Source organism: Mycobacterium tuberculosis complex sp. N0072 (genome assembly GCF_030323725.1).
GTDB classification, from domain to species: Bacteria; Actinomycetota; Actinomycetes; order Mycobacteriales; family Mycobacteriaceae; genus Mycobacterium; species Mycobacterium tuberculosis.
This window is the reverse complement of record NZ_CP040689.1, coordinates 2,241,385-2,356,727: the sequence shown is the minus strand read 5'-3', so window position 1 is coordinate 2,356,727 and position 115,343 is coordinate 2,241,385. Positions and strand designations below refer to the sequence as shown.

The window sequence follows — 115,343 nt, the reverse complement described above, 5'->3', positions numbered from 1 at the left end:
GAATCCGGCCAACCATTCCAAGCCACGACGGTGGCGGTAAGTGGTATCAACGCAGCAATCTGCTGCGCGGCAGCGGAATTCGCCACCCGGACGCAGGCTACGGCTACCGGGGTGGCTGCCGCGGCCGCAGCTTACGCCCATCAAGAGGCAACTGCGGCGAGCGAGATGGCCGCGGTGACGCAGGTGACGGTGGTTTAGATGCTGGCCACCCTGTCCCAAATCCGGGCATGGAGCACCGAGCACCTTATCGATGCGGCCGGCTACTGGACCGAAACCGCGGATCGGTGGGAAGACGTGTTTCTGCAGATGCGAAACCAGGCCCATGCCATCGCCTGGAATGGCGCCGGGGGCGACGGGCTGCGACAACGAACCCGAGCTGACTTCTCAACGGTCAGTGGCATAGCCGACCAGCTGCGGAGAGCAGCCACGATCGCGCGCAACGGCGCCGGCACTATCGACGCGGCACAACGAAGAGTTATGTATGCCGTAGAGGACGCCCAGGACGCCGGTTTCAACGTCGGTGAAGACCTATCGGTCACCGACACCAAAACGACGCAGCCGGCTGCAGTGCAGGCCGCTCGACTAGCTCAGGCTCAGGCGTTGGCCGGTGACATCCGCTTACGTGTCGGGCAACTGGTTGCGGCGGAGAACGAGGTGTCCGGTCAGCTCGCCGCGACCACCGGTGATGTGGGAAATGTCCGCTTCGCGGGCGCCCCGGTTGTTGCCCACAGCGCGGTTCAGCTAGTCGACTTCTTCAAACAAGACGGCCCAACACCTCCACCGCCAGGAGCGCCACACCCGTCCGGTGGAGCCGACGGACCGTACTCCGATCCGATCACTTCAATGATGCTGCCACCGGCCGGGACAGAGGCACCCGTATCAGACGCGACCAAACGGTGGGTGGACAACATGGTCAACGAGCTGGCCGCTAGGCCGCCGGATGACCCCATCGCGGTGGAGGCGCGCCGGCTGGCGTTTCAAGCTCTGCACCGGCCATGTAACAGCGCGGAGTGGACGGCGGCTGTTGCGGGTTTCGCAGGATCATCGGCTGGCGTAGTTGGGACCGCCCTAGCAATTCCGGCCGGCCCTGCCGACTGGGCACTACTTGGCGCCGCCTTACTGGGGGTTGGCGGATCGGGAGCGGCGGTGGTCAACTGTGCCACCAAGTAGCGCGACTCCCGTTGTCGTCTTCAGCGTTGCCGTCGTGGTTGTCTGCCTCATCGGCGGTGTCGCAGGCTCCCTGTGGCCTCGGCCAGCGGGACGGCTCAGGGGCGGGTGCTATTTCGCCTTTATGGGTGTCGCCTGGGTTCTGCTGGCCATCAGTGCAATCGCCAATGCCGTGAAGGGGTCACTGTGGTGGGATATCTGGAGTCTCGGGTTGCTGGTCCTCATCCCCGCGGTTGTGTACGGGAAAATGCGCAGGAGCCGTCGGATAAGTTCTGACCAGGACCGGTGACCTTGTAGAGCAACGTCTACACGGCCCTGGCGGTCGCAGCCCTAGTGTCTCGTCATCGACGCGGGGCGGCTTGGAGTTACGTGACGGCTTCGACGAGACCACGCAACACTTCGACAACACCCCTGGTAAGCGGTGTATCGACGTGCCAAAGTAGCGCATGCCCCGCGCCCGATGGCTGCAGAGCGCGGCCCTCATGGGCGCCTTGGCCGTGGTGTTGATAACCGCGGCACCGGTGGCCGCCGATGCCTACCAGGTGCCCGCTCCGCCCTCGCCCACCGCATCCTGTGACGTAATAAGCCCGGTTGCGATCCCCTGCGTGGCGCTCGGCAAGTTCGCCGACGCGGTCGCTGCGGAGTGTCGCCGCGTCGGTGTGCCCGATGCGCGGTGCGTGCTTCCGCTCGCGCACCGGGTGACCCAGGCCGCGCGTGATGCCTACCTACAGTCTTGGGTGCATCGCACCGCGCGGTTCCAGGATGCGTTGCAAGACCCGGTGCCGCTGCGGGAAACTCAGTGGCTCGGCACGCACAACTCGTTCAACAGCCTCAGCGATTCGTTCACGGTCTCGCACGCAGACTCAAACCAGCAGCTGTCGTTGGCCCAACAGCTCGACATCGACGTCCGCGCGCTCGAGCTAGACCTGCACTACTTGCCCCGCCTCGAGGGCCACGGCGCCCCCGGCGTCACCGTGTGTCACGGGCTGGGACCGAAGAACGCGAACCTAGGCTGCACCGTCGAACCTCTGCTGGCCACAGTGCTGCCGCAGATCGCCAACTGGTTGAACGCACCCGGGCATACCGAGGAGGTCATCCTGCTCTACCTGGAGGACCAGCTGAAGAACGCGTCGGCGTATGAGTCGGTGGTGGCTACCCTCGACCAAGTGTTGCGGCGTGCGGACGGAACAAGCCTTATCTACCGTCCCAACCCGGCCCGGCGTGCCACCAACGGCTGTGTCCCGCTTCCACTCGACGTGTCGCGGGAGGAAATCCGCGCATCCGGCGCACGAGCCGTGCTCGTCGGGTCTTGTGCGCCAGGTTGGTCGGCCGCCGTCTTCGACTGGAGCGGCGTTGAGCTGGAAAGCGGCTCGAACTCCGGCTACCGGCCATACCCGGCCTGCGATGCCACCTATGGCCGCGGTGTCTACGCTTGGCGACTGGTCCGCTATTACGAGGACTCCACGCTGGCCACGGCGTTGGCCAACCCGACCCGTCCACCGGCCAATCCGCAGGCGCTTACCCCGCCGAAGGTGCAGGCGATGACCGATTGCGGGGTCAATCTGTTCGGCTTCGATCAGCTGCTCCCCGAAGACGGCCGCATTCAGGCGTCGTTGTGGAGCTGGGCACCGGACGAACCGCGTGCCGGTGCCGGAGCATGCGCCCTGCAGGGCGCGGATGGCCGCTGGGTCGCCGCATCGTGCGGGGACCCACACCCTGCGGCCTGTCGGGACGCGGCAGGCAGGTGGACCGTGACGCCGGCACCCGTGGTCTTCGCCGGGGCTGCCCTAGCCTGCACAGCCATCGGCGCGGACTTTACCCTGCCCCGAACGGGCAATCAGAACGCCCGTCTGCACGCCGTGGCCGGGCCCGCCGGTGGCGCCTGGGTGCATTACCTACTGCCGCCATGACCTCGGTTGTCAGGCCCGGTCGAGCAGATCCGCGGATCCCAGCACGCGCTCAATCTGGACCTCGATGACCACTCGGCGTGGATTGGGACGCGGGGTGCGATAGCGCTGCGCGTAGCGCAGCTCGGCGTCGCGCACGGCGTCGATGTCGCTGTTCACCGCCACCCTACCCTCCAGTGAGAGCCAGCGCGCGCCGTCGACCTGGCTGAGCACGGCAAGCCCACTGCGGTCGGCATTGACGGCCTTTTGGGAGCCGCCGGTGGTGATGACCCGCGCGATGTGAGTCTTGGGGTCGAAGGTGAAACCTACCGCCACCACGTGCGGCGAGTTGTCCGCCCGCAGCGTGGTCAGCATGGCCAGATGGCGTTCGGAAAGAAACGCCAGCGCGTCGTCACTAAGCCGCGTAGTGGTGTTGACCATCGCCACTCACGCTAGCGCAGGCAATAATCGCAGCCGTGGACGACACGGGCGCTGCTCCGGTAGTAATTTTCGGCGGCCGCAGCCAGATCGGCGGCGAACTCGCGCGACGCCTGGCTGCCGGGGCGACGATGGTGCTGGCCGCGCGGAACGCCGATCAACTCGCCGACCAGGCCGCCGCACTCCGCGCAGCTGGCGCTATAGCGGTGCACACCCGGGAGTTCGACGCCGACGACCTGGCCGCACACGGCCCGTTGGTCGCTTCGCTCGTTGCCGAGCACGGCCCCATCGGCACCGCGGTGCTGGCCTTCGGGATACTCGGCGACCAGGCCCGCGCCGAGACAGACGCGGCGCACGCGGTGGCCATCGTGCACACCGACTACGTCGCCCAGGTCAGCCTGCTGACTCATCTGGCAGCGGCGATGCGCACCGCCGGACGGGGATCGCTGGTGGTGTTCTCCTCGGTCGCCGGGATTCGGGTGCGCCGCGCCAACTATGTCTACGGATCGGCCAAAGCCGGCCTGGACGGCTTCGCCAGCGGCCTGGCCGATGCGTTGCACGGCACCGGGGTGCGGTTACTGATCGCGCGGCCGGGATTCGTCATCGGGCGCATGACCGAGGGCATGACGCCCGCACCCCTGTCGGTCACCCCGGAGCGGGTGGCCGCCGCGACCGCGCGTGCGCTGGTCAACGGTAAGCGCGTGGTGTGGATTCCGTGGGCGCTGCGGCCAATGTTTGTTGCGCTGCGGTTGCTTCCCCGGTTCGTCTGGCGCAGGATGCCGCGATGATCCGCGACGATGCAGAGCGCAGCGATGCGGTGGGGGTACCGCCCGCTTGCGGGGGAGAGCGGCGCCGATGATCATCGTTGTCGGGATCGGCGCCGACGGCATGACCGGTCTCTCCGAGCATTCTCGCTCCGAATTGCGCAGGGCCACAGTAATTTACGGCTCGAAACGGCAACTTGCCCTGCTCGACGATACCGTCACCGCCGAGCGCTGGGAGTGGCCGACGCCGATGCTGCCCGCGGTGCAAGGCCTGTCACCGGATGGGGCTGACCTACACGTGGTTGCCAGCGGCGACCCGTTGTTGCATGGTATCGGCTCCACCCTGATCCGGCTGTTCGGCCACGACAACGTGACCGTGTTGCCGCACGTGTCCGCGGTGACGTTGGCGTGCGCCCGGATGGGCTGGAACGTGTATGACACCGAGGTGATCAGCCTGGTCACCGCGCAACCACACACCGCGGTGCGCCGCGGCGGCCGGGCCATCGTGCTGTCCGGCGATCGGTCCACCCCGCAGGCGCTGGCGGTGCTGCTGACCGAGCACGGTCGCGGTGACTCCAAGTTCAGCGTGCTCGAACAGCTTGGCGGCCCGGCCGAACGCCGCCGCGACGGTACGGCCCGGGCATGGGCCTGCGACCCACCCCTCGATGTCGATGAGCTCAACGTGATCGCCGTGCGCTACCTGCCCGACGAGCGCACGTCGTGGGCACCCGACGAGGCATTCGCGCACGACGGGCAGATCACCAAACACCCGATCCGCGTGCTGACCCTGGCTGCGCTGGCGCCAAGGCCCGGGCAGCGGTTATGGGACGTCGGCGCGGGCTCAGGCGCCATCGCGGTCCAGTGGTGTCGGAGCTGGCCGGGCTGCACCGCGGTGGCGTTCGAGCGCGACGAACGGCGCCGCCGCAACATTGGGTTCAATGCCGCGGCCTTCGGGGTGAGCGTCGACGTGCGCGGCGACGCGCCCGATGCGTTCGACGACGCCGCACGGCCGTCGGTGATTTTTCTTGGCGGTGGTGTAACCCAGCCAGGCCTGCTTGAGGCCTGCCTGGACAGCCTGCCCGCAGGCGGGAACTTGGTCGCCAACGCTGTCACCGTCGAATCGGAAGCCGCTCTGGCGCATGCATATTCGCGCCTCGGTGGCGAGCTACGACGATTCCAGCACTATCTCGGCGAACCGCTGGGCGGCTTCACCGGTTGGCGCCCACAGCTGCCGGTCACCCAGTGGTCGGTGACCAAGCGATGACGGTCTATTTCATCGGAGCGGGCCCCGGCGCCGCCGACCTAATCACCGTCCGCGGCCAACGGCTCCTGCAACGATGCCCGGTGTGCCTGTATGCGGGTTCGATCATGCCCGACGACCTGTTGGCGCAGTGTCCGCCCGGCGCGACGATTGTCGACACCGGTCCGCTGACCCTCGAACAAATCGTGCGCAAACTTGCCGACGCCGACGCCGACGGCCGCGACGTTGCCCGGCTGCATTCCGGCGACCCGTCGCTGTACAGCGCGCTGGCCGAACAGTGCCGCGAACTCGACGCGCTGGGCATCGGCTACGAAATCGTGCCGGGCGTACCGGCTTTTGCCGCAGCCGCGGCGGCGCTAAAGCGCGAACTCACCGTGCCGGGCGTGGCGCAGACGGTGACGCTCACCCGGGTGGCGACGCTGTCCACACCCATGCCGCCCGGTGAGGACCTGGCCGCGCTCGCCCGATCCCGCGCCACTCTGGTCTTGCACCTGGCCGCAGCCCAGATCGACGCCATCGTTCCGCGACTGCTAGACGGTGGTTACCGACCCGAAACGCCGGTTGCGGTGGTGGCTTTCGCGAGTTGGCCGCAACAGCGGACGCTACGCGGCACGTTGGCCGATATCGCCGCGCGGATGCACGATGCCAAGATCACCAGGACCGCCGTGATCGTTGTTGGCGACGTGCTGACCGCTGAGGGCTTTACCGACAGCTACCTATATTCGGTGGCACGGCACGGTCGGTATGCACAGTGACCCGGGTGTTGTTGCTCGGCGGCACCGCCGAGGGCCGTGCGCTGGCGAAAGAGTTGCACCCACACGTTGAGATCGTCAGCTCGCTGGCCGGCCGGGTACCCAACCCTGCCCTGCCGATCGGTCCGGTGCGCATCGGCGGGTTCGGCGGTGTCGAGGGGCTGCGCGGTTGGCTGCGAGAGGAGCGCATCGATGCCGTCGTCGACGCCACCCACCCCTTCGCGGTAACCATCACCGCGCACGCCGCGCAGGTGTGCGGTGAGCTCGGGCTCCCGTACCTGGTACTGGCTCGCCCGCCGTGGGATCCCGGTACCGCCTCGCGGTATCGGACATCGAGGCTGCAGACGTTGTTGCTGAACAAGGTTATTCGCGAGTGTTCCTGACCACCGGACGCTCGGGTATTGCGGCCTTCGCCAACAGCGACGCGTGGTTTTTGATCCGCGTGGTTACCGCGCCCGATGGCACCGCCCTGCCGCGGCGGCACAAACTGGTGCTATCTCGCGGGCCATATGGTTACCACGATGAGTTCGCACTGCTGCGTGAGCAGCGCATCGACGCATTGGTCACCAAGAACAGCGGTGGCAAGATGACCCGAGCGAAGCTGGATGCCGCTGCTGCGCTGGGTATTTCGGTGGTCATGATAGCGCGCCCGCTGCTGCCGGCTGGGGTAGCGGCGGTCGATTCTGTCCACCGGGCCGCCATGTGGGTGGCCGGTCTGCCTAGCCGGTGAGGTCGTCGGGCTCCGCGTCGGCAAGCAGCGCATCGCGCGCTCGAGCGACACGGGATCGGATGGTGCCCACCGGGCAGCCGCACACCGCCGCGGCGTCCGCATAGGACAGCCCGAGCAGCTGGGTCAGCAGCAGCGCTTCCCGTTGGTCGGTGGTTAGGTCGGCGATCATCGTGGTTACCTCGACGAGGTCTTCGAATCCGCGGGCATGGCGGTCGCCGTCTATGAGATGTTCGGGACGCGCGCCGCGGGTGGTGCGGGGCCGGGATCGGACGTGGCGGATGTGATCGGCGACGACATGGCGCGCGATGGCCAGCAACCAAGTTCGGGCGCTGGAGCGTGCGGAAAACCGCGGGATGGCGCCGATCGCTCGTAGGAATGTCTCTTGGGTGAGATCGTCCGCACTGCCCACGTCGGACAGATAGGCGACGAACCGCCACACGTCTTGCTGGGTGGCTTTGATAAACGCCTCAAGGGCCCGCCCGTTCCCCTTGGCCGCCGACAAGGCGAGTGCGGTAACGGCCTCGTCGTCGCTTGCCGTCGCGGTCATGGGCATAAACCATAGCCCGGCAGGTCCGGTCAGTCTACGACCGGTCGTCGTAGATCCCGCCGCCGAGCAGCCGGGGGAGCGCGGCGTCGAATGCGCTTTGGCGCCTGCCATCTGCGCGCGTGTGATACTACGGCATGCGCAACAGAGGATTCGGTCGTCGCGAACTGCTGGTAGCGATGGCAATGCTGGTTTCCGTGACGGGGTGTGCACGGCATGCGAGCGGGGCCCGTCCGGCATCGACAACCTTGCCGGCCGGAGCGGATCTGGCGGATCGCTTCGCCGAGCTGGAGCGCAGATACGATGCCCGGCTTGGGGTGTATGTGCCCGCCACCGGCACCACCGCCGCGATCGAATACCGCGCCGATGAGCGGTTCGCATTCTGCTCCACGTTCAAGGCGCCGCTCGTGGCGGCGGTGCTGCACCAAAACCCGCTCACGCATCTGGACAAACTGATCACCTACACCAGTGACGACATTCGGTCGATCTCCCCGGTGGCCCAACAACACGTTCAGACCGGGATGACGATCGGGCAGCTTTGCGATGCGGCGATACGCTATAGCGACGGCACCGCCGCCAACCTGTTGCTGGCCGATCTTGGCGGTCCCGGGGGCGGCACCGCGGCATTTACCGGCTACCTCCGCAGCTTGGGTGACACCGTGAGCCGGTTGGACGCCGAGGAACCGGAGTTGAACCGCGATCCGCCCGGGGACGAACGGGATACCACAACACCGCACGCCATCGCCCTGGTGTTGCAGCAGCTTGTTCTCGGCAACGCGTTGCCGCCCGACAAGCGGGCACTGCTCACCGATTGGATGGCGCGCAACACCACCGGAGCCAAGCGGATCCGAGCGGGCTTTCCCGCCGATTGGAAGGTGATCGACAAGACCGGGACCGGTGACTACGGACGAGCAAACGACATCGCGGTCGTGTGGTCACCGACCGGCGTGCCCTACGTGGTGGCCGTCATGTCCGATCGTGCCGGCGGCGGGTATGACGCCGAGCCCCGTGAGGCGCTGCTCGCCGAGGCGGCGACGTGCGTTGCCGGTGTGCTTGCATAGGCTCGTGGGACCGAAGTGACCGACGATCATCCGCGCGCCGACATTGTGTCCCGGCAGTACCACCGGTGGTTGTACCCGCACCCGATCGCCGATCTTGAGGCGTGGACCACAGCGAATTGGGAATGGTTCGACCCGGTGCACTCCCACCGGATATTATGGCCGGACCGCGAATACCGGCCCGATCTGGATATTCTGATCGCCGGTTGCGGAACCAACCAGGCGGCGATTTTCGCATTCACCAATCGTGCGGCGAAAGTAGTGGCGATCGATATCAGTCGACCGGCACTGGACCATCAGCAATATCTGAAAGACAAGCACGGGCTGGCGAATCTGGAGTTGCATCTGCTTCCGATCGAAGAGCTGGCGACGCTGGGACGCGACTTCGACCTCGTGGTATCGACCGGCGTTTTACATCACCTGGCAGATCCGCGGGCGGGCATGAAAGAACTCGCCCACTGCCTGCGCCGGGATGGCGTCGTGGCGGCGATGCTCTACGGGAAGTACGGTCGGATCGGAGTCGAACTGCTCGGTTCGGTCTTTCGTGATCTTGGATTAGGGCAGGACGATGCATCGATCAAATTGGCGAAGGAAGCAATCTCGTTACTACCGACGTATCATCCGCTCCGAAACTATCTCACGAAAGCTCGGGATTTACTTTCCGATAGCGCCCTCGTCGATACGTTCTTGCATGGTCGCCAACGCAGTTACACCGTCGAGGAATGCGTCGATCTGGTCACGTCCGCCGGACTGGTATTTCAGGGATGGTTCCACAAGGCGCCGTATTACCCGCACGATTTTTTCGTCCCGAACAGCGAGTTTTATGCGGCCGTGAACACGTTACCCGAGGTCAAGGCCTGGTCCGTGATGGAACGTCTGGAGACCTTGAACGCTACCCATCTCTTTATGGCGTGCCGTCGTGACCGACCCAAGGAGCAGTACACGATCGATTTTTCGACGGTTGCCGCGCTCGATTACGTACCGCTGATGCGCACGCGTTGCGGTGTCTCCGGCACCGATATGTTTTGGCCGGGTTGGCGCATGGCGCCCAGCCCCGCCCAGTTGGCCTTTCTGCAGCAGGTTGACGGTCGCCGCACGATTCGGGAGATTGCCGGGTGCGTGGCGCGAACTGGCGAGCCTTCCGGAGGCAGCCTGGCCGACCTTGAGGAATTCGGCCGCAAGCTCTTTCAGTCGCTGTGGCGGCTCGACTTTGTCGCGGTAGCTCTGCCCGCCTCGGGATAGCGGCGCGGGGTGAACACCCGGTCCTGCGAATCCACCGAATACCACCGGGTCTGCGAGGACCCCACGATCAATAGGCAGCGCATGTCGATTTCGGCGGGGTTCAGGTCGGCCAACTTCACCACCCGAACGTCCTCATTCGGTCCGGAAACCGGTCCGGAGACGTTGCGGCCGATCACCACCGGTATGCCAGGGTCGCGATGGGCCAGCAGCAGCTCGCGCATCGCGCCGACCTGCCAGGTGCGGGTCACCGAAGCCGGGTTGTAGATGGCCAGCACCAGGTCGGCGGCGGCCGCGGCGGTCAGGCGCGCGGCGATCACGTCCCAGGGTTTGAGCCGGTCGGACAACGAGATCACCGCGTAGTCATGTCCCAGCGGCGCGCCGACCCGGCTGGCGACGGCCTGGGCGGCGGTCATCGCCGGAATCACCCGGACCCGCACCCCCGGCCACTGCTCGGCTTCCTCCAAAACGGCGGTGGCCATCGCGAATACCCCTGGGTCGCCGGAGGACACCACCGCCACCGCCCGGCCCTGATCGGCCAGCGAGCAGGCCAGCCGCGCCCGGGCGGGTTCGTCGGTGTTGTCGCTGGGATGGCGCCGCTGGCCGTCGCGGACTTCGACCCGGTCCAGGTAGCCGCGATAGCCGATCAGATCCGTCGCGGCGGCCAGCTCACGCCGGCTCTGCGGTGTCATCCAGTCGCTGTCGCCGGGCCCCAGGCCCACCACTGCGACGGTGCCGGTCAGCAACGCACGACGCCGCCCGCCCGGCAACATGGCCAGCGAGAAGTACGGCACGCTGGTCTCGTCGACGTCGGCGGCCGGCAATACCCGTTGGCCGGCGGTGCTGGCCCGCTCCACGTAGAACGCGTCGCCGAGTAGGCCGGACGCCGAAAGCGCCTCCCGCACATTGTGATACGAACGGCCCAGCTTGACCACCACGGCCGCGTCGGCGTCGGCCAGCCGGCGGGTCAGCTCGCCGACCGGCAGCGTGCCCGGCAGCACCGACAACACCTGGTCGCCGGCCACCAGCGGTGTGGCCACGGCCGCCGACGCGGCGCTCACCGACGTCACACCGGGCACGATGACGGCGTTGAACCGCCGCGTCAGCCGGGTGTGCAGATGCATGTAGGAGCTGTAGAACAACGGGTCGCCTTCGGCGAGCAGCGCCACGTTGCGCCCGGCGTCCAGGTGCGTGGCGATGCGCTCGGTCGCGTCGGCGTAGAAGTCTTCGAGCGCACCGGCGTAGCCGCCGGGATGATTCGTGGCCTCGGTGGTCACCGGGTAGACCAGGTGCTCCTCGAGCTGACCGGGCCGCAGATACGGTTCGGCGATGCCGCGGGCGATGCTGTGACCGTGTGGGGCGCTGTGATAGGCCACCACATCGGCCTCGCCAATCACCCGGGCGGCCTTGACGGTCACCAACTCCGGATCGCCGGGCCCCAGCCCGACTCCCCACAGCGTGCCCCGAGCGCTCATTCGCGGTCGCTGGCTATCGCATTGACGGCGGCGGCGGCCATCGCGCTGCCGCCGCGGCGACCGCGCACCACCAGGTAGGACATCCCGCGGGGCCGCTCGATGAGCTCCTCTTTGGCCTGTGCCGATCCGACGAAACCCACCGGTCCGCCCAGCACGGCCGCCGGTGGGGGTGCCCCTTCGTCGACCAGTTCGAGCAGCCGAAACAGCGCGGTGGGCGCGTTGCCTATGGCCAGCACCGCGCCGGGCAGCCGCTCGGCACACAGCTCGACCCCGGCCGCCGATCGGGTGGTCTGGCGACGGGCGGCCAGCTCGGTGGCGCGTGGATCGGCGACCAGCGAGACGATCTGGTTGTCGGCGGGCAGCCGCGAGGTGGTGATCCCGGCGGCCACCATCGACGAATCGCACAGCACCGGGCCACCGGCGGCCAGCGCGGCACCCGCCCGCGCGACGACGTCGTCGGTGTAGGCCACATGCTCGGCGACGTCGACCTGCCCGCAGGTGTGAATCAACCGAACCACCACCCGCGCGACGTCGGCGGGGAAGCGCGCCAGATCGGCCTCGGCGCGGATAACCGCGAATGACCGCCGGTAGATTTCCGCGGCGTCGCGTAGGTAGTCGAGCACTCGCTCACCCTACGGCCGCAATCGCCGGTATCCACCGCCGGTGGCGACCAGCACCTCGCCGGCCGGTGGGCTGCCGCAGGCCCGCTCGCAGCCGACGAAATGCCGATGCCCGGCTGACTCCACGTTCAGTGACCGCGCGGCGTCGGCCCGTACGTCGGCGGCCGAGTGCGCGCAGCCGGGGCTGCCGGTGCAGGCGCTGATGTTCAGCCAGGGGGAGTTCTCGTCGAACACCAGGCCCAGCGGCGCCAGCACCCGCAGCGCGGCGTCGGCCGTCGCGTCGTCGAGGTCGCAGATCAGCACCGATCGCCACGGCGTGATCACCAGCGGGGCCTCGATCGCGGCCAGGCATTCCGCGACCCGGGCGGGCAAGACCCCCAGCGGCACCGCGGCGCCCAGCGTTACCCGGCTGTCATCCTGGGGTATCCAGCCGACGGGCGTTTTGGTGACGGGCCGAACGGATGGGCCCAGCTCGACACCGGACTGCAGCTCGCCGATATCGGCTAATTCCGTTACTCGCCAGGCGGTTTCGCGGATCTTGACGAAACGCAACGCGACCTCGATCAGGGTCTCGGCGACATCGGCCACCCGCACGCCGGTGTCACGTCCGGTCAACAGCAGTCGGGGACCGTCGGGGAACACCTGCACGCCGACGTCGGCACCCAGGCCGGACACGTCGGCGCGGCCGTCGTCGAGACCGAACCAGAACCGGCCGCCCAGTTCCGCCAGCCGGGGCTCGGCGCGGATCGCCGCGTCGAGCTCACCGACCCATGCCCGCACGTCGGCTAGCCCGCCGGCCCGGCCGGACAGCGGCGAGGCGACGATATTGCGCACCCGCTCGTGTGTTGCCGACGGCAGCAGCCCGGCTTTGGCGACCGCGTCCGCGACCGCTGCCACGTCGCGGATCCCGCGCAACTGGACATTGCCGCGCGCGGTCAGTTCCAGTGTCGCGGAGCCGAAGTCGCTGGCGACGCTGGCCAGCGTCGCCAGTTGTGCCGCGGTGATCATCCCGCCGGGCAGCCGGATCCGCGCCAGCGCCCCGTCGGCGGCCTGGTGCGGCCGCAACGCACCGGGGCAGGCGTCCGCGTCACGGGTCCCGGCCACCCGTCCACCGTACGGGAGAATGGGTCGCCGCCTCGCCGCGCTCAGGTCCCGTCGGGAGGCCGAGGATCAGGGTCAGGGCGTTTTCGATTGCGGGCATCGTGGCGGGTTTGAGGGCGCCGAGTCGCTCCACGAGTCGGGCACGAGCGACCGCGCGGACGCCGCGGCACACCGCGACGCTATCGGCAGCTACACCTTCTGAGGGCGCGACAGGTGGCCGGAGTGGGGTGCGGGAGCGCGAGCTTGACACCGGCACGACGACAACGAGTTCGTCGTCGATTCCGGTGAGTAGCTCGTCCACGGAAACGACCACCGCGGGCCGATGCTTGCCGGGCTCACCCGCGCGAGCGGCGCCGAGGCTGACCAGCCAAAGGTCTCCTCGCCGTGGCTCAGCCAAGGCCGTCGCCTACCGTGCCCTCCCACTCGCGGTCCTCGTCGCGGACTGCCTGGGTGGTCGTCTCGGCGTGCGAGGCCTCGCGTTCGGCGCGGAAGATTGCCTGGCGCTCGGCCTGGGCGGCCAGTTCGGTGAGCAGAGCCGACATCGAGATTCCCCGTTCGCGGGCTTGGGCGGCCAGACGATCCCGAGTCTGGGTTGAAACCCTAATCGTCGTGGATGTAGACATGTTTGTAGTCTAGGCGTGGCTACAAAGCTCGCGGGCCCGACGCCACCGCTCGAGTCCTGCTCCGGTAAGAAGAATTGGTGCCGGAACCGACCGTTCTGCTGTTGTCGACGTCCGACACCGACCTGATTAGCGCCCGGTCCAGCGGCAAGAACTACCGGTGGGCGAATCCCTCGCGGCTGTCTGACCTGGAACTGACCGACCTGCTGGCCGAAGCGTCGATCGTGGTGATCCGGATTCTCGGCGGCTACCGCGCCTGGCAGAGCGGAATCGACACGGTGATCGCCGGCGGGGTACCGGCCGTACTGGTCAGCGGAGAGCAGGCCGCCGATGCCGAGTTGACCGACCGCTCCACGGTCGCGGCCGGCACCGCGCTGCAGGCCCACATCTACCTGGCCCACGGCGGCGTCGACAACCTGCGCGAGTTGCACGCCTTCCTGTGCGACACCGTGCTGATGACCGGCTTCGGGTTCACGCCGCCGGTCGCCACCCCGACCTGGGGGGTGCTGGAGCGTCCGGACGCCGGCAAGACCGGCCCGACGATCGCGGTGCTCTACTACCGTGCCCAGCACCTGGCCGGCAACACCGGCTACGTCGAGGCGCTGTGCCGGGCGATCGAAGACGCCGGCGGACGCCCGCTGCCGCTCTACTGCGCGTCGCTGCGCACCGCCGAGCCGCGGCTGCTGGAAAGGCTCGGCGGCGCCGACGCCATGGTGGTCACCGTGCTGGCCGCCGGGGGAGTCAAGCCGGCCGCCGCCTCGGCCGGCGGCGACGATGACAGCTGGAACGTTGAGCACCTGGCGGCGCTGGACATCCCGATCCTGCAAGGCCTGTGTTTGACTAGCCCGCGGGATCAGTGGTGCGCCAACGACGACGGCCTGTCGCCGCTGGACGTGGCCAGCCAGGTGGCGGTGCCCGAGTTCGACGGCCGCATCATCACGGTTCCGTTCTCGTTCAAGGAGATTGACGACGACGGGCTGATCTCCTATGTGGCCGACCCGGAGCGCTGCGCCCGGGTCGCGGGCCTGGCGGTCCGGCACGCACGGCTGCGCCAGGTCGCCCCCGCCGACAAGCGGGTGGCCCTGGTCTTCTCGGCCTACCCGACCAAACACGCCCGCATCGGCAACGCGGTGGGCCTGGACACCCCGGCCAGCGCGGTGGCCTTGCTGCAAGCGATGCGGCAGCGCGGATATCGGGTGGGTGATCTGCCGGGTGTCGAATCAAACGACGGCGACGCGCTGATTCACGCGTTGATCGAATGCGGCGGACACGACCCCGACTGGCTCACCGAAGGCCAGCTGGCCGGCAACCCCATCCGGGTGTCGGCCAAGGAGTATCGGGACTGGTTCGCCACCCTGCCCGCCGAACTGACAGACGTGGTAACAGCGTACTGGGGCCCGCCACCCGGTGAGCTGTTCGTCGACCGTAGCCACGACCCGGACGGCGAGATCGTCATCGCCGCACTGCGAGCGGGCAACCTGGTGCTCATGGTTCAGCCGCCGCGCGGCTTCGGGGAGAACCCGGTGGCGATCTACCACGACCCGGACCTGCCGCCCAGCCACCACTACCTGGCCGCCTACCGCTGGCTCGATACCGGATTCTCGAACGGTTTCGGGGCGCACGCCGTGGTGCATTTGGGCAAGCACGGCAACCTGGAATGGTTGCCGGGAAAGACGCTGGGCATGTCGGCGTCCTGCGGACCCGACGCCGCGCTGGGCGATCTGCCGCTGATCTACCCGTTTCTGGTTAACGACCCCGGCGAGGGCACCCAGGCCAAGCGGCGCGCGCACGCGGTGCTAGTCGACCATTTGATTCCTCCGATGGCCCGCGCCGAAACCTACGGCGACATCGCGCGTTTGGAACAGTTGCTCGACGAGCATGCCAGCGTCGCCGCGCTGGATCCCGGCAAGCTGCCCGCCATCCGCCAGCAGATCTGGACGCTGATCCGCGCCGCCAAGATGGACCACGACCTGGGACTGACCGAACGCCCGGAAGAGGACTCGTTCGACGACATGCTGCTACACGTCGACGGCTGGCTGTGCGAGATCAAGGACGTCCAGATCCGCGACGGGCTGCACATCCTCGGGCAAAACCCAACGGGGGAGCAAGAACTCGACCTGGTGCTGGCCATCTTGCGGGCCCGCCAGCTGTTCGGCGGCGCGCACGCGATCCCCGGCCTGCGGCAGGCACTCGGCCTGGCCGAGGATGGCACCGACGAACGCGCGACAGTCGACCAGACCGAGGCGAAAGCCCGCGAACTGGTCGCGGCCCTGCAGGCCACCGGCTGGGACCCCTCCGCCGCCGACCGACTCACCGGCAACGCCGACGCCGCCGCGGTGCTGCGGTTCGCCGCCACCGAAGTGATACCCCGGTTGGCTGGCACCGCAACCGAAATCGAGCAGGTGCTAAGAGCTTTGGACGGCCGGTTCATCCCGGCCGGGCCGTCGGGGTCGCCGCTGCGCGGCCTGGTCAACGTGCTACCCACCGGGCGCAACTTCTACTCCGTGGATCCCAAGGCGGTGCCGTCCCGGCTGGCGTGGGAAGCCGGTGTGGCACTGGCCGATTCGCTGCTGGCGCGCTACCGCGATGAGCATGGGCGGTGGCCGCGGTCGGTGGGGCTGTCGGTGTGGGGCACCTCGGCGATGCGCACGGCCGGCGACGACATCGCCGAAGTGCTTGCGCTGCTGGGGGTTCGGCCGGTATGGGACGACGCCTCGCGGCGGGTCATCGACCTGGCGCCCATGCAGCCGGCCGAGCTGGGCCGCCCGCGCATCGACGTGACGGTACGGATCTCCGGCTTTTTCCGTGATGCCTTCCCGCATGTGGTGACCATGCTCGATGACGCGGTGCGGTTGGTCGCCGACCTCGACGAGGCCGCCGAGGACAACTACGTGCGCGCGCACGCCCAAGCGGATCTGGCCCACCACGGAGATCAACGGCGAGCCACCACAAGGATTTTCGGATCCAAACCGGGAACCTACGGCGCCGGGCTGCTGCAGCTGATCGACAGCCGCAGCTGGCGCGACGACGCCGACCTCGCCCAGGTGTACACCGCCTGGGGCGGATTCGCCTACGGGCGCGACCTGGATGGCCGCGAGGCGATCGACGACATGAACCGCCAGTACCGGCGTATTGCGGTGGCCGCCAAGAATACCGACACCCGTGAACACGACATCGCCGACTCCGACGACTACTTCCAGTATCACGGCGGCATGGTGGCCACCGTGCGGGCGCTCACGGGCCAAGCACCGGCCGCCTATATCGGCGACAACACCCGACCCGACGCGATCCGCACCCGCACGCTGTCGGAGGAGACCACGCGGGTGTTTCGCGCCCGCGTGGTCAATCCGAGGTGGATGGCCGCGATGCGCCGGCACGGCTACAAGGGCGCATTCGAGATGGCGGCCACCGTCGACTATCTGTTCGGTTATGACGCCACCGCCGGGGTGATGGCGGACTGGATGTACGAGCAGCTCACGCAGCGTTACGTCCTGGACGCGCAGAACCGCACGTTCATGACCGAGTCCAACCCGTGGGCGCTGCACGGCATGGCCGAACGGCTGTTGGAAGCGGCCGGTCGCGGCCTGTGGGCACAGCCGGCACCGGAAACCCTGGACGGGTTGCGCCAGGTGCTGCTGGAAACCGAGGGCGACCTGGAAGCCTGAGTACGGCGAGCAGACGCAGAATCGCATGCGCGGGACCCCGCGCAGTGCGATTCTGCGTCTGCTCGCGCGGTAGGTTGGCACCCGTGACCCCTACCTTTTCTGACCTTGCCGAGGCGCAGTACCTGCTGCTGACCACCTTCACCAAGGACGGCCGGCCCAAGCCGGTTCCCATCTGGGCCGCCTTGGACACCGACCGCGGGGATCGACTGCTGGTCATCACCGAGAAGAAATCGTGGAAGGTCAAGCGGATCCGCAACACGCCGCGGGTGACGCTGGCGACCTGCACCTTGCGCGGCCGGCCGACCAGCGAGGCCGTCGAAGCCACCGCGGCCATCCTCGACGAATCCCAAACGGGCGCCGTCTACGACGCGATCGTCAAGCGCTACGGCATCCAGGGCAAGCTGTTCACCTTCGTCAGTAAGCTGCGCGGCGGCATGCGGAACAACATTGGCCTAGAGCTCAAAGTGGCCGAAAGCGAGACCGGCTAGTTAGCGGCGCCGCCGGAGCAACCAGCAAATCAGGTAGATCACAAACGAGATGGTGGCCACGAACACCGACACCGGGACTCCAGGCGCCAGCGACAGCAGGATGCCGCCGACGGCGGAAACCTCGGCGAAGACCACCGAGGTCGCGATCGCGGCGACCGGGGCAACCACGACCCGGGCGGCCGCCGCGGCGGGGGTGATCAGCAAAGACATCACGAGGAGTGCCCCGACGATCTGGACAGCCTGGGCGGCTACCACGCCCATCAGTGCGGCGAACACAATTCCCAGGGCGCGCACTGGCACGCCGCGGGCGGCCGCGACCTCCGGATCGACGGTGGCAAACAAGAGCGGTCGGTAGCAGATCGCCAACACGGTGACCACGAGCAGACAAACCACGGTCAGCATGGTCAGCCCGGAGTGACCGACCCCGACGATCTGGCCGGTCAGCAGCGCAAAACTGGTCCCGGTCGGTTCCGCTGGGCAAGGTCTCGGTCAACTCGGTGATTGGCACTCCTGCCCGCCGGGCGGCCACCTGCAGTTCGTCGGTCGCCGCGGTAGGTGTCTGCGGGTTAACCAGCAACGCCGCGACCTCACGGCCGGCGATCATGTCGAGCACGGCCGCCATATCGGCCGGGGTGGGGTCGTTGCCGTTTTCGTTGGCCGCGATGAAGGTAGCCGGGGTTCGATTTTTCAGGCCGGCTGCCGCCAGCAGGTAGTGCACGACGGGTTCGGTCGCGATGACCGCGGCGTCGGGATAGGTGGTGGCGATCGCGTGTTCGGAAATTGCGATTGCGTCGGCGCCGCGGCTGAACTCGGCGGCGTTCGCTCGATAGTTCCCGGAATTGGACGGGTCGAGGTCCGCCAACCGGTCGGCGATCGTTGCCGCGACCGCCTTGGCGACATTGGGGTCGTAGAAGACGTGTTCGTTGGGCGCGTCGTCGTCGCCCACGGCGCCGAGCAGCGAGTAGGCATCGACCGCCTGGACACCAGGATGGCCGGCCAACACCTGGTCGACCCACGGGTCGTACCCGCCGCCGTTGTAAATCACCAGCTCCGCGTCGACGATCGCGGCGGCGTCCGCGGGGCTGGCCTGGTACGAATGCGGGTCGGCATGGGCGCCGGTGAGGATGGATTTGACGGGTACATGCCCGCCGGTGACCGCGCGTGCCACGCTGCCCCACACATCCCATTTCCTTTCGCCCGGCCCGCTCGGCCGCCCGACCATCGTAATGACAATCATTTCCAGTACAACTTGGTCGCGGCGGAGGACCGGGCACCGTGGAAGACGACGGGGGTGGTGGTCGGGATGGATGGCGGATTTCATGGATGCCCGGTGTCGTCGTCGTTGTTCTCGGCGGTGACACCGTGGGCGGGGATCGGCTCGCCGCACGGATCCTGGTGCCACTGACCGAAGTGTCGCAGTGCCGTGATCGGTGAGCAGGCCCAGCAGGTCAGCGGTCACGGCGGCGGTGCCCTCGTGTCCGGTGACAAGGATCACCGGGGTGGCCACCGTCCTCCTTATCGATAACAGTTTTCATTATTGCGACGTCGACGGTACAGTGCCACCTAGCTGTTGTCGAAAATGATTTTCAATAAGCCGAGCTTCGAAGGAAGGGTGCCCCTTGTCCGCCCACTGCCAAGTCACCGGCCGCAAGCCGGGATTTGGAAACACCGTCTCGCACTCCCATCGCCGAAGCCGTCGGCGATGGTCGCCCAACATTCAGCAACGAACGTATTACCTGCCCTCCGAGGGCCGTCGCATTCGGCTGCGGGTGTCCACGAAGGGTATAAAGGTCATCGACCGCGACGGTATCGAAGCGGTCGTGGCCCGCCTGCGTCGCCAGGGGCAGCGGATCTGATGGCGCGCACCGACATCCGGCCGATTGTGAAGCTGCGTTCCACGGCGGGCACCGGCTACACCTACACCACCCGCAAGAACCGCCGTAATGACCCCGACCGTCTCATCTTGCGCAAATACGACCCGATCCTGCGGCGTCACGTGGACTTTCGCGAGGAACGCTGACGTGGCCAAGAAGTCCAAGATCGTCAAGAATCAGCGGCGGGCGGCCACCGTCGCCCGTTACGCATCGCGTCGCACCGCGCTCAAAGACATCATCCGATCCCCATCGAGCGCCCCCGAACAGCGCAGTACCGCCCAGCGAGCCCTTGCCCGCCAGCCCCGCGACGCCAGTCCCGTGCGGTTACGCAACCGCGACGCCATCGACGGCCGGCCGCGCGGACATCTCCGCAAATTCGGGCTCTCCCGTGTGCGGGTCCGCCAACTGGCCCACGACGGACACCTGCCCGGTGTCCGGAAGGCCAGCTGGTAGATGGCCGCCAAATCCGCGCGAAAGGGCCCGACGAAGGCGAAGAAAAACCTGCTCGATAGCCTCGGCGTCGAGAGCGTCGATTACAAAGACACCGCAACATTGCGGGTGTTCATCTCTGACCGAGGCAAGATTCGCTCCCGGGGAGTGACCGGCCTGACAGTCCAGCAGCAACGCCAAGTCGCCCAGGCGATCAAGAACGCCCGCGAGATGGCGCTGCTGCCCTACCCGGGCCAGGACAGGCAGCGACGCGCTGCACTGTGCCCATGACCCGCATCCGGCAAGCCGGGGAACTTACCGAGGCCATGCTCGCCAAACCCATGTCGGCGCGCCGCACACGTCAGGCAACGAAGAGGGCGCCGCGCGCATTTTTCGCCAGCTGACACCCGCAGCTGTGGCCCACTACTTCATGATGACAATCATGTTCATCTCGCCTTCGGGGTGCACGCGGACATGACAGCCCCGCCGCCCTCCGACGGGACAAGGTCATCGGCATCCGCGGGGAGTCGAAGTCGTACCTAAGGCTCACCAGGCGAGCCGGCGCGCAAGTGCTGGCCGAAGAACTCAAAGACCCGACGCCACGCGTCTTCGGTCGCGGCCTCGTTGTAGCCGAATCCCGCGATGCGCACCAGCGGCTGACCGGGCAGTTTGTTCGCGAAGCTGTGCCCGGCGCCCGGGTAGGACTTGATATCGGCGGGGATGTTTTTGGCCGCGGTCACTTTACGTAGTCGATTGGCTGCGCCGATACCCAGCGGGTCGCGGGTGCCGAAGCTGGCGACGATCGGGCATGCCCCGTTTAGCGTCTCGCTGAGGTGGCGCGGCAGTGGAGTGCCGTAAAAGGGCGCGGTGGCGCCAAAACCTCTGGGCGACAAGACAAGCGCAAACTGACCGCCCATGCAAAAGCCCACAATGCCAACCCGACCGGAGCATTCTGGCATGGCCAGCAGGTGATCGCGGGCGGCCAGGATGTCATCGAGCGCGCGGCCCCGCTTCGTTAACAGCTCGCGAAAGACTCGGGTGATACATCGGGCGCGGCCGCCTCGGGCGTACATGTTCGGGGTGAGCACCACATAGCCTGCCCGGGCGATACGCTCGGAAATCAACTTATTGTCGGGGACATACCCGACCGCGTCGTGCACCACCACCACACCCGGCCACGGGCCCTGGCCGGGGGGAAGGCCCAGCAGCGCATCAATGGGTCCGGCGGGAGCGTCGATCTCTATCGTTGTCATAGCGTCATCTAACTGCAGCCTCGATGTCCGCCCCCGAGGAACTCGGGCCTAGCCCGCAGACGTTGGCGTCACGTGGTGTCGCGGCTGCTGCTCAGCTACGCCGTCGTCGAGCTCGCGGTGGTTTTCGCGCTGGCGGCGACGATCGGGTTTGGCTGGACTTTGCTGGTGTTGCTGGCGACGTTCGTCCTCGGGTTCGGTCTGCTGGCGCCGCTCGGTGGCTGGCAGCTCGGCCGACGGCTCCTGTGGTTGCGATCCGGCTTGGCGGAACCACGAAGCGCACTGAGTGACGGCGCGCTGGTCACCGTTGCCTCGGTCTTGGTGCTTGTTCCTGGTCTGGTCACCACGACGATGGGGCTGTTGCTGCTGGTGCCGCCGATCCGGGCGCTCGCTCGACCCGGGCTGACCGCGATCGCCGTGCGCGGTTTCCTGCGGAACGTGCCACTGACGGCCGATGCGGCGGCCAACATGGCCGGGGCCTTCGGCGAGAGCGGCACCGACCCGGACTTTATTGATGGCGAGGTCATCGACGTCATAGATGTCGAGCCGTTGACCCTTCAGCCCCCTCGGGTAGCCGCAGAACCTCCATCGCCGGGGTCGAATTAGCGGTGTGAGCCAGATTCCCGTCAAACTCCTGGTCAACGGCCGGGTGTACAGCCCCACCCACCCCGAAGCCACCGCGATGGCGGTGCGCGGCGATGTCGTCGCCTGGTTGGGCAGCGACGACGTCGGCCGCGACCAGTTCCCAGACGCTGACGTGCAGGATCTCGACGGCCGATTCGTGGCGCCGGGGTTCGTGGACAGCCACATCCACCTGACCGCGACCGGTCTGATGCTCAGCGGGCTGGACTTGCGGCCCGCGACCTCACGCGCGCAGTGCCTACGGATGGTCGCCGACTATGCGGCCGACCATCCGGGTCAGCCGCTGTGGGGTCACGGTTGGGATGAGTCGGCCTGGCCGGAGAATGCTGCGCCCAGCACCGCCGACCTAGACGCGGTTCTCGGTGACTGTCCCGCCTACCTGGCCAGGATCGACTCGCACTCCGCGTTGGTCTCCTCCGGACTGCGGCGGCTGGTCCCCGAGCTGGCGGCGGCAACCGGTTACACGGCCCAGCGGCCGCTGACCGGTGATGCCCACCACCTAGCCCGGGCCGCCGCACGCTACCTCTTGACCGACGTCCAGCTTGCCGACGCCCGGGCCGTGGCGCTGCAGGCCATAGCCGCGGCCGGCGTCGTCGCCGTGCACGAATGCGCCGGTCCGGAAATCGGCGGGCTCGACGACTGGTTGCGGCTGCGTGCACTCGAGCACGGAGTCGAGGTGATCGGGTACTGGGGTGAGGCCGTGGCCACGCCGGCCCAGGCCCGTGACCTGGTGACCGAGACCGGGGCTCGAGGGCTGGCCGGTGATTTGTTCGTCGACGGGGCGCTCGGGTCGCGCACCGCCTGGCTGCACGAGCCCTACGCGGACGCCCCCGACTGCATCGGCACCTGCCACCTTGACGTAGACGGCATCGAAGCGCACGTACGAGCATGCACCAAGGCCGAAGTGACCGCCGGCTTCCACGTCATCGGCGACGCTGCGGTGTCGGCCGCAGTCGCCGCCTTCGAACGGGTGGTGGCAGATCTCGGCGTGGTTGCCGTCGCCCGCTGCGGCCACCGCCTCGAGCATGTGGAGATGGTCACCGCGGACCAGGCCGCGAAGCTGGGCGCTTGGGGGGTCATCGCCAGTGTGCAGCCCAACTTCGATGAGCTGTGGGGCGGTGGCGACGGCATGTACGCTCGCCGCCTGGGCGCCCAGCGAGGCAGCGAACTCAACCCGCTGGCGCTGTTAGCATCCCAAGGCGTGCCCCTCGCGCTTGGCTCCGACGCGCCCGTCACGGGCTTTGATCCCTGGGCCAGCGTGCGCGCGGCGGTCAATCACCGCACGCCGGGCAGCGGGGTATCGGCGCGGGCGGCGTTTGCTGCCGCGACCCGCGGCGGCTGGCGGGCCGGTGGTGTTCGAGACGGCCGGATCGGCACCCTGGTGCCCGGCGCGCCCGCGTCCTACGCGATATGGGACGCCGGGGACTTTGACGTCGACGCACCGCGCGACGCAGTCCAGCGCTGGTCTACCGACCCGCGCTCCCGGGTACCCGCATTGCCGCGGCTGGGCCCGACCGACGCCTTGCCGCGTTGCCGCCAAACCGTGCATCGAGGTGCGGTCATCTATGGCTAGGGAATGGTTCGGCCGGAAGGCGCGGCCCGCTGAGGTCGCCGAGGCCGGCCCGGAGAGCCCCGCCGATCCAGAGATCGAACTATCGGCCGAGCCGGCGGAAGGCCCCGACGCGCCGAGCGCGGCTGCCTGGCTCGGCGCCGCGGCCCGCCGGCGCCTGGTGAAGCTTGGCGCCTGGGTGGCAGCGCAGCTGCCCACCACACGGACCGCGGTGCGGACGCGGCTGACGCGCCTGGTGGTCAGCATCGTGGCCGGTCTGCTGTTGTATGCCAGCTTCCCGCCGCGCAACTGCTGGTGGGCGGCGGTGGTTGCGCTCGCATTGCTGGCCTGGGTGCTGACCCACCGCGCGACGACACCGGTGGGTGGGCTGGGCTACGGCCTGCTATTCGGCCTGGTGTTCTACGTCTCGTTGTTGCCGTGGATCGGCGAGCTGGTGGGCCCCGGGCCCTGGTTGGCACTGGCGACGACGTGCGCGCTGTTCCCCGGCATCTTCGGTCTGTTCGCCGTCGTGGTACGCCTGTTGCCGGGTTGGCCGATCTGGTTCGCGGTGGGGTGGGCGGCGCAGGAGTGGTTGAAGTCGATCCTTCCGTTCGGTGGATTTCCGTGGGGGTCGGTCGCCTTCGGTCAAGCCGAAGGCCCGCTGTTGCCGTTGGTCCAGCTCGGCGGTGTGGCGCTGCTGTCAACGGGGGTAGCGCTGGTCGGATGCGGCTTGACCGCGATCGCGCTGGAAATCGAGAAGTGGTGGCGAACCGGTGGTCAGGGGGATGCGCCGCCGGCGGTGGTGCTGCCGGCCGCGTGCATATGCCTGGTCTTGTTCGCCGCCATCGTCGTCTGGCCGCAGGTGCGGCATGCGGGTAGCGGATCGGGCGGCGAACCCACGGTCACCGTCGCGGTGGTCCAGGGCAATGTGCCCCGGCTCGGTCTCGACTTCAATGCGCAACGTCGGGCGGTGCTAGACAACCACGTTGAGGAGACGTTGCGGCTGGCCGCCGACGTGCATGCGGGGCTGGCGCAGCAACCCCAGTTCGTCATCTGGCCGGAGAACTCGTCGGACATCGACCCGTTCGTCAACCCCGACGCCGGTCAACGGATCTCCGCAGCGGCCGAAGCGATCGGCGCGCCGATCCTGATCGGCACCCTGATGGATGTTCCGGGCCGTCCTCGTGAAAATCCGGAGTGGACCAATACGGCCATTGTCTGGAATCCCGGCACCGGGCCGGCCGACCGCCACGACAAGGCAATCGTGCAGCCCTTCGGCGAGTACCTGCCCATGCCGTGGCTGTTTCGGCACCTCTCCGGCTACGCCGACCGCGCCGGCCACTTCGTGCCCGGCAACGGCACCGGTGTGGTGCGCATCGCTGGGGTCCCGGTCGGGGTGGCTACCTGCTGGGAGGTGATCTTCGACCGCGCCCCGCGGAAGTCGATTCTGGGCGGCGCGCAGCTTTTGACCGTGCCCAGCAACAACGCCACCTTCAACAAGACAATGAGCGAACAGCAGCTGGCATTCGCCAAGGTACGGGCCGTCGAGCACGACAGATACGTGGTGGTTGCCGGTACCATTGGGATCAGTGCGGTGATAGCACCAGACGGGGGTGAGCTGATCCGGACCGACTTTTTCCAGCCCGCATACCTGGACAGCCAGGTGCGCCTCAAGACGAGGCTGACACCGGCAACTCGATGGGGTCCAATCCTGCAATGGATTCTCGTCGGGGCAGCCGCAGCGGTCGTTCTCGTCGCCATGCGGCAGAATGGGTGGTTCCCGCGTCCGAGGCGCTCGGAGCCAAAGGGCGAAAATGACGATTCCGATGCGCCCCCGGGCAGATCTGAGGCCTCCGGTCCGCCGGCCCTGAGTGAATCCGACGACGAACTCATTCAGCCCGAGCAGGGCGGCCGACACTCATCCGGTTTCGGACGACACAGAGCAACATCGAGGAGTTACATGACCACCGGCCAGCCGGCGCCCCCAGCCCCGGGTAACCGTCCCAGCCAGCGCGTCCTGGTGATCATTCCTACGTTCAACGAGCGGGAGAACCTTCCGGTGATCCACCGGCGGCTGACGCAAGCATGCCCCGCCGTGCACGTGCTGGTCGTCGACGACAGCAGCCCCGACGGCACCGGCCAGCTCGCCGACGAGCTGGCGCAGGCCGATCCCGGCCGCACCCACGTGATGCACCGCACCGCCAAGAACGGTTTGGGCGCGGCGTACCTGGCAGGTTTCGCCTGGGGGTTGAGCCGGGAGTATTCGGTGCTGGTCGAGATGGATGCCGACGGCAGCCACGCGCCCGAACAGCTGCAGCGCCTGCTGGACGCCGTCGACGCTGGTGCCGATCTTGCGATTGGTTCGCGCTATGTCGCGGGGGGGACGGTACGAAACTGGCCTTGGCGGCGGCTAGTCCTGTCCAAAACCGCTAACACCTATTCGCGCCTGGCGCTCGGAATCGGGATCCACGACATCACCGCTGGCTACCGCGCGTACCGCCGCGAAGCACTCGAAGCGATTGACCTGGACGGCGTGGACTCCAAGGGCTACTGCTTCCAGATCGATCTCACCTGGCGCACGGTGAGCAACGGGTTCGTCGTCACCGAGGTGCCGATTACCTTTACCGAGCGCGAGCTCGGTGTGTCCAAGATGAGCGGGTCCAACATTCGTGAGGCGCTGGTCAAAGTCGCCCGCTGGGGCATCGAGGGACGCCTTTCGCGCTCGGACCACGCACGCGCACGACCGGACATTGCCCGGCCGGGAGCAGGGGGTTCCCGGGTCAGCCGCGCCGACGTGACCGAATGAGCTCGAGGCGCTCCTTAAGTAACTCTTCGAGTTCTTCGATGGAACGGCGCTCCAGCAGCATGTCCCAGTGCGTCCGGGGCGGCTTAACCTTCTTCGGCTCGGGCAGGTCGCCCTCGATCAGGGTGCCTTCCATGCCGTTGCGGCACAACCAGGTGCCGGGGATCTCGGCGTCATCGGCGAACGGGACTTCGAACTCCTCGCCGTTGTCGGTGCGGTACCGCGCGATCTGGCGCGGCGCCAGGTCGTGGTTGCGGTCGGTCTCATAGCTCACGGCTCCGAGGCGACTGCCCCTCAGGACACGATCAGCCATGGGCGCTACTCCTTTAGGTCCTGTGAGCCCTGGGCTCTGCTGGTAGGTTGCGTACTGGCGACTGGCTCCGGTTGGCAAACGCTGCGGCCGTCTGCGTAGTTCCCGGCACGCGACGCGCGCGGCGCGACCATCAATGATACCGGGATCGGACACCCGGGCGGACTAATGTCTGCAGGCATGACTCGTCGTGCCCGTCCGCAGCCGTGCGGGTGGTGTGGCCGTGACGTGACCGACGTCGGCATGGGCCGTCGCCGCCGGTATTGCCGGCAGTCTTGCCGGCAGCGGGCTTACGAGCAGCGCGCCATGCTGACCCGGGGTGAGGTGAGGGCGCTGCCCGCCGATGCGGTCGTGTTGTCAGCCGACGACGCGGCCGATCTGTCGGATCGTGTTTACCAGGTGCGATGCGCCGCCGAGGATGTCGTCACCGCGCTCGACGAAGGAGCCGCGGCGACCGAACTGCGCGATCTGTGCGACGAGCTGATCCGGGCCGCCAGGGCTGCCGATGGGTGGCGCCGAGCCGGCGCCTAGTCGCTGCATTCGTGCGGCTGTGTTGTGAAGACCACCGCTAGCACCGCATTGACATGCGCCCATCCGGCGTTGACGGGCGGGCGGGTACAGTCGCGCCATGGACGGCAGGCTTTGCACGGGCGCACTGGTGCCCAGGGAGTATTGGACGCTTTGAAATCCTGCCGGAGTTGGCAATACTCACCAGCGAACTTGCGCCAGAGCGCCGTACGACGGCGTCGTTTTGTGCAGCAACTTCGGTGACTCGGCGGGAGCCGCATCCGGCGGTCGGCGACGGCCAATATTAGCGAGAGTTAGGCGAGGTTAGTAATGGTTGATCAACTCCAGCATGCGACCGAAGCGCTGCGCAAAGCGCTGGTCCAGGTGGAACGCCTGAAGCGCACCAACCGTGCGTTGCTGGAGCGCTCGAGCGAGCCGATCGCGATCGTGGGCATGTCGTGTCGCTTCCCGGGGGGCGTCGATTCCCCGGAAGGGCTGTGGCAGATGGTGGCCGACGCCAGGGACGTGATGTCAGAATTTCCCACCGACCGTGGGTGGGATCTGGCCGGGTTGTTCGACCCGGATCCCGACGTGCGCCATAAGTCGTACGCGCGCACTGGGGGCTTCGTGGATGGCGTCGCGGATTTCGATCCCGCGTTCTTCGGTATTTCGCCCAGCGAGGCGTTAGCGATGGATCCACAGCATCGGATGTTGCTGGAGTTGTCCTGGGAGGCGTTGGAGCGGGCCGGTATCGATCCGACCGGATTGCGCGGCAGCGCCACCGGGGTATTCGCCGGGCTCATCGTCGGCGGCTACGGAATGTTGGCCGAGGAGATCGAGGGCTACCGGCTGACCGGGATGACCTCCAGCGTCGCCTCGGGTCGGGTGGCCTATGTGCTGGGGTTGGAGGGTCCGGCGGTGTCGGTGGATACGGCGTGTTCGTCGTCGTTGGTGGCGTTGCATATGGCGGTGGGATCGCTGCGGTCGGGGGAGTGCGATCTGGCGCTGGCTGGCGGCGTCACCGTCAACGCCACACCGACGGTCTTCGTGGAATTCAGCAGGCATCGTGGGCTGGCACCCGACGGCCGGTGCAAGCCTTACGCCGGGCGGGCTGATGGGGTCGGCTGGTCCGAGGGCGGTGGGATGTTGGTGCTGCAGCGGCTTTCGGATGCGCGGCGGTTGGGTCATCCGGTGTTGGCGGTGGTGGTCGGGTCGGCGGTTAATCAGGATGGGGCGTCGAATGGGTTGACCGCGCCTAATGGTCCTTCGCAGCAGCGGGTGGTGCGGGCGGCGTTGGCCAATGCCGGGTTGAGCGCGGCCGAGGTGGATGTGGTGGAGGGGCATGGGACCGGGACCACGTTGGGGGATCCGATTGAGGCTCAGGCGTTGTTGGCCACTTATGGGCAAGATCGGGGGGAGCCGGGAGAACCTTTGTGGTTGGGGTCGGTGAAGTCGAATATGGGTCATACGCAGGCCGCGGCGGGGGTGGCCGGGGTGATCAAGATGGTGTTGGCGATGCGCCATGAGCTGTTGCCGGCGACGTTGCACGTGGATGTGCCTAGCCCGCATGTGGATTGGTCGGCGGGGGCGGTGGAGTTGTTGACCGCGCCGCGGGTGTGGCCTGCTGGTGCTCGGACGCGTCGTGCGGGGGTGTCGTCGTTTGGGATTAGTGGCACTAATGCGCATGTGATTATCGAGGCGGTGCCGGTGGTGCCGCGGCGGGAGGCTGGTTGGGCGGGGCCGGTGGTGCCGTGGGTGGTGTCGGCGAAGTCGGAGTCGGCGTTGCGGGGGCAGGCGGCTCGGTTGGCCGCGTACGTGCGTGGCGATGATGGCCTCGATGTTGCCGATGTGGGGTGGTCGTTGGCGGGTCGTTCGGTTTTTGAGCATCGGGCGGTGGTGGTTGGCGGGGACCGTGATCGGTTGTTGGCCGGGCTCGATGAGCTGGCGGGTGACCAGTTGGGCGGCTCGGTTGTTCGGGGCACGGCGACTGCGGCGGGTAAGACGGTGTTCGTCTTCCCCGGCCAAGGCTCCCAATGGCTGGGCATGGGAATCGAACTGCTCGATACCGCACCGGCATTCGCGCAGCAGATCGACGCGTGTGCCGAGGCGTTCGCGGAATTTGTCGACTGGTCGCTGGTGGACGTGCTGCGTGGCGCCCCCGGTGCACCGGGACTGGATCGCGTGGATGTGGTGCAGCCCGTGCTGTTCGCGGTGATGGTGTCACTGGCCGAGCTGTGGAAGTCGGTCGCAGTGCATCCGGATGCGGTGATCGGTCATTCGCAAGGCGAGATCGCTGCCGCCTACGTTGCCGGCGCGCTGTCGCTGCGCGACGCCGCACGGGTGGTCACGCTGCGCAGCAAGTTGCTGGCCGGACTGGCCGGCCCGGGCGGCATGGTGTCCATCGCGTGCGGTGCCGACCAGGCGCGGGATTTGTTGGCGCCCTTCGGCGATCGGGTCAGCATCGCCGTCGTCAACGGCCCCTCGGCGGTGGTGGTGTCGGGCGAAGTGGGCGCGCTGGAGGAGCTGATCGCGGTGTGCTCCACCAAGGAACTGCGGACCCGCCGGATCGAGGTGGACTATGCCTCGCATTCGGTGGAGGTCGAGGCGATCCGTGGCCCACTCGCCGAAGCTCTGTCCGGCATCGAACCGCGATCCACGCGTACCGTCTTCTTCTCTACGGTGACCGGAAATCGTTTGGATACAGCTGGTTTGGACGCCGACTACTGGTACCGCAACGTCCGCCAGACCGTGCTATTCGACCAGGCGGTGCGCAACGCCTGCGAGCAGGGCTACCGCACGTTCATCGAATCCAGCCCGCATCCGGCGTTGATTACCGGTGTCGAGGAAACATTCGCCGCGTGCACCGACGGTGACAGCGAGGCCATTGTCGTCCCCACGCTGGGGCGTGGAGATGGTGGGCTGCACCGATTCCTGCTCTCGGCGGCGTCCGCGTTTGTGGCGGGGGTGGCTGTGAACTGGCGGGGCACGCTGGACGGAGCGGGCTATGTGGAGCTGCCGACGTATGCCTTTGACAAGCGCCGGTTTTGGCTCTCGGCCGAGGGCTCAGGCGCCGACGTATCCGGTTTGGGGTTGGGTGCGAGCGAACACCCGTTGCTGGGCGCGGTGGTCGACCTGCCCGCCTCCGGCGGGGTGGTGTTGACGGGTCGGTTGTCGCCCAACGTGCAGCCGTGGTTGGCCGACCACGCCGTTTCAGACGTGGTGCTGTTCCCGGGCACCGGATTCGTGGAGCTGGCGATCCGCGCCGGCGACGAAGTCGGCTGCTCGGTGCTTGACGAGCTGACGCTGGCCGCACCCCTGCTGTTGCCCGCCACCGGCTCCGTTGCGGTGCAGGTGGTAGTCGACGCTGGCCGGGATTCGAATTCCCGTGGTGTGTCGATATTTTCCCGAGCTGACGCGCAAGCGGGCTGGCTTTTGCATGCCGAGGGTATCCTGCGGCCCGGGTCGGTTGAACCAGGCGCGGACCTATCGGTGTGGCCACCGGCAGGTGCCGTGACGGTGGACGTGGCCGATGGCTATGAGCGGTTGGCGACACGCGGCTACCGGTACGGACCGGCGTTTCGCGGGCTGACCGCGATGTGGGCCCGCGGCGAGGAAATATTCGCCGAGGTGAGGCTGCCGGAGGCGGCCGGGGGAGTCGGTGGGTTCGGTGTGCATCCGGCTTTGTTGGACGCCGTCTTGCATGCGGTCGTGATCGCCGGCGACCCGGACGAACTCGCATTGCCGTTCGCTTGGCAGGGCGTGTCGTTGCATGCCACGGGGGCCTCGGCGGTGCGGGCCCGGATCGCGCCGGCGGGGCCGTCGGCGGTGTCGGTGGAGTTGGCGGACGGGCTGGGTCTGCCGGTATTGTCGGTGGCCTCGATGGTGGCCCGCCCGGTGACCGAGCGGCAGCTGCTGGCGGCGGTGTCGGGCTCGGGTCCCGACCGGCTGTTCGAAGTGATCTGGTCGCCCGCGTCGGCGGCCACGTCCCCGGGGCCTACCCCCGCCTACCAGATCTTTGAATCGGTTGCGGCTGACCAAGATCCGGTAGCCGGCAGCTACGTGCGCAGCCACCAGGCTCTGGCCGCAGTGCAGTCGTGGCTGACCGACCATGAATCCGGGGTGCTGGTGGTGGCGACCCGGGGCGCGATGGCGCTGCCCCGCGAAGACGTCGCCGATCTGGCGGGCGCGGCCGTGTGGGGGCTGGTGCGGTCGGCGCAGACCGAGCATCCGGGCCGGATCGTGCTGGTCGATTCCGATGCGGCCACCGACGACGCGGCGATCGCGATGGCGTTGGCGACTGGCGAGCCGCAGGTAGTGCTGCGGGGCGGACAGGTGTACACCGCGCGCGTGCGCGGCAGCCGCGCGGCGGATGCCATCTTGGTGCCGCCGGGCGATGGGCCATGGCGGTTGGGTCTGGGCAGCGCGGGCACCTTCGAAAATCTGCGGCTCGAGCCGGTTCCCAACGCCGACGCACCGTTGGGGCCCGGCCAGGTCCGGGTGGCCATGCGCGCCATCGCCGCGAACTTCCGCGACATCATGATCACCCTAGGCATGTTCACCCACGACGCGCTGCTCGGCGGCGAAGGCGCGGGCGTGGTCGTCGAGGTCGGCCCCGGTGTCACCGAATTCTCGGTCGGTGATTCGGTGTTCGGATTCTTCCCCGACGGCAGCGGCACCCTGGTGGCCGGCGACGTCCGGCTGCTGCTGCCGATGCCCGCCGACTGGTCCTACGCCGAAGCCGCCGCCATCTCGGCTGTCTTCACCACCGCGTACTACGCATTCATACATTTGGCCGACGTACAACCGGGCCAGCGCGTGTTGATCCATGCCGGCACCGGCGGGGTGGGCATGGCGGCGGTGCAGCTGGCTCGGCATCTGGGGTTGGAGGTGTTCGCGACCGCGAGCAAGGGTAAGTGGGACACCTTGCGCGCCATGGGCTTTGACGACGACCACATATCCGATTCACGTAGCCTAGAGTTCGAGGACAAGTTCCGCGCGGCCACTGGCGGTCGAGGGTTCGACGTGGTGTTGGACTCGCTGGCCGGTGAATTCGTGGATGCGTCGCTGCGTCTGGTGGCACCGGGTGGGGTGTTCTTGGAGATGGGCAAGACCGACATCCGCGACCCCGGCGTGATCGCCCAGCAGTACCCGGGCGTGCGCTACCGCGCCTTCGACCTATTCGAAGCGGGACCGGACCGCATTGCGCAGATCCTTGCCGAGCTCGCCACGCTGTTCGGCGATGGGGTGCTGCGGCCGTTGCCGGTCACCACTTTTGACGTGCGGTGCGCGCCTGCGGCGTTGCGTTATCTGAGCCAGGCGCGCCACACCGGCAAGGTCGTCATGCTGATGCCCGGCTCGTGGGCGGCGGGCACGGTGTTGATCACCGGTGGCACCGGGATGGCGGGTTCGGCGGTGGCCCGTCACGTGGTGGCTCGTCATGGGGTGCGCAATCTGGTGTTGGTGAGCCGGCGCGGCCCGGATGCTCCCGGGGCTGCGGAGCTGGTGGCCGAGTTGGCCGCCGCCGGTGCGCAGGTGCAGGTGGTGGCCTGTGACGCGGCGGATCGAGCGGCGTTGGCCAAGGTGATCGCCGATATTCCGGTTCAGCATCCATTGTCGGGCGTGATCCACACCGCCGGCGCACTCGACGACGCGGTGGTGATGTCACTGACACCGGATCGGGTGGATGTGGTGTTGCGGTCCAAGGTGGACGCGGCGTGGCACCTGCACGAGTTGACTCGCGACCTGGATGTGTCGGCGTTTGTCATGTTTTCGTCGATGGCCGGGCTGGTCGGATCGTCGGGCCAGGCCAACTATGCGGCCGCCAATTCGTTTTTGGATGCGCTGGCCGCCCACCGGCGGGCCCATGGGCTGCCGGCCATCTCCCTGGGCTGGGGTCTGTGGGATCAGGCCAGCGCCATGACCGGCGGCCTGGACGCCGCAGACCTGGCCCGGCTGGGTCGTGAAGGGGTGCTGGCGCTGTCCACCGCTGAGGCGCTGGAACTGTTCGACACCGCAATGATCGTCGACGAGCCATTCCTGGCGCCCGCCCGCATTGACCTCACCGCACTGCGAGCCCATGCGGTGGCGGTGCCGCCCATGTTCTCCGACCTAGCCAGCGCGCCGACCCGCCGTCAGGTCGACGACTCCGTGGCCGCCGCAAAGTCGAAATCGGCGCTCGCGCATCGCCTGCACGGGCTGCCCGAAGCCGAACAGCACGCCGTCTTGCTGGGCCTGGTGCGTTTGCACATCGCCACCGTGCTGGGCAACATCACGCCAGAAGCCATCGACCCCGACAAGGCGTTCCAGGACCTGGGTTTTGACTCGTTGACCGCGGTCGAAATGCGTAACCGGCTCAAATCCGCCACCGGCCTTTCACTTTCACCCACGCTCATCTTCGACTACCCGACACCCAATCGGCTGGCCTCCTATATCCGCACCGAACTTGCCGGCCTCCCACAGGAAATCAAGCACACACCCGCGGTACGCACCACGAGCGAGGATCCGATCGCGATCGTGGGCATGGCGTGCCGCTATCCCGGCGGGGTGAATTCCCCGGACGACATGTGGGACATGCTGATCCAGGGCCGCGACGTGCTCTCCGAATTCCCGGCGGACCGCGGGTGGGACCTGGCCGGGCTATACAACCCCGACCCCGACGCCGCGGGTGCGTGCTACACCCGCACCGGCGGCTTTGTGGACGGGGTCGGCGACTTCGACCCCGCCTTCTTCGGGGTGGGGCCGAGCGAGGCCCTCGCGATGGACCCCCAGCAACGGATGTTGCTGGAGTTGTCCTGGGAGGCGTTGGAGCGGGCCGGTATCGATCCGACCGGATTGCGCGGCAGCGCCACCGGGGTATTCGCCGGGGTAATGACGCAAGGCTACGGCATGTTCGCCGCCGAGCCGGTAGAAGGCTTCCGGCTGACCGGCCAATTGTCCAGCGTCGCCTCGGGTCGGGTGGCCTATGTGCTGGGGTTGGAGGGTCCGGCGGTGTCGGTGGATACGGCGTGTTCGTCGTCGTTGGTGGCGTTGCATATGGCGGTGGGATCGCTGCGGTCGGGGGAGTGCGATCTGGCGCTGGCCGGCGGCGTCACCGTCAACGCCACACCCGACATCTTCGTGGAATTCAGCCGCTGGCGCGGATTATCCCCGGACGGGCGCTGCAAGGCATTCGCCGCGGCGGCCGACGGCACCGGATTCTCCGAGGGCGGTGGGATGTTGGTGCTGCAGCGGCTTTCGGATGCGCGGCGGTTGGGTCATCCGGTGTTGGCGGTGGTGGTCGGGTCGGCGGTTAATCAGGATGGGGCGTCGAATGGGTTGACCGCGCCTAATGGTCCTTCGCAGCAGCGGGTGGTGCGGGCGGCGTTGGCCAATGCCGGGTTGAGCGCGGCCGAGGTGGATGTGGTGGAGGGGCATGGGACCGGGACCACGTTGGGGGATCCGATTGAGGCTCAGGCGTTGTTGGCCACTTATGGGCAAGATCGGGGGGAGCCGGGAGAACCTTTGTGGTTGGGGTCGGTGAAGTCGAATATGGGTCATACGCAGGCCGCGGCGGGGGTGGCCGGGGTGATCAAGATGGTGTTGGCGATGCGCCATGAGCTGTTGCCGGCGACGTTGCACGTGGATGTGCCTAGCCCGCATGTGGATTGGTCGGCGGGGGCGGTGGAGTTGTTGACCGCGCCGCGGGTGTGGCCTGCTGGTGCTCGGACGCGTCGTGCGGGGGTGTCGTCGTTTGGGATTAGTGGCACTAATGCGCATGTGATTATCGAGGCGGTGCCGGTGGTGCCGCGGCGGGAGGCTGGTTGGGCGGGGCCGGTGGTGCCGTGGGTGGTGTCGGCGAAGTCGGAGTCGGCGTTGCGGGGGCAGGCGGCTCGGTTGGCCGCGTACGTGCGTGGCGATGATGGCCTCGATGTTGCCGATGTGGGGTGGTCGTTGGCGGGTCGTTCGGTTTTTGAGCATCGGGCGGTGGTGGTTGGCGGGGACCGTGATCGGTTGTTGGCCGGGCTCGATGAGCTGGCGGGTGACCAGTTGGGCGGCTCGGTTGTTCGGGGCACGGCGACTGCGGCGGGTAAGACGGTGTTCGTCTTCCCCGGCCAAGGCTCCCAATGGCTGGGCATGGGAATGGGATTGCACGCCGGATACCCGGTGTTCGCCGAGGCGTTCAACACCGTAGTGGGCGAACTTGACCGGCATCTGCTGCGCCCACTGCGCGAAGTGATGTGGGGTCACGACGAAAACCTACTGAACAGCACGGAATTCGCGCAGCCCGCGCTGTTCGCGGTGGAAGTTGCCCTGTTCCGGTTGCTGGGATCCTGGGGTGTACGACCGGATTTTGTCATGGGCCACTCGATCGGTGAGTTGTCTGCGGCACATGTCGCCGGTGTCCTGTCGTTGGAGAACGCTGCGGTGTTGGTGGCTGCCCGCGGCCGGCTCATGCAGGCGTTGCCGGCCGGTGGGGCGATGGTCGCCGTGCAAGCCGCCGAGGAAGAGGTGCGGCCGCTGCTGAGCGCTGAGGTTGACATCGCTGCGGTCAACGGTCCAGCGTCACTGGTGATTTCGGGTGCACAAAACGCCGTGGCCGCGGTGGCCGACCAGCTGCGCGCCGACGGACGACGAGTCCACCAGCTGGCGGTTTCCCACGCGTTCCACTCGCCGTTGATGGATCCGATGATCGACGAATTCGCAGCCGTCGCTGCCGGAATCGCCATCGGCCGGCCCACCATCGGAGTCATCTCCAACGTGACCGGGCAGTTGGCGGGCGACGATTTCGGATCAGCGGCCTACTGGCGACGTCACATCCGGCAAGCCGTGCGGTTCGCCGACAGTGTGCGCTTCGCGCAGGCGGCCGGAGGCAGCCGATTCCTCGAAGTCGGGCCCAGCGGTGGCCTTGTTGCGTCGATCGAAGAGTCGTTGCCCGACGTTGCGGTGACAACGATGTCTGCGCTGCGCAAGGATCGCCCCGAGCCGGCGACGTTGACCAACGCCGTCGCGCAAGGGTTTGTCACCGGTATGGACCTGGATTGGCGCGCTGTGGTAGGCGAGGCGCAGTTTGTCGAGTTGCCGACGTATGCCTTCCAACGGCGGCGGTTTTGGCTGTCCGGTGATGGTGTCGCGGCGGACGCGGCCGGCTTGGGGTTGGCGGCCAGTGAGCACGCGCTCTTGGGCGCGGTGATCGATCTGCCGGCCTCGGGCGGGGTGGTGTTGACGGGTCGGCTGTCGCCCAGCGTGCAGGGCTGGTTGGCCGACCACTCCGTTGCCGGCGTGACGATCTTCCCGGGAGCGGGATTTGTGGAGTTGGCGATCCGCGCCGGCGACGAAGTGGGTTGTGGCGTTGTCGACGAATTAACGCTGGCCGCGCCGTTGGTGTTGCCCGCATCCGGTTCGGTGGCGGTTCAGGTGGTCGTCAATGGTCCCGACGAGTCCGGCGTGCGCGGGGTGTCGGTGTATTCGCGTGGTGACGTCGGTACCGGCTGGGTGTTGCACGCCGAGGGCGCGCTGCGCGCCGGGTCGGCGGAACCGACCGCGGATCTAGCGATGTGGCCGCCGGCGGGCGTCGTCCCGGTTGAGGTGGCGGACGGCTATCAGCAGCTGGCCGAGCGCGGATACGGCTACGGGCCGGCGTTTCGGGGACTGACCGCGATGTGGCGCCGGGGTGATGAGGTGTTCGCGGAGGTGGCGTTGCCCGCCGATGCCGGGGTCTCGGTCACCGGCTTCGGGGTGCATCCGGTGCTGCTGGATGCGGCCTTGCACGCGGTGGTGTTGAGCGCGGAAAGCGCCGAGCGTGGCCAAGGTTCGGTGTTGGTCCCGTTCTCCTGGCAGGGGGTCTCGTTGCATGCAGCGGGGGCGTCGGCGGTGCGGGCCCGCATCGCGCCAGTGGGTCCGTCGGCGGTGTCGATCGAGCTGGCCGATGGGTTGGGATTGCCGGTGTTGTCAGTCGCTTCCATGCTGGCCCGACCGGTGACCGATCAGCAATTGCGGGCGGCGGTGTCGAGCTCGGGTCCGGACCGGCTATTCGAGGTCACCTGGTCGCCGCAGCCATCGGCCGCGGTGGAGCCGCTACCGGTGTGCGCCTGGGGGACAACGGAGGACTCGGCGGCGGTGGTGTTTGAGTCGGTGCCTCTGGCCGGTGACGTAGTGGCGGGCGTGTATGCCGCCACGAGTTCGGTGCTTGATGTGTTGCAGTCGTGGCTAACCCGTGATGGGGCAGGGGTTTTGGTGGTGATGACCCGCGGTGCGGTGGCATTGCCGGGCGAAGATGTCACCGATTTGGCGGGTGCCGCCGTATGGGGATTGGTGCGGTCGGCGCAGACCGAGCATCCGGGCCGGATCGTGCTGGTCGATTCCGATGCGCCGCTCGACGATTCGGCCCTGGCGGCGGTAGTGACGACAGGCGAGCCGCAGGTGTTGTGGCGGCGCGGGGAGGTTTATACGGCGCGGGTGCACGGTAGCCGCGCGGTGGGCGGGCTGTTGGTTCCTCCGAGTGACCGGCCGTGGCGGTTGGCGATGAGCACCGCCGGCACCTTCGAGAATCTGCGGCTGGAGCTGATTCCCGATGCCGACGCGCCGCTGGGCCCCGGGCAGGTTCGAGTTGCGGTGTCCGCGATTGCCGCCAACTTCCGCGACGTCATGATCGCGCTGGGTCTGTATCCCGATCCGGACGCGGTCATGGGCGTTGAGGCCTGCGGCGTCGTTATCGAAACCAGCTTGAACAAGGGATCTTTCGCGGTCGGAGACCGGGTAATGGGCCTGTTCCCCGAGGGCACCGGAACCGTCGCCAGCACCGACCAGCGGCTGCTGGTCAAGGTGCCGGCGGGGTGGTCGCACACGGCCGCCGCCACCACCTCGGTGGTGTTCGCCACCGCCCACTACGCGCTGGTGGATTTGGCCGCTGCTAGGTCGGGCCAGCGCGTGTTGATCCATGCCGGCACCGGCGGGGTGGGCATGGCGGCGGTGCAGCTGGCTCGGCATCTGGGGTTGGAGGTGTTCGCGACCGCGAGCAAGGGTAAGTGGGACACCTTGCGCGCCATGGGCTTTGACGACGACCACATATCCGATTCACGTAGCCTAGAGTTCGAGGACAAGTTCCGCGCGGCCACTGGCGGTCGAGGGTTCGACGTGGTGTTGGACTCGCTGGCCGGTGAATTCGTGGATGCGTCGCTGCGTCTGGTGGCACCGGGTGGGGTGTTCTTGGAGATGGGCAAGACCGACATCCGCGACCCCGGCGTGATCGCCCAGCAGTACCCGGGCGTGCGCTACCGCGCCTTCGACCTATTCGAAGCGGGACCGGACCGCATTGCGCAGATCCTTGCCGAGCTCGCCACGCTGTTCGGCGATGGGGTGCTGCGGCCGTTGCCGGTCACCACTTTTGACGTGCGGTGCGCGCCTGCGGCGTTGCGTTATCTGAGCCAGGCGCGCCACACCGGCAAGGTCGTCATGCTGATGCCCGGCTCGTGGGCGGCGGGCACGGTGTTGATCACCGGTGGCACCGGGATGGCGGGTTCGGCGGTGGCCCGTCACGTGGTGGCTCGTCATGGGGTGCGCAATCTGGTGTTGGTGAGCCGGCGCGGCCCGGATGCTCCCGGGGCTGCGGAGCTGGTGGCCGAGTTGGCCGCCGCCGGTGCGCAGGTGCAGGTGGTGGCCTGTGACGCGGCGGATCGAGCGGCGTTGGCCAAGGTGATCGCCGATATTCCGGTTCAGCATCCATTGTCGGGCGTGATCCACACCGCCGGCGCACTCGACGACGCGGTGGTGATGTCACTGACACCGGATCGGGTGGATGTGGTGTTGCGGTCCAAGGTGGACGCGGCGTGGCACCTGCACGAGTTGACTCGCGACCTGGATGTGTCGGCGTTTGTCATGTTTTCGTCGATGGCCGGGCTGGTCGGATCGTCGGGCCAGGCCAACTATGCGGCCGCCAATTCGTTTTTGGATGCGCTGGCCGCCCACCGGCGGGCCCATGGGCTGCCGGCCATCTCCCTGGGCTGGGGTCTGTGGGATCAGGCCAGCGCCATGACCGGCGGCCTGGCGACGGTGGACTTCAAACGCTTCGCCCGCGACGGCATCGTGGCGATGTCGTCTGCTGACGCCCTGCAATTGTTCGACACCGCAATGATCGTCGACGAGCCATTCATGCTGCCCGCCCACATCGACTTTGCGGCGTTGAAGGTCAAGTTCGATGGCGGCACGTTGCCGCCGATGTTCGTCGATCTGATCAACGCGCCGACCAGGCGCCAGGTCGATGACTCGTTGGCCGCGGCGAAATCGAAATCGGCTCTGCTGCAACGCCTGGAAGGACTGCCCGAAGACGAGCAACACGCCGTCCTGCTGGACCTGGTGCGCTCGCACATCGCCACCGTGCTGGGTAGCGCCAGCCCCGAAGCCATCGACCCGGATAGGGCATTCCAGGAGTTGGGTTTCGACTCGCTCACCGCGGTCGAAATGCGCAACCGGCTCAAATCCGCCACCGGCCTGGCGCTTTCACCCACGCTCATCTTCGACTACCCCAACTCCGCGGCGCTGGCCGGCTATATGCGTCGAGAACTGCTCGGCTCATCACCGCAAGACACTTCAGCCGTGGCGGCCGGGGAAGCCGAACTACAACGCATTGTGGCGTCCATTCCGGTCAAGCGCTTACGGCAGGCGGGAGTGCTGTATCTGTTGCTCGCGCTGGCAAATGAAACCGAAACCAGCGGCCAGGACCCGGCGTTGGCGCCGACCGCAGAACAAGAGATCGCGGACATGGACCTCGACGACCTGGTCAACGCGGCGTTTCGGAACGACGACGAGTAGGACCGTGAGAATCGCCGTCACCGGGGCCAGCGGAGTTCTCGGCCGCGGCCTGACCGCCAGATTGCTGAGTCAGGGTCACGAGGTCGTCGGAATCGCACGTCATCGACCGGACAGCTGGCCGAGCTCAGCGGATTTCATTGCGGCCGATATCCGGGATGCCACCGCCGTCGAAAGTGCTATGACAGGTGCGGATGTGGTCGCGCATTGTGCGTGGGTGCGTGGCCGAAACGACCACATCAATATCGACGGCACCGCCAATGTCCTCAAGGCGATGGCCGAGACCGGAACCGGGCGCATCGTTTTCACGTCCAGCGGTCACCAACCCCGCGTCGAGCAGATGCTGGCCGACTGCGGCCTGGAATGGGTCGCCGTGCGCTGCGCGCTCATTTTCGGTCGAAATGTCGACAACTGGGTGCAGCGGCTGTTTGCTCTGCCGGTGTTACCCGCCGGGTATGCTGATCGCGTCGTACAAGTCGTCCACTCCGACGACGCGCAGCGGCTGTTGGTTCGCGCGCTACTGGACACGGTAATCGACAGCGGCCCTGTTAATCTCGCCGCCCCTGGCGAGTTGACGTTTCGGCGCATTGCGGCCGCGCTCGGGCGGCCCATGGTGCCTATTGGCTCCCCAGTGCTACGACGTGTCACCTCGTTCGCCGAACTCGAACTCCTGCACAGCGCGCCATTGATGGATGTCACGCTCCTGCGTGACCGCTGGGGATTCCAGCCGGCCTGGAACGCCGAGGAGTGTCTCGAAGACTTCACCCTGGCGGTGCGTGGCCGGATCGGTCTGGGAAAGCGAACATTTTCCCTGCCTTGGCGGCTGGCTAACATCCAGGACCTTCCGGCGGTCGACTCCCCGGCAGACGACGGTGTCGCACCCAGATTGGCCGGCCCAGAAGGGGCCAACGGCGAGTTCGACACGCCGATCGACCCGCGCTTCCCGACCTATCTGGCCACCAACCTCTCGGAGGCGCTGCCCGGCCCGTTCTCGCCGTCGTCGGCATCGGTGACTGTGCGGGGCCTGCGTGCCGGCGGGGTGGGCATCGCCGAGCGGCTGCGGCCCAGCGGGGTGATCCAGCGCGAAATCGCCATGCGGACCGTCGCGGTGTTCGCCCACCGGCTGTACGGGGCCATCACGTCGGCGCATTTCATGGCAGCAACCGTCCCCTTCGCCAAGCCGGCGACGATCGTCAGCAACAGCGGGTTCTTCGGACCCAGCATGGCTTCGCTGCCCATCTTTGGCGCGCAGCGACCGCCATCGGAATCCAGCCGTGCCCGCAGGTGGTTACGTACGCTACGCAATATCGGGGTGTTCGGCGTCAACCTGGTGGGCCTGTCCGCCGGCTCACCCCGCGACACCGATGCCTATGTCGCCGACGTCGATCGCCTGGAGCGTCTCGCCTTCGATAACCTCGCTACCCACGACGACCGCCGGTTGTTGAGCCTGATCTTGTTGGCACGTGACCACGTCGTGCACGGCTGGGTGCTGGCCTCGGGGTCGTTCATGCTGTGTGCGGCGTTCAACGTGTTGTTGCGAGGATTGTGCGGGCGGGACACCGCACCGGCGGCCGGGCCGGAGTTGGTCAGCGCGCGATCGGTGGAGGCGGTGCAGCGGCTGGTGGCCGCGGCACGGCGGGATCCGGTCGTGATTCGGTTGCTGGCCGAGCCGGGGGAGCGTCTGGACAAGCTAGCTGTCGAGGCGCCGGAGTTCCATTCCGCGGTGCTGGCCGAGCTGACGCTGATCGGGCACCGCGGTCCGGCGGAAGTCGAGATGGCCGCCACCAGCTATGCCGACAACCCCGAGTTGCTGGTGCGGATGGTAGCCAAGACGCTACGTGCGGTGCCAGCGCCGCAACCGCCGACGCCGGTGATTCCGTTGCGGGCCAAGCCCGTTGCGTTGCTGGCGGCCCGCCAGCTCCGCGACCGCGAGGTCCGCCGCGACAGGATGGTGCGTGCCATCTGGGTGCTGCGTGCTCTGCTGCGGGAGTACGGGCGCCGGCTGACCGAGGCCGGCGTCTTCGACACCCCGGACGATGTGTTCTACCTCTTGGTCGATGAAATCGATGCGCTGCCGGCAGACGTGTCGGGGCTGGTGGCTCGGCGCCGTGCCGAACAGCGCAGGCTTGCCGGCATCGTTCCGCCCACGGTGTTCAGCGGAAGCTGGGAACCGTCGCCTTCGTCGGCGGCGGCGCTGGCAGCCGGGGACACTCTACGCGGAGTCGGCGTCTGCGGCGGACGGGTGCGCGGCCGGGTGCGGATCGTGCGTCCGGAGACCATCGACGATTTGCAGCCCGGCGAGATTCTGGTCGCCGAGGTCACCGACGTCGGATACACCGCGGCCTTCTGCTACGCCGCCGCCGTGGTGACCGAGCTCGGCGGCCCGATGTCACATGCCGCGGTGGTCGCCCGCGAGTTCGGATTCCCTTGCGTGGTCGACGCCCAGGGAGCTACCCGGTTTCTGCCACCAGGAGCATTGGTGGAGGTCGACGGGGCTACCGGGGAAATTCATGTGGTTGAGCTGGCGTCCGAAGATGGGCCGGCGCTTCCGGGAAGCGATCTCAGTCGCTGAACCTAGTTCGTCGTGTCAGCTTGTGACGGGTGCACCTCAGCAGCCGAACGCAACGCCCACGCCGTCGGGTGGCGGCGCCGGCTTCAGGCAGCCGAACGGCTCGATCCCGGCGCTGGCGAACCGGACCGCGGACTGATGGGCGTAGTTCACGCAGAACAGGCCCGCTTGATAGGAGCGGCAGCGGTAGTCCCCGATCGACAGCGTGTCCCCGTTGGCCAGCTCGGGTCCATTGCCGTAGACGAACGGGCCCGGGTCGGCGCGGGCGGACCCGACCTGCAGGTGGATGCCGTCAAAGTCGACCCAGCCGCCCTTCCATTCGCCGTAGGCCGTCTCGGGCCGGGGTGGTGGGTTCGCGAGTCGGACCAGGCAGGCCAGGGTGCCGCTAGTGTGCCTGGCATCCGTCATACAGGCCACCGTGCCCGACGAAGCGCTGAACGCGACGTCGTCGCCAAGCTGGGTGGTGACGCCGTCGCGGGTGGCGACGTGATAGGCGGCGGGATCAACCGGGTGACCCGCCTCAATCCAAGACACGATAGTGGTGATCGGCGCTCCTGCGGCCGGTGGTGTTGACGGCGCCGCCGACGGGGCGGGCGCCGGCGGGGCGATGGTCTGCGACTGCCCTACATCACCGCCGACCTCGCGCGAGCACCCCGCAATCAGCAACGACACTGCGACCAGCGCGGCGATCCGCATCCCGACAGGCTAGCCGCCCCGCCCCCATTCCTGCACTGCGCATGCCGCGTGGCCCTGGAGTCGGCTACCGTCGGGTCTATGCACGAGCGCACCGTGCGCGCCCGCACGGCCACCGGCATCGTTGAAGGCTTCACGCGCGACGGTGTGCACCGTTGGCGATCAATCCCTTACGCCAGGGCGCCGGTGGGCTCGCTGCGATTCCGGGCGCCGCAGCCAGCGCAGCCCTGGCCGGGCGTACGGCACTGCCACACGTTTGCCAACTGCGCTCCTCAGCAGCGCCGCTACACCGTGATGGGCATCGGCAGGTACCAGACCCGCAGCGAGGACTGTCTCACCCTCAACGTCGTCACACCCGAAGAGCCAGCCACCCAGCCGCTGCCGGTAATGGTGTTCATCCACGGTGGGGGCTACATCCTGGGCAGCTCGGCAACCCCGATATACGACGGCGCAGCGTTGGCACGCCGCGGCTGCGTGTACGTGTCGGTCAACTACCGGCTGGGCGCGTTGGGGTGTCTTGACCTGTCGTCCTTGTCGACACCGCAGATCACCCTCGACAGCAACGTGTACCTGCGCGACCTGGTGTTGGCGTTGCGTTGGGTCCACGACAACATCGCGGAGTTCGGCGGTGACCCAGGCAATGTCACCATTTTCGGCGAAAGCGCGGGCGCGCATATCACCGCCACACTGTTGGCGGTGCCAGCCGCCAAAGGCCTATTCGCCAGGGCGATCTCGGAAAGCCCAGCGGCGGGCATGGTGCGTTCGCGCGAGGTGGCCGCCGAGTTCGCGGCACGCTTTGCCAATCTGATCGGCGCGCGTACCCAGGATGCCGCCAATGCGTTGATGCAGGCGTCCCCCGCGCAGCTGGTGGAAGCCCAACACCACCTGATTCGCCAGGGAATGCGGAAAAGGCTGGGCGCCTTCCCGATTGGTCCGGTGTTCGGCGACGACTACCTGCCCATGGACCCCGTCGAGGCGATGCGGTCCGGCCGGGTGCACGCGGTTCCGCTGATCGTGGGAACCAACGCCGAAGAGGGTCGGTTGTTCACCCGCTTTCTGGGGATGCTGCCGACCAACGAACCGATGGTTGAAGAGCTACTGTCGGGCATGAAACCGGCCGATCGTGAACGCATTACCGCCGCCTACCCGAATTACCCTGCGCCCTCGGCGTGCATCCAGCTCGGTGGTGACTTCGCCTTTAGCTCGGCGGCCTGGCAGATCGCCGAGGCTCACGGCGCCAATGCGCCCACCTACCTATACCGATATGACTACGCGCCACGGACGCTGCGCTGGTCGGGTTTCGGCGCCACCCATGCCACCGAACTGTTTGCCGTCTTCGACATCTATCGCACCAGATTTGGCGCATTGCTGACCGCCGCCGCCGACCGCCGTGCCGCCCTTCGGGTCAGCAACGAGGTGCAACGCCGCTGGCGTTGTTTCAGCCAAATTGGTGTTCCGGGCGACGACTGGCCGGCTTACACCCAAGACGACCGTGCCGTCCTGGTTTTCGACCGCAGGTGCCGCATCGAGTTCGATCCGCATCAGCACCGCCGGATCGCATGGGACGGGTTTTCGCTGGCGAATTGAACCTTTTCTGTCAGTGGCCGGAGCGCCGCGACCTGGAAAGGCAACCCGAGAGATGTACGAAACCGTCGTTGTATCAACGGTGGTAATGCACTTCGCTTTCATCGCTTACGTCCTTGCCGGCGGTTTCCTTGCCCTGCGGTGGCGACGCACGATGTGGCTGCATGTTCCGGCGGTGATATGGGGGATCGGCATCGCCGCTAAGCGGGTCGACTGCCCGCTGACCTGGGTGGAGCGCTGGGCTCGCACCAAGGCCGCGATGACACCTCTGTCACCGGACGGATTTGTCGCTCACTACATCACCGGCGTGATCTATCCCGCCGGTTGGGTGGCCGCCGCTCAGCTGGTCATGTTCGCGATCGTCGCGGCGTCATGGACCCTATATCTGTGGCTGCCGCGTCGGTAGGCAAACTGCCCGGGCAGTCGCCCGAACGTATGGTGGACGTATGCGGGCGTTGATCATCGTCGACGTGCAGAACGACTTCTGCGAGGGTGGCTCGCTGGCGGTAACCGGTGGCGCCGCGCTGGCCCGCGCCATCAGCGACTACCTGGCCGAAGCGGCGGACTACCATCACGTCGTGGCAACCAAGGACTTCCACATCGACCCGGGTGACCACTTCTCCGGCACACCGGACTATTCCTCGTCGTGGCCACCGCATTGCGTCAGCGGTACTCCCGGCGCGGACTTCCATCCCAGTCTGGACACGTCGGCAATCGAGGCGGTGTTCTACAAGGGTGCCTACACCGGAGCGTACAGCGGCTTCGAAGGAGTCGACGAGAACGGCACGCCACTGCTGAATTGGCTGCGGCAACGCGGCGTCGATGAGGTCGATGTGGTCGGTATTGCCACCGATCATTGTGTGCGCCAGACGGCCGAGGACGCGGTACGCAATGGCTTGGCCACCAGGGTGCTGGTGGACCTGACAGCGGGTGTGTCGGCCGATACCACCGTCGCCGCGCTGGAGGAGATGCGCACCGCCAGCGTCGAGTTGGTTTGCAGCTCCTGATGGCACCGCCGAACCGGGATGAACTGTTGGCGGCGGTGGAGCGCTCGCCGCAAGCGGCCGCCGCGCACGACCGCGCCGGCTGGGTCGGGTTGTTCACCGGTGACGCGCGGGTCGAAGACCCGGTGGGTTCGCAGCCGCAGGTGGGGCATGAGGCCATCGGCCGCTTCTACGACACCTTCATCGGGCCGCGGGATATCACGTTCCATCGCGATCTGGATATCGTCTCCGGCACGGTGGTGCTGCGCGATCTCGAACTCGAGGTCGCGATGGACTCGGCTGTGACGGTGTTCATTCCCGCCTTCCTACGCTATGACCTACGACCGGTTACCGGCGAGTGGCAGATTGCCGCACTGCGGGCGTACTGGGAGTTGCCGGCGATGATGCTGCAGTTTCTGCGCACGGGATCGGGGGCCACAAGACCCGCCCTGCAACTGTCGCGAGCGCTGCTAGGCAATCAAGGGTTGGGCGGCACCGCAGGATTCCTGACCGGCTTTCGCCGGGCGGGCCGGCGGCACAAGAAGCTGGTGGAAACGTTCCTCAACGCCGCGTCCCGGGCAGACAAGTCCGCTGCGTATCACGCGTTATCACGCACTGCCACAATGACTTTAGGCGAGGATGAGCTACTCGACATTGTCGAGCTGTTCGAGCAGCTGCGCGGGGCTAGCTGGACCAAGGTGACCGGTGCCGGATCCACCGTCGCGGTGTCGCTCGCGTCGGACCACCGGCGCGGCATCATGTTCGCCGACGTGCCGTGGCGCGGCAACCGGATCAATCGGATTCGGTACTTCCCAGCCTGACGGTCGTTGTACCACAGGACCCAAAATCGGGAGCACGATGGTCAATAAGCCGTTCGAGCGGCGCAGTCTGTTACGGGGTGCGGGCGCGCTTACTGCGGCCTCGCTGGCTCCCTGGGCCGCTGGGTGTGCTGCCGATGACGATGACGCGTTGACTTTCTTTTTTGCAGCCAATCCGGACGAGCTCCGTCCCCGGATGCGCGTCGTCAACGAATTCCAGCGGCGCTATCCCGATATCAAGGTACGGGCCCTGTTGTCCGGACCCGGCGTCATGCAGCAGCTCGCAACGTTTTGCGCGGGTGGCAAGTGTCCGGATGTGCTGATGGCATGGGAACTGACCTATGCCGAACTGGCCGACCGGGGGGTGTTGCTTGACCTGAACACGCTATTGGCGCGCGACCAGGCTTTCGCCGCGGAGCTGAAATCGGACAGCATCGGGGCCCTGTATGAGACTTTCACGTTCAACGGAGGCCAGTACGCCTTTCCGGAGCAATGGTCCGGCAACTTCTTGTTCTACAACAAACAGCTATTCGACGACGCCGGCGTGCCACCGCCGCCCGGTAGCTGGGAACGGCCATGGAGCTTCGCCGAATTCCTGGATGCCGCCCAGGCGCTTACCAAGCAGGGCCGGTCGGGACGGGACAGGCAATGGGGCTTCGTCAACGCGTGGGTCTCGTTCTACGCTGCCGGGTTGTTCGCCATGAATAACGGTGTACCGTGGTCGGTTCCGCGGATGAATCCCACCCACCTCAATTTCGACCACGACGGGTTCCTCGAAGCGGTGCAGTTCTACGCCGACCTGACCAACAAGCACAAGGTGGCCCCCAGCGCTGCTGAGCAGCAGTCGATGTCGACGGCGGACCTGTTTTCTGTGGGCAAGGCCGGGATCGCGTTGGCCGGGCACTGGCGATATCAGACGTTCGACCGTGCCGACGGTCTGGACTTCGACGTCGCCCCACTGCCCATCGGTCCGCGCGGACGAGCCGCCTGTTCAGATATCGGTGTCACCGGGCTGGCCATTGCGGCGACCAGTCGACGCAAGGACCAGGCGTGGGAATTCGTAAAGTTCGCGACCGGCCCGGTGGGGCAGGCATTGATCGGCGAATCCCGCCTGTTCGTGCCGGTGCTGAGATCGGCGATCAACTCGCACGGATTCGCCAACGCCCACCGCAGGGTAGGCAATCTTGCCGTGCTCAGCGAGGGGCCGGCCTATTCGGAAGGCTTGCCGGTGACCCCGGCCTGGGAGAAGATCGCCGCCCTGATGGACCGCTACTTCGGACCCGTGCTGCGTGGATCCCGGCCGGCGACCTCGCTGACCGGGCTATCACAGGCCGTCGATGAAGTGCTGCGCAATCCATGACACGGCGCAGGGGGCGACGCGCGTGGGCGGGGCGTATGTTCGTCGCGCCGAACTTGGCTGCCGTTGTGGTGTTCATGCTGTTTCCGCTGGGATTCTCGCTGTACATGAGCTTTCAGAAGTGGGACTTGTTTACGCATGCGACGTTCGTGAGGTTGGACAATTTCAGAAACCTCTTCACTTCTGATCCGCTGTTTCTCATCGCCGTGGTCAACACCGCGGTTTACACCGTCGGCACCGTGGTACCGACCGTTATCGTCAGCCTCGTCGTCGCCGCCTTTCTAAACCGGAAAATCAAAGGCATCAGCCTCTTTCGGACGGTCGTCTTCTTGCCGTTGGCGATTTCCTCGGTGGTGATGGCGGTCGTCTGGCAGTTCGTCTTCAACACCGACAATGGCCTACTCAACATCATGCTCGGCTGGCTGGGAATCGGCCCCATCCCATGGCTAATCGAACCCCGATGGGCCATGGTCTCGCTTTGCCTGGTCAGCGTCTGGCGCAGTGTGCCCTTCGCCACGGTCGTCCTGCTGGCCGCGATGCAGGGGGTTCCGGAGACTGTGTACGAGGCGGCCAGGATCGATGGTGCCGGCGAGATTCGCCAGTTCGTGTCCATCACGGTACCGCTGATCCGGGGGGCATTGTCATTCGTGGTTGTCATATCGATCATCCACGCGTTCCAGGCGTTTGACCTTGTCTACGTCCTTACCGGTGCCAACGGTGGTCCCGAGACGGCTACCTATGTTTTGGGCATCATGCTGTTCCAGCACGCGTTTTCGTTCCTGGAATTCGGCTATGCGTCCGCGTTGGCGTGGGTGATGTTCGCCATCTTGCTGGTGTTGACCGTGCTGCAGTTGCGAATTACGCACCGGCGCTCCTGGGAGGCGTCCCGTGGGCTGGGCTGATCGAATAGTCCACCGCCACTTCATTCGTGGGCTTGCCCTGTACGCGGGACTGATCGGGATCGCTTGGTGCGCGCTGTTCCCTATCATCTGGGCGCTGTCGGGCTCCCTGAAGGCGGACGGCGAGGTGACCGAGCCGACGCTGTTCCCGTCGCATCCGCAATGGTCCAACTACCGCGAGGTGTTCGCGTTGATGCCGTTCTGGCGGATGTTCTTCAACACCGTGCTGTATGCCGGATGTGTCACCGCCGGGCAGGTCTTCTTCTGCTCGTTGGCCGGTTATGCCTTCGCGCGACTGCAGTTCCGGGGCCGCGATACGTTGTTCGTCTTGTACTTGAGCACTTTGATGGTGCCGTTGACGGTGACCGTCATCCCACAGTTCATTCTCATGCGGATCGTGGGGTGGGTGGATACGCCGTGGGCGATGATCGTGCCGGGATTGTTCGGTAGCGCGTTCGGTACCTACCTGATGCGGCAGTTCTTCCGCACGCTGCCGACCGATCTCGAGGAAGCCGCGATTCTCGACGGTTGCTCGCCGTGGCAGATCTACTGGCGGATTCTGCTGCCGCATTCACGTCCCGCGGTGCTGGTGCTGGGTGTGCTCACCTGGGTCAACGTGTGGAACGACTTTCTGTGGCCGCTGCTGATGATCCAGCGAAACAGCCTGGCGACGCTCACCCTTGGCCTGGTCCGATTGCGGGGCGAATACGTCGCCCGGTGGCCGGTGCTGATGGCGGCGTCGATGCTGATGCTGGTGCCGTTGGTCATCCTTTATGCGGTCGCACAACGTTCCTTTGTCCGTGGTATCGCGGTGACTGGGCTCGGCGGGTAACCATGGCTTCGGTGAGTTTTGAGCAGGCAACCCGGCGCTATCCCGGCACGGACCGACCGGCCCTGGATCGGCTCGACCTGATCGTCGGCGATGGCGAGTTCGTTGTCCTGGTGGGGCCGTCCGGATGTGGCAAGACGACGTCGTTACGGATGGTGGCTGGCTTGGAGACGCTGGACTGTGGGCGTATCCGGATCGGCGAGCGCGACGTCACCGAGGTCGATCCCAAGGATCGTGATGTCGCCATGGTGTTCCAGAACTACGCCCTCTACCCGCACATGACGGTGGCGCAGAACATGGGCTTCGCGTTGAAGGTCGCCAAGATCGGCAAGGCCGAGATCCGCGAGCGGGTGCTTGCCGCAGCGAAATTGCTTGATCTGCAATCTTATCTGGATCGCAAGCCGAAAGATCTCTCCGGCGGCCAACGGCAACGGGTGGCGATGGGTCGTGCGATCGTGCGGCGCCCACAGGTATTCCTGATGGACGAACCGCTGTCCAATCTTGACGCCAAACTTCGCGGGCAAACCCGCAATCAGATCGCCGCGTTACAACGGCAACTGGGTACGACCACCGTGTATGTCACTCACGACCAGGTCGAGGCCATGACGATGGGTGACCGCGTCGCGGTGCTGTCTGACGGTGTGCTGCAACAGTGTGCTTCGCCTCGAGAGCTCTACCGCAACCCGGGCAACGTGTTCGTCGCGGGGTTCATCGGTTCCCCGGCGATGAACCTGTTCAGGCTTTCCATCGCCGATTCCACGGTGTCACTGGGTGATTGGCAGATCCTGCTGCCGCGTGCGGTCGTCGGTACGGCAGCCGAGGTCATTATCGGTGTTCGCCCCGAACATTTGGAGCTGGGCGGCGCCGGCATCGAGATGGACGTCGACATGGTCGAAGAACTTGGAGCGGACGCCTACTTGTATGGCCGAATCGTGTCGGGCGGCTGCGAAATGGACCAGTCAATCGTCGCTCGAGTGGACGGCCGCGGCCCGCCCGAGCGGGGTAGTCGCGTGCGGCTATGTCCCACACCGGGACACCTGCACTTCTTCGCCGTCGACGGGCGTCGGATTCCGGGCTAACGTGGCGCTGGTGAGCACAGCACGCGTCGACCTGGTGTGTGAAGGCGGCGGGGTCCGGGGGATAGGGTTGGTTGGAGCGGTGGACGCGCTGGCCGATGCCGGTTACCGATTTCCCAGGGTGGCGGGCAGCAGCGCGGGTGCGATCGTCGCGTCGCTGGTCGCGGCCCTACAAACGGCCGGTGAGCCGGTGACGCGGCTTGCCGAGATGATGCGCAGCATCGACTACCCGAAGTTCCTCGACCGCAATCTGATAGGACACGTGCCGTTGATCGGCGGGGGACTTTCTCTGCTGTTGTCGGACGGCGTTTACCGCGGGGCCTATCTGGAACAGCTGCTCGGCGGTTTGCTCGCTGACCTAGGCGTGCACACCTTTGGCGACTTGCGCACCGGCGAGGCACCCGAACAGTTCGCCTGGTCGCTGGTGGTCACCGCCAGCGACCTATCCCGTCGCCGACTCGTTCGCATCCCGTGGGACCTGGACTCCTACGGCATCCACCCGGACGACTTCTCGGTGGCGCGTGCGGTGCACGCCTCATCGGCGATCCCGTTTGTGTTCGAGCCTGTTCGGGTGCGCGGCGCTACCTGGGTCGACGGTGGCTTGCTGTCGAACTTTCCGGTGGCGCTGTTCGACCGAACCGACGCTGAACCGCGATGGCCCACGTTCGGGATCAGGTTGTCAGCGCGTCCGGGCATTCCACCTACCCGGCCGGTCCAAGGGCCAGTGTCGTTGGGCATCGCGGCGATCGAAACACTGGTGAGCAATCAGGACAACGCCTACATCGACGATCCGTGTACCGTTCGGCGCACCATCTTCGTGCCCGCCCACGACGTGAGTCCGATCGACTTCGACATCACCGCCGAACAACGCGAGGCTCTTTACCAACGCGGATTTCAGGCGGGTCAAAAGTTCTTGGCGAACTGGAATTACGCCGATTATCTGGCTGACTGCGGCGGCCCGTTCACGCCGTCGCTGTAGCTGTCGTTAACCGAGTCGTCCGGCTAGCGTGGGCTTTCCGGGGCCGGAGAGGTCGCTGACCGCCGCTGGCCTGCCGGCCATTGCCATGAGCAAGGCTTCGCCGGGCCCGGTTACTTCGGGCCCGGTGCCGATTGTCCAGTCGAGGTCGGTGGCTCGCAGTCGCAGCCCTTTGATGCGTGGCCGAGCTCGCAGCCTGGGGTTCTTCGGCATCAGCCGCAACACGCGGTCAAGTCGCTGCGCGGGGATGGTGCGGGGCTGACCGAGCGGGCGGCGGATATCCTGGTGGTGGATCATGCCATCGACGAGGGCGATCATTCCGCCGAAACCCGCTGTCAGCCCACGCGGTTGGAGATGCCGGCCGACATAGTCAACCAACTCCTGTGGGCTGAGCCCAGCGAATTCGTCGACACCCACCTCATTGGCCCGGACGATCCGGCCTTTGGCAAAGCGCTTGAGCAACCCGAAAACGCCGAGATCTTCGTAGCTGATCATATGTGCGACAACTTCTTTGACGCTCCACCCGGCGCACAGGCTGGGTGTTTCCCATTGCTGCAGTGTGAGGGTAGTCAGAAACGCCGCTAGTTCGGCCCGCTCGGCGCGGGCCATGTCCATCATGGACTTCTCGGTATCGTCGTCTGCCGCGATCATGGCTGCACCTGGATGCAGAGCAGGTCGGTATAGCGGCGTAGGTATAACGGCCATCCGGCCTCGCTGTCAACGCCGTCGGCGACCGACTCCCAGCCCGGACCGTGTCGGTCGAGATGGCGATGTTCGAGGTCGACGCGTGTCGTCTCGGCGGACTGCGCGGTGAAGCGGACTTCGACCTCACTGGTCTTGGCCAGATCGGTTTCCGGCCGCCAAGTCGGGCCGATATCCCACGTGAATAGCACCCGGCTGGGCGGTTCATAGACCAGCACGCGCGCCCATTTGCACACGCTTCCGTCAACACCGCGATCGTAGATATGGCCTCCCGCATGGCATTCGAATACCGTCTCGGTGATCGGGATAGCAAGCAGATTGTGCTCGCGAGGCTTGAAGTCGCCGAACCGCGTGGTGAACACGGCGAACGCACGCTCGATCGGGGCGTTGACGACAACGTGGTGGTGGATGGCATCGGTTCGCGGGCGTGTCATGTGTCGTCTCCTTCGGAGTCGATGAGCTGCGCGTAGCCAGTCAGGGCGCGTGTCCAGAACCGGTCGAGGTCGGTGCGCAATGCCGCAAGGCCTGTCGGGTCGAGCTGGTAGACGCGGCGTGTTCCCGCGGGGCGGTCGCACACCAGCCTGGCGGTCTTGAGCACTTTGAGGTGCTGTGACACCGCGGGTCGGCTGACGGGCAGGTCGCGGGCCAACTCGCCGACGGCCAGCGGGCCGTGCGCCAGCCGCTCCACGATGGCCCGGCGAGTGCCGTCCGCCAGCGCCTGCCAAGCGCGATCCGGTGATCTGTAAGTGGACACGAACCGTAAGTTTAGACTTACGGATATTCTTCCGCAAGGGTGCGCGGGTGGTGTGACACGTGATCCGGGCATCCCGTCACCCATGGCGTTGGAGCCGAGTATCGGTTGGCGACGTTGGCCCGCCGGAAAGTCGACTGGTACAAGCATTTTCCGAGAACCCATGCGGCGCGTCGCGGCGATGACCGGCAGAGAGGCTCCCTAGTATTGCGGCGTGCTGGATCGCTATGGAACCGACGTGCTTGCCGCAGGCGGGCGGCGCCGGCCCCGCTCGGTTGAGCACCCGGTCGAGCTCGGCATGGTCGTCGAAGACGCCGAGACCGGCTACGTCGGTGCGGTGGTCCGAGTCGAATATGGCCGCATCGACTTGGAAGACCGCTACGGGAAGACCCGCGGGTTTCCGCTGGGCCCCGGGTATCTACTCGACGGCCTGCCGGTGATCCTCACCGCGCCGCGGTGCGCAGCGGCTGCCGGCCCGAGGCGAACGGCATCCGGCTCGGTCGCGGTGCCGGGCGCGCGTGCCCGGGTGGCCCGGGCCAGCCGGATCTATGTCGAGGGCCGACACGACGCTGAACTCATCGCGGCGGTATGGGGAGCGGACCTGCGAATCGAAGGTGTCGTCGTCGAACATCTCGGTGGCGTCGACGACCTGGTGGAGATCGTCGCCAAGTTCCGGCCCGGCCCGCGGCGTCGGCTCGGCGTTCTCGTTGACCATTTGGTCGCGGGGTCGAAAGAGGCGCGCATCGCCGAGGTGGTGCGCCGCGGACCGGGCGGCTCCGACACTTTGGTCGTCGGGCACCCCTACGTCGACATTTGGCAGGCGGTCAAGCCACAACGAGTTGGGCTGGCCGCCTGGCCGAGGGTGCCGCGGCACATCGAGTGGAAGCACGGCGTGTGCGATGCGCTCGGCTGGCCGCACGCCGACCAGGCCGACATCGCCGCGGCGTGGCGGCGCATCCGTTCGCAAGTACGCGACTGGACCGACCTAGAGCCGGCGTTGATCGGCCGGGTGGAAGAACTGATCGACTTCGTCACTCAGCCGGCCGGGGACGAATAGCCGCGGAAGATGTCTGCCCAACCGCGCGACACCGTCGCCATCGCCGGATCCGCTCATCGACACATCATCCGCCCGATTCAGCTGCGGTGCTTAGACGCGGTCCCGGCGGCGCCCGCTACCGGTGATCCTTAGCCCGAACGTGAAACACTTCATCGATTGGTCGCCGAGGCGTTGCCGGTGGCGGCTCTTCCATCTCCGGGGCCAGACCGACGCGAACCAAGGCTTGCGGAGTTGCGGGCTGCCCAATCAGCGCTGCGACCAGGTCTCGGCTGGCGTGCAGTTCGGTGATGTGGGTCAGCGTGCAGGTGGCAAGCCCAGCCATGGTGGCGTCAAGCAATACGGCGGAAAGCATCTCGCCGCAGCGCAGTAGGCTGGCGCGTTCGTTGTCGTAGGTGGAGAGCACCAGGACCTTAGAGCGGTCGTGGCCAAACTCCGGGCGCCTATCGGTGTTGGCGACGACCGGGAAGTCGCGTCCGAAGGTGACCCGGTCACTTTCGGCCGCCGATACCAATGAACTGTGCGGTATGCCCTCAGAAGTCTCAAAAGCCCCTGTCCACCAAAAGAGTTCGGCATGATACGACGAATCGTAGAGCCGCAGCGATTCGGTGAGTTTGGACGCCGCCGCCAGTTCGGGACGCATATCGTCGGCGATGACGTCGATGCGCACCGTGTCGGCGGTGACGGTCGTGCGCAACTGCGACTCCACCAAGTCCCAATCCGGCGGCTCGGCGAAAGGCAGCCGGTCGGTACGGCGCAGTAGGATCGCATCCGCCCTTAGACGGTGGCCCTCGGTGACGAAATCGGCCGGGCTGAAGTCAATTGACGCCAGATGCAAAGGATCGTTGGGGTTGGGAAACCGTTCCACATTGGCGGTGGTACCCGCGGCCGCCATCGCCACCCGAAAGTGGTCGAGTACGGCGCCGCACCCCAGCAGCGCTTCCCGGCCGGAGTGGTCGGTCGCGTAAAGCACCCGATCCTTGTCGAGGAACAGCGCAACCGTGTGGTCCTCGGCTATCCAGCGCCAGGGCTGGCTGTTGTGGAGCGACGGTGCGCGGCAGGCCAACTGCACCGCGCTCTTGATGACATCGGTGGTCACCATGGTGTCCGGCATGATCAACCTCCGCTGTTCGATATCACCCCGATCTTTCTGAACGGCGGTTGGCAGACAACAGGGTCAATGGTCCCCAAGTGGATCACCGACGGGCGCGGACAAATGGCCCGCGCTTCGGGGACTTCTGTCCCTAGCCCTGGCCACGATGGGCTGGTCGGATCAAAGGCATCCGTTTCCATCGATTAGGAGGCATCAAATGGCCACCACCCTTCCCGTTCAGCGCCACCCGCGGTCCCTCTTCCCCGAGTTTTCTGAGCTGTTCGCGGCCTTCCCGTCATTCGCCGGACTCCGGCCCACCTTCGACACCCGGTTGATGCGGCTGGAAGACGAGATGAAAGAGGGGCGCTACGAGGTACGCGCGGAGCTTCCCGGGGTCGACCCCGACAAGGACGTCGACATTATGGTCCGCGATGGTCAGCTGACCATCAAGGCCGAGCGCACCGAGCAGAAGGACTTCGACGGTCGCTCGGAATTCGCGTACGGTTCCTTCGTTCGCACGGTGTCGCTGCCGGTAGGTGCTGACGAGGACGACATTAAGGCCACCTACGACAAGGGCATTCTTACTGTGTCGGTGGCGGTTTCGGAAGGGAAGCCAACCGAAAAGCACATTCAGATCCGGTCCACCAACTGACCACTGGGTCCGTGCTGATGACCGCAGCGGCTGATGTCACCCGGCGCTCGCCGCGGCGCGTGTTCCGTGACCGCCGCGAGGCCGGCCGGGTGCTGGCGGAATTACTCGCCGCCTATCGGGACCAGCCGGACGTGATTGTGCTCGGCTTGGCCCGGGGTGGCCTCCCGGTCGCATGGGAGGTTGCCGCGGCACTGCATGCCCCGCTAGACGCCTTCGTCGTGCGCAAACTTGGTGCCCCGGGGCATGACGAGTTCGCCGTTGGTGCACTGGCCAGCGGCGGCCGCGTCGTGGTCAATGACGACGTCGTGCGGGGCCTGCGGATCACACCGCAGCAACTGCGCGACATCGCCGAACGTGAGGGTCGGGAACTGCTTCGGCGCGAGTCCGCCTACCGCGGCGAGCGCCCGCCCACCGATATCACCGGCAAGACGGTCATTGTCGTCGATGACGGTTTGGCCACCGGCGCAAGCATGTTCGCGGCGGTACAGGCATTGCGCGATGCGCAACCAGCGCAGATCGTGATTGCCGTGCCGGCGGCGCCGGAGTCCACGTGCCGGGAGTTCGCCGGCCTCGTCGACGACGTTGTGTGCGCGACCATGCCGACCCCGTTCCTGGCCGTCGGTGAGTCGTTTTGGGACTTCCGGCAGGTCACCGACGAGGAGGTCCGCCGGCTCCTGGCCACCCCGACCGCTGGGCCGTCGCTGCGCCGGCCCGCGGCGTCAACGGCGGCCGATGTTCTGCGCAGAGTCGCGATCGACGCCCCCGGGGGTGTTCCGACGCACGAGGTGTTGGCGGAGCTGGTCGGCGATGCACGAATCGTGTTGATCGGCGAAAGCTCGCACGGCACACACGAGTTCTACCAGGCCCGGGCCGCCATGACACAGTGGCTGATCGAGGAGAAGGGCTTTGGTGCGGTAGCCGCCGAGGCGGACTGGCCCGACGCCTACCGGGTCAATCGGTACGTTCGCGGCCTCGGCGAGGACACCAACGCTGACGAGGCGCTTAGCGGATTCGAGCGGTTTCCCGCCTGGATGTGGCGCAACACCGTGGTCCGAGATTTTGTGGAATGGCTGCGCACACGCAACCAGCGCTACGAGTCGGGCGCGCTGCGGCAAGCCGGCTTCTACGGTCTGGATCTTTACAGCCTGCATCGGTCGATCCAAGAGGTGATCAGCTATCTCGACAAGGTCGACCCGCGTGCGGCGGCACGGGCGCGGGCCCGGTATGCGTGCTTCGACCATGCCTGCGCCGATGACGGTCAGGCGTACGGATTCGCGGCCGCATTCGGCGCCGGTCCGTCGTGCGAACGTGAAGCCGTCGAGCAACTGGTCGACGTTCAGCGCAATGCCCTGGCGTATGCGCGCCAAGACGGGCTGCTTGCCGAGGACGAACTGTTCTACGCCCAGCAAAACGCGCAGACGGTGCGCGACGCAGAGGTGTATTACCGGGCCATGTTCAGTGGACGCGTTACCTCGTGGAACCTGCGCGACCAGCACATGGCGCAGACCCTTGGCAGTTTGCTGACGCATTTGGACCGACACCTCGATGCGCCGCCGGCGCGAATAGTGGTGTGGGCTCATAACTCCCACGTGGGTGACGCACGCGCTACCGAGGTGTGGGCCGACGGGCAGCTCACCCTCGGCCAGATAGTCCGTGAGCGATACGGTGACGAGTCGCGCAGCATCGGATTCAGCACGTACACGGGCACCGTCACCGCGGCCAGCGAATGGGGTGGTATCGCCCAACGCAAAGCGGTTCGGCCGGCACTGCACGGCAGTGTCGAGGAGCTCTTCCACCAGACTGCAGACAGTTTCCTGGTGTCAGCGCGGCTAAGCCGCGACGCCGAAGCCCCGCTGGACGTTGTCCGGTTGGGACGTGCCATCGGCGTCGTTTATCTACCGGCAACGGAACGGCAAAGTCACTACTTGCACGTGCGGCCCGCCGACCAGTTCGACGCCATGATCCACATCGATCAGACCCGTGCCCTGGAACCTCTCGAGGTGACGAGCCGGTGGATCGCCGGCGAGAACCCGGAAACCTACCCGACCGGTCTGTAGCGCAGAGTCCACGACGATGACGGAGCCAGCGGCGTGGGACGAAGGCAAGCCGCGAATCATCACTTTGACCATGAACCCCGCCTTGGACATCACGACGAGCGTCGACGTGGTGCGCCCGACCGAGAAAATGCGTTGTGGCGCACCTCGCTACGATCCCGGCGGCGGCGGTATCAATGTCGCCCGCATTGTGCATGTCCTCGGCGGTTGCTCGACAGCACTGTTCCCGGCCGGCGGGTCGACCGGGAGCCTGCTGATGGCGCTGCTCGGTGATGCGGGAGTGCCATTTCGCGTCATTCCGATCGCGGCCTCGACGCGGGAGAGCTTCACGGTCAACGAGTCCAGGACCGCCAAGCAGTATCGTTTCGTGCTTCCGGGGCCGTCGCTGACCGTCGCGGAGCAGGAGCAATGCCTCGACGAACTGCGCGGTGCGGCGGCTTCGGCCGCCTTTGTGGTGGCCAGTGGCAGCCTGCCGCCAGGTGTGGCTGCCGACTACTATCAGCGGGTTGCCGACATCTGCCGCCGATCGAGCACTCCGCTGATCCTGGATACATCTGGTGGCGGGTTGCAGCACATTTCGTCCGGGGTGTTTCTTCTCAAGGCGAGCGTGCGGGAACTGCGCGAGTGCGTCGGATCCGAACTGCTGACCGAGCCCGAACAACTGGCCGCCGCACACGAACTCATTGACCGTGGGCGCGCCGAGGTCGTGGTGGTCTCGCTTGGATCTCAGGGCGCGCTATTGGCCACACGACATGCGAGCCATCGATTTTCGTCGATTCCGATGACCGCGGTTAGCGGTGTCGGCGCCGGCGACGCGATGGTGGCCGCGATTACCGTGGGCCTCAGCCGTGGCTGGTCGCTCATCAAGTCCGTTCGCTTGGGAAACGCGGCAGGTGCAGCCATGCTGCTGACGCCAGGCACCGCGGCCTGCAATCGCGACGATGTGGAGAGGTTCTTCGAGCTGGCGGCCGAACCCACCGAAGTCGGGCAGGATCAATACGTTTGGCACCCGATCGTTAACCCGGAAGCCTCGCCATGAACCAATCACACAAACCCCCATCGATCGTCGTCGGTATTGATGGCTCGAAGCCGGCCGTGCAAGCCGCACTGTGGGCGGTCGACGAGGCAGCCAGCCGTGACATCCCGCTGCGTCTGCTGTACGCGATCGAACCCGACGATCCCGGGTACGCCGCACACGGCGCGGCGGCTCGCAAACTCGCCGCCGCCGAGAACGCGGTGCGCTACGCGTTCACAGCGGTCGAGGCGGCGGACCGGCCGGTCAAGGTCGAGGTGGAGATCACCCAGGAGCGGCCGGTCACCTCGTTGATCCGCGCTTCGGCGGCTGCTGCCCTGGTGTGCGTTGGCGCTATCGGCGTGCACCACTTCCGACCGGAGCGGGTGGGATCTACCGCAGCGGCCCTGGCGTTATCGGCGCAGTGCCCAGTGGCGATCGTGCGACCCCACCGGGTCCCCATCGGACGCGACGCCGCATGGATCGTCGTCGAGGCGGACGGGTCGTCCGATATCGGTGTTTTGCTGGGGGCGGTGATGGCCGAAGCACGGCTGCGCGACTCGCCGGTTCGGGTGGTCACCTGCCGGCAATCCGGAGTGGGCGATACCGGGGACGACGTCCGTGCCAGCCTGGACCGCTGGCTTGCCCGTTGGCAACCACGGTATCCCGATGTGCGGGTGCAATCGGCGGCAGTGCACGGCGAGCTGCTGGATTATCTGGCTGGGCTGGGTCGATCGGTACACATGGTGGTGCTCAGCGCGAGCGACCAGGAGCATGTGGAGCAACTTGTGGGAGCGCCGGGCAACGCCGTGTTGCAGGAGGCCGGCTGCACCCTGCTGGTCGTCGGTCAGCAGTATCTGTGACTGTGCCGCTGGGTAGCCAGACCAGTTGGTTGAGCGCAGCTCCGGTGTCAACATAGCTATGTGACACACCCTGACAGGGCGAACGTTAACCCTGGCAGCCCGCCATTGCGCGAGACACTGTCGCAGCTTCGGTTGCGAGAGCTGCTGCTGGAAGTCCAAGACCGGATTGAACAGATCGTCGAAGGCCGCGACCGGCTGGATGGTCTGATCGACGCCATCTTGGCGATCACATCGGGACTCAAGCTCGACGCCACCCTGCGCGCCATTGTGCATACCGCCGCCGAGTTGGTGGATGCCCGCTACGGGGCGCTCGGGGTGCGCGGTTACGACCATAGATTGGTCGAATTCGTCTACGAGGGGATCGACGAAGAGACCCGGCACCTCATCGGCTCATTGCCGGAGGGGCGAGGTGTTCTCGGCGCGCTGATCGAGGAGCCAAAGCCGATCCGGCTGGACGATATCTCGCGGCATCCCGCATCGGTTGGATTTCCGCTGCACCATCCGCCGATGCGGACCTTCCTCGGGGTTCCAGTGCGCATCCGCGACGAGGTGTTCGGCAATCTTTACTTGACCGAGAAGGCAGATGGCCAGCCGTTCAGCGATGACGACGAGGTGCTGGTGCAGGCGCTGGCCGCCGCGGCCGGGATTGCCGTTGACAATGCCCGTCTCTTCGAGGAATCACGGACCCGGGAAGCGTGGATCGAGGCAACCCGCGACATCGGAACGCAGATGCTGGCCGGTGCGGACCCGGCCATGGTGTTTCGGCTCATCGCCGAGGAAGCGTTGACGTTGATGGCTGGGGCAGCCACCTTGGTGGCGGTGCCGCTCGACGACGAAGCGCCGGCTTGCGAGGTCGACGACCTGGTCATCGTAGAGGTGGCCGGAGAGATCTCCCCGGCGGTCAAGCAAATGACGGTTGCCGTCAGCGGAACGTCGATCGGGGGAGTCTTTCACGACCGTACGCCCCGCCGGTTCGACCGGCTTGACCTCGCGGTCGACGGCCCGGTGGAGCCCGGGCCCGCCCTGGTGCTGCCGCTGCGTGCCGCCGACACTGTTGCCGGTGTGCTGGTCGCACTTCGCAGTGCCGATGAACAGCCGTTCAGCGACAAACAGCTCGATATGATGGCCGCCTTCGCTGACCAGGCTGCGCTCGCCTGGCGGCTGGCGACCGCGCAGCGACAGATGCGAGAAGTGGAGATCCTGACCGATCGCGACCGGATCGCACGTGATCTGCATGACCACGTCATCCAGCGGCTCTTCGCAGTCGGGCTCACCCTGCAGGGTGCCGCTCCGCGAGCACGTGTCCCCGCCGTCCGGGAATCCATCTACAGCAGCATCGACGATCTCCAGGAAATCATTCAGGAGATTCGATCTGCGATCTTCGACCTACACGCCGGGCCCTCCCGGGCGACGGGTCTGCGCCACCGACTGGACAAGGTCATCGACCAACTCGCGATCCCCGCGCTGCACACCACGGTCCAGTACACGGGCCCGCTGTCCGTTGTCGACACCGTCCTGGCCAACCACGCCGAAGCGGTTCTGCGGGAGGCGGTTAGCAACGCTGTCCGGCACGCGAACGCGACCAGCCTGGCCATCAACGTCAGCGTCGAGGATGATGTGCGGGTCGAGGTCGTCGACGACGGTGTCGGCATCTCCGGCGACATCACCGAAAGCGGCCTGCGCAATCTCCGCCAGCGTGCCGACGACGCGGGCGGCGAATTCACAGTCGAGAACATGCCGACCGGAGGCACCTTGCTGCGGTGGTCTGCACCGCTGCGCTGATGGATTGATGGACTGTGTTCCGACCGCAAGGAGCGTGAAATGTCTGCTGCGACAGCGAAATACGGAATACTCGTTGGCGTCGACGGATCAGCGCAATCCAACGCGGCGGTAGCCTGGGCCGCCCGTGAGGCCGTCATGCGCCAGCTGCCCATCACCCTGCTGCACATTGTTGCCCCTGTGGTTGTCGGCTGGCCGGTGGGCCAGCTGTACGCGAATATGACTGAGTGGCAAAAGGACAACGCACAGCAGGTCATTGAGCAGGCCCGCGAGGCGCTCACCAACAGCTTGGGTGAGTCCAAACCGCCGCAGGTGCATACCGAGTTGGTCTTTTCCAATGTTGTGCCGACGCTTATCGATGCATCCCAACAGGCTTGGTTGATGGTCGTCGGCAGCCAGGGGATGGGCGCATTGGGTCGACTGCTGCTCGGCTCGATCAGCACCGCGTTGCTCCACCATGCGCGGTGTCCAGTGGCCATCATTCATTCCGGTAATGGCGCGACTCCCGACTCCGATGCACCGGTGTTGGTGGGCATCGACGGATCGCCAGCCTCTGAGGCGGCAACGGCCCTAGCCTTCGACGAAGCCTCCCGCCGAAGGGTGGACCTGGTGGCGTTGCACGCCTGGACCGATCTGGGGATGTTTCCGGTTCTGGGGATGGATTGGCGAGAGCGCGAGAAGAGAGAGGCTGAGGTCCTCGCTGAACGCCTCGCCGGCTGGCAAGAGCAGTATCCGGATGTCCGCGTGCACCGATCGCTGGTGTGCGACAAGCCCGCTCGGTGGCTGCTCGAGCATTCTGAGCAAGCTCAGCTGGTGGTGGTCGGCAGCCATGGGCGCGGGGGGTTTTCCGGCATGCTGTTGGGTTCGGTGAGTTCCGCGGTAGCCCATTCGGTGAGAATCCCGGTGATCGTCGTCCGTCCCAGCTAGTACTGGAACCGGCGAGAGCATCCGCTATTATCTGCGTATGAATGCAGATAAAAGAGCTTGCTTGGTGGTCGAACGCGGCCGATCTGGCCTGCTGTCACAAAGGGCCTGCGCCCGATGACCCACGACCACGCTCATTCACGAGGTGTGCCGGCGATGATCAAGGAGATCTTCGCGCCGCACTCCCACGACGCCGCCGACAGCGTCGACGACACCCTGGAATCCACTGCGGCAGGGATCCGTACGGTCAAGATCAGCTTGTTGGTTCTCGGGTTGACCGCGCTCATCCAGATTGTGATCGTGGTGATGTCGGGGTCGGTTGCGCTGGCCGCCGACACCATCCACAACTTCGCTGATGCGTTGACCGCGGTGCCGTTGTGGATCGCGTTCGCGTTGGGCGCCAAGCCCGCCACTCGCCGATATACCTACGGATTCGGTCGCGTCGAGGACCTGGCCGGGTCGTTCGTGGTCGCGATGATCACGATGTCGGCCATCATCGCCGGTTACGAAGCCATCGCCCGCCTGATCCACCCGCAGCAGATCGAGCATGTCGGCTGGGTCGCCCTGGCCGGGCTGGTCGGATTCATCGGCAACGAGTGGGTTGCCCTCTACCGCATCAGGGTTGGGCACCGCATCGGCTCGGCCGCCCTGATCGCCGACGGACTACACGCTCGAACCGACGGATTCACCTCGCTGGCCGTGCTGTGCTCGGCCGGCGGTGTCGCACTTGGGTTCCCACTGGCCGACCCCATCGTCGGCCTGCTCATCACGGCGGCGATTCTGGCCGTGCTACGAACTGCCGCGCGAGATGTGTTCCGCCGCCTGCTCGACGGCGTCGACCCAGCGATGGTCGATGCCGCCGAACAAGCCCTGGCGGCCCGGCCCGGCGTGCAGGCGGTACGCAGCGTGCGGATGCGCTGGATCGGACACCGCTTGCACGCCGATGCCGAACTCGACGTCGACCCCGCCCTGGACCTCGCGCAAGCTCACCGCATCGCCCACGACGCCGAACACGAACTCACCCACACCGTTCCCAAGCTGACCACCGCCCTCATCCACGCCTATCCGGCTGAACATGGCTCGTCGATCCCAGATCGTGGCCGCACCGTAGAGTGACTCGGGCTTACGGCGGCCATCGGTATCGGGCCCGTCGTAACCGGCCAGGGGCTCGGTGACCGTCATCTCCCGCAGGGCACGCCTAGACGGCGGCCGACGCTGCCCAGGCGTAGAAGGTTCTCCGGGTGATCTGCAGCCCTGCCCACACAGCACGCGACAGATCGCAGCGACCTCGAACCGGGCTCGATGCTCGGCGACGAACTCGCAGCTCAGCGTGGCGTCCTTCCCTCGAAAGAAGGTGCGCACGAAACCCGGGAGGCTTCACTATGTGAAGGTCACCTCAACCTCGAACTGGCCGGCTGATCATGACACACGTAACCGAGGCAGGAATTGATCAGGGCTAGTTCTCCGCAAATGAGATAGCTGCGCTCAGATAGTGACAACCGCTATTTCCCGAGTTAGGACGGCGAAGATGCCGGCCCGCGATGCGGTTGGCCGAGCTGGTTGGGTTGGATCGAACGCGAGGGATCCCGCCACGTGTCGGTTGCCGCCAGTATGGTCATTGAACTATGGGGTCGGTGCACGACGTCATCGAGGCGTTCCGGAAGGCTCCGTCGAACGCGGAGCGCGGGACCAAGTTCGAGCAGTTGATGGTGCGCTATTTCGAGCTGGACCCGACGATGGCCCAGCAGTACGACGCGGTGTGGCGGTGGATCGACTGGCCGGAGCGGCGGGGCAGGACCGACACCGGAATCGACCTGGTCGCCCGCGAACGTGACACCGGCAACTACACCGCGATCCAGTGCAAGTTCTACGAGCCGACGCACACACTGGCCAAGGGGGACATCGACTCGTTTTTCACCGCGTCGGGCAAGACGGGCTTCACCAACCGGGTGATCATCTCCACGACGGATCGGTGGGGCCGCAATGCCGAGGACGCGCTGGCCGATCAGTTGGTCCCGGTGCAGCGCATCGGCATGGCCGAGATCGCCGAATCGCCGATCGACTGGGACATCGCCTGGCCGGCCGGCGACCTGCAGGTGAACCTGACCCCGGCCAAACGCCACGAGCTGCGGCCGCACCAGCAGCAGGCGATCGACGCGGTGTTCCGCGGGTTCGCGGTGGGCAACGATCGCGGCAAGCTGATCATGGCCTGCGGCACCGGCAAGACGTTCACCGCGCTCAAGATCGCCGAGCGCATCGCCGCCGACAACGGCGGCAGCGCGCGGATTCTGTTGCTGGTGCCCTCGATTTCGCTGTTGAGCCAGACGCTGCGGGAGTGGACCGCACAGAGTGAGCTGGATGTGCGGGCGTTCGCGGTGTGCTCGGACACCAAGGTGTCGCGCTCGGCCGAGGACTACCACGTCCACGATGTGCCGATCCCGGTCACCACCGACGCGCGGGTATTGCTGCACGAAATGGCGCACCGCAGGCGCGCCCAGGGCCTGACCGTGGTGTTTTGCACCTACCAGTCGCTGCCCACGGTGGCCAAGGCCCAACGGCTGGGGGTCGACGAGTTCGACTTGGTGATGTGCGACGAGGCCCACCGCACCACCGGCGTGACGCTGGCGGGGGACGATGAGTCGAACTTCGTGCGGGTGCACGACGGTCAGTATCTGAAGGCGGCCCGGCGGCTGTATATGACCGCCACGCCAAGGATTTTCACCGAGAGCATCAAGGACAGGGCCGACCAGCACTCCGCCGAGTTGGTGTCGATGGACGACGAGCTGACGTTCGGGCCGGAGTTTCACCGGCTGTCGTTCGGCGAGGCGGTGGAGCGCGGGCTGCTCACCGACTACAAGGTGATGGTGCTCACCGTCGATCAGGGCGTGATCGCGCCCCGGTTGCAGCAGGAACTCTCCGGGGTTTCCGGCGAGCTGATGCTCGACGACGCCTCCAAGATCGTCGGCTGCTGGAATGGCCTGGCCAAGCGGTCCGGTACCGGCATTGTCGCCGGTGAGCCGCCGATGCGTCGGGCGGTGGCGTTCGCCAAGGACATCAAGACGTCCAAGCAGGTTGCCGAGCTGTTCCCGAAAGTGGTTGAGGCATACCGCGAATTGGTTGACGACGGCCCGGGCCTGGCGTGTTCGGTGCGCCACGTGGACGGGACGTTCAACGCGCTGGTCCGCAACGAACAGCTGGCCTGGCTCAAAGGCGTGGTCGCCGAGGATGAATGCCGCATCCTGTCCAACGCCCGCTGCCTCTCCGAAGGGGTCGACGTGCCCGCGCTGGACGCGGTGCTGTTCCTGAATCCGCGCAATTCCATCGTCGACGTGGTGCAGTCGGTCGGTCGGGTGATGCGCAAGTCGCCCGGCAAGGACTACGGGTACGTCATCTTGCCGGTGGCGGTGCCCGAGGGTGTCGAGCCGTCTGCCGCGTTGGCCGACAACAAACGGTTCAAGGTGGTGTGGCAGGCCCTCAACGCGTTGCGGTCGCACGACGAGCGCTTCGACGCGATGGTGAACAGCATTGCGCTGAACGTGAAGCCGACGAAGACCGGTGAAGGCAGCGACAAGCTGTTGGGCGGTCACATCGGGCCGACCTCCGACGAGGCGGGACCCGCCGTCGCGGAGCAGTTGGCGATGTTCTCGTTGTCGCAGTGGCAGGAAGCGATCTACGCGCGCATCGTCGACAAGGTTGGCACCCGGACCTATTGGGAGCAGTGGGCCGCCGATGTCGCCGACATCGCCGCGACGCTGACCACCCGTATCCACGCCCTGCTCGGCGGCGCCGACGCTACGGCGGCGGCGGCGTTCGAGCAGTTCCTGGCCGGGCTGCGCGATAACCTCAATGACTCGATCACCCCCGATGACGCGATCAGCATGCTCTCGCAGCACCTGATCACCAAGCCGGTGTTCGACGCGCTGTTCGCCGGGCATGACTTCGCGTCGCACAACCCGGTGTCGCGGGCCATGCAGAAGATGGTCGACACCGTCGGGGGTGCCGGCCTGGAGGCCGAAACCGCTCGGTTGGAAGGCTTTTACGAATCGGTGCGACGGCGCGCCGGCGAGGTCACCAGCGCCGAGGGCAAGCAGCAGGTGATCGCCGAGCTGTACGAGAAGTTCTTCCGCATCGGCTTCAAGAAGCAGGCCGAGGCGCTGGGGATCGTGTACACGCCGGTCGAGGTCGTGGACTTCATTGTGCGGGCGGCTGATTTCGTGTCGCGCAAGCATTTCGGGCGCGGGCTGACCGACGAGGGCGTGCATATTCTGGACGGCTTCGCCGGGACGGGCACATTCATTACCCGGCTGCTGCAGTCCGACCTGATCACGGCCGCCGACCTCACCCGAAAGTACTCGCAAGAGCTGCACGCCAACGAGATCATGCTGCTGGCGTACTACATCGCCGCGGTGAACATCGAGTCGACCTACCATGCTTTGGCGGGCAAGACCGCCGACGCCGACGCCTATGAGCCGTTCCCCGGGATGGCGCTGGCCGACACGTTCCAGATTTCCGAAGCCGGGGACTCGATGGACGCGATCATGTTCCCGTACAACAACGCTCGGATCTTGCGACAGCTGGCGACGCCGATCAGCGTGATCATCGGGAATCCGCCGTACTCGGTGGGGCAGAGCAGCGCGAACGACCTGAACGCCAACGTGAAGTATCCGACGTTGGACGGGCGGATTGAGCAGACGTACGCGAAGCGGTCGACGGCGCAGCTGAAGAACAGCCTGTACGACTCGTATATTCGCGCGTTCCGGTGGGCGACCGACCGCATTGGTGACAACGGTGTTGTCGGATTCGTCTCCAATGGTGGGTACATAGACGGCAACACGGCAGACGGCATGCGGTTGTCGCTCGCCGACGACTACGCGGCGGTATATGTGTACAACCTGCGGGGGAACCAGCGCACAGCTGGGGAACTCTCACGCCAGGAAGGCGGCAAGGTCTTTGGCGGGGGGAGTCGCAACACGGTGGCGATCTTCCTTGGCATCAAGGATCCGAAGCACAGCGGGCCATGCGATGTCCTTTACCGCGACATCGGCGATTACCTGAGTCGCGAGGAGAAGTTGCGGATCGTCGGCGACGGCTACCTCGACACGGTGGAATGGCAGACAGTCACACCCAACTTGCACGGTGACTGGGTCAACCAACGCGACGACGCGTTCAGCGCGTGGCCGGTTATCGGCGACAAGAAGGCTGCTCTTGACGTGACACGTGTCTTCGCGAACTATTCCGCGGGCTTGAAGACCAGCCGGGATGCGTGGTGTTACAACTTTTCACGTGGTGCGCTCGAGGCCAACATCGGACGCACGATCGACTTCTACAACTCGGAGGTCGACCGGATCAACGAGATCCGCGGAAGGGACGCCAAGACCCCGCCGGTTGACGCCCTCATTACCGTGGACTCGGCCAAGTTCAGCTGGGACCGCATCAACAAGCGGCAAGTGGCACAAGGCATTCGCATCGAATTCGCTCCCGCGGGAATGCGGCTCGGCACGTACCGACCATTTACGAAAGAGCACGCCTACCTCGACCCCAACCAGCAGCTCAACAACTGTACCTACCAGCTTCCGTCGATGTTTCCGACGCCGGAGCACGGGAATGTCGGTTACTACGTGGTTGGCATGGGCTCAGACAAGCCCTTCTCGTGTCTGATGCTAAACGCTATCCCCGATCTCGCATTCTGGGGCTCAAGCAACGGTCAATTCTTCCCGCGCTGGACCTACGAGAAGACCGAACCACGTGACGGCGAACTCGATTTCGAGTCCACCACCAACGCCGAAGTAGACGACCACGGCTACCGCCGCGTCGACAACATCACCGGCGTCATCCTCAAGCTCTACCGCGACACGATCGGCGACCAAGTCACCAAAGACGACATCTTCTACTACGTCTACGGCCTGCTGCATGACCCCGCCTACCGCACAAAATACGCCGCTGACCTCAAGAAGATGCTCCCGCACATCCCAACACCGGAGACCCGCGAACGCTTCGACCAGCTCGCCAGCGCCGGCCGGAAACTAGCCGACTTACATGTCGGCTACGAGTCGGTCAAGCCGTATCCCCTTGATGTGCAACTCAAACCGGGCGCAGATCCGGAGGACCGCGAGACCTGGCGCGTCGAAAAGATGAAATGGAAGTCCAAGCAAGACCACTCAACGATCATCTACAACTCGCGTGTCACCATCGCCGGCATTCCCGACGAGGCCGAGCGATACCTGCTCGGCTCCCGCTCCGCGCTGGGCTGGATCATCGACCGCTACCGCGTCACCACCGACAAAGCGTCCGGAATCGTCAACGACCCCAACGACTGGTGCGACGAGCACGCGAACCCTACCTACATCGTCGACCTGATCAAGAAGGTGACCACCGTCAGCGTCGAGACCATGAAGATCGTGGACAGCATTGTGGCACTTGCATCAGCGGGTTCGGATTCAACGTGACAGGCCAACTACCGCTTAACCTTGCCCGGCGGCGCCCCGCCCGAGGGCGACGCCCGTCACCGAGGCCCCGCGGCGGAAGCAGCGCGGACCACCGTGGTCATTCTCGAACTCTGACAAATCTGATCCTCTCCGTCTGCACACCTTGTGCAATACGGACCAACTTGGCGCATCGGTAGCAGCATCATGACGTTGATTCAGACGGTTACGACCGACGACCTGGTCATCCAGGTTGCCGATCGGCGACTGTCGAGACCGGACGGGTCAGTGTTCGATGACGACTACACCAAACTGGTGTGCTGGAATACAAGCTTCACGGTCGGGTTCACAGGGCTTGCTCGCATCGATCCCGCCCAGAAGAAGTCAACATCGGAGTGGCTCGCCGAGACCCTATGCGACTACGCCTCGTTCGAAGACGGAGTCGATGCGCTTCGGTACTGGGCCTCCGGGCAGATCGGCCAATTACCGACCGGGAAGGGTTGGGAGGACAAACGGCTCGGGATTATCATCGCCGGCTTCGACCGCCGCAGGATTCCTCTCGTCGCCGAGATTTCGAACTTCGATCCGGAAGCGCCGATCCCGGCCAACCAAAACGAGTTCAAGTGCTACCGAATCCGCCGAGCGCCGGGGCACTCGGCGAGCTTCCGTATCACGGGAGCTGCGTTGACTGAGAAAATGTATGCGAACATCTTGCTTCGGCGTGTTCCGCGAATGCTGAAGCAGCAAGACGGGATAACTCGTGCGGCCAGGCTGATGGTGGCACTACAGAGGCGAATTTCAGAGGACAACCCAGGGGTTGGCAGGCACGCCATGGCGGTAGCGATTCCGCGTGAGCGAACTATGCCTGAGGTCCTGTCGAACCTGGACGCCCCTTCCCTCAACACTATGAACAGCAACTTCTGTTACTTCGACGACGCCGGGTTCAATTACAAGCAGCTTGGACCGCACATGGCCGGTGGTGGTTGGGCGTGGGCAGACTTCGTTGCCGAAGCGGACCCTAGCAATCCGGACATGCAGAAAGTCGGTGGACGTGTTCTCAAGTGTCCCCAACCTCCTCCGCAAGCTGAATCGACCGGTTGTTGACATTCGGATGCGACAAAACGCCCGGAAACGAAAGTCTTCCGCGATACTGTCAATACGGCCGCGCCTTCTTGCTTGAGCAATGATCAGAACCTGTGGATGAGCCTCGGCGAAGCGGCGTGATTGGGCGCACCTCCCCGAGGATGATCTGAAGTCCATTTGTCTGATCAAGGACCGGCGTTGGCGCGCTGGTTCGGGAAGGTACGCCCATGCGCAATGTAGTCCCTGAGGTCGGCAATCGTGATTCTGCCGTGCCGGTCGTGTTGGCGGGCCCGGTGTCGTCGGTGATCGATGAGATTGTGCGCGAGGGCGCGCAGCAGATGCTGGCCGGGGCCCAACGGCGCTGCGCAGCTTCCAAATTAGTTAGGCAGCGCCATGAAACCGCTATCCTTTTAGGATGGTTCAACGCTATCCTTTTAGGATGGTTCAACGAACGCCAGCGATGACAAGCGTCGCTCAGCTAGAGCACTATCTAGAGGAGCACTTGACCAAAGAGCTGGCATGGTTATTGCGTGCTGCAACAGAATGGCACGCGCAACATTGTATGAATCTTGGGATTGACGGCTATAGCATGCAGGTCTACGCACTCGATTCGACTGTGCTGCACGCCCGGACGCTGTTTGAATTCTTCACGCAGAATACAAGCGTAGGACAAAACGCGAATTACTACAATTGCACTGTGTACAAGGTACCGCTTATCGGATCGATCTTGTATCAATTTCACTGGAGAAGGCCGATTCATAGTCATATGATGCACGCGCAAGATAGGCGGCCGGTTACACAGTTACCAACATATGACGACCACGCGCAAACAAAACCGTTGAATGAGATGCCGGTGGACTTTGCCAAAGAGATAGTACGTTTGTGGCGCGTGTTCGTCAAAGATTTAAATAATCATACAAATTTACAGTTTCGGCCAATCGGCGCTACAGCACAGACGGCGTTGGCATCTGAAATCAATGCCGCTAAAAGAGTCCGTACAAATGACGTTACGCAACGTCAGATCGCTGTCGGAAAGGAAACGAGCAGGCTGGAACCGAATTTTTCGATTCCGCAGATTGAATGGCCTGCCTAGACTAGGCCTTCAGTAAGCGTGTCGGCCGGGTAGGAGAGGCCAAAGGCCTTACCCTGGCTGGGTTTGCGACCTCAACACAGCCCAGCAGGAAAGGCCTTTGTGGTGAAGAAGATAACCCATGAACAGAGTCGGCGAAACATCACACGCCGAGGGCGCAGGGTGGCGGCGCGGCACGCGCGGGCTGGACGCTGGGCGGCGCAGCCCAGGCCGATGCTGGGTTCGGGCGCGGTGCGCTACGAGGTCGGCGCCAACATCGATGCCACCGGCTTCGGTGGGATCGCCGCGGTGCATCGGCTGGTCACCCGGCTGGGGCTGGTCACCCGGCTGGGGCTGGTCGAGCGGGTCGACGCCCATTCCCGCTTCAGTTCGAGCAACTTGCCGAAATCGAGCCGGCGTATTTCGGGACGAGTCTCGCTCTCGGGCATGAGCAACTCCGCGGCGAAGGTGGTGGCCTCGACTTCCAGCTCTCCTTGGGGTCAACCGCTTTCGGTCGGGTTGCGGCGGCGCTGGCGTTCATGAAACGCCTGTCATCCACGGGAGCCCGTGAACGTTCCATGGGAGAACGCGCACGGCGGCGCACTGTACTGCCTCATACGTGGGGATGAATTCTCGGCCTGGCACAGGCTACTGTTTCAACGGCCCGGGTGCGCAGAGTCCGTCCTCGCCTGCCGGCATTTCCTCGACGGTAGCCCCGTCGCCCGCTGCTCTTACCCGGAGGAATATCACCCTTGTGTGATATCGCGTATCGCGCTACTCTGCGACTCTGTGGGGTGGACGGCGGATGTGGAGCGCATCTCCGCCTGGCTCAACGGCTTGGACCGAGAGACCTACGAATTGGTGTTCGCAGCTATCGAGGTTCTCGAGGAAGAGGGCCCCGCACTTGGCTGTCCTCTGGTGGACACGGTGCGTGGGTCGCGCCACAAGAACATGAAGGAGCTGCGTCCAGGATCACAAGGGCGGTCCGAGGTCCGCATTCTGTTCGCCTTCGACCCGGCGCGGCAGGCGATCATGCTGGCCGCCGGTAACAAGGCCGGGCGGTGGACCCAGTGGTACGACGAGAAGATCAAAGCGGCCGATGAGATGTTTGCCGAACATCTCGCACAGTTCGAGGACACGAAGCCAAAGAGGCGCAAGCGCAAGAAAGGGTAAGTGGCACGATGGCGATGACACTACGGGACATGGACGCCGTACGTCCCGTTAACCGGGAGGCGGTGGACCGGCACAAGGCACGAATGCGCGATGAAGTGCGGGCATTCCGGCTCCGGGAGCTGCGCGCGGCTCAGTCACTCACCCAGGTCCAGGTGGCTGCGCTGGCGCACATCCGGCAGAGCCGGGTATCCAGCATCGAGAACGGCGACATCGGCTCCGCACAGGTCAACACACTGCGCAAATACGTGTCCGCTCTTGGCGGAGAACTGGATATCACCGTCCGCCTGGGAGATGAGACATTCACCCTGGCATAGAGGCACAAACCGTTCTCGCCGTTCTTGGCCGGATACGAACCACCGACGGCCCTCCGTTGGTCGAGATGACCGCGAGACCTGCCGGTGGCGCCGGGGATGAAGTGGGCAGCCAAGACCGACCACTTGGCGATCGTTCTACTCCCGCGTCACCATCGCCGGCATTCCCGACGAGGCCGAGCGCTACCTGCTCGCTCCCGCTCGGCGCTCGGCTGGATCATCGAGCGCTACCGCGTCACCACCGACAAAGCGTCGGGCATCGTCAACGACCCCAACGACTGGTGCGACGAACACGACGATCCCACCTACATCGTCGACCTCATCAAGAAGGTGACCACCGTCAGCGTCGAGACCATGAAGATCGTCGACGGCCTCGCCGGCGGTTAACGGAGCGATGAACGACTAGAGCACGCGAACGATCTTGCTCGGGTGAACCGTGTAGATGAATGGTCCCGGAAATCGTGCGGCACGGGCAATCGCCGCAAGGGACGCAATATACCGTGCCGCGACTTGCTCTGCCAGGATGTCGGCCCGCGGCACACAGAATAGCCGGGCTCCCGTGTCGAGCACCGTCCGTCGCTCGACGGCGTTGCGCCGGATATTGGCATCCTTGTGAAATCCAATCCAGCCGCACTCGGCGGTCATTGCGATCCACTTGTGGTCGCTGACACTCTGAGCCTGCGTCTCGCCGTAGTGCTCCCGCATCGTTGTCAGCCGGAATCCGGCATCCCGAAGGAGTTGCGGGACTTGCACAGCGCCCAAACTCCGGTCGACAAAGATGTGATCGAGGTCGGCGAGGAGATTCCGATCAGGCTGCAATGGCGTCGAGCGCGTCTCGAAGCTGGTCCGGGGTCACACCGTAGTCGTCGGCGACAGCCTGGAACGTCGCGCCGGCGCGCAATGGGCCGAGCACGTCAGCTACCCGGACGCCGCTTCCGTCGAACACCGGTTGCCCATAGCCGCGGCGTGGATCGAGGACGACGTTGGCATCGCCGTACTGCGGCAACCTAATCATCGAAGCCAGGTTGTCGTCGGCAAAGCTGATTTGTTGCAGGTAGTGCTCGACGATCTCCTTGAAGACGTACTGCCCGGATCGCGGGACAATCAGCCCCCTGACCACCAGATCATCAGGACTGCCCTCCCCGGACCGTTCAGCGAACCGCCAGAGCACCTCGGCACCGTCCGTGCACAAATCCTGGGACGCAAGCGCGTGTGGCCCGACATTCTTGATTAGCCAGTCGAGGGATGGCCGGATCCGCTGCATAGGGACGCCCGCTCGGCGGAAGGCGTTCAACACATACGCCTCGGCGATTCCGACGAATGGGAGCCGAGCGTGACTGCCGGTCGGGTGGGGAAGAGCCGTGATGATCGGTTGCCCCTGGACCGCCGGTGCGTTGGCCGGCCGACGCTCGTAGCCGTCAGCCCACGTAGCCAGGGTGGCGCGGGGAACCACCAGGTACCGCGATGCCTCGGCAAGCGTGTAAAGAGGAACGTCGAACCGCAGTTCCAGCTCTTGGTCGCCAGCCATCAGATTCACCTCCCAGCTTTCCGACGTGTTCCACCAACGTATGCCTTCTGAGCGCAACGGTGGTCGCACCCCGTTGAAACTGTCAAGTCATCCCTACGACCATGGTCACGTTCCCTGGGATCGATACGGGGCAGTCGCTATCGGTACAGCAACGGCGTCGCCAAGAATCGATGCCTGTTCCGGCCGCCTTGTGTGACCGCACCTGGCGCCGTCGGCATGACAACCCAGCGTCAATCGGAAGTCAAATCGCATGGAGGCGGCCACCTTCGGGGCGGAATGGATTGTCCGCAGGATTGGCGTATCCGGCGATGGCGGCGGCTTGCTGGTCGGTGAATCCGCGGCTTCGGAGTGTCATGCCGATGTGGGCGGGTAGGCTCGGTTTTTCTCGCACGATGGACTCGATGCCTGGCTCTTTGGTTTTCCAGCCGCGCGCGTTCATCGCCTTGTAGAGCTTGGTGCGAGCCTCGGCCGATACCAGGCCCATGCGATATGCCCGCTCCAGGAGGGCTTGCATCGAGACGCCCCATTCCCGTTTCAGTTCGAGCAACTTGCCGAGATCGAGCCGACGCAGCTCGGGCCGAATCTCGCTCTCGGGCATGAGAAACTCGGCGGCGAAGGCGGTGGCTTCGGTCTCCATGTTCTCCGTGGGGTTGGTGGAATGCAGCACGAGGTGGCCGAGTTCGTGGGCAAGGGTCAAGCGTTTTCGGTCGGGTGCTGCGTTGGCGTTGATCAGCATGACGGGGTAGTCGTCGACCCACTGCGACAACCCGTCGATGCGCTGGGTGGCGAAGTCCTCTTCGAACACCAGGCAGCCCGCGGCCTCCATCCACCGGGTCAGGTTGACGACCGGGCCCATCGGCATGCGCCACTGGGCACGGACTAACCGGGCGGCGTCCTCGGCGGCGGTGAACTCCGGGTCGAACGCGGGCACATGTTGCTCGCTATTGATAGCCACTTCCTCGAAGAGGAATGACGCGTGCACGCGCAACAGGTTCAACCGGGCCTCCAGCTGACGCCAGGCCGACGCCTTCGTGGTCTTGTGGCGGCGCATATGCGCATCGACTGCGAGCGCACCTCGAAACCTGTTCCCGTGTATGAGCAGATCGTCGGTCACACCGAGGATTTCGGCCAGCTTGGCCACGATGTGTTGGTCGGGGTCACGGTCGCCTGATTCGTACCGGTTGATCGCCGGCTGGGTGAGTCCCACCAGCTCGGCCAATTCGATCTGGGTGAGTCCACGAGCCTTCCGGGCGACCGCGAGCACGTCTCCCAGGCCGTTCATCGTTCCCCCGATGCTCCAGAGTCTTCACCCAAGTCACCGAAGTCGATGGACGGTAGTGTCGGCTCGATCGGGGTCCAGGTGATCTTCACGCCGGCCGCAGGCTCGTCGAGTTCGACTACCCAGATGACGTGATCTTTCCCGTCGCGAAGCGACAGCAGGGGGGCTCCGATCTCGCGGGTATCAGGGTCCCACCGATAGCCCACCGCAATGCGAACCTCTTCCAGCCCCGGGAAGGCGGGCTGGCTGCCCTGTTGCCAGAATTCGATGGCGGTTCGGGTCGGGTAGGTGCTGATCTCGTCACCTGCGTGGTGGCGTTTGATTCGCAACCGCAGGTGTGCGCCAACCACAATCTCGCGGGTGGCACCCTTGTCCTTGATGCTGGTGCCTGGATTGCTCGCGATGAGGGTGACCAGGTGTGCCCAGATTCTGTCGTGGATGAGGTTGGACAGACACCGGCTATGCATGGTCGGAAACCATCCCGGCCGCCAGTTCCGCATGTCGGCGATGTCGAAGCGCGTATCCCTGATGGTGCCAACAAGAGCAGCAAGGAACTTGTCGCCGAGTTCCGTCATGACTTCGCCATCGGTCGGATAAGGCTCTGAAAACATACCGGAAAATATACCGGTATCCGCTGACAAGCATGCGATTTTGCAGCTAGGCGCGTCGACGGTTGGAGCCGTGCTGGCTGGGTCTGGGGCCTATCTATGCGATGTCCACCAGCTGCTCCCAGCATTTCGCCGGCTTCGCGGCCCACGCCGTTGAGCGTTTCCATGGTGGGTTCGCTGATTTCGTTGTCTCGTGTGCCCTTGGCCCCGGCGGGGGCGGAGCCGGAGCCGAGCATTTCTTTGCGGGGTGATGACGGCACGGCCCCGGGCGTGGATTCGGGTTGGCCGGAGTTGTCAGACCCTGCTGCGATGATGAACTCATGTCCTCGACCGCGACGTCTGGCGCAGCGGTAGTCAGTCCTGCCGAGCGTGTGGAGGTGTTGTTTGAGGAGTTGGCGGAGTTGGCCGGTCAGCGCAATGCGATTGATGGGCGCATTGTGGAGATCGTGGCTGAGCTGGATCGCGACGGGTTGTGGGGTGTGACGGGGGCGCGGTCGGTGGCGGGGTTGGTGGCCTGGAAGATGGGCTGCTCGTCGGGCAACGCCCACACGATCGCCACGGTGGCGCGGCGGTTGCCGGAGTTTCCGCGCTGCGCCCGGGGTATGCGGGAGGGGCGGTTGTCGTTGGATCAGGTTGGGGTGATCGCGGGGCGGGCGGGTGAGGGTTCGGATGCGCATTATGCGCAGTTGGCCGGGGTTGCCACGGTGAATCAGTTGCGGACCGCGCTCAAGTTGGAACCGCGACCCGAACCCGAACCGGATTTTCGGCCGGATCCGCGGCCCTCGATCACCAGGAGCGCCGATGAGCAGTTCAGTTGTTGGCGAATCAAGCTTCCGCACGTGGAGGCGGCGAAGTTCGATGCGGCGTTGCAGTCTCATCTGGATGCGTTGATCGCCGAGTACAAGCGTGATCACGACAACAGCGACGGTGTGTCGGATCAGCGGCCCCCGTTGCCGGGCAATGTTGAGGCGTTTCTGCGTCTGGTTGAGGCCGGCTGGGACGCCGAGGTGGCTCGTCGGCCACATGGGCAGCACACCACCGTGGTGATGCATCTAGACGTGCAGGAGCGTGCCGCTGGCCTGCACCTGGGTCCGCTGCTCAGCGAGTCCGAACGCCGATATCTGCTCTGTGATGCCACCTTTGAGGCCTGGTTTGAACGTGACGGGCAGGTCATTGGCTGCGGTCGAACGACTCGTCAGATCAATCGTCGGTTGCGTCGTGCGCTTGAGCATCGCGACCGCACGTGTGTGGTTCCCGGTTGTGGGGCCACCCGGGGTTTGCACGCCCACCACATCCGACATTGGCAGGACGGTGGGGCCACCGAGCTGGCCAACCTGGTGCTGGTGTGCCCGTATCACCACCGGGCACACCATCGGGGCCTGATCACCATTACCGGACCGGCAGACAACCTCACCGTCGCCGACAGCGCGGGCCGACCTTTGAGCGCGGGATCGTTGGCGCGGGCGTCGACGAAGCCGCCGCCGGCGGTAGCGCCGTGGCCTGGGCCCACCGGCGAGCGCGCCGACTGGTGGTGGTATGAACCCTTCCAGCCGCAACCACCACCGATAAGCAACTAGGCCCGGCAGCGGGTCCCGCTCGGTACCTGTACCCTGCAGTAACGCTTAAACGGTTTGGGGCATCAAGGATTTCGTTCGTGCTACCCGCTGGTGGCGCCCACCCGCTAGGCCGATGAGTAGCCCTGTGTCAAGCCGCCCGGTCTTGATCTTGGTTGAGCAGTGCCTGGAGGGCGCGATGGTTGGCAGGGTGGTAGGCGGCGCCGTCTTGCCAGCAGTGCCAGATGGCGTAGAGCCAGGCGCGGGCCAGGATGCGCACGGCGTGGGGGTGGTCGTGTCCTCGGGCGATGGCGCGGTTGTAGCGGTCGGCGGCCCAGAGGTTGGCTCGGCGGCTGTCACCGGCGAAGTCGCAGACGGCGTCGCGGAGTTGTTTGTCTGCGGCCCAACGGAATCCGACGTGTTTGACTTTGCCGGACTGACGGGTGGAGGGGGCGACGCCAGCCAGGCAGGCCAACGATTCGGGCGTGGGGAAACGGGCTCGGCAGTCCCCGATCTCGGCGAGCAGCCGGGCGGCGCGGACGGTGCCGGAGCGGGGCAGGGAGGTGAAGATATGCGCGTCGGCGTGCAAGGAGAGCTGTTCGGCGATCTGCGCGTCGAGCGTCTTGATCTGGGTCGCGACGCTGGTGAGCGCGGCGACCATGGCCCGGGTGATGTGGGCGTTGGCGGCACCCTCGTCACCGGTGGCGCCGCGCGGGGCACCGGTGAGCCGGTCGTGGAGCACGGCCGCAGTAGCCAGCGGCGGCCAGCCAGCCGGCCAGGCGCTTGACCGACAGCCAGTCCGCGCGGTCCTGGCAGTCGAAACGGGGCAAAAACGTCAAAAACGCGAGGCTGATCGGCGAGTCAAGGTCAGCGAACAACCCGACCACACCCGGAAAGACGACGCGCAGGTGCGCGCGCAGCTGATTGGCCAACGCAACCCGGTGGGCGACGAGGTCTTTGCGGGGGCGGCAGGTCCGGCGCAGGGTGGCCGTGGCCGGGGTGTCGGGCAGCAGGGGGCGCAGCCGGGACCGGTCGGTGCGCAACGTGTCGGCGAGCACGAACGCGTCGAACCGGTCGTCCTTGTTGCCAGCCGAGCCGTAACGACCGCGCAGATTCTTCAGCTGGTTGGGGCTGATCACCACCACCGTGATCCCGGCCTCGAGCAGGGTATCCACGACCGGGCCGTCCGGGCGTTCGATGGCGACCTCGCGGGCACCGGCCCGGCTCAGCAGCTCGAGCAGCTCGCGCAGTCCGGCGGCGTTGTGCTCGATCGTGGCGCGGCGAACCTCGCGCCCACGCGCATCGACGATCGACACCGCGTGATCATCTCGCGCCCAATCGATTCCACCCGTGACGCCGTTCCGCGGCTCGTTGGGCAGGGTAGTGGTTTGGGCCGCTCACTGTTCGGCGCTCGTCGGCGCTCAGTCCTGTCGACGGTCGGCGCGTCCGGGGCTACCGCCGGACTCCGCAGAACTCATCGTGGACATCACGGCTGTCGAGCGAGCAGGGCGATAACCCAGCGGCGCCTTGGGTGCATCGGCAATCCATCCAAGGTCACCGACACAAGGATGGTGCACCAGTGAGCTTCGCGTGCTCCCATCAAGATCCACGGCGGCGGTGCGCACCACTTGGGGCCGGGCGTTGCCTGCTCGGCTCGGGTTCGGCGCTAGGCTGGATCATCGACCGCGTCACCACCGACAAAGCGTCCGGAATCGCCCAGGATCCCAACGACTGGTGCGAAGAGCACGAGATCCCACCTACATCGTCGATCGCATCAGAAAGGTCGCACCGGGGACTTGCGCGCGGCCAAAGCGGCTAACACGTCCTTGGTGTCGTGGGTCTCGGACACCGCCGCTTCACGAAGATCGGCAACCGCCTTACTAGCCCCAGGAAACGTCGCCCCGGTGAAAAGTCTTGACCACGAACCGGGTTGATGAGCGGGCGACGGATCATCGCGATAGTCAGGCCGCCCAAGACTGACGTCGCGGTCTGCTGGAATGTCGCTGCGACGGGCGCAGCTCAACTCGTAGGGGCACCACCGGAAGGCTCCACTGCCGCGTAGTGCTCCATATACGTCTGATCATGCAGGCCGAAGTAGGTGCAGGTGCGGTTCTCGAGGTCCACGACGTAGCGGAGCACACCGGCTCGCCAGGCTGCCGCGGCGAACTCTCGGAAAGACGTCTGACCCGCCTGATCGGCGCGCAGCGCAGTGACGAGGGCCGTGCGGTCGAATGCCGGGACCTCGGCCACGCCGTCGATCAGGGGCACGCCTTGGTCAAGGACTGGACCGTAATCAGTCTCGTACAGGCTTTGCATCGCCGGTAGCCACCAGGTATTGGTTCGGACACCGGCGCGGCGCAGCGTCTCGGCCAGATGGGGGAAGCCGTTGACCGCTGGTCGGTTCATGATGGCATCACGCTGTGCGGCTTGAAGATTCGTAATTGGAGCGCTCATCTTTTCTCCGATGCGAAGGGTTTCACGACGACGACAGGACCGTTTCGATTTTGACAGCATCGAACCATGATGACAATATATTGTCAAAGTTGGAGGCGGGATGTCCGATGAGATCGCTCGGCTGGTAGCAGACGTATTCGAGCTCGCTGGCCTGCTACGGCGCTCAGGTGAGGTGGTCGCTGCCAGAGAGGGGCACACGCAGGCGCGATGGCAGCTGCTGAGCGTGGTCTCCGATCGAGCGCTGACCGTGCCCCAAGCCGCTCGCCGCCTTGGTGTTACCCGTCAGGGGGTGCAGCGAGTGGCCAACGATCTGGTCGTTTGCGGCTTGGCCGAGCTCAGACACAACCCCGACCACCGCACATCACCACTGCTGGTGCTAACCGAGAATGGTCGCCGCGTTCTCCAGGCAATCACCGAACGCGCCATCGTCGTCAACAACCGACTTGCTGACGCCGTAGACCCGGCCGCGCTGCAAGCGACCCGCGACAGCCTGAGGCGGATGATCGTCGCGCTGAAAGCCGAACGTCCTTGAAGTCGATGTCATCGCTGGGCCGGTCGGCTTCGGCCAGCGCCAACGCGTCCCCGGACCGGGTGGTATCCGCGCTCACTCATGCGCTGGCGATGTTCCCTGGTCCACTATGTCGATGTACCCGGCGGCGGACGACGACGGCCACGGGTCAGATGTGAGACACGAAATCGTCCGGGTGTCCGCAGTCAGAACAACGGCTCGGTGCGTAGTCCGCAATGTGTGCGGATCGCCTCGTAGTCGCGATCACGATGCGCCACGGCGACCCCGATCCGCAACGCCATCGCGGCCACCTGGCAATCGATCAGGCTGCGTACGGTGTCGCCGCCGCGACGACAGCGCCGGTGAATGGCGGCGGCATCTTCCGCGTCGCGGACCGGGGCCAGCGGTTCGATAGCGAATCGCTGCAGGAGCCGTCGGCGCAGTGCGGCGGTGTCCTCATCGGTCTTACCGATCAGCAGCTCCATCATCACCACCTCGGGCACGATCACCGTCGAGTCAGCGGCAATGCGATCGGCTAGCCAGCGACTGGCCAACGACTCTGACGTGGAGAGATATGCGATCCAGACCGAGGTGTCGACGATCATCTACGACTCGTCGGCGAGCTTGCGGTCCGTATCCGAGAACGATTCGATCTCATCGTTGCTGAAGTCGAAACCGCTGCCCTGCAGCGCCAAAGCCTCATCGCGGCCCAACGGTTCACCCACGAGCCGGCGCAGCGCGAGGTCGACGGCACTTCGCTTGGAATCGAGTCGGTACATCCGCTGTGCGGCGGCCACGAGTTCGTCGTCGATCTCGATGTTGGTCCGTGACACAACACCACTATACACATTTATGTGTATGAACGTGCTATTTGCTAACCGGCTCGCACGACCGGTGCAGCTTTGCCCTGGTGCAGGCGATGTGGAGCATGCCTGATGGACGAGATCGAGAGCCTTATCGGGCTGCGGCCAACCCCGCTGACCTGGCCGGTCGTTATCGCCGGCGACTTTCTAGGCGTGTGGGACCCACCACCGAGTCTCCCGGGGGCGGCTAACCATGAAATATCAGCGCCTACCGCTAGAATTTCATGCATGTTGATCGAACGCCGCGACGCCGCCGCGCGGTTGCGACGCGCGCTACACCGAGCGCCGGTGGTGTTGCTTACCGGACCTCGTCAAGCCGGCAAGACCACCCTTAGCCGGCTGGTGGGCAAGTCCGCACCCGAATGTACGTTTGACGCCGAAAATCCCGTCGACGCGACACGGCTTGCCGACCCGATGTTGGCTTTATCCGGCCTTAGCGGGTTGATCACGATCGACGAGGCGCAACGGATTCCGGATCTGTTTCCGGTCCTACGCGTGCTCGTCGACAGGCCTGTCATGCCGGCCCGGTTTCTTATCCTGGGTAGCGCCTCACCCGATCTTGTCGGGCTGGCGTCCGAAAGTTTGGCCGGACGCGTCGAGTTGGTGGAGTTGTCCGGCCTGACGGTCCGCGACGTCGGATCCTCGGCCGCCGATCGCCTCTGGTTGCGTGGGGGTCTACCGCCCTCGTTCACGGCACGCTCCAACGAGGACTCCGCGGCGTGGCGCGACGGCTACATCACCACGTTTCTGGAGCGCGATCTCGCCCAGCTTGGTGTGCGCATTCCGGCCGCGACGATGCGGCGCGCGTGGACGATGCTCGCCCACTACCATGGCCAGCTCTTCAGCGGCGCAGAACTTGCCCGCTCACTCGACGTTGCTCAGACGACGGCGCGGCGATACCTCGATGCGCTCACCGATGCACTCGTCGTCCGTCAGCTGACGCCCTGGTTCGCCAACATCGGAAAGCGACAACGCCGATCACCCAAGATCTACATCCGGGACACCGGTTTGTTGCACAGGTTGCTCGGTATCGACGATCGGCTTGCCCTCGAACGCAATCCGAAGCTCGGCGCGAGCTGGGAGGGGTTCGTGCTCGAGCAGCTTGCGGCCCTGCTCGCCCCGAATCCGCTGTATTACTGGCGCACCCAGCAAGACGCCGAACTCGATCTCTATGTCGAATTATCTGGCCGTCCCTATGGATTCGAGATCAAGCGGACGTCTACACCGTCGATTTCCCGGTCGATGCGCTCGGCTCTTGTCGACCTCCAACTGGCGAGGTTGGCAATCGTCTACCCTGGCGAACACCGCTTTCCCTTGAGCGACACGGTCGTTGCGGTTCCCGCGGATCAGATCTTGACCACCGGGAGTGTCGATGAACTTCTCGCGCTCTTGAAATGACGGGCTATCGTAAGTTTATGGCCTGGGGGAGCGTGAATCCCGCTGGCGGTCGGGTGAACCGCCCCGGTTTTCTTGCACCCCGCGTCGACGTGCCAGTGACGAACTTGACGAATAAGGCCTTTGGTCCTTTCCGGTAGGGGTCTTTGGATAGGCGCGATCCTCGGCATCGGGCCGGTAGCTTGCCGTTTGTGACCTATGTGATCGGTAGTGAGTGCGTGGATGTGATGGACAAGTCCTGTGTGCAGGAGTGTCCGGTCGACTGTATCTATGAGGGCGCCCGAATGCTCTACATCAACCCCGACGAGTGCGTGGATTGTGGTGCGTGCAAACCGGCCTGCCGCGTCGAGGCGATCTACTGGGAAGGCGATCTACCCGACGATCAACACCAGCATCTGGGGGACAACGCCGCCTTTTTCCACCAAGTCCTGCCGGGCCGAGTGGCTCCGCTGGGTTCGCCGGGTGGTGCCGCAGCGGTGGGCCCGATCGGAGTCGACACGCCTCTGGTCGCGGCTATCCCGGTGGAGTGCCCTTAGTCGCAGGCGACGAGCACACAACACCCAACGCAATAAGGGAGACCGCGGCCGGCCGTCCTTTCCAGGAGAGATCGTCGACCCACCATGTGCGACATTGGTCACCTGCTGCAACCGACTTCGATGGTGTGCCCGCACCGTAGCAGCTGCACGTGGCCACGGCATTCGACCTCAATTGGCTCGGCGTCTCCACTTTCTGCGGTCAATGTGGCGCTTCGGCCACTGATTCGCAGGCTCAGCTGGTGGCGGCGGTACACAAACGGAAACTCAAGTGGTCCAAGTGCTTCCGGCCATTGCGGGCTCAACACCAGCCGGTCGTCGCGCAGTTCCAATCCGGAATAGCAACGCTGCAGCAGGTCGATGCTGCCAGCCATGGCCGCCAGGTGAATTCCTTCCTGGGTTGTGCCGCCCTGGACGTCGGCGATATCGGAGCGCAGGACCTGACGGAAGTACTCCATGGCATTGCTCCGGTTGGCGCGGGCGAGAACCCACGCATGCACGACAGCGCTCAGGGTAGATCCATCCGAGGTGCGGGCAAGATAGTAATCCACGGTGCCTGGGATTTGTGTGGGCGCGAAGCGGTAGCCAAGCCGGGCCAACAGGCCGATCAGCTCGTCGGAAGACAGCAGGTAGAGCAGCATCAGCGCGTCGGCTTGCTTGGACGCCTGGTAGTTGTTCACGCTGTCGCCCTCGGCTTCCAGGATCCGGTCGAGTCGTTGGATGTTTCCGTATCGGTGCCGATAGTGATCCCAATCCAGTTCCGCCAGTTCCGAATAGCCCTCGAACTGGCTGATCACGCCGTCGTGGAATGGAACGAACATGCGTCGGCTCACGTCGTCCCATTGGTCGCGCTCCTGCGTTGTCAGCCCGAGCTTTTCGATCAGATGGCGGCGATCGGTCAGCGGTAGCAGGTCCAGCGCCTCCATTGCCCGCAGGATCACCCATACCGCCATCACGTTGGTGTACGCATTGTTGTCTATTCCGTCGTACTCGTTGCCGGGATACCCCGAATGGAATTCGTCGGGACCGATTACTCCCCGGATCAGGTAGCGGCCGCGACTGTCATCCAACTTGGCCAGGCCTACCCAGAAGCGTGCGATCTCAACCAGCAGCTCTGCCCCGCAGTCGACGAGATACTGGCGGTCACCGGTCACTTGGTAGTAGTGCCACGCGTTGTAGGCAACCGCTAGACCGACGTGATGGGCACGATCACTGGGATCGGGAGTCCACCGCCCGGACCGTGGATTGAGGTGCAGCTGCTGACTCACTTCGCTTCCGTCGCTGCCCGACTGCCAGGGATACATCGCGCCAAGGTGGCCCGCCCGGTGCGCCGCTCGGCGGGCCGCGGGTAGTCGTCGGTACCGATAGTCCAGCAGCGATCGCGCCACCTTCGGCATCCGCAGGCTGAGCACCGGAGCGACGAACAGCGCATCCCAGAAGACATGCCCGCGGTAGGCCTCTCCGTTCAGCCCGCGCGCTGGGACCCCGGCGTCGAGCTCAGCGGTATGCGGCGAAATGGTCTGTAGCAGGTGCAGTAGGTGCAGTCGCACGAGCCGCAATTCCTCGGTGTTGCCGGTCAAATCGATGGCGCATCGTTCCCACAGCCGTGCCCACGCGCGGACGTGCTGTTGACAGAGCTCGGCATAGCGACCGGCCTCACCTAGACAGCGCTGTGCGCTTATTGCCGCTGTCAATGTCGCGGCGTCCCGGCTCGTGAAGATCGTCGCGACCTTTTCCAGCGTGACCGATTGCCCCGCTGACAGGGTGACCTGGATGTCATGGCCGCCGCGGTTGGTGTCCCTGGCGACCCGATATTGCGCGTCGACCCGTTGGCCATCGCGCCACAGGGTACTGCGAGCGGCGACCGCGATCGCGATACCCGATTGCGACGTCTGGGTGCGCAACAACACCGAGTCCGCCAGGACTTCTATCTCGGCGGTGGTAAGGTGTTGGCTGGATAGTTGCCGATAGCGGTCCACCAGGGTGTTATGCACACCTCCGTCGACTAGTGACCGGAAATCAACTGTGCCCGACCAATTTTCGGATTCAATCCGAGTTTGCAGTGCGACCAGGTTGGGCCGGTTCATGGACGCGAACCGCTCCTGGGTCATCGTGGTCACTCGTCCGCCGGCGTCTCGGAATCGCAAGCTGCGGGTCAACGTGGCACGGCGTAGGTCGAACGTCTGCCGGTAGGACAACAACTCGACCGTATCGACGTTGAACCATGCTCCGCCGTCGATACGGAAGGTCAGCGACAACCAGTTGGGGAGGTTGACCAGGCTTTCGTTGTCAACGGTGCACCCTTCGATGTGGTCAGTGAGCTGGTTGTACACCCCGGCCACATAGGTGCCCGGGTAATGTGCCTCGCTTTCCGCTGATTCGGGTGCGCAGCCCCGCGAACCCAGGTAGCCGTTGCCCACCGCGCACAGCGCTTCACGCAGCCGCTCCTGGCCGGGGTCGTAGCCGTGGAAGACCAGAGTCCACGGATCGTCGTGCTGCACTGCCTCCTGCAGATCGCAAGCCAGCTGGGAGAGGAATTGGCAAACGGTGTAAGGACATTCGAGACGAAAGGTAGCGGCAGACCGTCGATCACCGTGTTCGTTGTGGCGCACCACAATCCCGACACCGGTGAAACGCACGGCATCAAAGGCATCTTCGTCGGTAAGGTCGTCGCCGATGTAGATCGGCAACCGTAGGTCGGGGCCGACTTCGGCCGGGCCGAGCCGCTCACCGATCCAATCGAGTGCTTTGCCCTTGTCCCAGGCTATATCCGGGCGAAGCTCGACGACTTTGCGGCCGGTGGTGACACGCAGCCCTGCTGCGTGTCCGAGTCGGCGCACCGCCGCAATCAGGTTGTCGACGCTGTCGTCGGCAACGTTGCGATAGTGCACTGCGACTGCGAAGCGTTTGTGTTCCACTACTGCTCCGGCGATTTCGCGGAGTGCGTCGGCCAATTGCGCTGCCGCCTCGGCCAATCCGTCGATAGCTGCAGTGGCGGCGGCGTTTTGGTGATGGCTGCCGTCTGGCGCCACTAATTCGAAGCCGTGGCTGCCGGCCAGCCACAGCCCGTCGACTTTGACCCGGTTGCGAACGTCGGCCAGGTCGCGTCCGCTTATCACCGCCACCGGACACTGGGCCGCCAGCGCTCGCAACGCTTCTGCTGCGCCGTCGACGAGCGTTGCCGCTTCGGGGCGCTCGACGATATCGGATAACGTGCCGTCGAAATCGAGAAACACCGCTGGTCGTCGGCCGGTCAGTAGTCTTTTCAATTGGCTGTAGACCTGCAGGGCGTCGGGAATCGTGGAGATGGCGGCGTCGCCGCTTCCCACCGTGACAGCGGCCAGGTCTGCGACCACGGCGTCGGCTCCGCTGGACAGCAGGTTCTCGGCATCGCCGTGCGCGTCGACGGCAATCACCAGCGCGAATCCGCCGTTCCGGCCGGCGCGCAGACCGGTCTGGCAGCTGTCGATGACCACACAGCGACCGGGGTTTGCTCCCAGCCGCTTCGCCGTCTCGATCAGGCCGGCCGGGTTAGGCTCGGCCGGTAGCCCGAGCTCGGCGGTGACGGCGCCGTCGACAAAGACGGCAAACACTTCTGCCAGGCCGGTGGCATCCAGCGTGTGCCCGTAGTTACGGTGGGAGGTGTGGGCGGCCACGCGGACACCGGCAACCTGCAGCCGACGTGCGAACGAGGCAATCGACTTGCCCTCGGGGACACCGGTGTTCAACAGTTGCAGGAATGTCTGGCGCTCGAGGTTTTGCAGCCCGTACACGGTGTCGTCGGTGAGATCAGTCGGGGAGCCCGGCGGCAGCCTGATTCCGCGGGCGGCCAAGAAGTCGGCTACACCGTCGGGTTTGCCGGCCAAGAAGCGGCGGTAGTCGTCGTGGGTGAGGGGGCAATGGTCTTCGCCGGTCCGCTGGGGTCGTCGGGTGAGGTAGTCATCCAAGAACTTCGTCCATGCCGCGGCGTGCACTCGCGTGGCCTTGTCGACCACGTTGTCGAGGCCGACGATGACAGCGTCGTGGTAGCGCCGGTCGATGGTGGGCGGCGGTCCGGTCACATTGACGACGATGCCACAGCGCACGCCTGGATTCGGGCGTCGAATCCAATCATGGTCGGTTGGCCGTCCGATTGGGGACTAAAGCCTCATGACCGGTGACTGTCCCGGTTCATAGCGTTGCTCGAGGCGAAGGGAGAATGAGATGTCTAAACCCCGCAAGCAGCACGGAGTTGTCGTCGGGGTAGATGGTTCGCTCGAATCGGATGCCGCCGCCTGTTGGGGTGCCACCGATGCGGCGATGAGGAACATTCCGCTGACCGTGGTCCACGTGGTGAACGCCGATGTAGCGACGTGGCCGCCGATGCCGTATCCGGAGACCTGGGGGGTTTGGCAGGAGGACGAGGGTCGCCAGATCGTCGCCAACGCCGTCAAGCTCGCCAAAGAGGCGGTTGGAGCGGATCGAAAGCTCAGCGTAAAGAGCGAGCTCGTATTTTCCACGCCGGTACCTACCATGGTTGAAATCTCCAACGAGGCAGAGATGGTGGTGTTGGGCAGCTCGGGCCGGGGAGCGCTGGCCCGAGGCTTGCTCGGTTCGGTCAGCTCGAGCCTGGTGCGACGCGCCGGGTGCCCGGTCGCGGTCATCCACAGCGATGATGCGGTGATCCCTGATCCGCAGCACGCTCCCGTGCTGGTGGGAATCGACGGTTCGCCGGTTTCGGAGCTTGCGACGGCGGTGGCATTTGACGAGGCGTCGCGCCGCGGCGTCGAACTGATCGCCGTGCACGCGTGGAGTGACGTCGAAGTGGTGGAACTTCCGGGTTTGGACTTCTCGGCTGTACAGCAGGAAGCGGAGCTTAGTCTCGCCGAACGCTTGGCAGGTTGGCAAGAACGCTATCCCGATGTGCCGGTGAGCCGGGTTGTCGTTTGCGATCGCCCGGCGCGGAAGCTGGTGCAAAAGTCGGCGTCCGCCCAGCTTGTCGTCGTTGGCAGTCATGGCCGAGGTGGCTTGACCGGCATGCTTCTGGGGTCGGTCAGTAACGCGGTCTTACACGCCGCGCGGGTGCCAGTGATCGTGGCACGGCAGTCGTGACTACTTGGCTTGGCTACCGCCATGGACTCACCGACCAACGACGGCACGTGTGACGCCCATCCTGTGACAGATGAGCCTTTCATCGATGTGCGCGAAACCCACACCGCAGTGGTTGTGTTGGCCGGCGACCGGGCGTTCAAGGCGAAAAAGCCTGTGGTGACGGATTTCTGCGACTTCCGCACGGCGGAACAGCGTGAGCGCGCCTGTATCCGGGAATTCGAGTTGAATAGTCGGCTGGCCGCGCAGAGCTACTTGGGCATTGCCCATCTCAGCGATCCAAGCGGCGGGCACGCCGAACCGGTCGTCGTCATGCGGCGTTACCGCGACAAGCAGCGGCTGGCGTCGATGGTGACCGCCGGCCTGCCGGTCGAGGGTGCCCTGGACGCGATCGCTGAGGTGTTGGCCCGGTTTCACCAGCGCGCACAGCGTAACCGGTGCATCGATACTCAAGGCGAGGTCGGTGCGGTGGCGCGGCGTTGGCACGAAAACCTGGCCGAACTTCGCCACCACGCGGACAAAGTGGTCTCCGGGGATGTGATTCGGCGGATTGAACACATGGTCGACGAATTCGTTTCCGGGCGCGAGGTTTTGTTCGCCGGCCGGATCAAAGAAGGTTGTATTGTAGACGGCCACGCGGATCTACTGGCCGATGACATCTTCTTGGTGGATGGCGAACCGGCGCTGCTGGATTGCTTGGAGTTCGAAGACGAGCTTCGCTACCTCGACCGCATCGACGACGCCGCCTTTTTGGCCATGGATCTGGAGTTCTTGGGCCGCAAAGATCTTGGGGACTACTTCCTGGCCGGCTATGCGGTGCGTTCGGGTGATACCGCCCCGGCGTCGCTGCGCGACTTCTACATTGCTTATCGCGCGGTGGTGCGCGCGAAAGTCGAGTGCGTGCGATTCTCCCAGGGCAAACCGGAGGCCGCTGCGGACGCCGTGCGCCACCTGATCATCGCCACCCAACACCTACAGCACGCTACGGTCCGGTTGGCGCTGGTCGGTGGCAATCCGGGCACCGGCAAGTCGACCCTGGCCCGCGGGGTCGCCGAACTGGTGGGGGCGCAGGTGATCTCAACCGACGATGTGCGCCGGCGGCTACGCGATTGCGGAGTAATCACCGGGGAGCCCGGCGTTTTGGACTCCGGGCTCTACAGTCGTGCCAACGTTGTGGCGGTCTACCAGGAGGCGCTGCGCAAAGCCCGCTTGCTCTTGGGTAGTGGGCACTCAGTGATCCTCGACGGTACCTGGGGTGATCCGCAGATGCGCGCCTGCGCCCGGCGTCTCGCGGCGGACACGCACTCGGCGATTGTCGAATTCAGGTGTTCGGCGACGGTTGACGTGATGGCCGACAGAATCGTTGCTAGAGCCGGGGGCAACTCCGACGCCACCGCCGAGATCGCGGCGGCCTTGGCCGCCCGGCAAGCGGACTGGGACACCGGGCACCGGATCGACACGGCGGGGCCGCGTGAGCGCTCCGTGGGACAGGCCTACCACATCTGGCGCAGCGCGATCTGAGAACGCCGAAAGGAAAACCGATGCCAACCATCACTGTCAGCAGCACATCGTCGCTGTGTGGTCAAGCGCTCTCGGGCAACCCGACTTTCGCCGAGCATCTGGTCCGGATGGGAATCACCTCAGTGTCGGTCCATTCGGGCGCGATTGCTGCTACCCCGGGGTCGGTCGCGGCCGCCGAACGCCGATTGTTGCTGGAATCAGCTCGCGGTGACGCCTGACACCCGGATGCCGGCATCGTCGGCCGCCGGGCGCGACGCGGCGGCCTACGACGCCTGGTATGACTCACCCACCGGGCGGCCGATCCTGGCGACCGAGGTCGCCGCGTTGCGGCCGCTCATCGAGGTCTTTGCCCAGCCACGCTTGGAAATCGGTGTCGGTACAGGACGTTTCGCCGACCTGCTCGGCGTGCGGTTCGGACTCGATCCATCCCGTGATGCGCTGACGTTCGCACGCCGGCGCGGCGTCCTGGTCGCCAATGCCGTCGGCGAGGCGGTCCCTTTCGTCAGCCGGCACTTCGGGGCGGTCCTCATGGCATTCACGCTCTGTTTCGTCACCGACCCGGCCGCCATATTCCGGGAAACGCGGCGTCTGCTCGCCGACGGCGGCGGCCTTGTTATCGGGTTCTTGCCTCGCGGGACACCGTGGGCCGACCTGTACGCTCTGCGCGCGGCCCGCGGACAGCCAGGCTACCGCGACGCCCGCTTCTACACCGCGGCCGAACTCGAACAACTGCTCGCAGACTCGGGATTCCGGGTCATCGCCCGCCGCTGCACGCTGCACCAACCGCCGGGACTCGCCCGGTACGACATCGAAGCCGCCCATGACGGTATCCAAGCCGGCGCCGGCTTCGTTGCTATCTCGGCGGTCGACCAAGCGCACGAGCCTAAGGATGATCACCCACTCGAGTCGGAATAGCCACCACGACGCCGTTCCTTGGGCCGGGTGCGGGACAGGCCGGCTGGGTATCCGATTGCGGTTGAGCGCGGACGCGATCGTCATCGCCAGACCGGTCGGGCATTGCCTGCCAATCGGCGTTTACGTCACCCATTCCGGCTGCGAGGACACCTCGACGGCACCGAAGTCGTTGTGTGCCAGGCCAGCTACGGTCCCGCCGTCGACCACAAATTCCGCGCCGGTGGAATAGCTCGACTCATCGCTGGCCAGGTAGACGACGAGGTTGGACACTTCCACGGGTTCGGCCGCGCGGCCCAGCGCGGTCTGGAAGATGTCTTCGGGGACCCAGTCAGTCATCGGCGTCTTGACCAACCCAGGGTGAATCGAGTTGACTCGAATTCCGCTGGGCCCCAACTCGAGAGCGGTGGACTTGGTCAGCCCCCGCACGGCGAACTTGGTGGCGGTATAGCCATGACAAGCAACCGTGCCGGCCAGCCCCTCGATCGACGAAATGTTGATGATGGAGCCGCGACCAGCCTCTTTCATTGGCTTGACGACAGCGCGGATGCCCAGGAAGACTCCGGTCAGGTTGACATCGAGGATGCGCTGCCATTCGGTGAGGGCGTAGTCCTCGATCGTCCCGATGTTGAGAATGCCGGCGTTGTTGACCAGCACGTGCAGGCCACCGAATGCGGTGACCGCGGTGTCCACCGCAGCCGTCCATTGCGCGGGTTGGGTAACGTCGAGATGGACGTAGCGGGCCGCATCGGCCAGTTCGGCGGCCACCGCCTTGCCCTCCTCGTCGAGGATGTCGCCGAACACAACCTTTGCGCCTTCGGCCACCATCGCCCGCACATGGGATGCACCCATACCGCGCGCCCCGCCGCTGACAAGTGCGACCTTTCCGATCAACCGTCCAGACATGGATTCTCCTCGTGCTTCGATGCGTTGCGGACCTTGGTTCATGGTGGTCGGCATACCGCCGATTCGTCCAGACGGTTATAGCCTGCGCAGCAGCGCTGCCGCGCGCACGTCGTCGCCGACGACGAAGTGCATGCGCACGACGTCGTCGTGCTGCTCGTAACGAATGGTCAGCGGTTCGCCGGACTTGATGGGGCTGCGGTACTCGAGCACGGCGCGGTAGGGTGCCGTCAGGGTGGGTATCTGGCAGAGTATTTCGTGCACACCGTGCCAGTAGATGGTGTTGTTGACATGCTCGAACGGGTCAATATCCGTGCGACGCAAGGGAAATGGTGTCTCGGTACCATCGATGTTCGGCCCGGTGAGCCATGGGCGCCACTTGAGCCGGTGGTTTTCGGTGGTGCTGCCGAAACGTGCGATGCAGTCATCGGTGAGACGGGACGGCGTCAGGGTGTCTTTGTTCACGCAGATCCAGAACCCTTCGGTTTCGATGCGGCCGCCGGCGGATCCTTGCAGCTGCACACGCATGCTGCACCACCTGGTGGAAAGCGCTGCGCACCACCGGTGAAAGGTGATGTCGCTGGGTAGCTCAATCGGGTTGATGACATCGATGACCGTGCGCAGGACAATCCAATGGGGATGGACCTCTGCCAATTGGGCATCGGCGAGATGCTCGGCACCGACCTCTTGGATATAGCGCGCGACACCGTCGAGGCGCAGTTGTTGGTGCTCGTCGATGTCCGTTGTGGCCAGTCGCCAACCCGTTGTGTAGACGTATCCCGAGCTGGGTCGCTCGACAAGCGCCAAGTCGACATCGCGGTTATGGTGCACGGCCGATCCTTAGCGTTGTTCGGTTGTTGCGGTGGCGGCGTCGAGCAGCTTCGCTAGCTGGTCGCCGGCGGTGCCCAACCTCTTTTGGAACATCGACACCACCCGCTCGCGCACCCGCGGCTTGTGAGACAACGGCGGCAGCAGGTCGGCGAGCAAGTTCAACCGCGCCGAGCTCAGCCAGTCCGTCAGATCGGGGTCGTTTAACCAGCGCTGAAAGTTGCCTAGATCGGAGTGCATCAGACGCATCCAGTCCAGATCGCAGTCCGGGTGTGGAATCGGGGTACAGAGTTCGTTTTTCACCGCGTCGTCCTCGTAGGCGAATTCGACGTGCGCGATAAACGCGGCGCTGAACACCTGTTGGCATCCGCGCACGGCTTGCAGGGTTAGGTGGTCTGCGTCGAAAACCGGCTTGGCTGGACGTTGTGGTGCTCCATCGGCGGTGCAGTCAATATAGAGGGCCGTGGGTGTGGCGGGAACCGATCCGCCGTCGAGCACTATCGTGGTGGGCTCGATGCGTTGGACGTGGCCCATCCTGACGATGTCGCGGATACGGCGCAGCTGCTCGAGTTCGAGGTGCGACACAGTGGCGCAGCGATACATGCTCGGACGCACCGAGGGGTCGATGCGCAGCAGGGTTCCGGCGGTCTCTAGTCGGTCGAACAGATCGTCGGTCGAGGTCGCGGCCCCGATGGCCTCGAGAGTCGCACCGTAGCTTTCCCTGAACTGCCTGACGAATGTGGGCCCGGGCTGCAGCGTCGCTCGGTCGATCAGCCAGGAATCACGCGGCATGATCCAGGTCAGCTTGTCAGGGCAGACGTCGTTTCGGAGCAACCATAGGCAGACGTCCATGCCGGTCTTGCCGGCACCGACGACCACGTAGCGATCCCGGGTGCCGAGTTTGGGCAGTTCGTTTGGAGCGACGCAGTCGACGCCGGGTGCAACCGAGTACGGCGCCGGCCGCATCGACGGTACGACGGCACGCAGGTAGGTGGCATCGACGATGCGCCGATTGACGGTGACGACGTATTCGGTGCCTGCCAGTGTCCGGAACCGGCCGTCGCCCAGGTATTCGCTCATCGGGAAGTAGTCAACCCGCCCGGTGGGGAGCAGTTGCTGCTGCAATACAGCATCGAAGTAGGCGCATATCTCGCCGACTGGTGCCAGTTCGTTCAGTCCCTGGTTCCAACCGACGAGGTCAATGGTGTTGTTGCCTAGTGCCCTTGAGTTGACGCCGTAATAGGCCGATGGCTGGTGTAGCCGCACGAACGGGTAGGCGGTGGTCCAATGTCCACCAGGTTGACATGCGCGGTCGATCATGACGACGCGCGCACCGGACTCGGTGATGAGGGTATCCGTGAATGCCATTCCCATCGCTCCGGCACCTATCACCAGGTAGTCGGTTTCGATGGTTTTCGCCGGCCCTTGCGTTGGCCTGGGCCACGGGTCGTTCATGGGCCCTCCTGTGCGGATTGGAATTTGTGACAACGAAATCGGGCGATCGGTGAGCAATCGTCGCCGATGCAAGACACGCTTTCGCTGCCGCGGCGTCAGGTGGAGTTTAGGCCAGCGAACAACGTAGACCGGCCACTGACCAAACCCCAAACCCACAAACCCTGGACGCATGCGGGTCTCGGGCGTCAAATTCCGGGTAGATATCGTATACCGATATCGGATGCCGTAGCATTATCGAGGCATGAGACGCCCGCTAGACCCACGCGATATTCCAGATGAGCTGCGGCGACGGCTGGGGCTCTTGGATGCGGTGGTGATCGGGCTTGGGTCCATGATCGGTGCCGGAATCTTTGCCGCCCTGGCCCCGGCCGCGTACGCGGCCGGTTCTGGGTTGTTGCTCGGGTTGGCAGTGGCCGCGGTGGTGGCCTACTGCAATGCGATCTCGTCGGCGCGGCTGGCCGCGCGCTACCCGGCCTCGGGGGGCACCTATGTGTATGGCCGGATGCGGCTGGGCGACTTCTGGGGATACCTGGCGGGCTGGGGCTTTGTGGTCGGCAAGACGGCATCGTGTGCGGCGATGGCGTTGACGGTCGGCTTCTATGTGTGGCCCGCGCAAGCGCACGCGGTGGCCGTCGCCGTGGTGGTGGCACTGACCGCGGTGAACTACGCCGGGATACAGAAGTCCGCCTGGCTCACCCGGTCGATCGTCGCCGTGGTGTTGGTGGTCTTGACCGCAGTCGTGGTCGCCGCCTATGGCTCCGGCGCTGCGGACCCGGCGCGACTCGATATCGGTGTAGATGCACACGTCTGGGGGATGCTGCAGGCGGCCGGCCTGCTGTTTTTCGCGTTCGCCGGCTATGCCCGCATCGCCACGCTGGGGGAGGAGGTCCGCGACCCGGCCCGCACGATCCCACGCGCCATCCCGCTGGCGCTGGGCATCACCCTGGCGGTGTATGCCCTGGTCGCCGTGGCCGTGATCGCTGTGTTGGGTCCGCAGCGGCTCGCGCGGGCCGCCGCCCCGTTGTCGGAGGCCATGCGGGTCGCGGGGGTGAACTGGCTGATTCCCGTCGTGCAGATAGGGGCCGCGGTGGCCGCATTGGGCTCGCTACTGGCCTTGATTCTCGGGGTCTCCCGCACCACCTTGGCGATGGCACGCGACCGGCACCTACCGCGCTGGCTGGCCGCCGTGCACCCTAGGTTCAAGGTGCCCTTTCGTGCCGAACTGGTGGTTGGCGCGGTGGTGGCGGCGCTGGCGGCGACAGCGGATATCCGTGGTGCGATCGGCTTTTCGTCCTTCGGTGTGCTGGTCTACTACGCGATCGCCAACGCCTCCGCCTTGACTCTGGGGCTCGACGAGGGCCGGCCCCGCCGCCTGATTCCGCTGGTGGGACTGATCGGCTGCGTAGTCCTGGCGTTCGCGCTGCCACTCTCCTCGGTGGCCGCCGGGGCCGCGGTGCTCGGTGTCGGTGTGGCGGCATACGGTGTGCGCCGCATCATCACTCGTCGAGCACGACAGACTGATTCTGGTGATACCCAACGAAGTGGTCATCCGTCCGCAACCTAGTTGAATCGGCCAGCGGCGACGGGTCTCACCGACTGACCCTGCTGACGCGGGTCACACATACAATCAGGCCCATCCGCCAGCAGGGAGGTAGGGAATGAGTTTCCACGATCTTCATCACCAAGGTGTTCCGTTCGTGTTGCCCAACGCCTGGGATGTGCCGTCGGCCCTGGCCTACCTCGCGGAGGGCTTCACGGCTATCGGCACAACCAGTTTCGGGGTCTCGTCCAGCGGCGGGCACCCGGACGGGCACCGCGCCACTCGCGGCGCCAACATCGCACTGGCGGCCGCCCTGGCACCGCTGCAATGCTACGTCAGCGTCGACATCGAGGACGGATACAGCGACGAACCCGACGCCATTGCTGACTACGTCGCACAACTGTCGACAGCCGGAATCAATATCGAGGACAGTAGCGCCGAAAAGCTCATCGACCCCGCCCTGGCAGCCGCTAAAATCGTTGCGATCAAACAACGTAACCCCGAGGTGTTCGTCAACGCCCGCGTCGACACCTATTGGTTGCGCCAGCACGCCGATACCACCAGCACGATCCAGCGCGCACTTCGCTACGTCGATGCCGGCGCCGACGGCGTCTTTGTCCCACTGGCCAACGATCCCGACGAACTTGCTGAGCTCACTCGCAACATTCCGTGCCCGGTTAACACGTTGCCCGTGCCCGGCTTGACGATCGCCGACCTTGGTGAGCTCGGGGTGGCCCGGGTGTCAACCGGTTCAGTGCCCTACAGCGCGGGGTTGTATGCAGCGGCCCACGCGGCTCGGGCCGTGCGCGACGGAGAGCAGCTGCCACGGTCCGTACCGTACGCCGAACTGCAGGCACGCTTGGTTGACTACGAGAACCGCACGAGTACAACGTAACTGGCTAGTTCCGACCTGGTAACTCTGGCCGGATCGACCGCACGCACACCGTACTCACGGACGGGGCATCATGGCGGTTGCGCCCGTATTCTCGGCAGCAGCGTGTCGGTGGCCACCACAATCGTGATTGCGGTCGTGACAGCGAATATGCGCACCCACACCCCGATATCGATTGGCGCGGTGTCGAACACCATATTCATCGCGGGTAGATATGTGATCGCGAATTGCGCGATGGCCTGCGCACTGACGCCGAGGATGATCCAGCGGTTGGCGAACATGCCGAGCCGCCAGGCCGATCGGGTCAGCGACCGGCAGCTGAACAGATAGAACGCCTCGACGACGACGAACAGGTTCAGCGCCGCCGTGCGCGCCTCATGCAGGCCCGCGCCATTGTCGAGCTCCCATGCAAACAGCCACCACGCGCTGGCGACGAGCAAGGTGGAAACCAGAAGAGTCCGCCTGACAAGCCAGCCGGTCAGCAGCGGTTGGTCGGGGTCGCGCGGTGGCCGGGTCATGATTCCGGCCTCCTTGGGCTCGAACGCGAGCATGAGTCCGAGCGCGATCGCTGTGGTCATGTTGATCCACAGAATTTGGGTGGGCAGAATCGGCAAGGCGACGCCAACAGCGATGGCGGCCAAGATCACTAGGCCCTCACCGAGGTTGGTGGGCAGCGTCCAGGTGATGAACTTGGTCAGATTGTCGAATACGCCGCGGCCTTCCTCGACCGCGGCTTCGATGGTGGCGAAGTCGTCGTCGGTCAACACCATGTCGGCGGCATCCTTGGCGACCTCGGTGCCACCGCGGCCCATCGCGACGCCAATGTTGGCCTGACGCAAGGCCGGGGCGTCGTTGACGCCGTCGCCGGTCATCGCGACGACGTGCCCCCTGGCCTGCAATGCTTGCACCAACCGCAGCTTCTGCTCGGGAGAGACCCTGGCAAACACGCTGGCTGTATCCACGGCCTCCGGGTACTGGTCTGCGCTCAGCGCGGCCAGCTCGGCACCCGTCAGGACCGAGCCTGCCGCCGGTTCAGTGTTGTCGAGCAACCCCACCTCGGTTGCGATCGCCGTGGCGGTGCCCGCGTGGTCACCGGTAATCATTTTTACCGCAATGCCGGCACTGTGGCAGGCCGCCACCGCCGATGCCGCGGCCGCTCGTGGTGGATCGCTCATCGCTTGCAGGCCGGTCAGCGCCAGCGAACCCGGTATCACGTTTTCGTCGAAGTCGTCGGGAGTGCCGGCGCCGGCACCCATCCCGGTTGCCAGCACCCGCAACCCCCGGGAAGTCAACATTTCGGTAGCACGCAACACGGTGGCGCGGTCCAGCGGCCGCAATGCGCCGTCGGCGCCCATCTCGGTGCCGCACAGGTCGAGCATGCGCTCCACAGCACCCTTGGCCAGCACCACATGATCCGTCCCGTCGCGATGCAGGGTGGCCATGTATTGCCGCTCGGAACTGAACGGTATGGCTGCCACTTGCGGCAGAGTTGTCGCCAGCCGCTCCGGGTTGAAGCCGGCCTTGGCGGCCACGACGAGCATCGCGCCCTCGGTGGGATCGCCGACGATCTGCCAGCGTGTGCCGTCGCGAACCAGTGCGGCGTCGTTGCTGCAGGCACCGGCCAGCAGCGACCAGCGAAGGGCCGCATTGGCATTCACCGGAACCGGCGCGTCGTCGGTGTCGCACAGGAGGACGTCGGGTGCATAGCCCGTTCCGGTCGCCCGGATCTCACCGTGGGGTGTCCAGATCGACTGGACCGTCATCTGATTCTCGGTCAGCGTTCCGGTCTTGTCGGCGCAGATGACCGTGGTGCTGCCCAGCGTTTCCACCGCGGGTAGACGTCGAATGACCGCGCGGCGCTTGGCCATCCGGGCCATGCCGATGGCCAAGGTGATGGTCACGGCGGTGGGCAGACCTTCGGGAATTGCCCCGACCGCCAGCGCGATCGCAGCGGTGAACGTTTCGACGGCATCTTGCCGGCGCAGCAAACCCACGCCGAACGTGAGCGCTGCCAGACCCAGGATGGCGATGGTCAGAAACTTGCTGAACCACGCCAGCTTCGCGGTCAGCGGTGTGGCGACAACCTCGGCGGCCCCAACGAGCCGATGAATCTCACCGAGTTCGGTTTCGGCGCCGGTCGCGACGACGATCCCGGCGCCATGGCCCGCGGTTACCAATGTGCCGGAATACGCGATATTGCGACGATCAGCGACCGGTGTGCCCTCCGGCAACGCCACCTCGTCCTTGTGAACCGGCGTCGACTCGCCGGTAAGTGCTGACTCGTTCACGCTCAATCCGGTCTGTCGCACCAGCCGCAAATCGGCGGGAACCTTGTCACCGGCCGCTAACAGCACAAGGTCACCGGGAACCAGCTCTTCGGATGGCATTGTGTGCTCGTGACCCTCGCGCACCACCTTGGCGTGGGTGTGCACCATGGAGCGCAGGCCCTGCAGTGCGGCCTCTGCCTTGGATTCTTGAATGAAACCCACGATCGCATTGATCACCACCACACCGAAGATCACTGCGGCGTCAACGAATTCCTTAAGACCGGCGGTGATCGTCCCGGCAACGAGCAGAACGTAGATCAGCGGGTGATGAAACTGCCGCAGGATGCGGGCCAGCAAGCTAGCGCGCGTTACCACCGCCAAGGTGTTGGGCCCGAAGCGTTCTAGTCGTTGGGCGGCCTCGCCGTCGGACAGCCCGTGATATGGATCGCTCTCCAGCAGCAGCACCACTTCATGTGCTGGCAAGCCATGATGAGCCGTCGTGGCAGACACTGACGCCGACAATCACCTCACCTCGCAGCCAGACGCTCAACCGACGGTTGGCTCAACCCTGCCTAACGGTCGCCGGTGTGGATCAGGGCCGTAAGTCATCCACTGCAGCGACCTACGGTCCAGCGCTGCTGGCCCGGCCCGACGTTGCCCAATCACGGTTCGGACGGGGCTTTCCGCGCGGGTGGGCACCACCCGAGCAGATCGCACAGGCCCTCAGGCCGGCACTGCCGGATCTTGGGGGATTCGGGCGACGATAACCGGAGCCTGACCGGAATTGACCACCGCTCTGCTGACTGAGCCGAGATGCATGCCGGGGAACCCCCCGCGGCCGTGGCTGCCAACCACCACAAGCTGAGCGGTTTGTGCCAATTCGAGCAGGCGGGGTGCCGGTCGATCGCACACCACGACTTTGTGCACGACGACATCGGGATACCGGTCTTGCCATCCGCTCAGACGCCGGGCGAGCATTTTCTCCTGCTCGTCTTCGAGGTTTCTCCATTCGATCGGCGCCCAATTGAGCCTAGGAAAGTCGAGGGGGCCCATGTCGCTCCACGCGTGCAGCGCCACCAAGTCCACGCCGCGGCGCGATGCCTCGTCGAAGGCGATCTCGGCCGCCAATCCCGAGGTGGGCGAGCCGTCGATGCCCACCACAACCGGCGCGTGCGGCGGGCGCGCCGGTCGCGGCTCCTCGGGTATTACGGCGACAGGGCCATGAGCGTGGCGAACCAGGCTTGAGCTGACCGATCCCAGCAAGGCGCCGGCTACGGCGCCCTGACCTCGGTAGCCCAGCACGACCATCGCGACCTGCCTGGAGATGTTGGCCAGCGTGGGCACTATCTGGCCGTGCAGCACTTCGCCGGTGATTTGCGCGGCGCGACCTGAGGAGGATGCCTCGAGGGCGACCTTGTGGGCCTGTTCGACGATTTGGTGCGCTTGGGCGACCAGGTACGAGTGTTCGACGATTTCGCGCTTTTGGGCTTCTTGAAACCGCGAATACTCAAATGCCCACCCTTCCGGGGCGGTTATTACCGGGGGCACGACCTGCACCACGCGGAGCGCAACGTTGCGCATCTGCGCATCGCGCGCGGCCCATTCGACTGCCGTATGCGAGCAGGATGAACCATCCACACCGACCACGATTCCGAGGTTCGTTTGTTGGGCTGACATTGGCGTCCCCTCTGCATGGGTGTACTACCGACGTTAGCCAGCTGTCGCGATCGCGTCAGGAGGCGATGGTCCCGAACCCAAGGGCATTAGTGTCTTTAGCTGGGGGTGAACTGGCTCAGGTCGTAGATGCCAAGGCTTTTTTCGATATCGGCGACCTTGTCGACCACCGATTGAAAACCGGCCTCGCCAAAGCGCCGGTGCTCCTCGTCTTCAAAGGTCTCGGCCATGTCGCGAAACTCGACAGCGGACATCACGTCGCGCAACGCCGGGAAAACGACCGTGTCCTCGCGCGCCTCATGCGGCTCAAACATTCGGATGTACGCTGCCATGTCTTGGGCCAGGGTGTCTCGCGCAGGCTGATCGAATGCAGCCGCTGCAGTGGTGGCGGCGAGTACCCGGTCCGTGAGCACCCGGCCGCGCTGATGCTGGGTGCGCAAGACCGAGGTGATGTCCGTGAGCTTGCCGGCTTGTTCCAGCTTGGGGAAGACGTATTGCTCTTCCAGCTGTCCGTGGTAGTCCTCGATGAAGCGTCGAATGATCTGCGCGCTTTCGTTCAGTGCTGGAGCGGGACTCTGATCATCGGCTTGGAGGCGGCGGATCCCCTCGCGATAGATCAGCAGGATGCGTTTGAGCACTCCGTGTTCGCGCATCAAGTCCTCGGGCGCGGTGACCGGGACTTCCTGTTCCGGGGTTGTGTCGGGCCGGCCTTTGCCGGGCTCGGGCGGCGACCCACTACACGCCGAAAGCGCGATCACACCGGCTGCGGATGCTGAGATCTCGAGCAGGTGACGACGGCCGACGGCCGCCGGTGGTGTCTGTTTCATGACGGTCACACCTTTCGTCGCAGCGCCGCTGGCCACCACCCGAGCCCGCCAGCTATCGGCTCGGGATATCGGTTAACGATATCGTGAGTTGGCGGCTCTGCGGCCGGAAGCTTGTGACGCGCGCCGATCATATCTGCTATGGATGTACAATTCAGCTCTTGCTGTTATACCAGTATATGGTGTACTATTTGATCTATGCTGACGTGTGAGATGCGGGAATCGGCCCTGGCTCGACTCGGCCGGGCTCTGGCTGATCCGACGCGGTGCCGGATTCTGGTGGCGTTGCTGGATGGCGTTTGCTATCCCGGCCAGCTAGCTGCGCACCTCGGGTTGACCCGATCGAATGTGTCCAACCATCTGTCGTGTTTGCGGGGCTGCGGGCTGGTAGTCGCAACCTATGAGGGCCGGCAGGTTCGGTATGCGCTGGCCGACAGTCACCTGGCGCGAGCCTTGGGCGAGTTGGTCCAGGTCGTTCTCGCGGTGGATACCGACCAACCCTGTGTCGCCGAGCGCGCCGCGTCCGGGGAGGCGGTCGAGATGACAGGTAGCTGAGCAGCAGACGACACGACTTGTGGTTACAGGACAAAGCAAAGGAGAACTGACCGTGGTTACGCATGAGCTATTGGTTAAGGCGGCCGGGGCGGTGCTCACCGGACTGGTCGGGGTGAGCGCCTACGAAACGGTGCGCAAAGCGCTGGGTACGGCGCCCATTCGCCGGGCGTCGGTGACCGTGATGGAGTGGGGCCTGCGCGGAACCCGGCGCGCGGAGGCGGCGGCCGAGTCGGCCCGGCTGACAGTCGCCGACGTCGTTGCCGAGGCTCGCGGGCGCATCGGTGAGGAGGCGCCCCTGCCCGCTGGCGCCAGGGTCGACGAGTGACGACTGTAGTTGACGCCGAGGTCCAGCTGACCGTTGTATCCGATGCAGCCGGGCGGATGCGTGTGCAGGCCACCGGGTTTCAGTTCGACGCGGGACGGGCCGTTGCGATCGAGGACACCGTCGGCAAGGTGGCCGGTGTGCAGGCCGTGCATGCCTATCCGCGGACGGCATCCATTGTGATCTGGTATTCACGCGCAATCTGCGACACCGCTGCCATCCTGTCGGCAATCATCGATGCCGAGACCGTCCCTGCGGCGGCGGTGCCCGCGTATGCTTCGCGCTCGGCCAGTAACCGCAAGGCCGGGGTAGTGCAGAAAATCATCGACTGGAGCACGCGAACACTATCAGGAGTTCGGCGTGACGTGGCCGCGCAGCCATCGGGGGAGACGAGCGATGCCTGCTGCGACGGCGAGGACAACGAGGACCGCGAGCCGGAGCAGCTCTGGCAAGTCGCCAAACTGCGGCGAGCCGCATTCTCCGGAGTGTTGCTGACCGCGTCGCTAGTTGCCGCATGGGCTTATCCGCTGTGGCCGGTCGTACTGGGACTGAAGGCCCTTGCGCTGGCGGTTGGGGCCTCGACATTCGTGCCCTCCAGCCTCAAACGACTGGCCGAAGGCCGCGTCGGCGTAGGCACCCTGATGACCATCGCCGCGCTGGGCGCTGTCGCACTTGGCGAGCTGGGTGAGGCCGCTACGCTGGCGTTTCTGTTCTCGATCAGCGAAGGCTTGGAGGAATACGCGACGGCGCGCACTCGCCGTGGCCTGCGCGCCCTGCTGTCGCTGGTGCCGGATCAGGCCACAGTTCTGCGGGAGGGCACCGAAACCATCGTGGCCTCAACCGAATTGCACGTCGGTGACCAGATGATCGTTAAACCGGGCGAACGCCTGGCCACCGACGGCATCATTCGTGCCGGGCGCACCGCCCTGGATGTCTCCGCGATCACCGGCGAATCGGTGCCGGTCGAGGTTGGACCCGGTGACGAAGTGTTCGCCGGGTCGATCAACGGCTTGGGCGTGCTGCAGGTGGGGGTCACCGCTACCGCGGCCAACAACTCGCTGGCGCGCATCGTGCACATCGTGGAGGCCGAACAGGTCCGAAAAGGTGCTAGTCAGCGGCTAGCCGACTGTATCGCGCGACCGTTGGTGCCCAGCATCATGATCGCCGCGGCGCTGATCGCCGGGACCGGCAGCGTCTTGGGTAATCCGCTGGTCTGGATCGAACGCGCGCTCGTGGTATTAGTCGCCGCCGCCCCGTGCGCGCTGGCCATCGCCGTTCCGGTCACCGTGGTCGCGTCCATCGGCGCCGCCTCCAGACTCGGCGTGCTCATCAAGGGCGGCGCCGCGCTGGAAACCCTGGGCACCATCCGCGCGGTAGCCCTGGACAAAACCGGTACGTTAACCGCCAACCGGCCCGTCGTCATCGACGTCGCCACCACAAACGGCGCTACCCGCGAGGAAGTGTTGGCGGTGGCAGCCGCCCTGGAAGCCCGCAGCGAACATCCCCTGGCTGTGGCCGTGCTTGCCGCGACCCAAGCGACGACCGCCGCCAGCGACGTGCAAGCCGTCCCGGGCGCCGGGCTGATAGGCCGCCTCGACGGGCGGGTGGTGCGACTGGGGCGACCCGGCTGGCTCGATGCCGCCGAGCTCGCAGATCATGTGGCGTGCATGCAACAAGCCGGCGCCACAGCGGTTCTCGTCGAACGCGACCAGCAGCTGCTTGGTGCCATCGCCGTGCGCGACGAACTACGCCCGGAAGCCGCCGAGGTGGTGGCCGGGCTGCGCACCGGCGGCTACCAGGTGACGATGCTCACCGGCGACAACCATGCCACCGCTGCCGCCCTGGCAGCCCAAGCCGGCATCGAGCAGGTACATGCCGAATTGCGGCCCGAGGACAAGGCTCATCTGGTCGCACAGCTGCGGGCTCGGCAACCCACCGCGATGGTCGGCGACGGAGTCAACGACGCTCCGGCCCTGGCCGCCGCCGACCTGGGAATCGCGATGGGCGCCATGGGAACCGACGTCGCCATCGAAACCGCCGACGTCGCCCTGATGGGCCAAGACCTGCGGCATCTGCCCCAAGCCCTAGACCATGCCCGGCGCTCGCGGCAGATCATGGTGCAAAACGTCGGATTGTCCCTAAGTATCATCACCGTGCTGATGCCGCTGGCGTTGTTCGGGATCCTCGGACTGGCCGCGGTCGTGCTTGTGCACGAGTTCACCGAGGTCATCGTCATCGCCAACGGCGTGCGGGCCGGACGCATCAAACCACTTGCCGGGCCACCCAAGACACCTGATCGGACTATCCCGGGGTAGCGACGCGCGGAATCGTGGAGTGTGTTTGGACCAGCAATAGCGTCACTGTGACGAAACAGCCGCCGTCTTCTGGAAGTTATACCCGGTTATACTATCTGTATGAAGACAGCTATTTCTCTGCCGGATGAGACGTTCGATCGGGTATCGCGGCGTGCGAGTGAGCTCGGCATGAGTCGGTCCGAGTTCTTCACGAAGGCTGCGCAGCGCTACCTGCACGAGCTGGACGCCCAATTGCTCACGGGCCAGATCGACAGGGCTCTAGAGAGCATCCATGGCACCGACGAAGCGGAGGCCCTCGCCGTGGCCAACGCATACCGCGTGCTAGAAACCATGGACGATGAGTGGTGATTAGTCGTGCCGAGATCTACTGGGCTGACCTCGGGCCGCCATCAGGCAGTCAGCCGGCGAAGCGCCGCCCGGTGCTCGTAATCCAGTCAGATCCGTACAACGCAAGTCGCCTTGCCACTGTGATCGCAGCGGTGATCACGTCCAATACGGCGCTGGCGGCAATGCCCGGCAACGTGTTCTTGCCCGCGACCACAACGCGACTGCCACGTGACTCGGTCGTCAACGTCACGGCGATTGTCACGCTCAACAAGACTGACCTCACCGACCGAGTTGGGGAGGTGCCAGCGAGCTTGATGCACGAGGTTGACCGAGGACTTCGTCGCGTACTGGACCTTTGACACTGCGCCACGCGACAATTCGTCACGGTGACGTTCCTGCTTGGTGTAAGCCCCCCCGCCGGGGGAACTACTCGCCGGAGGTGGTGTTGTGGGCAGGCTTGAGGGCAAGGTTGCATTCATTACGGGCGTGGCTCGGGGTCAAGGCCGTTCGCATGCGGTCCGCCTAGCCGACGGCCAAGCGCGTGCGCTCGGCAAGGTCGATGTTGAGGCGTGCGGTGCGCTCGTTGGTGAGGTAGAAGTGTGGGGCCGTGACGTGCGTGACGATCGACGGGTGTTTGTCGAGAGTCCTGCCGACGAGTTCGGCGCGTGCCGCCGCGTCGCGCGTCAGGGCATCCGTGTCGTAGGGCTGCCCGTTTCACAGAGGGAACTTGTCGAGCCCGAAGCCGGGTGCGCGGCGAGGCGCTCGGCTGCTGGCTCCCAGTAGACATCTAGGCCTGCGTCGACTGCGGCTGCGGCAGCGTCGTGCTGGTGACGAGTGGCGTTGGTGTCCAGCGTGATCGCAGTGGTGCCGGCGTGGTCGCGGGACAGGAAGTCCTCGACCGGTTTGTGATCACCCGGCCCGAGCCGAAACTGAATGCCCATCGTCGTGAAGTTCCTCTCGCATCGACGCCTCGGTTCGTGTCATAATACATGACAAATCAATAGACAAAAGGAAGACAGGCTGCCCATGGGAGTAAATGTGCTCGCCTCGACCGTGTCGGGTGCGATCGAGCGCTTGGGATTGACCTACGAGGAAGTCGGTGACATCGTCGATGCCTCGCCGCGTTCCGTGGCGCGATGGACCGCAGGTCAGGTGGTTCCCCAACGCCTCAACAAGCAACGACTTATCGAGCTGGCCTATGTCGCCGACGCCCTCGCGGAAGTGCTGCCGCGTGACCAGGCGAACGTGTGGATGTTTTCGCCGAATCGGTTACTGGAACACCGCAAGCCTGCCGACCTCGTGCGAGACGGCGAGTACCAACGCGTGTTGGCGCTCATCGACGCGATGGCGGAGGGAGTGTTCGTGTGAGCGATGCCCTCGATGAAGGGCTCGTCCAGCGTATCGACGCACGCGGAACAATTGAGTGGTCGGAAACGTGCTACCGGTATACCGGCGCGCACCGTGACGCCTTGTCCGGTGAGGGCGCGCGCAGATTCGGAGGCAGGTGGAATCCGCCGCTGCTCTTTCCGGCGATCTATCTTGCTGATTCCGCCCAAGCCTGCATGGTTGAGGTGGAACGGGCGGCGCAAGCGGCTTCAACGACCGCAGAGAAGATGCTCGAGGCGGCCTACCGACTACACACGATCGACGTCACGGACCTGGCCGTCCTCGATCTGACAACCCCGCAAGCTCGGGAAGCCGTGGGGCTCGAGAACGACGACATCTATGGCGACGACTGGTCAGGGTGCCAGGCGGTCGGACATGCGGCCTGGTTCTTGCACATGCAAGGTGTCCTCGTGCCGGCGGCGGGCGGTGTCGGCCTCGTTGTCACCGCGTATGAACAGCGAACTCGGCCGGGCCAACTACAACTGCGACAAAGCGTCGATCTGACGCCTGCTCTTTACCAAGAACTTCGAGCCACGTAGCTGGCCAGCTTGGCGCAGAGAAGGATGCCGCTGTGCCATGGTCATCGTAAGGAGCAACTCGCATCACTTATAAGCCGATAAGCGACATTATGTCAAGTGAAGCTGGTCGTATTGGGTTAGCTGCGCCGTTTGTGCTAGCGGGCACGCTCCTTGTGCGTGCTGCGGCAGCGAGCGTGTCGTCAAAGGTTGCGAGGCTTGCCTGGTGATGAATTGCCACATCCGGCACGCAGCAATCAGGTAGTTTTAGCCCGCTGCTAGCGCGTAGTTCGGCGAGACGCAGCAGCTCGCCATCGTCGTACGGCGCAACGACGCTACCCGCGGAACGCGGATCGTCGAGCATCGATGATCAGGCGCCGCAATAATTTGGAACGGGGCTCGCCAGGCCATCGCTGGGCGGCCCGGTCCAATGCCTGAGCTACCTCCGGGGTTTCGGTTATTTGGTAGCGCGGACGAGTGGTCGACATAGAACGAAGTGTGCCACTTCTAGCAAAGGTGGTACACCTACTGGCGGCCGCGGGTTTACCGCCCCTGCCAGTCACCGCACTTCCGGCGGCGGACGACGAGCACCGCGGAATCCACATGCGGCGGTGGCAGGAACGCGCGCCGTGGCAGCATGAGGCCGACGGTCAGGGTGAACCTTCGCGCGTTGCGAGAAGCGAATTTACATACGAGGGCTCGCTGCAGCACGAGATCGGCCGCGACAAGCCCGCTGTTGGGTGCCAGCAGCGTCCGCAGCAGGCGGGACGAAATCCCGTACGGCGGGTTCGCCACAACCCGGAACGGCCGGCCGGGCAACCGGATCGAGGCGGCGTCCGCGTGCACCACGGTAATGCCAGGGAATCGCTCGCGGAGGACACCGACTCGTCGCGGGTGCAACTCCACGGCGACCACCCGCGCCCCCGCTCGCACTAGATGCGCCGTCAGTGCCCCTTCGCCGGCGCCGATGTCAAACACGAGCTCACCGGGCCGCACTGCGGCCGCGCTGACTACCCGCGCTGCCCATTCGTCATGGAGCCGGTGCCAGCCCCATGCCCGTCGCGACCGTCCGAGGGCGGACACGACGTACCGTCACTGCGTAGATGCCCACGCGCCCGACCGTAGCCCGCCACCGGCACTGCGATCAATCCAATTTCTCGGTTCAGGCAACCTTCTGGTCATCACCAGCCCCAGGGCTCTGGCGCCGTCCGCATCAACTCCGAGATGACGTTGGCCGTGACGACCCACTAGACCCACCTGGCAGTAGCCGCATTGTCGCAGTCGGCGAGCCTCAGTGCGCAGTCGCGTCTAGGTGCAAGGATATTGCCCGTTGAGCAGACAACTCGACGGCGGCGAGTAAGAACCGGTCAGCCCGCCTCTTAGGCCGCCCGTGGCTGAACCACCGGGGGCAATGATGCGATTCCAATTCGCTGGGCTGAGAACGTAGTGCGTGCCAGATCGTGCAACGGTGCTATTCCATGTGTGCAAGACGGATTCTCCTGCCGGCAAGTCGAATTCAAGCTTCCAATCGGTTAGCGGCGCCGTGCTCGAGTTTGTGATGGTGAAGCGGGCGATGAAACCGGTCTGCCACGTCGATGTCACCGACAACGTCGCCCTGGCCGTCGCCGCACTAGCGACCGGGGTGATGGCGAGTCCGAGGATGGCAACTATCAATGCCGACACGGTTGCGTGAAGCGCTGTCCGCCAGCGCCTCACGTAAATGTTCAGTCCGGCCATGACAGCCAACACTAATGCCAATGAGGCGATATCGGCCGTCTCCTCGCGAGCAAGCTACAGCAACTTTGCTCAACCGCAACCGTGATGAAATTTGGCCTCGACCCACCCTGAACCAGATATCGGCCCGGCCGAACGCGAACTTGCGGACGGGGAAGGCCAGACAGCCTCGACCCCACTCCCCCGATTAGCGCCGTTCACCGTTCGCGACCGGTATCAACGGGCTACAGCTCCAACACGATCCGTAGGGCCGCGTCACGCCGAATGTGCACTGGTGGCGCCGACACGCCCGGGCGAGGCCGCCGTCGGCGTGTCAGCTGGTGACTGAGTTGTGCAGACTGACCGCGCGCCCTCCTGCCGAACGGTATGTGCCCATCGACGATCACGTGGTCCAACCCGCGTGTGCACACGTGCTGTACTAGGTCACGGTCAGCGAGATTCCCAGCGCAACCATCATGACCGCGATCAGGCCGTCGAGGATTCTCCACGAGCCGGGGTTGGTGAACAGCCCGCGCAACCGGCCGGCTCCGAACCCGAGGGTGGCGAACCATACCGCACTGGCTGTGACCGCGCCGAGGCCGAACAGCCAGCGCTGGTCGCTGTGCTCGTTGGCCAGCGCGCCTAGCAACACGACGGTGTCGAGGTAGACGTGTGGGTTGAGGAACGTGAATGCCGCACAGGTCACCAGGACCTCGGCTAAGCGAACCGGCGTGGCGCCAGATGGGATCAGCGCAACAGGTCGCCACGCCCGCCGGGCCGCAAGTAGCCCGTAGCCGATTAGGAAGGCGGCGCCGCCAAACTTGACGACATTGAGCGCACGCGGATGTGCGCCGATCAATGCGCCGAACCCCGCGATACCGGCGGCGATCAGCACGATGTCGGACACCGTGCACAGCGCCACCACCGGCAGCACGTGCTCACGCTGGATTCCCTGCCGCAGCACGAATGCGTTCTGCGCGCCAATCGCGGCGATCAGCGTGAAGCAGGCCAGGAAGCCGACGACCAGTGGTGAGTTCACGCAATCGACACTAGGCAGTTTGTATGGGTCAGTATAGCTAATAATTCTTCATTTACATTAGCATTATTAATGTGCAGTGCGACGCTCCGCAGATGGTCTACACCTGAGATGGTGGATCCGCAGCTTGACGGTCCACAGCTGGCCGCATTGGCTGCCGTGGTCGAACTGGGCAGCTTCGATGCGGCCGCGGAGCGCCTACATGTCACCCCCTCGGCTGTCAGTCAGCGCATCAAGTCGTTGGAGCAGCAGGTCGGCCAGGTGCTGGTGGTCAGGGAAAAGCCATGTCGGGCGACGACCGCAGGTATCCCGCTGTTGCGGTTGGCCGCGCAAACAGCGTTGCTCGAGTCCGAGGCGCTCGCTGAAATGGGTGGCAACGCGTCGCTGAAACGCACGCGGATCACCATTGCGGTAAACGCCGATTCCATGGCGACATGGTTTTCGGCCGTGTTCGACGGTCTCGGCGACGTCCTGCTCGACGTTCGGATCGAGGACCAGGACCATTCCGCGCGGCTGCTACGGGAGGGTGTGGCGATGGGCGCGGTGACCACCGAGCGGAACCCGGTGCCGGGCTGCCGGGTGCACCCGCTGGGTGAAATGCGCTACCTACCAGTGGCCAGCAGGCCATTCGTCCAGCGCCATCTATCCGACGGGTTCACTGCCGCCGCGGCGGCTAAAGCTCCGTCACTGGCGTGGAATCGTGACGATGGGCTGCAGGACATGTTGGTGCGTAAGGCCTTTCGTCGCGCCATCACCAGACCGACGCACTTTGTCCCGACCACAGAGGGCTTCACCGCCGCAGCGCGCGCCGGGCTGGGATGGGGCATGTTCCCCGAGAAGCTGGCAGCATCTCCGCTTGCCGATGGATCGTTCGTACGGGTCTGCGACATACACCTCGACGTCCCTCTCTATTGGCAATGCTGGAAACTGGACAGTCCGATCATCGCGCGAATTACCGACACGGTGAGGGCGGCGGCAAGCGGTCTGTACCGGGGCCAGCAACGCCGCCGCCGACCGGGTTGACCGACGCCAGCATGTTGTTGTGTCAGCGCGGCTTGGTCTCGATGTCCCGGCCTTGCTGGACCCGCTTCCTCAAACAGGTTGAACTTAACGACTCAGACGGAAACGCTTGAACCGCGACGTCGCTCCGGACACCAATTTGACTCGGCTCTTTGGCAATTGAAGGTGAGCTGCGAGCAGCCGGGTGACCGCATCGTTGGCCTTGCCATCAATCGCCGGCTCGCGGACGTAGATAATCAGCTCACCGTTGGGACCGACCTCGACCAGGGGTCCTTTGTGACTGCCGGGCTTGACGCGGACGACCACAGAGTCGGTCATCGCCTAAGGCTACCGTTCTGACCTGGGGCTGCGTGGGCGCCGACGACGTGAGGCACGTCATGTCTCAGCGGCCCACCGCCACCTCGGTCGCCGGCAGTATGTCAGCATGTGCAGATGACTCCACGCAGCCTTGTTCGCATCGTTGGTGTCGTGGTTGCGACGACCTTGGCGCTGGTGAGCGCACCCGCCGGCGGTCGTGCCGCGCATGCGGATCCGTGTTCGGACATCGCGGTCGTTTTCGCTCGCGGCACGCATCAGGCTTCTGGTCTTGGCGACGTCGGTGAGGCGTTCGTCGACTCGCTTACCTCGCAAGTTGGCGGGCGGTCGATTGGGGTCTACGCGGTGAACTACCCAGCAAGCGACGACTACCGCGCGAGCGCGTCAAACGGTTCCGATGATGCGAGCGCCCACATCCAGCGCACCGTCGCCAGCTGCCCGAACACCAGGATTGTGCTTGGTGGCTATTCGCAGGGTGCGACGGTCATCGATTTGTCCACCTCGGCGATGCCGCCCGCGGTGGCAGATCATGTCGCCGCTGTCGCCCTTTTCGGCGAGCCATCCAGTGGTTTCTCCAGCATGTTGTGGGGCGGCGGGTCGTTGCCGACAATCGGTCCGCTGTATAGCTCTAAGACCATAAACTTGTGTGCTCCCGACGATCCAATATGCACCGGAGGCGGCAATATTATGGCGCATGTTTCGTATGTTCAGTCGGGGATGACAAGCCAGGCGGCGACATTCGCGGCGAACAGGCTCGATCACGCCGGATGATCAAAGACTGTTGTCCCTATACCGCTGGGGCTGTAGTCGATGTACACCGGCTGGAATCTGAAGGGCAAGAACCCGGTATTCATCAGGCCGGATGAAATGACGGTCGGGCGGTAATCGCTTGTGTTGAACGCGTAGAGCCGATCACCGCCGGGGCTGGTGTAGACCTCAATGTTTGTGTTCGCCGGCAGGGTTCCGGATCCGATGACATATGACGGGATGGTTCCCGTTACCCCACCGGAATCGATGATCGAGGGGACGGGTATGGGAGTCCCACCATCGATCTTTACGTACAGGGTGGTGATCGGCGATCCGACGACCTCGACGTTGGGCGCAGGTAGCGGGTTGGGACCGAACACGAGCTCACCTGCGGGTGCGTCGATGAGCACTCCCTGGTTGAGGTCACCCGGTAACGCCATCGTCGGAATGCTGGGGCCTGGTCCCACCGCATTGGGCCCAACTCCCAGAACGCCGTCCACGCCGACGGCACCGAAATAGGCTTCGAACGGAGTTGTTGTCGGATCGGCCAGCAAGGCGCTGAAGTAGGTCGAAATGGCGAAGGGGGACGTTGGGATGGACAAGAGGACGACATTAACGGCGGTCGGCGCGGTGACGATGCCATTCCCGAAGTCCACCGTCGTGGTATACGTGGCGAAGATGTAGTACAGCCCCCCGCTGTAACCGCTGATGCTCAATCCGGTTGGGAGGCCCATGTGAAGCACTCCCAGGATTCCCCCGACATCCTCAGGCGAGACAACAAGACCAGCGGATCCGGTGTCGACCAGAATGGTTGACGTCGGTCCGCCGTTGACGTTGGCATGTACCGTCGGCTCTGTGACATGAATTATCTCCAGCGGGACGGTTCTGCCGTCGCCGCCTGGCCCACTGACGCCGTATCCGCCATACAACAGGCCGCCGCGGCCTCCGGCGCCGCCCGTGCCACGATCGACACCGACTCCATCACCGAGGCCGCCGGCTCCGCCGTTCGCTCCCCAGCCCAAAAGTCCTGCGGCACCGCCGGTTCCGCCGGCTCCACCACTCATGCCGGGGATGCTCGACGCGCCCCCGGGCCCGCCGATCCCGCCGTTGCCGAGCAGCCAGCCACCGTTGCCGCCGGCTCCCCCGGGGGCGTTGGGTCCGCCGGCTCCCCCGGCGCCGCCATTGCCGATCAACCCCGCGGAACCGCCGGCCCCGCCGCCGACCCCCGACGCCGTCGCGGAATAACCGTTGCCGCCGTTGCCGTACAGCAGCCCACCCGCCCCGCCATTCGGACTCGTTGCCGTCCCGGGTGCTCCGTCGCCGATTAGCGGACGCCCCAACAACGTTTCGGTTGGTGCATTGACCGCGCCCAGCAGATCGTGCTGCGCGGTCTGCAACTGTGACGCGATGGTGGCCTCCGCGGCCGCATACGATCCTGACGCCGAGTTCAGCGTCTGCACGAACTGTTGATGGAAAGCGCTCGCCTGCGCGCTGACCGCTTGATATTCCTGACCGAACCTGGCAAACAGCGCTGCCACCGCCGCCGATACCTCATCAGCGCCAGCGGCCGCAAGCGCGGTGGTCGAGGCGGCAGCCGCGGCATTCGCCGCGCGCAGTGTGGAACCTATGTTCTCCACATCCGCTGCCGCGGACGTCAAGAACTCGGGAACCACGACCAGAAATGACACGCCGCCCCTCCGCCTCGATCACCATCCCTGCGCGCATACAGCGTATCCAGACGCTGCCTTTGACATCTCGGATTTTCAGTAGCTACCGCACGGCACAGCACGCGTTAGGTAGATAGTGGCTATTTGCTGGTACCATCTACCTGTGGCGCTGAATATCAAAGACCCTGAGGTAGACCGACTAGCCGCCGAACTCGCTGACCGGCTGCACACCAGCAAGACTGCCGCCATCCGGCATGCCCTGTCTGCCCAGCTGGCGTTTTTGGAGTCGCGCGCCGGCGACCGTGAGGCACAACTTCTCGACATCTTGCGTACCGAAATCTGGCCCCTGCTTGCCGACCGCTCCCCCATCACCAAGCTCGAGCGCGAACAAATCCTCGGCTACGACCCCGCAACCGGAGTCTGAGCACCGCAATGATCGTGGACACAAGCGCCGTGGTGGCCCTGGTTCAAGGCGAGCGGCCGCACGCCACCCTGGTCGCGGCCGCCCTGGCCGGCGCCCATAGCCCCGTCATGTCTGCACCCACCGTCGCCGAATGCCTGATTGTCTTGACCGCCCGTCACGGCCCCGTTGCGCGCACGATCTTCGAACGACTTCGCAGCGAAATCGGCTTGAGCGTGTCATCTTTCACCGCCGAGCATGCCGCTGCCACGCAACGAGCCTTTCTGCGATACGGCAAGGGGCGCCACCGCGCGGCTCTCAACTTCGGAGACTGTATGACGTACGCGACCGCCCAGCTGGGCCACCAACCACTGCTGGCCGTCGGCAACGACTTCCCGCAAACCGACCTTGAGTTCCGCGGCGTCGTCGGCTACTGGCCAGGCGTCGCGTAACCGTATGCGCGGTGATCGCTGTTTGTAATGAGTTCAGCGACACGAAGAATAAAATATGGGTAGCCGAAATCACTAAGCTACAGTGCTGGTGCACGCCATGAAAGACCGTCAATGACAAGGAGGACGGCCGAAATGCCCAAGGACCGACTGCCGGACTTGACGCCCACAGGAGCGTACGCACCGGCCAACAGCGGCATGACCATGGCAAGGCAGGACGGCCCTCGATGACCGGCAAGCTCGTTGAGCGGGTGCACGCAATCAATTGGAACCGGTTGCTCGATGCTAAAGATTTGCAGGTCTGGGAACGTTTGACCGGTAACTTTTGGTTGCCGGAAAAGATTCCGCTCTCCAACGACCTGGCATCTTGGCAAACGTTGAGTTCCACCGAGCAGCAGACGACGATCCGGGTGTTCACCGGCTTGACCCTGCTCGACACCGCGCAGGCGACGGTGGGAGCAGTGGCCATGATCGACGACGCGGTCACCCCCCACGAAGAGGCGGTCCTGACCAACATGGCGTTCATGGAGTCAGTGCACGCCAAGAGCTACAGCTCGATCTTCTCGACCCTGTGCTCGACCAAGCAGATCGACGATGCCTTCGACTGGTCGGAACAGAACCCTTACCTGCAGCGAAAAGCGCAGATCATCGTCGACTACTACCGCGGTGACGACGCGCTCAAGCGCAAAGCATCGTCGGTAATGCTGGAGTCCTTCCTGTTCTACTCCGGCTTCTACCTGCCCATGTACTGGTCGTCGCGGGGTAAGCTCACCAACACCGCCGATCTGATCCGGCTGATCATCCGAGATGAAGCCGTCCACGGCTACTACATCGGCTACAAATGTCAACGAGGTTTGGCCGACCTGACCGACGCCGAGCGGGCCGACCACCGCGAATACACCTGCGAGCTGCTGCACACGCTCTACGCGAACGAGATCGACTATGCGCACGACTTGTACGACGAGTTGGGCTGGACCGACGACGTTTTGCCCTACATGCGTTACAACGCCAACAAGGCGCTAGCCAACCTGGGATACCAGCCTGCATTCGATCGTGACACCTGCCAGGTGAACCCGGCCGTGCGCGCAGCTCTCGACCCCGGTGCAGGGGAGAACCACGACTTTTTCTCCGGCTCCGGAAGCTCATACGTAATGGGCACCCACCAACCCACCACCGACACCGACTGGGACTTCTAACCGCCCAGCGCGTCGGGGGCGTCGAGCACCACGCGACACCGGGCCCGATCGATCTGCTAGCTTGAGTCTGGTCA

The 115,343-nt window shown here is 65.4% G+C and carries 102 protein-coding genes and 8 pseudogenes (1 of these 110 running past the window's edge); 71 read left to right on the top strand and 39 right to left on the bottom strand.

What is annotated here, in order from left to right; all coding sequences use genetic code 11:
* The 3 genes from FF952_RS11020 to FF952_RS11010 form a co-directional block, all read left to right on the top strand.
* Nucleotides 1-198, top strand: the 3' portion of a protein-coding gene (locus FF952_RS11020) for a hypothetical protein (protein ID WP_003410695.1). 102 nt of this gene lie to the left of the window's left edge; 198 of the gene's 300 nt are visible here — the last part of the coding sequence; its start codon lies off the left edge, out of view; the stop codon is at nt 196-198.
* On the top strand, nt 199-1,170 hold the full coding sequence (locus tag FF952_RS11015) for a hypothetical protein (RefSeq protein WP_003899159.1): 972 nt from the start codon (nt 199-201) through the stop codon (nt 1,168-1,170).
* 443 nt (nt 1,171-1,613) lie between these two features.
* Nucleotides 1,614-3,077 (top strand): phosphoinositide-specific phospholipase C-related protein, encoded by a 1,464-nt coding sequence (locus tag FF952_RS11010; protein ID WP_003902116.1) that lies wholly within the window; start codon nt 1,614-1,616, stop codon nt 3,075-3,077.
* Between the two features lie 9 nt (nt 3,078-3,086).
* Here the strand turns inward: FF952_RS11010 and FF952_RS11005 are convergent, their stop codons facing one another.
* On the bottom strand, nt 3,087-3,500 hold the full coding sequence (locus FF952_RS11005; RefSeq protein WP_003903740.1) for a F420-dependent biliverdin reductase: 414 nt from the start codon (nt 3,498-3,500) through the stop codon (nt 3,087-3,089).
* A gap of 29 nt (nt 3,501-3,529) precedes the next feature.
* Between FF952_RS11005 and FF952_RS11000 the strand changes: the two genes are divergently transcribed.
* From FF952_RS11000 to FF952_RS10985, 4 genes and pseudogenes are all read left to right on the top strand, one after another.
* Nucleotides 3,530-4,279 carry an SDR family NAD(P)-dependent oxidoreductase gene (locus FF952_RS11000; protein WP_003900457.1) on the top strand — a complete coding sequence of 250 codons (750 nt, stop codon included), beginning with the start codon at nt 3,530-3,532 and terminating at the stop codon, nt 4,277-4,279.
* Nucleotides 4,280-4,346: 67 nt separating this feature from the next.
* A complete protein-coding gene (locus FF952_RS10995; RefSeq protein WP_003899155.1) occupies nt 4,347-5,519 on the top strand; it encodes a bifunctional cobalt-precorrin-7 (C(5))-methyltransferase/cobalt-precorrin-6B (C(15))-methyltransferase in 1,173 nt (390 codons plus the stop codon).
* Complete coding sequence (cobM, locus tag FF952_RS10990) at nt 5,516-6,271, top strand: precorrin-4 C(11)-methyltransferase (RefSeq protein ID WP_003410682.1); 756 nt, start codon at nt 5,516-5,518, stop codon at nt 6,269-6,271. The genes FF952_RS10995 and cobM overlap by 4 nt, the downstream gene beginning before the upstream one ends.
* Nucleotides 6,268-6,998: pseudogene (locus FF952_RS10985) on the top strand (cobalt-precorrin-6A reductase). Before cobM ends, FF952_RS10985 begins: the two are co-directional and overlap by 4 nt.
* Here FF952_RS10985 and sigC read toward each other — a convergent pair.
* Entirely contained in the window at nt 6,988-7,545 is a 558-nt protein-coding gene (gene sigC, locus FF952_RS10980) for an RNA polymerase sigma factor SigC (protein ID WP_003410678.1), read from the bottom strand. The pseudogene FF952_RS10985 and the gene sigC sit on opposite strands and share 11 nt — an antisense overlap.
* Before the next feature lie 134 nt (nt 7,546-7,679).
* On the opposite strand from sigC, the gene blaC reads away from it, so the two are divergent.
* Nucleotides 7,680-8,603, top strand: coding sequence for a class A beta-lactamase BlaC (blaC, locus tag FF952_RS10975; protein ID WP_003410677.1), 924 nt, complete (start codon nt 7,680-7,682; stop codon nt 8,601-8,603).
* A 15-nt stretch (nt 8,604-8,618) separates the two neighbouring features.
* Nucleotides 8,619-9,842 carry a class I SAM-dependent methyltransferase gene (locus FF952_RS10970; protein WP_003901321.1) on the top strand — a complete coding sequence of 408 codons (1,224 nt, stop codon included), beginning with the start codon at nt 8,619-8,621 and terminating at the stop codon, nt 9,840-9,842.
* Here the strand turns inward: FF952_RS10970 and FF952_RS10965 are convergent.
* Genes FF952_RS10965 through mazE7 form a run of 5 tightly spaced genes read right to left on the bottom strand, consistent with a single transcriptional unit; the run spans nt 9,788 to nt 13,658 of the window.
* Nucleotides 9,788-11,314 carry a precorrin-2 C(20)-methyltransferase gene (locus FF952_RS10965; RefSeq protein ID WP_003410659.1) on the bottom strand — a complete coding sequence of 509 codons (1,527 nt, stop codon included), beginning with the start codon at nt 11,312-11,314 and terminating at the stop codon, nt 9,788-9,790. The two genes, FF952_RS10970 and FF952_RS10965, sit on opposite strands and share 55 nt — an antisense overlap.
* Nucleotides 11,311-11,937 carry a precorrin-8X methylmutase gene (locus FF952_RS10960; RefSeq protein WP_031680792.1) on the bottom strand — a complete coding sequence of 209 codons (627 nt, stop codon included), beginning with the start codon at nt 11,935-11,937 and terminating at the stop codon, nt 11,311-11,313. The genes FF952_RS10965 and FF952_RS10960 overlap by 4 nt, the downstream gene beginning before the upstream one ends.
* Nucleotides 11,938-11,946: 9 nt before the next feature.
* Nucleotides 11,947-13,038 (bottom strand): precorrin-3B synthase, encoded by a 1,092-nt coding sequence (gene cobG / locus FF952_RS10955; RefSeq protein ID WP_003900454.1) that lies wholly within the window; start codon nt 13,036-13,038, stop codon nt 11,947-11,949.
* On the bottom strand, nt 13,022-13,432 hold the full coding sequence (gene mazF7 / locus FF952_RS10950; protein WP_003904769.1) for a type II toxin-antitoxin system toxin endoribonuclease MazF7: 411 nt from the start codon (nt 13,430-13,432) through the stop codon (nt 13,022-13,024). Before mazF7 ends, cobG begins: the two co-directional genes overlap by 17 nt.
* Nucleotides 13,425-13,658, bottom strand: coding sequence for a type II toxin-antitoxin system antitoxin MazE7 (mazE7, locus tag FF952_RS10945; protein WP_003410651.1), 234 nt, complete (start codon nt 13,656-13,658; stop codon nt 13,425-13,427). Before mazE7 ends, mazF7 begins: the two co-directional genes overlap by 8 nt.
* A 77-nt stretch (nt 13,659-13,735) precedes the next feature.
* On the opposite strand from mazE7, the gene cobN reads away from it, so the two are divergent.
* Both cobN and FF952_RS10935 read left to right on the top strand, forming a co-directional pair.
* Entirely contained in the window at nt 13,736-17,320 is a 3,585-nt protein-coding gene (gene cobN / locus FF952_RS10940) for a cobaltochelatase subunit CobN (protein ID WP_003410648.1), read from the top strand.
* Nucleotides 17,321-17,403: 83 nt separating this feature from the next.
* Nucleotides 17,404-17,808 carry a PPOX class F420-dependent oxidoreductase gene (locus FF952_RS10935; RefSeq protein ID WP_003410645.1) on the top strand — a complete coding sequence of 135 codons (405 nt, stop codon included), beginning with the start codon at nt 17,404-17,406 and terminating at the stop codon, nt 17,806-17,808.
* Here the strand turns inward: FF952_RS10935 and FF952_RS10930 are convergent, their stop codons facing one another.
* Together FF952_RS10930 and FF952_RS10925 are read right to left on the bottom strand one after the other, a co-directional pair.
* Entirely contained in the window at nt 17,809-18,201 is a 393-nt protein-coding gene (locus FF952_RS10930; protein ID WP_229303073.1) for a metal ABC transporter permease, read from the bottom strand.
* Nucleotides 18,202-18,337: 136 nt separating this feature from the next.
* Nucleotides 18,338-19,030, bottom strand: a pseudogene (locus FF952_RS10925) (metal ABC transporter solute-binding protein, Zn/Mn family); the annotation flags it as partial.
* Between the two features lie 397 nt (nt 19,031-19,427).
* Here FF952_RS10925 and rpmB point away from each other — a divergent pair.
* Genes rpmB through rpsR form a run of 4 tightly spaced genes read left to right on the top strand, consistent with a single transcriptional unit; the run spans nt 19,428 to nt 20,402 of the window.
* The gene (gene rpmB / locus FF952_RS10920) at nt 19,428-19,664 is read left to right on the top strand and encodes a 50S ribosomal protein L28 (protein ID WP_003410631.1); all 237 of its coding nucleotides are present in this window, start codon (nt 19,428-19,430) and stop codon (nt 19,662-19,664) included.
* Complete coding sequence (gene rpmG, locus FF952_RS10915; RefSeq protein ID WP_003410628.1) at nt 19,664-19,828, top strand: 50S ribosomal protein L33; 165 nt, start codon at nt 19,664-19,666, stop codon at nt 19,826-19,828. The genes rpmB and rpmG overlap by 1 nt, the downstream gene beginning before the upstream one ends.
* A gap of 1 nt (nt 19,829) precedes the next feature.
* Nucleotides 19,830-20,135, top strand: a complete 306-nt coding sequence (rpsN, locus tag FF952_RS10910) for a 30S ribosomal protein S14 (protein ID WP_003410624.1) — start codon at nt 19,830-19,832, stop codon at nt 20,133-20,135.
* Entirely contained in the window at nt 20,136-20,402 is a 267-nt protein-coding gene (gene rpsR / locus FF952_RS10905; RefSeq protein ID WP_003410619.1) for a 30S ribosomal protein S18, read from the top strand.
* Between the two features lie 248 nt (nt 20,403-20,650).
* On the opposite strand, the gene FF952_RS10900 is transcribed toward rpsR, so the two are convergent.
* Nucleotides 20,651-21,364 (bottom strand): dienelactone hydrolase family protein, encoded by a 714-nt coding sequence (locus tag FF952_RS10900; RefSeq protein ID WP_003410610.1) that lies wholly within the window; start codon nt 21,362-21,364, stop codon nt 20,651-20,653.
* A gap of 75 nt (nt 21,365-21,439) precedes the next feature.
* On the opposite strand from FF952_RS10900, the gene FF952_RS10895 reads away from it, so the two are divergent.
* The 3 genes from FF952_RS10895 (at nt 21,440) to lnt (ending at nt 26,358) form a co-directional block, all read left to right on the top strand.
* The gene (locus FF952_RS10895) at nt 21,440-21,967 is read left to right on the top strand and encodes an FxsA family protein (RefSeq protein ID WP_003410608.1); all 528 of its coding nucleotides are present in this window, start codon (nt 21,440-21,442) and stop codon (nt 21,965-21,967) included.
* A 4-nt stretch (nt 21,968-21,971) separates the two neighbouring features.
* Nucleotides 21,972-23,576: an amidohydrolase gene (locus FF952_RS10890; RefSeq protein WP_003410605.1), complete on the top strand. Its 1,605-nt coding sequence runs from the start codon at nt 21,972-21,974 to the stop codon at nt 23,574-23,576.
* A gap of 157 nt (nt 23,577-23,733) precedes the next feature.
* A complete protein-coding gene (gene lnt / locus FF952_RS10885) occupies nt 23,734-26,358 on the top strand; it encodes an apolipoprotein N-acyltransferase (protein ID WP_003907851.1) in 2,625 nt (874 codons plus the stop codon).
* Here lnt and rbpA read toward each other — a convergent pair.
* Nucleotides 26,333-26,668 (bottom strand): RNA polymerase-binding protein RbpA, encoded by a 336-nt coding sequence (gene rbpA / locus FF952_RS10880; protein WP_003410601.1) that lies wholly within the window; start codon nt 26,666-26,668, stop codon nt 26,333-26,335. The genes lnt and rbpA overlap by 26 nt on opposite strands.
* Nucleotides 26,669-26,845: 177 nt before the next feature.
* On the opposite strand from rbpA, the gene FF952_RS10875 reads away from it, so the two are divergent.
* The 3 genes from FF952_RS10875 (at nt 26,846) to FF952_RS10865 (ending at nt 42,527) form a co-directional block, all read left to right on the top strand.
* A complete protein-coding gene (locus tag FF952_RS10875) occupies nt 26,846-27,196 on the top strand; it encodes a hypothetical protein (RefSeq protein WP_003912718.1) in 351 nt (116 codons plus the stop codon).
* A 306-nt stretch (nt 27,197-27,502) separates the two neighbouring features.
* Nucleotides 27,503-39,958 (top strand): type I polyketide synthase, encoded by a 12,456-nt coding sequence (locus FF952_RS10870; protein ID WP_031677417.1) that lies wholly within the window; start codon nt 27,503-27,505, stop codon nt 39,956-39,958.
* Between the two features lie 4 nt (nt 39,959-39,962).
* Nucleotides 39,963-42,527: a sugar epimerase family protein gene (locus tag FF952_RS10865; RefSeq protein ID WP_003410309.1), complete on the top strand. Its 2,565-nt coding sequence runs from the start codon at nt 39,963-39,965 to the stop codon at nt 42,525-42,527.
* 36 nt (nt 42,528-42,563) lie between these two features.
* On the opposite strand, the gene FF952_RS10860 is transcribed toward FF952_RS10865, so the two are convergent.
* Entirely contained in the window at nt 42,564-43,220 is a 657-nt protein-coding gene (locus FF952_RS10860; RefSeq protein WP_003899146.1) for a hypothetical protein, read from the bottom strand.
* 78 nt (nt 43,221-43,298) lie between these two features.
* Here FF952_RS10860 and FF952_RS10855 point away from each other — a divergent pair, with 78 nt between their 5' ends.
* From FF952_RS10855 to FF952_RS10815, 9 genes are read left to right on the top strand one after another with little or no spacing between them, the layout of a single operon-like run.
* A complete protein-coding gene (locus FF952_RS10855; protein ID WP_003916923.1) occupies nt 43,299-44,804 on the top strand; it encodes a carboxylesterase/lipase family protein in 1,506 nt (501 codons plus the stop codon).
* 52 nt (nt 44,805-44,856) lie between these two features.
* A complete protein-coding gene (locus FF952_RS10850; RefSeq protein ID WP_003902241.1) occupies nt 44,857-45,207 on the top strand; it encodes a DUF2784 domain-containing protein in 351 nt (116 codons plus the stop codon).
* A 40-nt stretch (nt 45,208-45,247) separates the two neighbouring features.
* Nucleotides 45,248-45,808, top strand: a complete 561-nt coding sequence (gene pncA / locus FF952_RS10845) for a pyrazinamidase PncA (protein WP_003410243.1) — start codon at nt 45,248-45,250, stop codon at nt 45,806-45,808.
* Nucleotides 45,808-46,605: a ketosteroid isomerase family protein gene (locus tag FF952_RS10840; RefSeq protein ID WP_003899143.1), complete on the top strand. Its 798-nt coding sequence runs from the start codon at nt 45,808-45,810 to the stop codon at nt 46,603-46,605. The genes pncA and FF952_RS10840 overlap by 1 nt, the downstream gene beginning before the upstream one ends.
* A 37-nt stretch (nt 46,606-46,642) precedes the next feature.
* A complete protein-coding gene (locus FF952_RS10835; RefSeq protein ID WP_003410228.1) occupies nt 46,643-47,962 on the top strand; it encodes an ABC transporter substrate-binding protein in 1,320 nt (439 codons plus the stop codon).
* The gene (locus FF952_RS10830) at nt 47,959-48,861 is read left to right on the top strand and encodes a carbohydrate ABC transporter permease (RefSeq protein WP_003410224.1); all 903 of its coding nucleotides are present in this window, start codon (nt 47,959-47,961) and stop codon (nt 48,859-48,861) included. Before FF952_RS10835 ends, FF952_RS10830 begins: the two co-directional genes overlap by 4 nt.
* Entirely contained in the window at nt 48,848-49,690 is an 843-nt protein-coding gene (locus FF952_RS10825) for a carbohydrate ABC transporter permease (protein ID WP_003410221.1), read from the top strand. Before FF952_RS10830 ends, FF952_RS10825 begins: the two co-directional genes overlap by 14 nt.
* A gap of 2 nt (nt 49,691-49,692) precedes the next feature.
* A complete protein-coding gene (locus FF952_RS10820) occupies nt 49,693-50,766 on the top strand; it encodes an ABC transporter ATP-binding protein (RefSeq protein WP_003410218.1) in 1,074 nt (357 codons plus the stop codon).
* A 1-nt stretch (nt 50,767) separates the two neighbouring features.
* Nucleotides 50,768-51,742 carry a patatin-like phospholipase family protein gene (locus FF952_RS10815; RefSeq protein WP_003410214.1) on the top strand — a complete coding sequence of 325 codons (975 nt, stop codon included), beginning with the start codon at nt 50,768-50,770 and terminating at the stop codon, nt 51,740-51,742.
* Between the two features lie 6 nt (nt 51,743-51,748).
* Here FF952_RS10815 and FF952_RS10810 read toward each other — a convergent pair whose 3' ends face one another.
* From FF952_RS10810 to FF952_RS10800, 3 genes are read right to left on the bottom strand one after another with little or no spacing between them, the layout of a single operon-like run.
* Nucleotides 51,749-52,390 (bottom strand): maleylpyruvate isomerase family mycothiol-dependent enzyme, encoded by a 642-nt coding sequence (locus FF952_RS10810; RefSeq protein ID WP_003410207.1) that lies wholly within the window; start codon nt 52,388-52,390, stop codon nt 51,749-51,751.
* The gene (locus FF952_RS10805) at nt 52,387-52,875 is read right to left on the bottom strand and encodes an SRPBCC family protein (protein WP_003899141.1); all 489 of its coding nucleotides are present in this window, start codon (nt 52,873-52,875) and stop codon (nt 52,387-52,389) included. The genes FF952_RS10810 and FF952_RS10805 overlap by 4 nt, the downstream gene beginning before the upstream one ends.
* The gene (locus FF952_RS10800; protein WP_003410200.1) at nt 52,872-53,195 is read right to left on the bottom strand and encodes an ArsR/SmtB family transcription factor; all 324 of its coding nucleotides are present in this window, start codon (nt 53,193-53,195) and stop codon (nt 52,872-52,874) included. Before FF952_RS10800 ends, FF952_RS10805 begins: the two co-directional genes overlap by 4 nt.
* A gap of 211 nt (nt 53,196-53,406) precedes the next feature.
* Here FF952_RS10800 and FF952_RS10795 point away from each other — a divergent pair, with 211 nt between their 5' ends.
* A complete protein-coding gene (locus FF952_RS10795) occupies nt 53,407-54,249 on the top strand; it encodes a DUF3097 domain-containing protein (RefSeq protein ID WP_003410196.1) in 843 nt (280 codons plus the stop codon).
* Between the two features lie 115 nt (nt 54,250-54,364).
* On the opposite strand, the gene acg is transcribed toward FF952_RS10795, so the two are convergent.
* Nucleotides 54,365-55,360: an FMN-binding protein Acg gene (gene acg, locus FF952_RS10790; RefSeq protein WP_003410193.1), complete on the bottom strand. Its 996-nt coding sequence runs from the start codon at nt 55,358-55,360 to the stop codon at nt 54,365-54,367.
* Between the two features lie 196 nt (nt 55,361-55,556).
* On the opposite strand from acg, the gene hspX reads away from it, so the two are divergent.
* The 7 genes from hspX (at nt 55,557) to FF952_RS10755 (ending at nt 63,739) form a co-directional block, all read left to right on the top strand.
* Entirely contained in the window at nt 55,557-55,991 is a 435-nt protein-coding gene (gene hspX / locus FF952_RS10785) for an alpha-crystallin HspX (RefSeq protein ID WP_003410189.1), read from the top strand.
* Nucleotides 55,992-56,002: 11 nt separating this feature from the next.
* A complete protein-coding gene (locus FF952_RS10780) occupies nt 56,003-58,048 on the top strand; it encodes an erythromycin esterase family protein (protein ID WP_003410178.1) in 2,046 nt (681 codons plus the stop codon).
* A 16-nt stretch (nt 58,049-58,064) separates the two neighbouring features.
* On the top strand, nt 58,065-59,084 hold the full coding sequence (locus FF952_RS10775) for a 1-phosphofructokinase family hexose kinase (protein ID WP_003899139.1): 1,020 nt from the start codon (nt 58,065-58,067) through the stop codon (nt 59,082-59,084).
* Complete coding sequence (locus FF952_RS10770; RefSeq protein ID WP_003410171.1) at nt 59,081-59,920, top strand: universal stress protein; 840 nt, start codon at nt 59,081-59,083, stop codon at nt 59,918-59,920. The genes FF952_RS10775 and FF952_RS10770 overlap by 4 nt, the downstream gene beginning before the upstream one ends.
* Before the next feature lie 60 nt (nt 59,921-59,980).
* Nucleotides 59,981-61,702 (top strand): two-component system sensor histidine kinase DosT, encoded by a 1,722-nt coding sequence (gene dosT, locus FF952_RS10765; RefSeq protein WP_003899138.1) that lies wholly within the window; start codon nt 59,981-59,983, stop codon nt 61,700-61,702.
* A gap of 39 nt (nt 61,703-61,741) precedes the next feature.
* Nucleotides 61,742-62,626, top strand: a complete 885-nt coding sequence (locus tag FF952_RS10760; RefSeq protein ID WP_003410150.1) for a universal stress protein — start codon at nt 61,742-61,744, stop codon at nt 62,624-62,626.
* Between the two features lie 114 nt (nt 62,627-62,740).
* Nucleotides 62,741-63,739 carry a cation diffusion facilitator family transporter gene (locus FF952_RS10755; RefSeq protein ID WP_003410146.1) on the top strand — a complete coding sequence of 333 codons (999 nt, stop codon included), beginning with the start codon at nt 62,741-62,743 and terminating at the stop codon, nt 63,737-63,739.
* Here the strand turns inward: FF952_RS10755 and FF952_RS20985 are convergent.
* A pseudogene (locus FF952_RS20985) lies at nt 63,713-63,946 on the bottom strand (IS3-like element ISMysp3 family transposase); the annotation flags it as partial. The gene FF952_RS10755 and the pseudogene FF952_RS20985 sit on opposite strands and share 27 nt — an antisense overlap.
* Nucleotides 63,947-64,248: 302 nt before the next feature.
* On the opposite strand from FF952_RS20985, the gene FF952_RS10750 reads away from it, so the two are divergent.
* The 8 genes and pseudogenes from FF952_RS10750 (at nt 64,249) to FF952_RS10715 (ending at nt 73,068) form a co-directional block, all read left to right on the top strand.
* Nucleotides 64,249-69,069 carry a DEAD/DEAH box helicase gene (locus FF952_RS10750; protein WP_003904761.1) on the top strand — a complete coding sequence of 1,607 codons (4,821 nt, stop codon included), beginning with the start codon at nt 64,249-64,251 and terminating at the stop codon, nt 69,067-69,069.
* 183 nt (nt 69,070-69,252) lie between these two features.
* Complete coding sequence (locus FF952_RS10745; protein WP_003904759.1) at nt 69,253-70,149, top strand: hypothetical protein; 897 nt, start codon at nt 69,253-69,255, stop codon at nt 70,147-70,149.
* Nucleotides 70,150-70,355: 206 nt separating this feature from the next.
* A complete protein-coding gene (locus tag FF952_RS10740; protein ID WP_003410133.1) occupies nt 70,356-70,592 on the top strand; it encodes a hypothetical protein in 237 nt (78 codons plus the stop codon).
* Nucleotides 70,544-71,221 carry a hypothetical protein gene (locus tag FF952_RS10735; RefSeq protein WP_003900450.1) on the top strand — a complete coding sequence of 226 codons (678 nt, stop codon included), beginning with the start codon at nt 70,544-70,546 and terminating at the stop codon, nt 71,219-71,221. Before FF952_RS10740 ends, FF952_RS10735 begins: the two co-directional genes overlap by 49 nt.
* A gap of 102 nt (nt 71,222-71,323) precedes the next feature.
* Nucleotides 71,324-71,602 (top strand): annotated as a pseudogene (locus tag FF952_RS20980) (IS1380 family transposase); the annotation flags it as partial.
* 162 nt (nt 71,603-71,764) lie between these two features.
* Nucleotides 71,765-72,370, top strand: a complete 606-nt coding sequence (locus FF952_RS10725) for a type II toxin-antitoxin system RelE/ParE family toxin (protein ID WP_003900449.1) — start codon at nt 71,765-71,767, stop codon at nt 72,368-72,370.
* 8 nt (nt 72,371-72,378) lie between these two features.
* Complete coding sequence (higA2, locus tag FF952_RS10720; protein ID WP_003410124.1) at nt 72,379-72,684, top strand: transcriptional regulator HigA2; 306 nt, start codon at nt 72,379-72,381, stop codon at nt 72,682-72,684.
* A gap of 84 nt (nt 72,685-72,768) precedes the next feature.
* Nucleotides 72,769-73,068 (top strand): type ISP restriction/modification enzyme, encoded by a 300-nt coding sequence (locus FF952_RS10715; protein ID WP_003410120.1) that lies wholly within the window; start codon nt 72,769-72,771, stop codon nt 73,066-73,068.
* 15 nt (nt 73,069-73,083) lie between these two features.
* On the opposite strand, the gene FF952_RS10710 is transcribed toward FF952_RS10715, so the two are convergent.
* The 4 genes from FF952_RS10710 to FF952_RS10695 form a co-directional block, all read right to left on the bottom strand.
* On the bottom strand, nt 73,084-73,500 hold the full coding sequence (locus FF952_RS10710; RefSeq protein ID WP_003410114.1) for an Rv2019 family toxin-antitoxin system toxin ribonuclease: 417 nt from the start codon (nt 73,498-73,500) through the stop codon (nt 73,084-73,086).
* On the bottom strand, nt 73,490-74,209 hold the full coding sequence (locus FF952_RS10705; protein WP_003410108.1) for an Rv2018 family toxin-antitoxin system antitoxin: 720 nt from the start codon (nt 74,207-74,209) through the stop codon (nt 73,490-73,492). Before FF952_RS10705 ends, FF952_RS10710 begins: the two co-directional genes overlap by 11 nt.
* Nucleotides 74,210-74,450: 241 nt before the next feature.
* On the bottom strand, nt 74,451-75,491 hold the full coding sequence (locus tag FF952_RS10700) for a helix-turn-helix domain-containing protein (protein WP_003410103.1): 1,041 nt from the start codon (nt 75,489-75,491) through the stop codon (nt 74,451-74,453).
* Nucleotides 75,488-76,063: a hypothetical protein gene (locus FF952_RS10695; protein WP_003410100.1), complete on the bottom strand. Its 576-nt coding sequence runs from the start codon at nt 76,061-76,063 to the stop codon at nt 75,488-75,490. Before FF952_RS10695 ends, FF952_RS10700 begins: the two co-directional genes overlap by 4 nt.
* A gap of 353 nt (nt 76,064-76,416) precedes the next feature.
* On the opposite strand from FF952_RS10695, the gene FF952_RS10690 reads away from it, so the two are divergent.
* Nucleotides 76,417-77,673: an HNH endonuclease signature motif containing protein gene (locus FF952_RS10690; RefSeq protein ID WP_003902247.1), complete on the top strand. Its 1,257-nt coding sequence runs from the start codon at nt 76,417-76,419 to the stop codon at nt 77,671-77,673.
* A 127-nt stretch (nt 77,674-77,800) separates the two neighbouring features.
* Here FF952_RS10690 and FF952_RS20975 read toward each other — a convergent pair.
* Nucleotides 77,801-79,028 (bottom strand): annotated as a pseudogene (locus FF952_RS20975) (IS110 family RNA-guided transposase).
* Between the two features lie 21 nt (nt 79,029-79,049).
* Between FF952_RS20975 and FF952_RS10675 the strand changes: the two are divergent.
* Both FF952_RS10675 and FF952_RS20970 read left to right on the top strand, forming a co-directional pair.
* Nucleotides 79,050-79,232: pseudogene (locus tag FF952_RS10675) on the top strand (hypothetical protein); the annotation flags it as partial.
* A 41-nt stretch (nt 79,233-79,273) separates the two neighbouring features.
* A pseudogene (locus FF952_RS20970) lies at nt 79,274-79,533 on the top strand (hypothetical protein); the annotation flags it as partial.
* Nucleotides 79,534-79,668: 135 nt separating this feature from the next.
* On the opposite strand, the gene FF952_RS10670 reads toward FF952_RS20970, so the two are convergent.
* Nucleotides 79,669-80,103, bottom strand: a complete 435-nt coding sequence (locus FF952_RS10670) for a DUF1398 domain-containing protein (protein ID WP_003914358.1) — start codon at nt 80,101-80,103, stop codon at nt 79,669-79,671.
* Between the two features lie 100 nt (nt 80,104-80,203).
* On the opposite strand from FF952_RS10670, the gene FF952_RS10665 reads away from it, so the two are divergent.
* Entirely contained in the window at nt 80,204-80,635 is a 432-nt protein-coding gene (locus FF952_RS10665) for a MarR family winged helix-turn-helix transcriptional regulator (RefSeq protein ID WP_003410078.1), read from the top strand.
* 182 nt (nt 80,636-80,817) lie between these two features.
* Here FF952_RS10665 and vapC read toward each other — a convergent pair whose 3' ends face one another.
* Together vapC and FF952_RS10655 are read right to left on the bottom strand one after the other, a co-directional pair.
* A complete protein-coding gene (gene vapC / locus FF952_RS10660) occupies nt 80,818-81,216 on the bottom strand; it encodes a type II toxin-antitoxin system VapC family toxin (RefSeq protein WP_003410075.1) in 399 nt (132 codons plus the stop codon).
* Complete coding sequence (locus FF952_RS10655; protein ID WP_003911750.1) at nt 81,217-81,444, bottom strand: type II toxin-antitoxin system VapB family antitoxin; 228 nt, start codon at nt 81,442-81,444, stop codon at nt 81,217-81,219.
* A 258-nt stretch (nt 81,445-81,702) separates the two neighbouring features.
* Between FF952_RS10655 and FF952_RS10650 the strand changes: the two genes are divergently transcribed.
* Both FF952_RS10650 and fdxA read left to right on the top strand, forming a co-directional pair.
* Entirely contained in the window at nt 81,703-82,872 is a 1,170-nt protein-coding gene (locus tag FF952_RS10650; protein ID WP_003899126.1) for an ATP-binding protein, read from the top strand.
* Nucleotides 82,873-83,060: 188 nt separating this feature from the next.
* On the top strand, nt 83,061-83,405 hold the full coding sequence (gene fdxA, locus FF952_RS10645; protein WP_003410065.1) for a ferredoxin: 345 nt from the start codon (nt 83,061-83,063) through the stop codon (nt 83,403-83,405).
* 98 nt (nt 83,406-83,503) lie between these two features.
* On the opposite strand, the gene otsB is transcribed toward fdxA, so the two are convergent.
* Nucleotides 83,504-87,487, bottom strand: a complete 3,984-nt coding sequence (gene otsB / locus FF952_RS10640) for a trehalose-phosphatase (RefSeq protein WP_003903716.1) — start codon at nt 87,485-87,487, stop codon at nt 83,504-83,506.
* A 118-nt stretch (nt 87,488-87,605) separates the two neighbouring features.
* Here otsB and FF952_RS10635 point away from each other — a divergent pair, with 118 nt between their 5' ends.
* Genes FF952_RS10635 through FF952_RS10620 form a run of 4 tightly spaced genes read left to right on the top strand, consistent with a single transcriptional unit; the run spans nt 87,606 to nt 90,926 of the window.
* Nucleotides 87,606-88,493 (top strand): universal stress protein, encoded by an 888-nt coding sequence (locus tag FF952_RS10635; RefSeq protein ID WP_003410060.1) that lies wholly within the window; start codon nt 87,606-87,608, stop codon nt 88,491-88,493.
* Nucleotides 88,494-88,514: 21 nt separating this feature from the next.
* Complete coding sequence (locus tag FF952_RS10630; RefSeq protein WP_003410057.1) at nt 88,515-90,011, top strand: bifunctional aminoglycoside phosphotransferase/ATP-binding protein; 1,497 nt, start codon at nt 88,515-88,517, stop codon at nt 90,009-90,011.
* A gap of 20 nt (nt 90,012-90,031) precedes the next feature.
* Nucleotides 90,032-90,229: a phosphoenolpyruvate synthase gene (locus tag FF952_RS10625; protein ID WP_003410051.1), complete on the top strand. Its 198-nt coding sequence runs from the start codon at nt 90,032-90,034 to the stop codon at nt 90,227-90,229.
* Between the two features lie 7 nt (nt 90,230-90,236).
* Complete coding sequence (locus FF952_RS10620) at nt 90,237-90,926, top strand: class I SAM-dependent methyltransferase (RefSeq protein ID WP_031653875.1); 690 nt, start codon at nt 90,237-90,239, stop codon at nt 90,924-90,926.
* A gap of 120 nt (nt 90,927-91,046) precedes the next feature.
* Here FF952_RS10620 and FF952_RS10615 read toward each other — a convergent pair whose 3' ends face one another.
* From FF952_RS10615 to FF952_RS10605, 3 genes are all read right to left on the bottom strand, one after another.
* Nucleotides 91,047-91,829, bottom strand: a complete 783-nt coding sequence (locus FF952_RS10615) for an SDR family oxidoreductase (protein ID WP_003410047.1) — start codon at nt 91,827-91,829, stop codon at nt 91,047-91,049.
* Nucleotides 91,830-91,904: 75 nt separating this feature from the next.
* Nucleotides 91,905-92,657, bottom strand: a complete 753-nt coding sequence (locus tag FF952_RS10610; protein ID WP_003900448.1) for an acyl-[acyl-carrier-protein] thioesterase — start codon at nt 92,655-92,657, stop codon at nt 91,905-91,907.
* 9 nt (nt 92,658-92,666) lie between these two features.
* Nucleotides 92,667-94,280, bottom strand: coding sequence for an NAD(P)-binding protein (locus tag FF952_RS10605; protein ID WP_003410042.1), 1,614 nt, complete (start codon nt 94,278-94,280; stop codon nt 92,667-92,669).
* A gap of 70 nt (nt 94,281-94,350) precedes the next feature.
* Here FF952_RS10605 and FF952_RS10600 point away from each other — a divergent pair, with 70 nt between their 5' ends.
* Together FF952_RS10600 and FF952_RS10595 are read left to right on the top strand one after the other, a co-directional pair.
* Nucleotides 94,351-95,673, top strand: a complete 1,323-nt coding sequence (locus FF952_RS10600) for an APC family permease (protein ID WP_003410039.1) — start codon at nt 94,351-94,353, stop codon at nt 95,671-95,673.
* 94 nt (nt 95,674-95,767) lie between these two features.
* Nucleotides 95,768-96,544 (top strand): isocitrate lyase/PEP mutase family protein, encoded by a 777-nt coding sequence (locus FF952_RS10595; protein WP_003410037.1) that lies wholly within the window; start codon nt 95,768-95,770, stop codon nt 96,542-96,544.
* A gap of 68 nt (nt 96,545-96,612) precedes the next feature.
* On the opposite strand, the gene FF952_RS10590 is transcribed toward FF952_RS10595, so the two are convergent.
* From FF952_RS10590 to FF952_RS10580, 3 genes are all read right to left on the bottom strand, one after another.
* Entirely contained in the window at nt 96,613-99,330 is a 2,718-nt protein-coding gene (locus FF952_RS10590) for a cation-transporting P-type ATPase (RefSeq protein ID WP_003904757.1), read from the bottom strand.
* Between the two features lie 201 nt (nt 99,331-99,531).
* A complete protein-coding gene (locus tag FF952_RS10585; RefSeq protein WP_003904756.1) occupies nt 99,532-100,485 on the bottom strand; it encodes a universal stress protein in 954 nt (317 codons plus the stop codon).
* Between the two features lie 95 nt (nt 100,486-100,580).
* Complete coding sequence (locus tag FF952_RS10580) at nt 100,581-101,348, bottom strand: hemerythrin domain-containing protein (RefSeq protein WP_003410019.1); 768 nt, start codon at nt 101,346-101,348, stop codon at nt 100,581-100,583.
* A gap of 156 nt (nt 101,349-101,504) precedes the next feature.
* On the opposite strand from FF952_RS10580, the gene cmtR reads away from it, so the two are divergent.
* The 6 genes and pseudogenes from cmtR to FF952_RS20965 form a co-directional block, all read left to right on the top strand.
* The gene (cmtR, locus tag FF952_RS10575) at nt 101,505-101,861 is read left to right on the top strand and encodes a Cd(II)/Pb(II)-sensing metalloregulatory transcriptional regulator CmtR (protein WP_003410018.1); all 357 of its coding nucleotides are present in this window, start codon (nt 101,505-101,507) and stop codon (nt 101,859-101,861) included.
* A gap of 52 nt (nt 101,862-101,913) precedes the next feature.
* Nucleotides 101,914-102,186: a DUF1490 family protein gene (locus FF952_RS10570; RefSeq protein ID WP_003903706.1), complete on the top strand. Its 273-nt coding sequence runs from the start codon at nt 101,914-101,916 to the stop codon at nt 102,184-102,186.
* A complete protein-coding gene (gene ctpG / locus FF952_RS10565; protein ID WP_003899120.1) occupies nt 102,183-104,498 on the top strand; it encodes a cation transporter ATPase CptG in 2,316 nt (771 codons plus the stop codon). The genes FF952_RS10570 and ctpG overlap by 4 nt, the downstream gene beginning before the upstream one ends.
* 99 nt (nt 104,499-104,597) lie before the next feature.
* The gene (locus FF952_RS10560) at nt 104,598-104,846 is read left to right on the top strand and encodes a ribbon-helix-helix domain-containing protein (RefSeq protein ID WP_003410014.1); all 249 of its coding nucleotides are present in this window, start codon (nt 104,598-104,600) and stop codon (nt 104,844-104,846) included.
* Nucleotides 104,840-105,184 (top strand): type II toxin-antitoxin system toxin endoribonuclease MazF6, encoded by a 345-nt coding sequence (gene mazF6 / locus FF952_RS10555; RefSeq protein WP_003410010.1) that lies wholly within the window; start codon nt 104,840-104,842, stop codon nt 105,182-105,184. The genes FF952_RS10560 and mazF6 overlap by 7 nt, the downstream gene beginning before the upstream one ends.
* Before the next feature lie 88 nt (nt 105,185-105,272).
* Nucleotides 105,273-105,360: pseudogene (locus FF952_RS20965) on the top strand (dehydrogenase); the annotation flags it as partial.
* Between the two features lie 148 nt (nt 105,361-105,508).
* Here FF952_RS20965 and FF952_RS10545 read toward each other — a convergent pair.
* Nucleotides 105,509-105,766, bottom strand: a complete 258-nt coding sequence (locus FF952_RS10545) for a hypothetical protein (protein WP_003410006.1) — start codon at nt 105,764-105,766, stop codon at nt 105,509-105,511.
* 85 nt (nt 105,767-105,851) lie between these two features.
* Here FF952_RS10545 and FF952_RS10540 point away from each other — a divergent pair, with 85 nt between their 5' ends.
* Nucleotides 105,852-106,193: an antitoxin Xre/MbcA/ParS toxin-binding domain-containing protein gene (locus FF952_RS10540; protein WP_003410003.1), complete on the top strand. Its 342-nt coding sequence runs from the start codon at nt 105,852-105,854 to the stop codon at nt 106,191-106,193.
* A complete protein-coding gene (locus tag FF952_RS10535) occupies nt 106,190-106,750 on the top strand; it encodes an RES family NAD+ phosphorylase (protein WP_003410001.1) in 561 nt (186 codons plus the stop codon). The genes FF952_RS10540 and FF952_RS10535 overlap by 4 nt, the downstream gene beginning before the upstream one ends.
* Nucleotides 106,751-106,817: 67 nt before the next feature.
* On the opposite strand, the gene FF952_RS20785 is transcribed toward FF952_RS10535, so the two are convergent.
* From FF952_RS20785 to lysE, 4 genes are all read right to left on the bottom strand, one after another.
* Complete coding sequence (locus FF952_RS20785; protein WP_003409997.1) at nt 106,818-107,090, bottom strand: PIN domain-containing protein; 273 nt, start codon at nt 107,088-107,090, stop codon at nt 106,818-106,820.
* Between the two features lie 179 nt (nt 107,091-107,269).
* A complete protein-coding gene (gene erm(37), locus FF952_RS10530; protein WP_003900446.1) occupies nt 107,270-107,809 on the bottom strand; it encodes a 23S rRNA (adenine(2058)-N(6))-methyltransferase Erm(37) in 540 nt (179 codons plus the stop codon).
* A 225-nt stretch (nt 107,810-108,034) separates the two neighbouring features.
* The gene (locus tag FF952_RS10525) at nt 108,035-108,463 is read right to left on the bottom strand and encodes a cellulose-binding protein (RefSeq protein ID WP_003409992.1); all 429 of its coding nucleotides are present in this window, start codon (nt 108,461-108,463) and stop codon (nt 108,035-108,037) included.
* A gap of 415 nt (nt 108,464-108,878) precedes the next feature.
* The gene (gene lysE / locus FF952_RS10520; protein ID WP_003409989.1) at nt 108,879-109,478 is read right to left on the bottom strand and encodes an L-lysine exporter; all 600 of its coding nucleotides are present in this window, start codon (nt 109,476-109,478) and stop codon (nt 108,879-108,881) included.
* 108 nt (nt 109,479-109,586) lie between these two features.
* On the opposite strand from lysE, the gene FF952_RS10515 reads away from it, so the two are divergent.
* Entirely contained in the window at nt 109,587-110,498 is a 912-nt protein-coding gene (locus tag FF952_RS10515) for an ArgP/LysG family DNA-binding transcriptional regulator (protein ID WP_003409986.1), read from the top strand.
* A gap of 84 nt (nt 110,499-110,582) precedes the next feature.
* On the opposite strand, the gene FF952_RS10510 is transcribed toward FF952_RS10515, so the two are convergent.
* Complete coding sequence (locus tag FF952_RS10510) at nt 110,583-110,813, bottom strand: DUF167 domain-containing protein (protein WP_003409980.1); 231 nt, start codon at nt 110,811-110,813, stop codon at nt 110,583-110,585.
* Between the two features lie 114 nt (nt 110,814-110,927).
* Here FF952_RS10510 and cfp21 point away from each other — a divergent pair, with 114 nt between their 5' ends.
* Nucleotides 110,928-111,581 carry a cutinase Cfp21 gene (cfp21, locus tag FF952_RS10505; protein WP_003409976.1) on the top strand — a complete coding sequence of 218 codons (654 nt, stop codon included), beginning with the start codon at nt 110,928-110,930 and terminating at the stop codon, nt 111,579-111,581.
* Here the strand turns inward: cfp21 and FF952_RS10500 are convergent.
* Entirely contained in the window at nt 111,569-113,245 is a 1,677-nt protein-coding gene (locus tag FF952_RS10500; RefSeq protein ID WP_003904753.1) for a PecA family PE domain-processing aspartic protease, read from the bottom strand. The genes cfp21 and FF952_RS10500 overlap by 13 nt on opposite strands.
* Before the next feature lie 142 nt (nt 113,246-113,387).
* Here FF952_RS10500 and FF952_RS10495 point away from each other — a divergent pair, with 142 nt between their 5' ends.
* The 3 genes from FF952_RS10495 (at nt 113,388) to nrdF (ending at nt 115,269) form a co-directional block, all read left to right on the top strand.
* A complete protein-coding gene (locus tag FF952_RS10495) occupies nt 113,388-113,648 on the top strand; it encodes a type II toxin-antitoxin system VapB family antitoxin (protein ID WP_003409968.1) in 261 nt (86 codons plus the stop codon).
* A gap of 8 nt (nt 113,649-113,656) precedes the next feature.
* A complete protein-coding gene (locus FF952_RS10490) occupies nt 113,657-114,076 on the top strand; it encodes a type II toxin-antitoxin system VapC family toxin (RefSeq protein ID WP_003409958.1) in 420 nt (139 codons plus the stop codon).
* A 224-nt stretch (nt 114,077-114,300) separates the two neighbouring features.
* Nucleotides 114,301-115,269: a class 1b ribonucleoside-diphosphate reductase subunit beta gene (nrdF, locus tag FF952_RS10485; RefSeq protein WP_003899116.1), complete on the top strand. Its 969-nt coding sequence runs from the start codon at nt 114,301-114,303 to the stop codon at nt 115,267-115,269.
* Nucleotides 115,270-115,343 lie beyond the last annotated feature (74 nt).

Coding starts and splice junctions, on each gene's coding strand:
- FF952_RS10510 (WP_003409980.1), bottom strand. CDS start 110,813: ATGACCGACTCTGTGGTCGTCCGCGTCAAGCCCGGCAGTCACAAAGGA.
- FF952_RS10770 (WP_003410171.1), top strand. CDS start 59,081: ATGAACCAATCACACAAACCCCCATCGATCGTCGTCGGTATTGATGGC.
- FF952_RS10830 (WP_003410224.1), top strand. CDS start 47,959: ATGACACGGCGCAGGGGGCGACGCGCGTGGGCGGGGCGTATGTTCGTC.
- FF952_RS10515 (WP_003409986.1), top strand. CDS start 109,587: ATGGTGGATCCGCAGCTTGACGGTCCACAGCTGGCCGCATTGGCTGCC.
- FF952_RS10775 (WP_003899139.1), top strand. CDS start 58,065: ATGACGGAGCCAGCGGCGTGGGACGAAGGCAAGCCGCGAATCATCACT.
- FF952_RS10740 (WP_003410133.1), top strand. CDS start 70,356: ATGCGCAATGTAGTCCCTGAGGTCGGCAATCGTGATTCTGCCGTGCCG.
- FF952_RS10630 (WP_003410057.1), top strand. CDS start 88,515: ATGGACTCACCGACCAACGACGGCACGTGTGACGCCCATCCTGTGACA.
- acg (WP_003410193.1), bottom strand. CDS start 55,360: ATGCCGGACACCATGGTGACCACCGATGTCATCAAGAGCGCGGTGCAG.
- FF952_RS10870 (WP_031677417.1), top strand. CDS start 27,503: ATGGTTGATCAACTCCAGCATGCGACCGAAGCGCTGCGCAAAGCGCTG.
- FF952_RS10700 (WP_003410103.1), bottom strand. CDS start 75,491: ATGAACGGCCTGGGAGACGTGCTCGCGGTCGCCCGGAAGGCTCGTGGA.
- FF952_RS10600 (WP_003410039.1), top strand. CDS start 94,351: ATGAGACGCCCGCTAGACCCACGCGATATTCCAGATGAGCTGCGGCGA.
- FF952_RS10810 (WP_003410207.1), bottom strand. CDS start 52,390: ATGATCGCGGCAGACGACGATACCGAGAAGTCCATGATGGACATGGCC.
- FF952_RS10855 (WP_003916923.1), top strand. CDS start 43,299: ATGCACGAGCGCACCGTGCGCGCCCGCACGGCCACCGGCATCGTTGAA.
- higA2 (WP_003410124.1), top strand. CDS start 72,379: ATGGCGATGACACTACGGGACATGGACGCCGTACGTCCCGTTAACCGG.
- hspX (WP_003410189.1), top strand. CDS start 55,557: ATGGCCACCACCCTTCCCGTTCAGCGCCACCCGCGGTCCCTCTTCCCC.
- FF952_RS10805 (WP_003899141.1), bottom strand. CDS start 52,875: ATGACACGCCCGCGAACCGATGCCATCCACCACCACGTTGTCGTCAAC.
- FF952_RS10525 (WP_003409992.1), bottom strand. CDS start 108,463: ATGGCCGGACTGAACATTTACGTGAGGCGCTGGCGGACAGCGCTTCAC.
- FF952_RS10995 (WP_003899155.1), top strand. CDS start 4,347: ATGATCATCGTTGTCGGGATCGGCGCCGACGGCATGACCGGTCTCTCC.
- FF952_RS10670 (WP_003914358.1), bottom strand. CDS start 80,103: ATGAGCGCTCCAATTACGAATCTTCAAGCCGCACAGCGTGATGCCATC.
- FF952_RS20785 (WP_003409997.1), bottom strand. CDS start 107,090: ATGCTCGACGATCCGCGTTCCGCGGGTAGCGTCGTTGCGCCGTACGAC.
- FF952_RS10605 (WP_003410042.1), bottom strand. CDS start 94,280: ATGCGTCCAGGGTTTGTGGGTTTGGGGTTTGGTCAGTGGCCGGTCTAC.
- FF952_RS10875 (WP_003912718.1), top strand. CDS start 26,846: ATGACTCGTCGTGCCCGTCCGCAGCCGTGCGGGTGGTGTGGCCGTGAC.
- FF952_RS10585 (WP_003904756.1), bottom strand. CDS start 100,485: ATGTCAGCCCAACAAACGAACCTCGGAATCGTGGTCGGTGTGGATGGT.
- FF952_RS10625 (WP_003410051.1), top strand. CDS start 90,032: ATGCCAACCATCACTGTCAGCAGCACATCGTCGCTGTGTGGTCAAGCG.
- FF952_RS10820 (WP_003410218.1), top strand. CDS start 49,693: ATGGCTTCGGTGAGTTTTGAGCAGGCAACCCGGCGCTATCCCGGCACG.
- FF952_RS10735 (WP_003900450.1), top strand. CDS start 70,544: ATGGTTCAACGCTATCCTTTTAGGATGGTTCAACGAACGCCAGCGATG.
- cobM (WP_003410682.1), top strand. CDS start 5,516: ATGACGGTCTATTTCATCGGAGCGGGCCCCGGCGCCGCCGACCTAATC.
- FF952_RS10755 (WP_003410146.1), top strand. CDS start 62,741: ATGACCCACGACCACGCTCATTCACGAGGTGTGCCGGCGATGATCAAG.
- FF952_RS10650 (WP_003899126.1), top strand. CDS start 81,703: ATGTTGATCGAACGCCGCGACGCCGCCGCGCGGTTGCGACGCGCGCTA.
- FF952_RS10560 (WP_003410014.1), top strand. CDS start 104,598: ATGAAGACAGCTATTTCTCTGCCGGATGAGACGTTCGATCGGGTATCG.
- vapC (WP_003410075.1), bottom strand. CDS start 81,216: ATGATCGTCGACACCTCGGTCTGGATCGCATATCTCTCCACGTCAGAG.
- sigC (WP_003410678.1), bottom strand. CDS start 7,545: ATGACCGCGACGGCAAGCGACGACGAGGCCGTTACCGCACTCGCCTTG.
- blaC (WP_003410677.1), top strand. CDS start 7,680: ATGCGCAACAGAGGATTCGGTCGTCGCGAACTGCTGGTAGCGATGGCA.
- FF952_RS10840 (WP_003899143.1), top strand. CDS start 45,808: ATGGCACCGCCGAACCGGGATGAACTGTTGGCGGCGGTGGAGCGCTCG.
- FF952_RS10900 (WP_003410610.1), bottom strand. CDS start 21,364: ATGACAACGATAGAGATCGACGCTCCCGCCGGACCCATTGATGCGCTG.
- FF952_RS10620 (WP_031653875.1), top strand. CDS start 90,237: ATGCCGGCATCGTCGGCCGCCGGGCGCGACGCGGCGGCCTACGACGCC.
- mazE7 (WP_003410651.1), bottom strand. CDS start 13,658: ATGTCTACATCCACGACGATTAGGGTTTCAACCCAGACTCGGGATCGT.
- FF952_RS10750 (WP_003904761.1), top strand. CDS start 64,249: ATGGGGTCGGTGCACGACGTCATCGAGGCGTTCCGGAAGGCTCCGTCG.
- FF952_RS11010 (WP_003902116.1), top strand. CDS start 1,614: ATGCCCCGCGCCCGATGGCTGCAGAGCGCGGCCCTCATGGGCGCCTTG.
- FF952_RS10595 (WP_003410037.1), top strand. CDS start 95,768: ATGAGTTTCCACGATCTTCATCACCAAGGTGTTCCGTTCGTGTTGCCC.
- FF952_RS10690 (WP_003902247.1), top strand. CDS start 76,417: ATGTCCTCGACCGCGACGTCTGGCGCAGCGGTAGTCAGTCCTGCCGAG.
- rbpA (WP_003410601.1), bottom strand. CDS start 26,668: ATGGCTGATCGTGTCCTGAGGGGCAGTCGCCTCGGAGCCGTGAGCTAT.
- FF952_RS10635 (WP_003410060.1), top strand. CDS start 87,606: ATGTCTAAACCCCGCAAGCAGCACGGAGTTGTCGTCGGGGTAGATGGT.
- FF952_RS10545 (WP_003410006.1), bottom strand. CDS start 105,766: ATGGGCATTCAGTTTCGGCTCGGGCCGGGTGATCACAAACCGGTCGAG.
- FF952_RS10665 (WP_003410078.1), top strand. CDS start 80,204: ATGTCCGATGAGATCGCTCGGCTGGTAGCAGACGTATTCGAGCTCGCT.
- cmtR (WP_003410018.1), top strand. CDS start 101,505: ATGCTGACGTGTGAGATGCGGGAATCGGCCCTGGCTCGACTCGGCCGG.
- FF952_RS10695 (WP_003410100.1), bottom strand. CDS start 76,063: ATGACGGAACTCGGCGACAAGTTCCTTGCTGCTCTTGTTGGCACCATC.
- FF952_RS10615 (WP_003410047.1), bottom strand. CDS start 91,829: ATGTCTGGACGGTTGATCGGAAAGGTCGCACTTGTCAGCGGCGGGGCG.
- FF952_RS10705 (WP_003410108.1), bottom strand. CDS start 74,209: ATGGCTGGCGACCAAGAGCTGGAACTGCGGTTCGACGTTCCTCTTTAC.
- FF952_RS10965 (WP_003410659.1), bottom strand. CDS start 11,314: ATGAGCGCTCGGGGCACGCTGTGGGGAGTCGGGCTGGGGCCCGGCGAT.
- FF952_RS10860 (WP_003899146.1), bottom strand. CDS start 43,220: ATGCGGATCGCCGCGCTGGTCGCAGTGTCGTTGCTGATTGCGGGGTGC.
- rpmG (WP_003410628.1), top strand. CDS start 19,664: ATGGCGCGCACCGACATCCGGCCGATTGTGAAGCTGCGTTCCACGGCG.
- FF952_RS10850 (WP_003902241.1), top strand. CDS start 44,857: ATGTACGAAACCGTCGTTGTATCAACGGTGGTAATGCACTTCGCTTTC.
- pncA (WP_003410243.1), top strand. CDS start 45,248: ATGCGGGCGTTGATCATCGTCGACGTGCAGAACGACTTCTGCGAGGGT.
- FF952_RS10745 (WP_003904759.1), top strand. CDS start 69,253: ATGACGTTGATTCAGACGGTTACGACCGACGACCTGGTCATCCAGGTT.
- rpsR (WP_003410619.1), top strand. CDS start 20,136: ATGGCCGCCAAATCCGCGCGAAAGGGCCCGACGAAGGCGAAGAAAAAC.
- FF952_RS10760 (WP_003410150.1), top strand. CDS start 61,742: ATGTCTGCTGCGACAGCGAAATACGGAATACTCGTTGGCGTCGACGGA.
- FF952_RS11015 (WP_003899159.1), top strand. CDS start 199: ATGCTGGCCACCCTGTCCCAAATCCGGGCATGGAGCACCGAGCACCTT.
- FF952_RS10540 (WP_003410003.1), top strand. CDS start 105,852: ATGGGAGTAAATGTGCTCGCCTCGACCGTGTCGGGTGCGATCGAGCGC.
- cfp21 (WP_003409976.1), top strand. CDS start 110,928: ATGACTCCACGCAGCCTTGTTCGCATCGTTGGTGTCGTGGTTGCGACG.
- FF952_RS10490 (WP_003409958.1), top strand. CDS start 113,657: ATGATCGTGGACACAAGCGCCGTGGTGGCCCTGGTTCAAGGCGAGCGG.
- nrdF (WP_003899116.1), top strand. CDS start 114,301: ATGACCGGCAAGCTCGTTGAGCGGGTGCACGCAATCAATTGGAACCGG.
- FF952_RS10835 (WP_003410228.1), top strand. CDS start 46,643: ATGGTCAATAAGCCGTTCGAGCGGCGCAGTCTGTTACGGGGTGCGGGC.